The sequence below is a fragment of the Jannaschia pagri genome (assembly GCF_019655435.1).
GTDB lineage: Bacteria > Pseudomonadota > Alphaproteobacteria > Rhodobacterales > Rhodobacteraceae > Jannaschia > Jannaschia pagri.
This window is the reverse complement of record NZ_BPFH01000003.1, coordinates 451,024-564,132: the sequence shown is the minus strand read 5'-3', so window position 1 is coordinate 564,132 and position 113,109 is coordinate 451,024. Positions and strand designations below refer to the sequence as shown.

The 113,109-nt window shown below is 63.1% G+C and carries 115 protein-coding genes and 1 tRNA gene (2 of these 116 cut by a window edge); 55 read left to right on the top strand and 61 right to left on the bottom strand.

The annotated features are described in order from the left end of the window. The 6 genes from K5R33_RS10810 to K5R33_RS10785 all read right to left on the bottom strand — a co-directional run. Positions 1-36, bottom strand: the 5' portion of a protein-coding gene (locus K5R33_RS10810) for a VOC family protein (protein ID WP_220749033.1). 333 nt of this gene lie to the left of the window's left edge; 36 of the gene's 369 nt are visible here — the first part of the coding sequence; it begins with the start codon at positions 34-36; its stop codon lies beyond the left edge, outside the window. A gap of 184 nt (positions 37-220) precedes the next feature. After that, positions 221-1,564, bottom strand: coding sequence for a glutamine synthetase family protein (locus K5R33_RS10805; protein WP_220749032.1), 1,344 nt, complete (start codon positions 1,562-1,564; stop codon positions 221-223). A gap of 89 nt (positions 1,565-1,653) precedes the next feature. After that, positions 1,654-2,682: a TRAP transporter substrate-binding protein gene (locus K5R33_RS10800; RefSeq protein ID WP_220749031.1), complete on the bottom strand. Its 1,029-nt coding sequence runs from the start codon at positions 2,680-2,682 to the stop codon at positions 1,654-1,656. Between the two features lie 150 nt (positions 2,683-2,832). After that, a complete protein-coding gene (locus tag K5R33_RS10795) occupies positions 2,833-4,158 on the bottom strand; it encodes a TRAP transporter large permease (protein ID WP_220749030.1) in 1,326 nt (441 codons plus the stop codon). Next, complete coding sequence (locus K5R33_RS10790) at positions 4,148-4,738, bottom strand: TRAP transporter small permease subunit (protein ID WP_220749029.1); 591 nt, start codon at positions 4,736-4,738, stop codon at positions 4,148-4,150. Before K5R33_RS10790 ends, K5R33_RS10795 begins: the two co-directional genes overlap by 11 nt. Further along, the gene (locus tag K5R33_RS10785; RefSeq protein ID WP_220749028.1) at positions 4,726-5,502 is read right to left on the bottom strand and encodes an N-formylglutamate amidohydrolase; all 777 of its coding nucleotides are present in this window, start codon (positions 5,500-5,502) and stop codon (positions 4,726-4,728) included. The genes K5R33_RS10790 and K5R33_RS10785 overlap by 13 nt, the downstream gene beginning before the upstream one ends. Before the next feature lie 89 nt (positions 5,503-5,591). On the opposite strand from K5R33_RS10785, the gene K5R33_RS10780 reads away from it, so the two are divergent. From K5R33_RS10780 to K5R33_RS10755, 6 genes are all read left to right on the top strand, one after another. Beyond that, positions 5,592-6,491, top strand: coding sequence for a MurR/RpiR family transcriptional regulator (locus tag K5R33_RS10780; protein WP_255576316.1), 900 nt, complete (start codon positions 5,592-5,594; stop codon positions 6,489-6,491). 55 nt (positions 6,492-6,546) lie between these two features. After that, positions 6,547-6,623: transfer RNA gene (locus K5R33_RS10775), tRNA-Arg, on the top strand. A gap of 155 nt (positions 6,624-6,778) precedes the next feature. Then, a complete protein-coding gene (locus K5R33_RS10770; RefSeq protein ID WP_220749027.1) occupies positions 6,779-7,633 on the top strand; it encodes a hypothetical protein in 855 nt (284 codons plus the stop codon). After that, positions 7,630-8,103: a plasmid mobilization protein gene (locus tag K5R33_RS10765; protein WP_255588443.1), complete on the top strand. Its 474-nt coding sequence runs from the start codon at positions 7,630-7,632 to the stop codon at positions 8,101-8,103. Before K5R33_RS10770 ends, K5R33_RS10765 begins: the two co-directional genes overlap by 4 nt. Beyond that, positions 8,097-9,650 carry a relaxase/mobilization nuclease domain-containing protein gene (locus tag K5R33_RS10760; protein ID WP_220749026.1) on the top strand — a complete coding sequence of 518 codons (1,554 nt, stop codon included), beginning with the start codon at positions 8,097-8,099 and terminating at the stop codon, positions 9,648-9,650. Before K5R33_RS10765 ends, K5R33_RS10760 begins: the two co-directional genes overlap by 7 nt. A gap of 178 nt (positions 9,651-9,828) precedes the next feature. After that, complete coding sequence (locus K5R33_RS10755) at positions 9,829-10,782, top strand: hypothetical protein (protein ID WP_220749025.1); 954 nt, start codon at positions 9,829-9,831, stop codon at positions 10,780-10,782. Here the strand turns inward: K5R33_RS10755 and K5R33_RS10750 are convergent. The 6 genes from K5R33_RS10750 to K5R33_RS10725 form a co-directional block, all read right to left on the bottom strand. Continuing rightward, positions 10,772-11,737: a class-II aminoacyl-tRNA synthetase family protein gene (locus tag K5R33_RS10750; protein WP_220749024.1), complete on the bottom strand. Its 966-nt coding sequence runs from the start codon at positions 11,735-11,737 to the stop codon at positions 10,772-10,774. The two genes, K5R33_RS10755 and K5R33_RS10750, sit on opposite strands and share 11 nt — an antisense overlap. 136 nt (positions 11,738-11,873) lie before the next feature. Beyond that, positions 11,874-12,164: a HigA family addiction module antitoxin gene (locus K5R33_RS10745; protein WP_220749023.1), complete on the bottom strand. Its 291-nt coding sequence runs from the start codon at positions 12,162-12,164 to the stop codon at positions 11,874-11,876. An 80-nt stretch (positions 12,165-12,244) separates the two neighbouring features. After that, positions 12,245-13,327, bottom strand: a complete 1,083-nt coding sequence (locus tag K5R33_RS10740) for a DNA cytosine methyltransferase (RefSeq protein ID WP_220749022.1) — start codon at positions 13,325-13,327, stop codon at positions 12,245-12,247. 78 nt (positions 13,328-13,405) lie between these two features. Next, complete coding sequence (locus tag K5R33_RS10735; protein WP_220749021.1) at positions 13,406-14,365, bottom strand: O-methyltransferase; 960 nt, start codon at positions 14,363-14,365, stop codon at positions 13,406-13,408. Beyond that, on the bottom strand, positions 14,362-15,696 hold the full coding sequence (locus K5R33_RS10730) for an ATP-binding protein (protein WP_220749020.1): 1,335 nt from the start codon (positions 15,694-15,696) through the stop codon (positions 14,362-14,364). The genes K5R33_RS10735 and K5R33_RS10730 overlap by 4 nt, the downstream gene beginning before the upstream one ends. A gap of 355 nt (positions 15,697-16,051) precedes the next feature. Continuing rightward, positions 16,052-16,474: a helix-turn-helix domain-containing protein gene (locus K5R33_RS10725; RefSeq protein ID WP_220749019.1), complete on the bottom strand. Its 423-nt coding sequence runs from the start codon at positions 16,472-16,474 to the stop codon at positions 16,052-16,054. A gap of 367 nt (positions 16,475-16,841) precedes the next feature. Between K5R33_RS10725 and K5R33_RS10720 the strand changes: the two genes are divergently transcribed. Next, positions 16,842-17,936 carry a tyrosine-type recombinase/integrase gene (locus tag K5R33_RS10720; RefSeq protein ID WP_220749018.1) on the top strand — a complete coding sequence of 365 codons (1,095 nt, stop codon included), beginning with the start codon at positions 16,842-16,844 and terminating at the stop codon, positions 17,934-17,936. Positions 17,937-18,186: 250 nt separating this feature from the next. Here K5R33_RS10720 and K5R33_RS10715 read toward each other — a convergent pair whose 3' ends face one another. Next, entirely contained in the window at positions 18,187-18,675 is a 489-nt protein-coding gene (locus K5R33_RS10715) for a fasciclin domain-containing protein (RefSeq protein ID WP_220749017.1), read from the bottom strand. A gap of 116 nt (positions 18,676-18,791) precedes the next feature. Between K5R33_RS10715 and K5R33_RS10710 the strand changes: the two genes are divergently transcribed. Together K5R33_RS10710 and K5R33_RS10705 are read left to right on the top strand one after the other, a co-directional pair. Continuing rightward, the gene (locus K5R33_RS10710; RefSeq protein WP_220749016.1) at positions 18,792-19,652 is read left to right on the top strand and encodes a DUF6502 family protein; all 861 of its coding nucleotides are present in this window, start codon (positions 18,792-18,794) and stop codon (positions 19,650-19,652) included. Next, positions 19,639-20,553 carry a DUF5666 domain-containing protein gene (locus K5R33_RS10705; RefSeq protein ID WP_220749015.1) on the top strand — a complete coding sequence of 305 codons (915 nt, stop codon included), beginning with the start codon at positions 19,639-19,641 and terminating at the stop codon, positions 20,551-20,553. Before K5R33_RS10710 ends, K5R33_RS10705 begins: the two co-directional genes overlap by 14 nt. Positions 20,554-20,697: 144 nt before the next feature. On the opposite strand, the gene K5R33_RS10700 is transcribed toward K5R33_RS10705, so the two are convergent. Together K5R33_RS10700 and K5R33_RS10695 are read right to left on the bottom strand one after the other, a co-directional pair. Next, positions 20,698-21,573, bottom strand: a complete 876-nt coding sequence (locus K5R33_RS10700) for a YihY/virulence factor BrkB family protein (protein WP_220749014.1) — start codon at positions 21,571-21,573, stop codon at positions 20,698-20,700. Between the two features lie 102 nt (positions 21,574-21,675). After that, a complete protein-coding gene (locus tag K5R33_RS10695; RefSeq protein ID WP_220749013.1) occupies positions 21,676-22,083 on the bottom strand; it encodes a RidA family protein in 408 nt (135 codons plus the stop codon). Positions 22,084-22,296: 213 nt separating this feature from the next. On the opposite strand from K5R33_RS10695, the gene K5R33_RS10690 reads away from it, so the two are divergent. The 9 genes from K5R33_RS10690 (at position 22,297) to K5R33_RS10650 (ending at position 31,262) form a co-directional block, all read left to right on the top strand. Then, on the top strand, positions 22,297-23,295 hold the full coding sequence (locus K5R33_RS10690) for an ABC transporter substrate-binding protein (protein WP_220749012.1): 999 nt from the start codon (positions 22,297-22,299) through the stop codon (positions 23,293-23,295). 52 nt (positions 23,296-23,347) lie between these two features. Beyond that, positions 23,348-24,127 (top strand): ABC transporter ATP-binding protein, encoded by a 780-nt coding sequence (locus K5R33_RS10685; RefSeq protein ID WP_220749011.1) that lies wholly within the window; start codon positions 23,348-23,350, stop codon positions 24,125-24,127. 136 nt (positions 24,128-24,263) lie between these two features. After that, complete coding sequence (locus K5R33_RS10680; protein ID WP_220749010.1) at positions 24,264-25,127, top strand: ABC transporter permease; 864 nt, start codon at positions 24,264-24,266, stop codon at positions 25,125-25,127. Then, the gene (locus tag K5R33_RS10675; protein WP_220749009.1) at positions 25,127-26,386 is read left to right on the top strand and encodes a cytosine deaminase; all 1,260 of its coding nucleotides are present in this window, start codon (positions 25,127-25,129) and stop codon (positions 26,384-26,386) included. Before K5R33_RS10680 ends, K5R33_RS10675 begins: the two co-directional genes overlap by 1 nt. Next, the gene (locus K5R33_RS10670) at positions 26,383-27,783 is read left to right on the top strand and encodes an FAD-binding oxidoreductase (RefSeq protein WP_220749008.1); all 1,401 of its coding nucleotides are present in this window, start codon (positions 26,383-26,385) and stop codon (positions 27,781-27,783) included. The genes K5R33_RS10675 and K5R33_RS10670 overlap by 4 nt, the downstream gene beginning before the upstream one ends. 631 nt (positions 27,784-28,414) lie before the next feature. Beyond that, entirely contained in the window at positions 28,415-28,996 is a 582-nt protein-coding gene (locus tag K5R33_RS10665) for an NAD(P)H-dependent oxidoreductase (protein ID WP_220749007.1), read from the top strand. Then, positions 28,997-29,590, top strand: coding sequence for an NAD(P)H-dependent oxidoreductase (locus K5R33_RS10660; protein ID WP_220749006.1), 594 nt, complete (start codon positions 28,997-28,999; stop codon positions 29,588-29,590). Continuing rightward, positions 29,587-30,501 carry an isopenicillin N synthase family dioxygenase gene (locus K5R33_RS10655; protein ID WP_220749005.1) on the top strand — a complete coding sequence of 305 codons (915 nt, stop codon included), beginning with the start codon at positions 29,587-29,589 and terminating at the stop codon, positions 30,499-30,501. The genes K5R33_RS10660 and K5R33_RS10655 overlap by 4 nt, the downstream gene beginning before the upstream one ends. Further along, positions 30,498-31,262 carry a creatininase family protein gene (locus K5R33_RS10650; RefSeq protein WP_220749004.1) on the top strand — a complete coding sequence of 255 codons (765 nt, stop codon included), beginning with the start codon at positions 30,498-30,500 and terminating at the stop codon, positions 31,260-31,262. The genes K5R33_RS10655 and K5R33_RS10650 overlap by 4 nt, the downstream gene beginning before the upstream one ends. On the opposite strand, the gene K5R33_RS10645 is transcribed toward K5R33_RS10650, so the two are convergent. Together K5R33_RS10645 and K5R33_RS10640 are read right to left on the bottom strand one after the other, a co-directional pair. Next, positions 31,259-31,771, bottom strand: a complete 513-nt coding sequence (locus K5R33_RS10645) for a gluconokinase (RefSeq protein ID WP_220749003.1) — start codon at positions 31,769-31,771, stop codon at positions 31,259-31,261. The genes K5R33_RS10650 and K5R33_RS10645 overlap by 4 nt on opposite strands. Beyond that, positions 31,768-32,535 carry an SDR family oxidoreductase gene (locus K5R33_RS10640; RefSeq protein WP_220749002.1) on the bottom strand — a complete coding sequence of 256 codons (768 nt, stop codon included), beginning with the start codon at positions 32,533-32,535 and terminating at the stop codon, positions 31,768-31,770. The genes K5R33_RS10645 and K5R33_RS10640 overlap by 4 nt, the downstream gene beginning before the upstream one ends. A 100-nt stretch (positions 32,536-32,635) precedes the next feature. Between K5R33_RS10640 and K5R33_RS10635 the strand changes: the two genes are divergently transcribed. Further along, on the top strand, positions 32,636-33,679 hold the full coding sequence (locus K5R33_RS10635; RefSeq protein WP_220749001.1) for an L-idonate 5-dehydrogenase: 1,044 nt from the start codon (positions 32,636-32,638) through the stop codon (positions 33,677-33,679). A gap of 11 nt (positions 33,680-33,690) precedes the next feature. Continuing rightward, positions 33,691-34,590: an SMP-30/gluconolactonase/LRE family protein gene (locus tag K5R33_RS10630; protein WP_220749000.1), complete on the top strand. Its 900-nt coding sequence runs from the start codon at positions 33,691-33,693 to the stop codon at positions 34,588-34,590. A gap of 7 nt (positions 34,591-34,597) precedes the next feature. Here K5R33_RS10630 and K5R33_RS10625 read toward each other — a convergent pair whose 3' ends face one another. The 8 genes from K5R33_RS10625 to K5R33_RS10590 all read right to left on the bottom strand — a co-directional run bounded on the left by K5R33_RS10625 (position 34,598) and on the right by K5R33_RS10590 (position 45,710). Further along, positions 34,598-35,566: a threonine dehydratase gene (locus K5R33_RS10625; protein ID WP_220748999.1), complete on the bottom strand. Its 969-nt coding sequence runs from the start codon at positions 35,564-35,566 to the stop codon at positions 34,598-34,600. A gap of 75 nt (positions 35,567-35,641) precedes the next feature. After that, positions 35,642-37,129, bottom strand: coding sequence for a TRAP transporter large permease (locus K5R33_RS10620; protein ID WP_220748998.1), 1,488 nt, complete (start codon positions 37,127-37,129; stop codon positions 35,642-35,644). Then, on the bottom strand, positions 37,126-37,701 hold the full coding sequence (locus K5R33_RS10615; RefSeq protein WP_220748997.1) for a TRAP transporter small permease: 576 nt from the start codon (positions 37,699-37,701) through the stop codon (positions 37,126-37,128). Before K5R33_RS10615 ends, K5R33_RS10620 begins: the two co-directional genes overlap by 4 nt. A 64-nt stretch (positions 37,702-37,765) precedes the next feature. Further along, on the bottom strand, positions 37,766-38,794 hold the full coding sequence (locus tag K5R33_RS10610; protein ID WP_220748996.1) for a TRAP transporter substrate-binding protein: 1,029 nt from the start codon (positions 38,792-38,794) through the stop codon (positions 37,766-37,768). A 232-nt stretch (positions 38,795-39,026) separates the two neighbouring features. Beyond that, positions 39,027-41,087, bottom strand: a complete 2,061-nt coding sequence (locus K5R33_RS10605; RefSeq protein ID WP_220748995.1) for a hypothetical protein — start codon at positions 41,085-41,087, stop codon at positions 39,027-39,029. A gap of 1 nt (position 41,088) precedes the next feature. Then, positions 41,089-43,794, bottom strand: a complete 2,706-nt coding sequence (locus K5R33_RS10600; protein ID WP_255576313.1) for a DUF4159 domain-containing protein — start codon at positions 43,792-43,794, stop codon at positions 41,089-41,091. Then, complete coding sequence (locus K5R33_RS10595; RefSeq protein ID WP_255576312.1) at positions 43,791-44,675, bottom strand: DUF58 domain-containing protein; 885 nt, start codon at positions 44,673-44,675, stop codon at positions 43,791-43,793. Before K5R33_RS10595 ends, K5R33_RS10600 begins: the two co-directional genes overlap by 4 nt. Positions 44,676-44,678: 3 nt before the next feature. Continuing rightward, entirely contained in the window at positions 44,679-45,710 is a 1,032-nt protein-coding gene (locus K5R33_RS10590) for an AAA family ATPase (RefSeq protein WP_220748994.1), read from the bottom strand. Between the two features lie 70 nt (positions 45,711-45,780). On the opposite strand from K5R33_RS10590, the gene K5R33_RS10585 reads away from it, so the two are divergent. After that, on the top strand, positions 45,781-46,350 hold the full coding sequence (locus K5R33_RS10585) for a DUF1285 domain-containing protein (protein WP_220748993.1): 570 nt from the start codon (positions 45,781-45,783) through the stop codon (positions 46,348-46,350). 343 nt (positions 46,351-46,693) lie between these two features. Beyond that, positions 46,694-46,921: a DUF2798 domain-containing protein gene (locus K5R33_RS10580; RefSeq protein ID WP_220748992.1), complete on the top strand. Its 228-nt coding sequence runs from the start codon at positions 46,694-46,696 to the stop codon at positions 46,919-46,921. A 35-nt stretch (positions 46,922-46,956) separates the two neighbouring features. On the opposite strand, the gene K5R33_RS10575 is transcribed toward K5R33_RS10580, so the two are convergent. The 9 genes from K5R33_RS10575 to K5R33_RS10535 form a co-directional block, all read right to left on the bottom strand. After that, the gene (locus tag K5R33_RS10575) at positions 46,957-47,523 is read right to left on the bottom strand and encodes a YdeI/OmpD-associated family protein (protein ID WP_220748991.1); all 567 of its coding nucleotides are present in this window, start codon (positions 47,521-47,523) and stop codon (positions 46,957-46,959) included. Next, positions 47,520-48,050 (bottom strand): pseudouridine synthase, encoded by a 531-nt coding sequence (locus K5R33_RS10570; protein WP_220748990.1) that lies wholly within the window; start codon positions 48,048-48,050, stop codon positions 47,520-47,522. The genes K5R33_RS10575 and K5R33_RS10570 overlap by 4 nt, the downstream gene beginning before the upstream one ends. Positions 48,051-48,053: 3 nt before the next feature. After that, positions 48,054-48,677, bottom strand: coding sequence for a LysE family translocator (locus tag K5R33_RS10565; RefSeq protein ID WP_220748989.1), 624 nt, complete (start codon positions 48,675-48,677; stop codon positions 48,054-48,056). Next, positions 48,674-49,099 (bottom strand): hypothetical protein, encoded by a 426-nt coding sequence (locus tag K5R33_RS10560; protein ID WP_220748988.1) that lies wholly within the window; start codon positions 49,097-49,099, stop codon positions 48,674-48,676. The genes K5R33_RS10565 and K5R33_RS10560 overlap by 4 nt, the downstream gene beginning before the upstream one ends. Next, positions 49,099-51,891, bottom strand: a complete 2,793-nt coding sequence (polA, locus tag K5R33_RS10555; RefSeq protein ID WP_220748987.1) for a DNA polymerase I — start codon at positions 51,889-51,891, stop codon at positions 49,099-49,101. The genes K5R33_RS10560 and polA overlap by 1 nt, the downstream gene beginning before the upstream one ends. Before the next feature lies 1 nt (position 51,892). Continuing rightward, a complete protein-coding gene (locus K5R33_RS10550) occupies positions 51,893-53,098 on the bottom strand; it encodes an ATP-binding protein (RefSeq protein ID WP_220748986.1) in 1,206 nt (401 codons plus the stop codon). Between the two features lie 85 nt (positions 53,099-53,183). Beyond that, complete coding sequence (gene trhA, locus K5R33_RS10545) at positions 53,184-53,861, bottom strand: PAQR family membrane homeostasis protein TrhA (RefSeq protein ID WP_220748985.1); 678 nt, start codon at positions 53,859-53,861, stop codon at positions 53,184-53,186. A gap of 68 nt (positions 53,862-53,929) precedes the next feature. Next, positions 53,930-54,598 carry a DUF2459 domain-containing protein gene (locus K5R33_RS10540; protein ID WP_255576311.1) on the bottom strand — a complete coding sequence of 223 codons (669 nt, stop codon included), beginning with the start codon at positions 54,596-54,598 and terminating at the stop codon, positions 53,930-53,932. 37 nt (positions 54,599-54,635) lie between these two features. After that, positions 54,636-54,830, bottom strand: coding sequence for a zinc-finger domain-containing protein (locus K5R33_RS10535; RefSeq protein WP_220748983.1), 195 nt, complete (start codon positions 54,828-54,830; stop codon positions 54,636-54,638). A 155-nt stretch (positions 54,831-54,985) separates the two neighbouring features. Between K5R33_RS10535 and K5R33_RS10530 the strand changes: the two genes are divergently transcribed. Further along, a complete protein-coding gene (locus K5R33_RS10530; RefSeq protein WP_220748982.1) occupies positions 54,986-55,915 on the top strand; it encodes an ABC transporter ATP-binding protein in 930 nt (309 codons plus the stop codon). A 5-nt stretch (positions 55,916-55,920) separates the two neighbouring features. Here K5R33_RS10530 and yddG read toward each other — a convergent pair whose 3' ends face one another. Together yddG and K5R33_RS10520 are read right to left on the bottom strand one after the other, a co-directional pair. After that, complete coding sequence (yddG, locus tag K5R33_RS10525) at positions 55,921-56,793, bottom strand: aromatic amino acid exporter YddG (RefSeq protein ID WP_220748981.1); 873 nt, start codon at positions 56,791-56,793, stop codon at positions 55,921-55,923. Positions 56,794-56,869: 76 nt separating this feature from the next. Continuing rightward, positions 56,870-58,159, bottom strand: coding sequence for a cytochrome-c peroxidase (locus K5R33_RS10520; protein WP_220748980.1), 1,290 nt, complete (start codon positions 58,157-58,159; stop codon positions 56,870-56,872). A 173-nt stretch (positions 58,160-58,332) separates the two neighbouring features. Between K5R33_RS10520 and typA the strand changes: the two genes are divergently transcribed. Continuing rightward, the gene (typA, locus tag K5R33_RS10515) at positions 58,333-60,153 is read left to right on the top strand and encodes a translational GTPase TypA (protein WP_220748979.1); all 1,821 of its coding nucleotides are present in this window, start codon (positions 58,333-58,335) and stop codon (positions 60,151-60,153) included. Positions 60,154-60,387: 234 nt separating this feature from the next. Further along, a complete protein-coding gene (phnF, locus tag K5R33_RS10510) occupies positions 60,388-61,107 on the top strand; it encodes a phosphonate metabolism transcriptional regulator PhnF (RefSeq protein ID WP_220748978.1) in 720 nt (239 codons plus the stop codon). A gap of 25 nt (positions 61,108-61,132) precedes the next feature. On the opposite strand, the gene K5R33_RS10505 is transcribed toward phnF, so the two are convergent. Beyond that, positions 61,133-61,444 carry an ETC complex I subunit gene (locus K5R33_RS10505; RefSeq protein ID WP_220748977.1) on the bottom strand — a complete coding sequence of 104 codons (312 nt, stop codon included), beginning with the start codon at positions 61,442-61,444 and terminating at the stop codon, positions 61,133-61,135. 163 nt (positions 61,445-61,607) lie between these two features. Between K5R33_RS10505 and uvrB the strand changes: the two genes are divergently transcribed. Both uvrB and K5R33_RS10495 read left to right on the top strand, forming a co-directional pair. Beyond that, positions 61,608-63,836, top strand: a complete 2,229-nt coding sequence (uvrB, locus tag K5R33_RS10500; RefSeq protein WP_220748976.1) for an excinuclease ABC subunit UvrB — start codon at positions 61,608-61,610, stop codon at positions 63,834-63,836. An 823-nt stretch (positions 63,837-64,659) separates the two neighbouring features. Continuing rightward, a complete protein-coding gene (locus tag K5R33_RS10495; protein ID WP_220748975.1) occupies positions 64,660-65,337 on the top strand; it encodes a hypothetical protein in 678 nt (225 codons plus the stop codon). 3 nt (positions 65,338-65,340) lie between these two features. Here K5R33_RS10495 and K5R33_RS10490 read toward each other — a convergent pair whose 3' ends face one another. From K5R33_RS10490 to dacB, 4 genes are read right to left on the bottom strand one after another with little or no spacing between them, the layout of a single operon-like run. Further along, positions 65,341-65,811 carry a DUF427 domain-containing protein gene (locus K5R33_RS10490; RefSeq protein WP_220748974.1) on the bottom strand — a complete coding sequence of 157 codons (471 nt, stop codon included), beginning with the start codon at positions 65,809-65,811 and terminating at the stop codon, positions 65,341-65,343. After that, positions 65,808-66,350 carry a hemerythrin domain-containing protein gene (locus tag K5R33_RS10485; protein ID WP_220748973.1) on the bottom strand — a complete coding sequence of 181 codons (543 nt, stop codon included), beginning with the start codon at positions 66,348-66,350 and terminating at the stop codon, positions 65,808-65,810. Before K5R33_RS10485 ends, K5R33_RS10490 begins: the two co-directional genes overlap by 4 nt. A gap of 45 nt (positions 66,351-66,395) precedes the next feature. After that, entirely contained in the window at positions 66,396-66,866 is a 471-nt protein-coding gene (locus K5R33_RS10480) for a tRNA (cytidine(34)-2'-O)-methyltransferase (protein ID WP_220748972.1), read from the bottom strand. Beyond that, complete coding sequence (gene dacB / locus K5R33_RS10475) at positions 66,863-68,317, bottom strand: D-alanyl-D-alanine carboxypeptidase/D-alanyl-D-alanine endopeptidase (protein WP_220748971.1); 1,455 nt, start codon at positions 68,315-68,317, stop codon at positions 66,863-66,865. Before dacB ends, K5R33_RS10480 begins: the two co-directional genes overlap by 4 nt. A gap of 103 nt (positions 68,318-68,420) precedes the next feature. On the opposite strand from dacB, the gene K5R33_RS10470 reads away from it, so the two are divergent. Next, positions 68,421-69,263 (top strand): DMT family transporter, encoded by an 843-nt coding sequence (locus K5R33_RS10470; protein ID WP_255576308.1) that lies wholly within the window; start codon positions 68,421-68,423, stop codon positions 69,261-69,263. Here the strand turns inward: K5R33_RS10470 and K5R33_RS10465 are convergent. After that, positions 69,260-69,859: a nicotinate-nucleotide adenylyltransferase gene (locus tag K5R33_RS10465; protein ID WP_220748970.1), complete on the bottom strand. Its 600-nt coding sequence runs from the start codon at positions 69,857-69,859 to the stop codon at positions 69,260-69,262. The genes K5R33_RS10470 and K5R33_RS10465 overlap by 4 nt on opposite strands. A gap of 98 nt (positions 69,860-69,957) precedes the next feature. Here K5R33_RS10465 and K5R33_RS10460 point away from each other — a divergent pair, with 98 nt between their 5' ends. From K5R33_RS10460 to ettA, 4 genes are all read left to right on the top strand, one after another. Continuing rightward, positions 69,958-70,566, top strand: a complete 609-nt coding sequence (locus tag K5R33_RS10460; RefSeq protein ID WP_220748969.1) for a TetR/AcrR family transcriptional regulator — start codon at positions 69,958-69,960, stop codon at positions 70,564-70,566. Positions 70,567-70,647: 81 nt separating this feature from the next. Beyond that, positions 70,648-71,325 carry a PspA/IM30 family protein gene (locus tag K5R33_RS10455; protein ID WP_255588441.1) on the top strand — a complete coding sequence of 226 codons (678 nt, stop codon included), beginning with the start codon at positions 70,648-70,650 and terminating at the stop codon, positions 71,323-71,325. A 32-nt stretch (positions 71,326-71,357) separates the two neighbouring features. After that, positions 71,358-71,639, top strand: a complete 282-nt coding sequence (locus tag K5R33_RS10450; RefSeq protein WP_220748967.1) for a hypothetical protein — start codon at positions 71,358-71,360, stop codon at positions 71,637-71,639. Positions 71,640-71,736: 97 nt separating this feature from the next. Continuing rightward, positions 71,737-73,392: an energy-dependent translational throttle protein EttA gene (gene ettA, locus K5R33_RS10445; protein WP_220748966.1), complete on the top strand. Its 1,656-nt coding sequence runs from the start codon at positions 71,737-71,739 to the stop codon at positions 73,390-73,392. A 218-nt stretch (positions 73,393-73,610) separates the two neighbouring features. On the opposite strand, the gene K5R33_RS10440 is transcribed toward ettA, so the two are convergent. Genes K5R33_RS10440 through fliF form a run of 5 tightly spaced genes read right to left on the bottom strand, consistent with a single transcriptional unit; the run spans position 73,611 to position 77,651 of the window. Then, positions 73,611-74,393, bottom strand: coding sequence for a hypothetical protein (locus K5R33_RS10440; protein WP_220748965.1), 783 nt, complete (start codon positions 74,391-74,393; stop codon positions 73,611-73,613). 13 nt (positions 74,394-74,406) lie between these two features. Continuing rightward, positions 74,407-75,129, bottom strand: coding sequence for a flagellar type III secretion system pore protein FliP (fliP, locus tag K5R33_RS10435; protein ID WP_220748964.1), 723 nt, complete (start codon positions 75,127-75,129; stop codon positions 74,407-74,409). Then, on the bottom strand, positions 75,126-75,398 hold the full coding sequence (locus K5R33_RS10430) for a FliM/FliN family flagellar motor switch protein (protein ID WP_220748963.1): 273 nt from the start codon (positions 75,396-75,398) through the stop codon (positions 75,126-75,128). The genes fliP and K5R33_RS10430 overlap by 4 nt, the downstream gene beginning before the upstream one ends. Then, positions 75,391-75,978, bottom strand: a complete 588-nt coding sequence (locus K5R33_RS10425) for a hypothetical protein (protein WP_220748962.1) — start codon at positions 75,976-75,978, stop codon at positions 75,391-75,393. The genes K5R33_RS10430 and K5R33_RS10425 overlap by 8 nt, the downstream gene beginning before the upstream one ends. Then, complete coding sequence (fliF, locus tag K5R33_RS10420; RefSeq protein ID WP_220748961.1) at positions 75,975-77,651, bottom strand: flagellar basal-body MS-ring/collar protein FliF; 1,677 nt, start codon at positions 77,649-77,651, stop codon at positions 75,975-75,977. The genes K5R33_RS10425 and fliF overlap by 4 nt, the downstream gene beginning before the upstream one ends. 121 nt (positions 77,652-77,772) lie before the next feature. Here fliF and K5R33_RS10415 point away from each other — a divergent pair, with 121 nt between their 5' ends. The 9 genes from K5R33_RS10415 to K5R33_RS10375 all read left to right on the top strand — a co-directional run bounded on the left by K5R33_RS10415 (position 77,773) and on the right by K5R33_RS10375 (position 86,297). Next, the gene (locus K5R33_RS10415) at positions 77,773-78,252 is read left to right on the top strand and encodes a flagellar basal body-associated FliL family protein (RefSeq protein ID WP_220748960.1); all 480 of its coding nucleotides are present in this window, start codon (positions 77,773-77,775) and stop codon (positions 78,250-78,252) included. After that, positions 78,249-78,692 carry a hypothetical protein gene (locus K5R33_RS10410; protein WP_220748959.1) on the top strand — a complete coding sequence of 148 codons (444 nt, stop codon included), beginning with the start codon at positions 78,249-78,251 and terminating at the stop codon, positions 78,690-78,692. The genes K5R33_RS10415 and K5R33_RS10410 overlap by 4 nt, the downstream gene beginning before the upstream one ends. Further along, positions 78,689-79,267 carry a MotE family protein gene (locus tag K5R33_RS10405; RefSeq protein ID WP_220748958.1) on the top strand — a complete coding sequence of 193 codons (579 nt, stop codon included), beginning with the start codon at positions 78,689-78,691 and terminating at the stop codon, positions 79,265-79,267. Before K5R33_RS10410 ends, K5R33_RS10405 begins: the two co-directional genes overlap by 4 nt. 1 nt (position 79,268) lies before the next feature. Next, positions 79,269-80,132: a flagellar motor stator protein MotA gene (gene motA, locus K5R33_RS10400; RefSeq protein WP_220748957.1), complete on the top strand. Its 864-nt coding sequence runs from the start codon at positions 79,269-79,271 to the stop codon at positions 80,130-80,132. 671 nt (positions 80,133-80,803) lie between these two features. Then, entirely contained in the window at positions 80,804-82,009 is a 1,206-nt protein-coding gene (locus K5R33_RS10395; RefSeq protein ID WP_220748956.1) for a hypothetical protein, read from the top strand. A 64-nt stretch (positions 82,010-82,073) separates the two neighbouring features. After that, positions 82,074-84,131, top strand: a complete 2,058-nt coding sequence (locus K5R33_RS10390) for a flagellar biosynthesis protein FlhA (protein ID WP_220748955.1) — start codon at positions 82,074-82,076, stop codon at positions 84,129-84,131. Continuing rightward, positions 84,128-84,883, top strand: coding sequence for a flagellar biosynthetic protein FliR (locus K5R33_RS10385; RefSeq protein ID WP_220748954.1), 756 nt, complete (start codon positions 84,128-84,130; stop codon positions 84,881-84,883). The genes K5R33_RS10390 and K5R33_RS10385 overlap by 4 nt, the downstream gene beginning before the upstream one ends. Then, positions 84,880-85,959 carry a flagellar type III secretion system protein FlhB gene (gene flhB / locus K5R33_RS10380; protein WP_220748953.1) on the top strand — a complete coding sequence of 360 codons (1,080 nt, stop codon included), beginning with the start codon at positions 84,880-84,882 and terminating at the stop codon, positions 85,957-85,959. The genes K5R33_RS10385 and flhB overlap by 4 nt, the downstream gene beginning before the upstream one ends. Then, positions 85,956-86,297: a hypothetical protein gene (locus K5R33_RS10375; RefSeq protein ID WP_220748952.1), complete on the top strand. Its 342-nt coding sequence runs from the start codon at positions 85,956-85,958 to the stop codon at positions 86,295-86,297. Before flhB ends, K5R33_RS10375 begins: the two co-directional genes overlap by 4 nt. A gap of 69 nt (positions 86,298-86,366) precedes the next feature. Here K5R33_RS10375 and K5R33_RS10370 read toward each other — a convergent pair whose 3' ends face one another. Genes K5R33_RS10370 through K5R33_RS10330 form a run of 9 tightly spaced genes read right to left on the bottom strand, consistent with a single transcriptional unit; the run spans position 86,367 to position 90,836 of the window. Then, a complete protein-coding gene (locus K5R33_RS10370) occupies positions 86,367-86,825 on the bottom strand; it encodes a flagellar basal body-associated protein FliL (protein WP_220748951.1) in 459 nt (152 codons plus the stop codon). 2 nt (positions 86,826-86,827) lie between these two features. Then, positions 86,828-87,562: a flagellar basal body L-ring protein FlgH gene (gene flgH, locus K5R33_RS10365; RefSeq protein WP_220748950.1), complete on the bottom strand. Its 735-nt coding sequence runs from the start codon at positions 87,560-87,562 to the stop codon at positions 86,828-86,830. Between the two features lie 14 nt (positions 87,563-87,576). After that, positions 87,577-87,993 (bottom strand): flagellar basal body P-ring formation chaperone FlgA, encoded by a 417-nt coding sequence (gene flgA, locus K5R33_RS10360; RefSeq protein WP_220748949.1) that lies wholly within the window; start codon positions 87,991-87,993, stop codon positions 87,577-87,579. 4 nt (positions 87,994-87,997) lie between these two features. Then, positions 87,998-88,783 carry a flagellar basal-body rod protein FlgG gene (gene flgG, locus K5R33_RS10355; RefSeq protein ID WP_220748948.1) on the bottom strand — a complete coding sequence of 262 codons (786 nt, stop codon included), beginning with the start codon at positions 88,781-88,783 and terminating at the stop codon, positions 87,998-88,000. 13 nt (positions 88,784-88,796) lie between these two features. Next, entirely contained in the window at positions 88,797-89,513 is a 717-nt protein-coding gene (locus K5R33_RS10350) for a flagellar hook-basal body complex protein (protein WP_220748947.1), read from the bottom strand. 1 nt (position 89,514) lies between these two features. After that, on the bottom strand, positions 89,515-89,781 hold the full coding sequence (locus tag K5R33_RS10345; RefSeq protein WP_220748946.1) for a flagellar biosynthetic protein FliQ: 267 nt from the start codon (positions 89,779-89,781) through the stop codon (positions 89,515-89,517). Positions 89,782-89,785: 4 nt separating this feature from the next. Continuing rightward, positions 89,786-90,061, bottom strand: coding sequence for a flagellar hook-basal body complex protein FliE (gene fliE, locus K5R33_RS10340; protein WP_220748945.1), 276 nt, complete (start codon positions 90,059-90,061; stop codon positions 89,786-89,788). Positions 90,062-90,071: 10 nt separating this feature from the next. Continuing rightward, a complete protein-coding gene (flgC, locus tag K5R33_RS10335) occupies positions 90,072-90,464 on the bottom strand; it encodes a flagellar basal body rod protein FlgC (RefSeq protein WP_220748944.1) in 393 nt (130 codons plus the stop codon). Between the two features lie 12 nt (positions 90,465-90,476). Continuing rightward, positions 90,477-90,836: a FlgB family protein gene (locus K5R33_RS10330; protein WP_255576322.1), complete on the bottom strand. Its 360-nt coding sequence runs from the start codon at positions 90,834-90,836 to the stop codon at positions 90,477-90,479. Between the two features lie 89 nt (positions 90,837-90,925). Here K5R33_RS10330 and K5R33_RS10325 point away from each other — a divergent pair, with 89 nt between their 5' ends. Beyond that, positions 90,926-92,266 carry a FliI/YscN family ATPase gene (locus K5R33_RS10325; RefSeq protein WP_220748942.1) on the top strand — a complete coding sequence of 447 codons (1,341 nt, stop codon included), beginning with the start codon at positions 90,926-90,928 and terminating at the stop codon, positions 92,264-92,266. A 1,494-nt stretch (positions 92,267-93,760) separates the two neighbouring features. Here the strand turns inward: K5R33_RS10325 and K5R33_RS10320 are convergent. From K5R33_RS10320 to K5R33_RS10305, 4 genes are all read right to left on the bottom strand, one after another. Further along, positions 93,761-94,552, bottom strand: a complete 792-nt coding sequence (locus K5R33_RS10320) for a DUF1217 domain-containing protein (RefSeq protein WP_220748941.1) — start codon at positions 94,550-94,552, stop codon at positions 93,761-93,763. Then, on the bottom strand, positions 94,549-94,941 hold the full coding sequence (locus tag K5R33_RS10315; RefSeq protein WP_220748940.1) for a flagellar biosynthesis repressor FlbT: 393 nt from the start codon (positions 94,939-94,941) through the stop codon (positions 94,549-94,551). Before K5R33_RS10315 ends, K5R33_RS10320 begins: the two co-directional genes overlap by 4 nt. Positions 94,942-94,954: 13 nt before the next feature. Then, the gene (locus tag K5R33_RS10310) at positions 94,955-95,329 is read right to left on the bottom strand and encodes a flagellar biosynthesis regulator FlaF (RefSeq protein ID WP_220748939.1); all 375 of its coding nucleotides are present in this window, start codon (positions 95,327-95,329) and stop codon (positions 94,955-94,957) included. Between the two features lie 111 nt (positions 95,330-95,440). Further along, positions 95,441-96,736, bottom strand: coding sequence for a flagellin N-terminal helical domain-containing protein (locus K5R33_RS10305; protein WP_220748938.1), 1,296 nt, complete (start codon positions 96,734-96,736; stop codon positions 95,441-95,443). Between the two features lie 236 nt (positions 96,737-96,972). Here K5R33_RS10305 and K5R33_RS10300 point away from each other — a divergent pair, with 236 nt between their 5' ends. From K5R33_RS10300 to K5R33_RS10280, 5 genes are all read left to right on the top strand, one after another. Next, positions 96,973-100,158, top strand: a complete 3,186-nt coding sequence (locus K5R33_RS10300) for a reductive dehalogenase (protein WP_220748937.1) — start codon at positions 96,973-96,975, stop codon at positions 100,156-100,158. Beyond that, a complete protein-coding gene (locus K5R33_RS10295) occupies positions 100,151-100,747 on the top strand; it encodes a class I SAM-dependent DNA methyltransferase (RefSeq protein ID WP_255576305.1) in 597 nt (198 codons plus the stop codon). The genes K5R33_RS10300 and K5R33_RS10295 overlap by 8 nt, the downstream gene beginning before the upstream one ends. Before the next feature lie 73 nt (positions 100,748-100,820). Beyond that, entirely contained in the window at positions 100,821-102,215 is a 1,395-nt protein-coding gene (gene uxaC, locus K5R33_RS10290; protein ID WP_220748936.1) for a glucuronate isomerase, read from the top strand. Positions 102,216-102,217: 2 nt separating this feature from the next. Continuing rightward, complete coding sequence (gene uxuA / locus K5R33_RS10285; RefSeq protein WP_220749072.1) at positions 102,218-103,369, top strand: mannonate dehydratase; 1,152 nt, start codon at positions 102,218-102,220, stop codon at positions 103,367-103,369. Beyond that, complete coding sequence (locus K5R33_RS10280; RefSeq protein WP_220748935.1) at positions 103,366-104,655, top strand: mannitol dehydrogenase family protein; 1,290 nt, start codon at positions 103,366-103,368, stop codon at positions 104,653-104,655. Before uxuA ends, K5R33_RS10280 begins: the two co-directional genes overlap by 4 nt. Positions 104,656-104,749: 94 nt before the next feature. Here the strand turns inward: K5R33_RS10280 and K5R33_RS10275 are convergent, their stop codons facing one another. After that, complete coding sequence (locus K5R33_RS10275) at positions 104,750-106,366, bottom strand: GMC family oxidoreductase (protein ID WP_220748934.1); 1,617 nt, start codon at positions 106,364-106,366, stop codon at positions 104,750-104,752. Between the two features lie 121 nt (positions 106,367-106,487). Between K5R33_RS10275 and K5R33_RS10270 the strand changes: the two genes are divergently transcribed. The 8 genes from K5R33_RS10270 to K5R33_RS10235 form a co-directional block, all read left to right on the top strand. Further along, entirely contained in the window at positions 106,488-107,717 is a 1,230-nt protein-coding gene (locus tag K5R33_RS10270) for a TRAP transporter substrate-binding protein (RefSeq protein ID WP_220748933.1), read from the top strand. 137 nt (positions 107,718-107,854) lie between these two features. Further along, positions 107,855-108,529, top strand: coding sequence for a TRAP transporter small permease (locus tag K5R33_RS10265; protein ID WP_220748932.1), 675 nt, complete (start codon positions 107,855-107,857; stop codon positions 108,527-108,529). After that, the gene (locus K5R33_RS10260; RefSeq protein ID WP_220748931.1) at positions 108,526-109,887 is read left to right on the top strand and encodes a TRAP transporter large permease; all 1,362 of its coding nucleotides are present in this window, start codon (positions 108,526-108,528) and stop codon (positions 109,885-109,887) included. The genes K5R33_RS10265 and K5R33_RS10260 overlap by 4 nt, the downstream gene beginning before the upstream one ends. Before the next feature lie 7 nt (positions 109,888-109,894). Next, positions 109,895-110,662 carry an IclR family transcriptional regulator gene (locus K5R33_RS10255; RefSeq protein ID WP_220748930.1) on the top strand — a complete coding sequence of 256 codons (768 nt, stop codon included), beginning with the start codon at positions 109,895-109,897 and terminating at the stop codon, positions 110,660-110,662. Between the two features lie 63 nt (positions 110,663-110,725). Then, on the top strand, positions 110,726-112,195 hold the full coding sequence (gene puuE / locus K5R33_RS10250) for an allantoinase PuuE (protein WP_220748929.1): 1,470 nt from the start codon (positions 110,726-110,728) through the stop codon (positions 112,193-112,195). Then, positions 112,192-112,656 (top strand): ureidoglycolate lyase, encoded by a 465-nt coding sequence (locus tag K5R33_RS10245; protein WP_220748928.1) that lies wholly within the window; start codon positions 112,192-112,194, stop codon positions 112,654-112,656. Before puuE ends, K5R33_RS10245 begins: the two co-directional genes overlap by 4 nt. Position 112,657: 1 nt before the next feature. Further along, positions 112,658-113,011, top strand: coding sequence for a Lin0512 family protein (locus K5R33_RS10240; protein ID WP_220748927.1), 354 nt, complete (start codon positions 112,658-112,660; stop codon positions 113,009-113,011). After that, a protein-coding gene (locus K5R33_RS10235; RefSeq protein ID WP_220748926.1) for a Lin0512 family protein crosses the window boundary here: on the top strand, positions 113,011-113,109 show its 5' end (the start). The gene runs 264 nt beyond the window's last position; only the first 99 of its 363 coding nucleotides appear in the window; the start codon lies at positions 113,011-113,013; its stop codon lies beyond the right edge, outside the window. The genes K5R33_RS10240 and K5R33_RS10235 overlap by 1 nt, the downstream gene beginning before the upstream one ends.

Sequence of the window (113,109 nt, the reverse complement as noted above, 5' to 3'; positions counted from 1 at the left end):
GACCGGGGCGAGGGGCGTGAGATCGTGGCAGATCATGGGCAGACCCGGCGCCTGGCGGCGGGGCAGGCGCCCTGGCATGGCCTAGCGAAAAACAGGCTCGACCGGTGACGGCGACGAGCGACGAATGGCACGAGCCCCCTCGCGCGATCCGCCTGGGGGCGCGACCCCGCCCTGCCCGATGCTATGGGCAGGCCCCAGCGCGGGGTGCTCGACCTTGGCCTCATGCCCGCTCAAACCCACGCGCCACCTCCCAATCGGTGACGGCGGCATCAAAGGCTTCCTGCTCCACCTCGGCGGCGCGGGTGTAGTGGTCGATGACGCCGTCGCCGAAGGCGTCGCGCAACATGGCGGAGGTGCGCAGGGTTTCCGTCGCGCTCCGCAGGGTGTTGGGAATGTCTGCCACGTCCTCCATACCGTAGACGTCGCCCGTCACGGGGTCGGGGCATGTCAGCCCATCTTCGATGCCTTTCAACCCGGCGGCCAATTGCGCGGCGCAGGCCAGATAGGGGTTGATATCGGAGCCGGGGATCCGACACTCGATCCGCACGCCCTTGGTGTCCTCGCCCACAAGGCGATATCCGGCGGTGCGATTGTCCACGGACCAGGCGATCTTGGTCGGCGCGAAGGTGCCCGGCAGGAAGCGTTTGTAGCTGTTGACATAGGGCGCCAGGAAGGCCGTCAGGTCCGGCGTGTAGCGCATGAGGCCTGCCACATAGCTGCCCATCAGGTCGGACATGGCGCGGGGTTTCGAGGGGTCATGGAAGGCGTTGGCCCCGTCCCGGAACATGGATTGGTGGACATGCGCGGCGCTGCCCACCTTGTCGGCCCGCCATTTGGGCAGGAAGGTGGCCGCGTGGCCCTCGGCGTCGGCGATTTCCTTGATCGCCTGTTTGGCAATGGTGTGGTGATCGGCGCAGGCCACGGCATCGGCGTAGCGGATGTTGAGTTCTTCCTGGCCGGTCTCGGCCTCCCCCTTGGAGTTCTCGACCGGCACCCCCGCCGCGACCAGGTGGTTGCGGATCGGGCGCATCACATGTTCTTCTCGGCTGGATTGGAACAGGTTGTAGTCTTGGTTGTAGCCCACCAGCGGGGCCAGATCGCGGAAGCCGCCGCGCCGGATATCGTCGTAGGATTTCTCGAACAGGAAGAACTCGATCTCGGTGGCCATCATGGGTGTCAGGCCCATGGCTTTGGCGCGGGCCACCTGGGCCTTGAGCATTTCGCGGGGCGAATGGGGGACGGGCGTGTGGGTGTGGTGGTCGGTGACATCGCACAGGACCATGGCCGTCCCGTCGAGCCAGGGCACGGGCCGCAGGGTGCTCAGATCTGGCGTCATCACGTAGTCCCCGTAGCCCTGTTCCCAGGAGGTCGCCGCATAGCCGTCGGGGGTCGCCATCTCCAGGTCTGTGGCCAACAGGTAATTGCAGCAATGGGTCTCGGCGTGACCCGCTTCTAGGAAGTTCTGGACAGTGAAGCGCTTGCCCATCAGGCGGCCTTGCATGTCCACCATGGCCACGAGGATTGTGTCGTAGGGGCCGGTCTTGAGATCGTCGAGTGTCAGCATGTCCGCTCTTGGGTTGTTGGCACGCCCTCATCGGGGGCGCGCCAGAGGGAGGGGGCGACTTTTCTTCTAGAAGAAAAGGCCGCCTGGGATCAGCCGTAGCGATACGGGCGACCGGCCTTTTCCATGAGGGCGTTGTAGTCCTTAAAGATCTGGACAACGCGGGCCTTGGTTTCGGACTCTGCGGCGATTTCGTCCCAGAACTCCTGCGCGGCGCTTTCAACTTGCGCCCATTCTTCATCGGGAATCGAGGTCAGCTCCATCTTGGGACCGTTGACGCGCAGATCCGCCTCGCCGCCCCAGTACCAGTGCTGGCGGTAGTAGTGGGATTGCTCGCAGCAGACCTCGAACAGGGTCTTGAGATCTTCGGGTAGCTCCTCCCACCGCTCCATATTGGCGAAGAAGTGGCCGATCCAGGCGCCCGAGATGTTGTTGGTCAGGAAGTAGTTGGTCACGTCGGCCCAACCCACGGTGTAGTCCTCGGTAATGCCGGACCAGGCGATGCCGTCCAATTCGCCCGTTTGCACTGCGACCTCGATGTCTTCCCAAGGCAGGTTCACCGGCACTACGCCGAACTTGCTCAGGAAGCGGCCCGCCGTGGGGAAGGTGAAGATGCGCTTGCCTTCCAGGTCGGCGAGGCTGCGGATCGGGTCCTTGGTCGCGAAATGGCACGGGTCCCAGGCCCCGGCGGAGACGTGTTTCACGCCGACCGCCGCATATTCCGCGTCCCAGATTTCTTTCAGCCCGTATTTGTTGAACAGGACCGGCACATCGAGCGAGTAGCGGGAGGCGAAGGGGAAGTAGCCGCCGAAGACGGTGACTTCGGTGGGCGAGGCCATGGAGTCGTCGTCCGATTGCACGGCGTCGATGGTGCCGCGCTGGAGCGCTTGGAACAATTCGCCGGTGGGGACGATCTGGTCGGCGTAGAAGACCTCGATCTGCATACGGTCGCCCGCGATGGCGTTGAACTTCTTGATGGCCGGGTCGAGGACTTCGGCGGCGAGGGCTGCGCCTGCATAGGTCTGAAGGCGCCAGGTGATGGTGGATTGCGCCAGCGCCGGTGCGGCCAGGGCGGCAGGGGCGGTGGCGGCCCCTGCGATGAACTTACGTCTCGTTGTCATAACTCATTCTCCTTGTTGGACACGGGGTGGCCGTTTGAACGGCTTCTGAGTTTGTTGATCTTGGATGGCAGCCAGTCGGGGCCCCGGAGCAGGTCCGGGGCGGGGTCACCAGGTGCGGTGGCTGCGCGGTGAGCGCGAAGACGGGCGGCATCAGTTTCCATAGACGACCCCCGGCAGCCACAGGGCCAGGCCCGGAAACAGCATCACCAGCGCCAGCGCCCCGACCATCACTGCCACGAAGGGCGTGATGGAGGCATAGATGTCGCGCAGGCCAATTTCGGGCGGGGCCATGGCGCGCATCAGGAAGAGGTTATAGCCGAAGGGCGGCGTCATGTAGGCGATCTGGGTCGTGATCGTATAGAGGATGCCATACCAGATGAGGTCGAAGCCCAAGGCCCCCACCAGCGGCACATAGAGCGGTGCGACGATCACCAGCATGGCGGTATCGTCGAGGAACGTGCCCATAACGATGAAGCTGAGCTGCATCAGGATGAGGATCATCCAGGGGCTGAGGTTGAGTTGCTCTGTGAAGAGGCTCTCGATAGCTTTGACCGCGCCGAGGCCGTCGAAGACCGCGCCGAAGGCCAGGGCCGCCAGGATGATCCACATGAACATGCAGGTGATACCCAGGGTGTTTCGGACGGAGTTCTCGAAGACCTCCCGCGTCATACGGCCCTTGGCGACGGCGGCGAAGAAGGCGGCGAGGGCGCCGATGGCGGAGCTTTCGACCAGGGACGTCCAACCGTTGACGAAGGGCACCATCATCACCGCGAAGATGCCCAGGGGCAGCAGGCCCGCGCGCAACAGCGCCAGTTTCTCGGCCCGCGGCATGTCGCGGTCGGCGGCGGGCAGCGCGGGGCCAAGGGCGGGGGACATGCGGCAACGGATCGCGATATACGCCACGAAGAGCGCCGCCATCATGAGGCCTGGGATCAGACCGGCCAACCAAAGTTGGCCCACCGGTTGTCGCGCAATCATCGCATAGAGGACGAGGACGACCGAAGGCGGCACCAGGATGCCCAGGGACGACCCGGCCTGGACCACGCCCGTGACCATGCGTTTGTCATAGCCCCGCTTCAGCAGCTCCGGCAGGGCAATGGTCGCACCTATGGCCATGCCCGCCACGCTCAACCCATTCATGGCAGAGATCAGCACCATCAACCCGATGGTCCCGATGGCCAGCCCGCCGCGCAGGCCCCCCATCCAGACATGGAACATGCGGTAGAGGTCGTCTGCGATCTTACTCTCGGACAGCACGTAGCCCATGAAGATGAACATCGGCAGGGTCAGGAGCGGATACCACTTCATCAGCTTCATCGCCGCCGCGAAGCCGATGTCATAGCCGCCCCGATCCCCCCAGAGCAGAAGCGCGGCCACCACCGCCACGAAGCCGATGGCGCCAAAGACCCTCTGCCCCGTGAGCAGCATCAGCATCATGGTCGAGAACATGAGCGTGGCGATCAGCTCATAGGGCATCGGCGGGCGCTCCCATATCCTCGCCGTGCAGGCGCAGCACGTCCTTGCAGAACTCCGACAGGCATTGGAGCAGCATCAGGACGAAGCCCAGGATCATCACTGCCTTGATCGGCCACATATAGGGCCGCCACGCCGAGGAGGAGCGTTCGAGGCGCCCCACCTCTTCCGCCCCGACGAGAACGCCAAACAGGTAGGAGATCGGCGCGTCCTTCCAGTAGCCCAGCGAATAGGCCGTGGAGACGATGGCCCCATAGAGCAGCACCAGAAGGTAGACGATCAGGATGCAGACCGTGAAGAGGTCGAACCAAGCCTTTCGCCTGAGCGACCAGCCGCCATAGAGCAGGTCCATCCGGACGTGGGACCCCATCTGAACCGCATAGGGCCCGCCCAGGATGTAATACCCGACCATCACGAACTGGGCCATTTCCAGCGTCCAGAGCGAGGGCAGGAAGAACGTCTTGCTGATCGAAGACCACAGCAGGATCCCCATCAGCACGAACAGCAGATACATCGCCATGCGCCCAACCCGGTGGTTCACAGCGTCCACGGCTCGGATGTAGCCGCGCATCAGGCCGAGCATCGCACATCTCCCTGTCGGCCCATTGCGGCCATTGCGGCGGCCAACCACCGGGCGATGGTGCGCCCGACCTCCGCTTGGGCGGCATCGGTCACGATCAGATCGTTGCGGATTTCCAGCATGACATTCAGGTGCCCATTGGGCAGCCCATGTTCCCGCAACGTGTGGGTCACGCCGTCGCTCGGACCATAGGGAGCATTCCGCTCCACCATCCAAGCGGTGTGGTCCGCCGCGCGGTCTAGCAAGGCATCGGCCAGGCGGCGGTCGGTGTCATGCAGAACTCCAATCTGCACCGCCCGGGCGACACCGTGGTAGACGGGCGTAAAGCTATGAATGGTGACCAGCACCGGCTGCGATAGGCTGGCCATGGTCTGGGCCAGGGCATCCCTGAACGGGCGATAGACCTGGGCAACGCGGGCCTGGCGATCTGCCTCTGTCAGAGTTTGATTGCCCGGAATATCATGGATCTCGCTGCGCGCGGGCATGGCGTCGGGGGCCTCTGGTGGGCGGTTGCAATCATACACCAGCCGTGACACGCGCCCGGCGACCAAGACCGCGCCCAACGCCCGCGACATCGCCCGCGCCACGCCAAGAGCCCCGGGGTCCCACGCAACATGGCTCTGACGGGCGGCCGCAGAGAGCCCGAGGCCGCCGTAGGACGCCGGAATATCCGCCGAGGCATGCTCACATACAAGCACCACCGAAGACCGCCCCCCGGGGTTCAGCACCTCAACGGCGCGCTTGGTCTGTTCAGCGAAATCAGCCATTCTTCCCCCGGCCTTTGCCACAAGCTGCTTGCCAAGCTGACGTTGTGTCAACAGAATTATGAGAAATTCGTCTCACGACCCATAGTGATGTGAAATTTTCGATCAAAGCGGAGGCGACCCTGCCCCAAGACCTGACCATCTCGGACCGTATCCAGGCCAAGCTCGACGCTCTGACCCGCGCCGAACGGCAATTGGCCGACTCGATTCTTGAGAACTACCCCGCGTCTGGGCTGGGTCCCCTCACAGCGCTGGCGAAGGATGCGGGCGTCTCCGTGCCGACCGTGGCGCGCATGGTCCAAAAGCTGGGCTTCAAAGGCTATCCGGAGTTCCAGGCCGACCTACGAGAAGAGCTCCGCGCCAAGGCCAAGAACCCCATCGCCAAACATGACACCTGGGCCGATGGCGCGCCCTCAGGCCATATTCTGAACCGCTTCACCGAAGCCGTGATCGACAATATCCGCCACACCCTGGGCCAGATCGAACCGGAAACCTTCGATGCGGCCTGTGCGCTGATGGCGGATCGTTCCCGTAAGGTCTATGTGGTTGGCGGTCGGATCACCCATACGCTGGCCGAATACCTGTTTCTGCACATGCAGGTCATTCGCAGCGACGTCATCCACATCCAATCGACATCCAGCACCTGGCCCCACGATCTGCTGGATGCGCAGACCGGCGATGTCGTCGTCCTGTTCGACGTCCGCCGCTATGAGAACAACATCCTGCGCCTGGCCGAGATGGCCCATGCGCGCGGCGCCAAACTGATCCTATTCACGGACCAATGGCGCTCCCCGGTGCATCGCCTGGCGGACATCAGCTTTTCGGCCCGGATCGTGGTACCATCGGCTTGGGACTCGGTGGCGACGACGATGCTGCTGATTGAGACGGTGATCGCCGCCGTGCAAAACGTCGACTGGGACGACACCCGCGCCCGAATGGAGCGCTTAGAGACGATGTTCGACGAAACGAAACTGTTCCGAAAGTTCACCTGACGCGCCGCCGACACAATGGACAGCCCCCTCGCCCGAAGATACTCACGTCCTTGACGGCCCCGTGGCTCAACTGGATAGAGCAGCCCCCTCCTAAGGGGCAGGTTGCAGGTTCGAATCCTGCCGGGGTCGCCAAAACTACCTGAAAAATATGGCTTATTTGCAAGGGGTTCTGTAGAAGCGTGCAGAAACGCCCGTTTCGTTTTCCGCCGATATCTCCAAAAACGACCGAAATCTCGTACAAAACCTGTACAAAATTCGTACGTCTGTGCGGCTTACGGGGCGTTCTCATGAGTTGGCGGCTGGCGAATGCTTGCGCGGAGCGGAAGTTCGGGAGTGCGACGCGCAAGCAGATCATCATGTTTCTGGCGGACAAGGCCTCTGATGATGGGTCGGGCATCTGGTGTTCGAAGGGGACAATCCAGCGGCACACTGAGCTGGGGGAGACGACGGTCAAGCGGACGATCCGGCACTTCCTGAAGGAAGGCATTCTGGTCGAGACCGGCGCGCGGGGCTGCAAGAACGGGTTCACGGTTGTTTACCGGATCGACCTGGCCCGGATCGAGGCGCTGGAACTGACCGCTGAACCCGACATTGAGACGGGGGCCACAGTGGACCCCCTCCAGACTGGACCCGGAACGGGGGCCACAGTGGCCGGGGTACCGGGGCCACCACGGCCCCCAAACCATCCTAAAACCACCCATAAACCTCCTACGCGCGAGCGCGAGGCGGTGGAGGATGAAGAAGCTAAGAAGTTATTGGCCGCTTATCCGCCCGACCGGTTGCGCGGGAAGGCTGAGTGTCTCGGTCAGATCAGGGACATCTTAGATGCCGGGACAGAGGTCGAGGACCTGGTGCAGGCCGTGAAGGCCTACGCAACCGAGAGCGCGGGGTTCACCCGGTCGAAAGTCTGTTTCTCCGACAACTGGTTCAAGTCTGGGAGATGGCGCGCCTACGTCGAGGGCATCGCTAAGGGCCGAGAAGAGACGAAGGCCAAGGAAGCCGAGATGCTGGCAGGCTTGGCGAATTGGGTCACGGATCGACATCCGCTTTGCCGCCACATCACGCCCGGCCAGATCGATGCGCTCTTGGCCTCCGAGCTGGTGACGCAGGCGCAAATTCAGGCGGCAGGCCTCGGATCATGAGCACCACCGATCCCACCGAAGCGCAAACAGCAAGGCGACCCATGTCATACGGCTGCGCCGATGACACGGGACCTTGCGAGGGGCGGCACGCCTCCCCTTCGAACCCCACCGCCGCGAGCATAGCCCCCGCCAAAGAGCCGCTGACCGAGACCTTTGTCTTCCGCTGCACAGCGTCCGAAAAGGCCCAGCTGCGCGCCAAGGCTGGGGCGGCTGGCCTGCCTGCCTCGACGCTCTTGCGTGAGGCACTTGGTCTGACCGAGGCGCGCCGCCGCAAGCCCGTGCCGCGCGCCGATCCGGCACTGGTTCTTGCGGTCGGGCGTATCGGCGGCAACCTCAACCAGATTGCCCGCTGGCTGAACCACACTAAAAAGGCGGGCCGCACTGACCTCGACACGCTGACCGTCGCGCGCCGCCTCGTGGTGATTGAACGCCAGCTCGCCGCGCTCCTCGATGAGGCGCGGCAGTGCTGATCAAGTTCTTCCCCAATGGCAACGGCGCGGGCGCAGGACCGGTCGGGTACCTCTTGGCAGAGCGCGTGCTGGCGTACGACGGCAACCGCGACCTGATCCACGATGCCGACAGCCAGTCCGTAACCGTCACCCGCGACCCACTGCCCGAGGTCCTGCGTGGCAACCCTCAGCGCACCGAAGCTCTGATCGACGCCAGCCGCCACCAATGGACCTACCGTGCAGGCGTCATCAGCTTTGCCGACAGCGACGACCCGACCGAAGATCAGCAGGCGGAGGTCATGGACGAGTTCGAGCGGCTGGCCTTCGCGGGGCTGGACCCCGAGCAATATGAGGTGCTCTGGGTCCGCCATCGCCACGAAGGCCGGGTCGAGCTGCACTTCTGCACCCCGCGCCTGGAGCTGACCACGGGCAAGAGCCTGAACATTGCGCCGCCTGGCTACCAAGACGCCTACGACAGCCTGCGCGACGTGATGAACCAGCGCCACGGCTGGGCTGATCCGATGGACGTCGACCGCGCGCAAGAGGTCCGCGACACCGTCGAGACCCCAACCCGTGCCCAAGGCAGGGACGAGCTGCACGCCTGGATACAGGACCAGATCGACATGGGCCTGATCACAGACCGTGTGAGCATGGTCGAGGCCCTCACCAACGAAGGCTTCGACCTGCCGCGCACCGGCAAGGCCTACATCACCGCACGCGACCCCGAGACCGGCGAACGCTGGCGGCTGAAAGGAGAGATTTTCCATGAAGACTGGCAAGCCGACCCGGTTGAGCGAGAAGCTGAACGCGGAGCTCGACACGATGCGCGCGGAACACGTCGCCTCGATCTCATCCCAGCTCAAGAGCTTCAGGATCGATTTGAAGAACATGGTGGGCGCCGCGCAGCATACCATCGCGAGCGATACGCGCCGGTTTCAGACCGAGACGGCGAGTATGTTCGAGACGCGGCTGAGATCGATCCGCCGCTGGCTGACGATCTCACCTTGGCTGATCGCGGGGATGGTGTTGACGGGGATCGCCTCGATGCTGGCAGCGAGCTTCTTCTGGACGGTCCATCTGACGCGCTCGGAACTGACGGAGATGGGCCTGACAAGGATCGAGCGGCCCGAGGGAACATGGCTGATCCTGGACCCGTCGAAGACGCGGCTCAGGGCCTGCACGATGGGCGAGAGACACGTCACCTGTATTCGGATCGAGGAGGACTAGATGACCCAGCTGACAGCCTTGGAACGCGACTTGCTCGCCTGCGTCGAGCGGTTGGTGACGGCCTCAGAGGCCTCCGCGAGAGATTTGACCGCCTTGGAGACACGCTCGACCGGCAGGATCGAGAAGGAACTGGCTGGCTTGAAAGACTGCGTGACCTTGCTCATTCGTTCACAGGCCGCATCCATGCAGGCCTTGAGCGGATTGCTGAACGACGAGGCGAGCTACAAGACGCTGAACGAGAGCTTGCAGCAGAGCTTGGCCTTAGCGAAAGCCGCCGCCGAGAGATTGAGGGACAGCTAGACAGCCAGGAGGCCCATGCGGAAAGAGGGTTGAGGCATTGAGGCGCAAGGCGATAGTTGGTCTCGCTGCCTGCCCCGCTTTGGCTGTCTTGTAACTACCAAATCCTGATTAAATTTTTCTGACGCGGGCATTCCCGCAGGATTATACGTGCAGTTGCCTTTTAAATTGAACAAAAGCGCACTATCGTCACTCGAAGGAATACAGATAGATCGAGTAATAATGCGTGAAATCAGCAATTTAGGCTTCTTGGCGGTTCTTTGCGTATTGGTTGTTCTCGGTAGCTTGACTGTCCCAAGTTGGCTGGGGCTACCTCCTAGTACCGATTTGACCCTACTAGGGTATGCTTTTTCGATACCGACTTTTTTGGTAATCTCGCTGTCGCTCGCGATACTGCTTATTCTCCTCGCAGTTGTTCTTGGCCTTCTTCGACCGGGTGGGCTGGAATCGACAGCTCGTGCAATTTCGGGGAAATCCGAGATTGCCGACGGAGCACTTGCACAAGAATCTGTTGCTGAAACTGGACCACTCAGTGGCGGACGAGCCGGGAAAACGTTTGATGAATTAGCCAAAATAATGGAGGGCTATTGCAGCGAAGCGAAAGCCTACTTAGGGGCTGAAAACTGTGATCCGGTCCTCGTTGATGGAATCGTTAAATGCGCACTCACAAACCTCCTCACGCTCACTCGCGGGGTGTTAACGGATGAAATTCCTAGGGGCGTTACATCAAATGTGATGATCTATGAACAAGACGGTGGACGGCTTTGCTTAATTGAGGCAACGGATTTTGTGAGCTACGATGCTGTAACCACAGATTGGGCCTTGGACGACCCAAGATTCAGCAATCCAGAAAGTCACCCTGGCATTGCAGCGCGATCATTTCTGCTGGGCCAGCCCGAGCTTGTTCAGTCAATGAACAATGAAAAGAAATTGAGGGATGAGCCTCTTCGAGGAATGGTTTCCATACCGCTAAAACCGCGCAGCGAATGCCGTGATAGAGATTTGGCAGTCGTGAACTTGAACTATTTTGTAGACGGCTTTGTTCCAGAGGAACTGACTACCGATCAACGTCGACGCATAACTACGCTCGTAAATGTTGCCGAGGAAGTTAACGAAGTCTACAGGCAATGGCTCAGAATGCGTGGGATGCTAAGTGCCCAAGACCCTACAGATTAAGAGATGTTTTCACTTTGGTGGGCCACTCTTTTAAGTGCAAACCATGCTGGGAAAATAGTGCAAAAGCTGTTCGTTCGTAGCCAATTCCAACACATCCCGAACTGACTTTTCCGCCTGATTTTCTCCTAATCGCATAAATGCTCGTCAACATATGCTGATGATTGTTGAATGACATACAGGCTACATCCTGTCCCAAGTAAGGTAGCTTCACACGAAGTTCGTGTTTGAGGTTGTCAATGAACGCCATTTCAGGGTCAATTTCGATTTTTTCTTTGAAGAACGGATCATCGGCGGTTTTAAGTTCAAACGAGAGGTCTAGCCTCCGGAACATCTCGATGCAGTCCAAAATTACCTTGACGCGCGAATTTTCGACCATGTCGTTGTCACCGAAGAAAACTATTTCTCGCATACGAAAAGAGTTCAGCCGGTCCAGACTGCCTCCATGGTCACTTTCGTGACGATGGCACATTCCCAAGGCTGTGAATGTTGCGCTTTCGTGATCAAGTTCCGTATTTTTCAAGGCCTCAAAGCAATGGTAACAGATTGTCGGCGACAAAGCCGCGCCTGAAGCTTCGACCATGTCGTCAAGCCGACGGATAGACTCTTCTTCAGAAATCAAACGAGGCCAGTCACTAATTTCGCTGTGCCAGCGAGATGTTATACGTGAAGTCAGCAAGGCTTGCTGTGGAAAGTTGCGAATACTAGCATTCTCAATCAAGCTTGAGATAGGCAAAAGGACTGGGAAACTCTGTGGTACCGCTCCTAGTTTAGAAGCCATTTCAGAGATTGCGTTGTCCAGTGCTTCAACCACTGAAAGGAAATCACCAGACAAGCCATAGTTGCCTGGATACGACTCCATGATTTGGCGAGTCTCGGTCAAGAAGGGTAATGGGTCCAAGCTGAAGCTTGAGCTTGAGCTTGATCGATGTACCTTATTTACTTTTTGCCAATCCATGGCCGCACCTTAGCACTCAGACAGATAAGGTCCAACTCGACTTTGCCAGGAAGCAAGCGCTGGCCTAAGTGAAAAAGCTGAAGTGCCTAGCGAGGATTGAACGGCAAGGTGCCTCAACTCGATCTCACGACTCGCTCTATGCAGCAACAAGCGGCTCGATGTCTGAGACATCAATCTCTCTGGCCACGCGCGCCATGTCATAGTTCGTCTGCAAGTTCACCCAATAGGCCGGAGTCGTGTTGAACACGCGGGCAAGACGCAGCGCTGTGTCAGGCGTGATGCCGGTCGTCCCCTTGATCAACCGCTCGATCCGCGCCCGAGGCACGCCCAGACGCCGCGCAAACGCGATTGCCCCCATCTCTAGGGGATCGAGGTAAAGCTCTTTCAGGACTTCACCGGGGTGCATCGGGTCTTCAAGTATGTTCATCTTCATGTCGTAAACCGCCTTCTCGATCGAACTGGCTCTGAAACTGGTACTTCTCGCCGCTCCAGTATCAAAACTAGGCCCTACTCAGCAGCCACAGCTGAATTGACGGATGCTTCTTCTAAGCAATCCTGGATTGCGCGAAACAGTGCGTAGGACATGATCGGAGATACGCTGTTGCCGATCATACGGAACGAATGCCAGATCGTATCGTGAAAAAAGTGTCTGTCTGGAAACCCCTGTAGGCGAGCGGCTTCGCGAACCGTAATCACGCGAGGCTCTTCAGGGTGCAGTGGTCGGACCGACTGAAAAGAACCGCGATCAGAACCAGTCCCTGCGCGAAGAGTCGGACACTGGCCTTCCCATGATAGCCGTGGATGGCGGCCTACTTTGTCAGTTTTTCCAGGTGGCACCTTTGCAAAGCGCTTCTTGACTGCGTCAGTGTGCTTTGTTCGGATATTTCCAGTAAATTTGCGATCTTCAGCGACTAGTCGCTTTGCATACGCAGAAAGACCCATTCCCGATGGAATTTCCCATGTGTCATCGTGCGCGGTGGTTGAAGATTTTTTAGCGGCTCCCAAGTCAATGATCGCGTCAGCGACGCTGGTCGGTGGCATTTTATAAGGAGCAAGGCGCTCTTCGCCGAACAAAATCTGCAGTTCCTTCCGAAAGCCGATAACAAACACACGTTCTCTTTTGGTTGCAGCACCAAAATCTGATGCATCCAAAACCATAGGTGCAGAGATGTTGAAGTTGTCTGATACATGCTCCAAAGCTCCAGACAGGACTTCTTTGGCTGCTCCCTGTTGAAGTCCAACCACGTTTTCCATCACAAAGAATGTTGGCCGAACCTCACTTACGATCCTGAAAAAATGTGACAAAAGCTCCCGTCTGGGGTCATCTTCGCGTCGTTTCCCGATCGAGCTGAAACCTTGACATGGTGGACCACCAACAATGCCTAGAATAGGGCCAGAGACTTCTTGAATGACATCTGTTGCTGTCAGCAACGAGACGTCCGCTTGAATTTGTTTAGTCGATGGAAAATTTCGGTGGTAGGATGAGGAAAGAACCGGGTCGTTGTCATAAGCTACAGCAACTGAGAACCCAGCGGCTTCAATACCGTGAGAGAATCCTCCACAACCTGAAAACAGTTCTACTATAGACACTTACGATCTTTCTTTCTTTGATATCGTATATTCTAGCCTAGTGTTCCTCATTTGTCGATCGTTCAGGTGCTAACCAGCTCAGACCTCAAGCGTCGCAAAGTTCGGTAGGTAGCGATAGAGCTTCACGAACGAATTCGCTTCTCGTTGGGGTATGTCGCCTTCGATCTGCAGGTCATGCCCCGCAGCCAAAGGAAGTTGCGTCTCCAGGTACCTGATCTCTTTGATTGTCAGCTTGGGAACCTCGATATCAACCAGTTCGTTGCCGTCTTTGAGGAAGTCCAGTTCGCCGAAGTGGCATCTTTCGAAATTTTCTCGCTCCGGTTCATCGTACAAGACCCCTACAATGGTGGTCATTGGCGCGTCGTCTTTGTAGCTGAACGAGACGATTGGATTGAAAAAGCACTTTGGGCCACCCTGACCATTACGCCGAGCGACAGCTTCTTCAATTTCAGACAAGATCATGCTCCTGCTCAGTTTGGCAAATCGTTTGCCAAGTAAGTCATCATCAGCGATTTTGTCAGCGACACGTTCACGTCCAAATGTAACCTTGAAACGCTCCAAAGCCGTCGGGCCATTCCGATCATCTTCAAAGGCGGTTACTTCGTCCGCCCGCCCGGCGTTTACTGAAATCGCAATTATCGAACCGGATCGGCACGAGCTGCCCACAAGACGTGCGTCAAGCAAAACGTCTACACTTAAGACGCCATCGTAATCCAGCCAGACGATTGATCGTTTGTTCCAATCGAGTTCGGGAAGTGCCTGTGTGGTAGGCTTGAATTTCATCTGGATATTGAACGGGCGATTGGCTTCGAACCGTGCCTTGCTGCCCGTCGCGCGCTCAATGGACACCATATCGGCTATCCCAAGGGATTTATGGTAGAGGGAAAAATCGGCAAACCACACGCTGCCTAGGCCAACGTATCTATATTCTTCAAGCGGTGCGAAGGCCGCGAGGCGTCGAAATAGCTCACCCATCATCTTGCGTTCAGCGTGCTTAGCAGGTCGCAAGGAATAGTTAATCTTCCGAAAACTACTCATTCGTCGGTGAACCTGGATAGCGTCAGATCGAACGATTTCTCCCCGACAGCTTTGGCTGATCGCACGCCCAATTCCTCCTGGAGAACTTCAACATCATCGACAGGGCGGGAGTACTGAATTTTCACATATTTGGGGCCTTTTTGAACACTGTCTCTAGCGGGTGCAGCGAAGACCGTTTTTTCCGAAAGGGTATCTGATTTCCGCAATGGCGTCTTTGCCACAAAGTCCAGCAGCGGGCTCTTTTCCCGTGTGTACTCGTCAATATCCCTGTCCAACTCGTTCAAGAAGTCGATTACGGGTCGCATCATCTGCTGCATTTTTTCAAAGGCTGCTTGCCATGCTGGGCTGTCTTGATCGATGTCATCCTTTGTGGTGTTCCAAGGGACTTGCGAGGAGTCGTCAGAGTCAAACCAAGCTACCCCTCTAAATCGAGCAAATTGATTATGGTATGCTGGAATTAGAAGCCTATTTTGCTGCTCCTCCATCAAGCCCCAACCGGTTACATTCCGTCGGTCAGCTTCAAGCACAACTCGTCCATTACAAATCACATACCACCCCGCTTCACGCGGGATAGAGGGACCGACTCCGGCAATAACTTTGACTTTCACCGGCGCTGCACCGTTATAGGTGAGTTCAAAAACATCAACGCCTGGCTTAAGTTGATCAGAAAACGACAAGCTCAGGTCAGTCGCATCTATTCGGTTGCCATTCACGCGGACATCTAGGCCTGCAGAAATGAACTGACGGTGTTTAGACTTGATCAACCCAACAATTGTGTTTTCGAAGTTCTGCGAACCAAATCGACTAGCCACTTCAGGGCGGAGTTGCCCTACAATGATATTTGTACCAGGCTTATTTGTTGCTACCTTTGCAGTGTCTGGTTCTGCCCACGGAAATGTCCACCCGGGTTCGGCTTCCCACGCTGCAACGTCAACTTCGACGGCCCATTGTTCGTCTGTCGTTGCCGAGTCTACACGAAAGTGTTTTCCGAACTTGAACAACGCCCTTTTCATACCGACGCCGAACTGGCCTATCGAATGCGGCGTAGATCGTGCGCCTGCAGCTCGACCAAATCGGAAAGCATAGTCGCGTGCTACCGCACGACTGAAGCCGCCACAGTTGTCCCAGATCACGAATTGATCAGATGAAAATGCGATCTCGATCCGTTTATTCGTGAAATCGTCAGATCCCTCAGATTCTCGTTTTGCGCCGTCAACGCTGTTATCCAACAGGTCCAACACCGCTTGCTCCAACGCAATGTCTCGAACAAGCATATCTACAAAAAAGGTTTTTGTCGGCTCCGCATTGATCTCTTGTTCTTCGTTCGCCATCAAATCATCTCGCACTTTCCGCTGAGGGGTGAACCGGTTTTCTTGCTAGTCAAATTCATAGAGCATCCGTTCAATCCGGTGGTTGATGAACGCAAGTACCGCGATAGCGCTCACCAGAAAGAAGACCACAATGCCTGATATCGCCGTGGACAAGATTTGCCCAGCGTCGAACAATGAATAAGCACCTGATTGTACTGGAAAAAGGGAAAACCTAGCAAACCCAAACAGATATATTGCACACATTGCCGCAAAGACCGCTATCAATGGCCGCATAGGATCAGTGGTCATGCGCAAAACGCGCTCAAGTGTAATGCGCCTATGCTTTGTCCAGTTGTCGCTTGGTACTTGCATTTTGCTACTCCCTTACGAGTTCTATCCAAGTATGAACGTCATCATCCGTTACGTCTCGCCCCTCGACATGTGACTGGTACCATCGTGCAACGATGGCTCCACGCTTCTCACTTCTGATTTTGATGCCAGCCTGTTCTACGTACTGATCGAGCGAGGCTTCGATCCGTTTCAACGCATCGAAATCATGACCGACGCGGATCGATTTCGTGCCAAGCAGCAACCAAGCAACGTCGACTTCGTATCGGCCGTGCATCTTGATCAGCGCCTCCACTGGAATGCCTCGCTTGCCCTTTTCATAGCTATGATATGCCCGATGTGAGACGCCAATCGCTTCCGCCATCGCGGCCTGTGAAACGCCAATTTCGCTACGCGAGATGGCTAGGCGTGCACCTACTTCCGCGAATATATCAGCATCTTCTTGCGCCATTCCGACTTCCCAATTGACGAAAGCGCAATTTTGTATAAATATCGCACAAAATGACGCACATTTCCGTTTTGATCCATCTGATCACGTCAGAAGGTTCCAAACAAGCGATTCTATGCGTACGCAAGATTCAACTCAGGTGGACAAGGATGACTGAAATGGCAGAGACCGACAAATCAGACAGCTCGCAAATCCTGGGGCTTGGTAAGACGCCTGCCCAATGGGTCGAAGTTATGTCCGGCATGGGCATTGACATCTCCGAGCGCACGCTGCGGGAGCGGGCCAACGACACCGGCGCATTCTACCGCTTGGGGCGCACTATGCTCATCACACCCGCGCAGATCGACAAGATTTTTGAAGGAGGCCAGGCATGCCGCTCCAAATCTACAAGAGGGGTCGCTTCTTCTGGGCTAAGGGCTGGGTCGAGTACAACGGCAGGCCAATCGCAGGCCCATACCGGCGAAGCACTAAGGCATCTACAGAAGCGGGCGCACGGGACTGGATAAATCGCGAGACCGAGCTTCAAATACGCCGCCATGTCGTTGGCGATGAGCCGAGCAAGACGTTCTCGGATGCGATTATGCTCTACAATGCTTCCCCCAAGACCGCGAAGCAGCTCATCCCCATTGTCGAGGAGATTGGCGACATGCCCTTAGGCGCGATCTCTGGTGCGCTTCTGAAGGGACTTGGCCCTAAACTTAAACCGAAGGCATCGACCGACACGTGGTGGCGCGAGATCGTGACGCCGGCGAGTGCGGTCATCAACAACGCGCACGAGCTGGAAGGGACGCCGCTCATTCGAGTGAAGCCCTACGACAAATTCGAGCGCATTGCCCAGGACAAGCGCCGGGGGAAGCTCAGCCGGGTTGAACGCAAGCCCGCTGACAAGGAATGGATTGAAGCGTTTTGCCGAGCCGCCGATCTCTACAACGCCGCTTTGGTCCGGTTCATGTTCGAGACGGCGGCGCGGATCGATCAGGCTGTCTCGATTGAGCCTGACGATCTGCGTCCCGCCGAGAACAAGGTCAGGGTGAAGGCGCAGAAAGGACATCCGGAAAGCTGGATCACCGTTTCGCCCCAGATGATGGACGAGCTGCTGGCATTGCCACCAAAACGTCCCAAGAATCGAAAGACTGGAAAGTTCATGAAGCCGCGTGTTTTCGGTTATGGGAGCTCAACAGGCTACAACACGCGTTGGAAGACGATCTGCAAGAGCGCAGGCATCCCGTACCTCTCGGCGCACCCTGCCGGACGGCATGGGTTCTTCACCGAATTGGTAGTCCGGCAAGGCGTCGATCCGGTAACAGCAGCCAAGGCTGGGCGCTGGTCTGACCCCAATTTGCCCATGCGTATCTACGCCCACGCAGAGACTGATGAGGCCGATGTCAGGGCCCGTTTTCGTACAAACCACGTACAAGCGGCCACTGTACAAACACCCAAGAGCAAGAAATCACAGAAGGAATAGCGCTATGAACGGTTCCCTCCTAAGGGGCAGGTTGCAGGTTCGAATCCTGCCGGGGTCGCCACCTTGCGATAGTCTTGCCCCCTGAATCCATTAGCTTCGTCTCGCGCAGGCTAGCGCTCGGCCGCCTGAACGTTGTGATGGCCGCGGGCTACGCGAAGGTCCCTCCTCGCGAGAGGCGAGGAGGGCGGGTGTTAGCCATTACGGCGGGGGCAATGGCCCCCAGGCTCAAGCCTGCCGTCAAGGACGCGTGTTACGGCAGCAGGACCTGATCAATCACGTGGATGACGCCATTAGAAGCCTCGATATCAGCCTGGATCACGGTGGCTCCGTTTACCGTCACGCCGTTGCGACCGTCCACATGGAGGGTTTTGCCGTTGACGGTTTCAGGGCTCAGGCGCAGGCCAGCAAGGTCAGCCGCGCGCACTTCGGCGGGCAGAACGTGGTACGTCAGAATGGACACAAGCTGGTCCTTGTTCTCAGGACGCAGCAACGTCTCAACGGTCCCCGCTGGCAACGCGGCAAAGGCGGCATCGGTGGGCGCGAAGACTGTGAACGGACCATCCGATTTCAGCGTGCCCACAAGATCGGCGGCGCTCACGGCGGCCACCAGGGTCTCAAACGTTCCGGCAGACTGAGCCACATCGACGATATCGGGCGCGGATGGCGCTGTGCTGACGCAGCCCGAAAGGGCCAGTCCCGCGGCCAGAAGCCCTGCTTTGAAGAATGTGGTAACGGTCATGGGTCTCTCCATCTCATGGCGTGTGATAATGTCCCACGTATCCCGGCGCGACACTTCGTCCAGTCCTGATGCCATTTTCCCGTGGAAAAAAATTCCACACTGCCCATGTTGAGCCCATGGGAGACACCGATCCTTTCAGCAAGGCAGGCGCTTTCGACCGTGCGATCCGCAGGATCCTGCGACCCTTGGTACGTGCGCTCATTTCCCAGAATGTCACGGTGACAGCCTTTTATCGGTTGGTGAAACAAACCTATGTCGAGGTCGCGACCGAGATGCTCGGGCAGGACGGCACCGACAGTCGGATCAGTGTGATGACAGGGGTCCATCGCCGCGACGTGAAAGCCTTCCGGAGTCTCTCTGACACCTCGGATCAGACGGACCAGCGCAAGGCCTCCATGCTCAGCACGGTCGTTGGCCGGTGGCTGTCGAGCACGGGATATGTCGATGCCGACGGTCGCCCGGTGCCGATCCCGCGCAACGCCGAGGCGGGGCCTAGTTTTGAGGCGCTGGTGCAATCCGTCAGCCGCGACGTCCGGCCCCGCACCGTCCTAGACGAACTGGCGCGGCAGGGCATCCTGACCATCGCCGAAGACCGCGTCCACCTTCTGCTGGAAGGGTTGGTGGCCCCGGCGGACATGGACCAGCGGCTGCACTTCTTTGCCCATAACCTAGGAGACCATGTGGATGCCGCCGTGACGAACATCTTGTCCGACACGCCACCCCACTTGGAACGGGCCGTCTTTTACAATGCCTTGGACGCAGAGGCCCTGCGAGATGTCGAGGCAGAGGCCCGTGCCATTGCCACAGATGCCCTGCGCAGGGTGAACGCCAAGGCAGCCGCGCTGCAAACCGCCGACCCGACGGACCCGGAGGCCAGCCACCGCTTTCGCTTCGGCATTTTCTTCTACAGTGAAGATGAGACGGCCCAGACCCAGCCCGCGAAGACCGAAGGACAGGAACCCGATGACGACCAGTAAGTTCACGCGGCGGACCTGTGTCTTCGGCGGCGGGGCTGCGGCCTTGCTGCCTGGTGTCGGCTGGACCCAAGAGCGAGAGATAGAGGGCGGGATCGGCGGCACCGGTATCGTCGGCATCGCAACCGAGGTCGGCGGGCTGGTTGTGGCGGGTCGCGCGCTGACGACCGACGACGGCACCCGGATCACCGATGCCTTTGGCGCGCTGCCTGCCGCAGCTCTGACACGGGGCGATAGTCTGACGGTCGAGGCGGCGGGATCGGTCGGGTCACTGGTCGCGCGGCGGATCCATGTGACACAGCCCGTAGTGGGCACCGTAACCGCCGCCAGCGCGCGCCAGGTCACGGTCAACGGCGTCACGGTCACCTTGGACAGCGGCCTGCGGTCGGTGCGCCCTGGCAGCCGCGTGGCCGTCTCGGGCCTGTGGCGCGGGACAGAGGTGATCGCCAGCCGCCTCTCCCCGGCACGCTCCCCCCTGGATCTGGTATCGGGCGATGTCTCCCGTGGGCAGGGGGCCACCCGCATTGGCGCGGTGCCCGTGGCCCGCCTGCCAGGGCGCCCGCCCAGCGGCAGTTTCGCGACGGCGTTCGGGCGCTATGATCCGGCCCGCGGCCTATTCCAGGTGCAGCAGTCCGAGACGGGTCGTTTCACGGGGGCGGCGGGTCGTCTGCGGCGCCTCGCCGTCGAAGGGTTCCTGGAGCCGAGCAACGCCGCCCCCGGGTTCCGCATTTCTGGCCTGGGCCATAGCTTCGCGCGAAACTTGAACCTATCAAACCTTGCCCAGGGCCGCGCGCTGTTCAGTGGCGCGTACAGGGGCACCTTTGCCGCCGATCAGGCGCTGCCCCTGCCCGAGGATACGCGACGGCGCGCCGCGATCCTCGGCGCGCTTGCTTCGCGCTCCTGACACCAGCGCCCCATCACATCTTTGCGGCCAAGGCCTACCTCGGTGTGTCATAAGGCTCCGTCAGTGCGCCTGCGTCCGATGAAGACGGCGAAGGAACCACCGCAGAACGACGATCCGACGACACGCCAACCCGATCACATGCCCTCAGGCCTGACCTGCGGGATCATCGGACAGCGACATATCCCGGTGCCGCTCCAACTCCGCGTTGACCGCCGCCCCGAGCAGCAACAGGAACCCCGAGATGAACAGCCACATCAGCAAGGCGATCACCGCGCCGATGGAGCCATAGACCTCATTGTAGGTTCCAAACGCCGAGAGATAGGCCGAGAACCCGTAGGACGCCGCCCCCCAAAGCATCACGGCCAAAACCGCGCCGGGCGACACCCAGCCAAGCTGGACCATTCGCCGGTTCGGGCCAAAGCGATAGACGATGCCCGTCCCCGCCAAGAGCACCGCAATGGCCAGGCCCCAGCGCGCCGCCTGGAGACCGAACTCCGCCAACGGGCCTAGCGGCACGAAGGCCAGGACGACGGGCGTCACCAAAATCGCGGCAATCGCCACAAGCGCGACCACCACCAGCGCAAGGGTCAGCACCAACCCATGGACATAGAGCATCAGGCCCCTTCGGTTCCGCTCCCCGTAGACGGCATTGATGCCCTGGATCAGCGCATAGACCCCCGCGCGCGTGGACCATAGCGCCAGCGCCAGCGACACGCCCGTCGCCCAGCCCAACGTCCCGGAATCCGTCACGGCCAGGGTGCTCACCTGGCCCGCGATGATGGCAAAGACATCGTCCGGCAAGATCCCTCGGAAAGGTTCGATCTGCGGCAAGACCGCTCCGGGATCACCGATCAACCCCCATAGGGCGATGACAGCCGCGATGGCGGGGAACAGCGCCAAGATGCCGTAGAACGCAATCCCTGCCGCCACCAAGGGCAGGCGCTTTTCGTCAATCGCCGCCCAGATCCGCAGGGCCACGGCCAGCCAGACCGGCGCGCGCGGCAGATGTTTCCAGGTCATGGGCCGTCCTTTCGGTCCGAGCGCGTGCGGCGCGGTCCAGATGCTCTTGGCGCGCCCAACTCCTTGAGGCAACACGGGATAGGCGTCCTCTGGTTCGCGCGATCACCGGGCGGCAGGGACACAGGCGATGGCCTCGATCTCCACCAAGAACTCTGGCCGGGTAAAGCCGCCCACGATCATCAGGGTCGAGGCGGGTTTGACCGCAACATCGGCCAGCCAAGCGTCCCGGGCCGCCATATAGGCCGGAAAGTCGTCGCGCCGTGTGACATAGGCATTGAGGCGCAGCACATCGGCCCGGGTCGCGCCCGCCTCCACCAAAATCGCGTGAATCGCGGCCAGACAGATCGCCGCCTGTCCCGCCACATCTGGCGGACAAACCCCATCGGCGCCTAGCCCCAATTGTCCCGAGGTCACCAGCAGCTGCCCAGATGCGGGAACGGCTATTCCGTGGGAGTAAGCCCCAAAGGGCGGGGCGATCCCCGGGGGCAGCAAAGAGGTCTTCCGGTCCATGTTCGCAGCCTGACGCGCGGCGCTATCCGACACCACAGGCACCGCCCAATTTCGTTGCCATATGCCCAAACATGGCGCAACCTGCATAAAAATCGCGCACAACGCCTGCTGTCGCAGCGACACAGCCGCCCAAAGCCGCGGCCGGTGCTTTCTTTTCCGCCTCCGCTGCGAAGGCTCGCGGGGGCGACCGCACGACAGTTTGAGGAGATGGGGATGATTCTGAAGACGACGCTCTGGGCCACCGCGCTGGCCGCCGTGCCTGGCGCAGTGCTGGCGGATGGGCACCTGACACCGGTGACCTTCGGCACCAACTGGCTGGCCCAAGCGGAACACGGCGGCTTTTACCAATCCGTGGCCGATGGCACCTATGCCGCATGCGGCCTGGACGTGGAGATCATCTCTGGCGGTCCCCAGGTGAACAATCGCGCCCTGATGCTGGCCGGTCGCATCCAGTTCCACATGGGCGGCGACATGCTGCAAGCGTTCAACGCCGTGGCCGAGGATATTCCCGTCGTTTCCGTGGCCGCGATCTTTCAGAAGCACCCCCAGGTGATCGTCGCCCACCCCGACGTGGACAGCTGGGAGGGGCTGAAGGACAAGACCCTGCTGATCGGCGACAACGGGTTCACGAGCTACTACCAGTGGATGATCGCAGCCCATGGCTTCACCGCCGAGCAGCGACAGCCCTACACCTTCAATCCCGCGCCGTTCCTGGCGGATACGGGTCTTGCCATGCAGGGGTATCTCTCGTCGGAGCCCTACCTCGTCGAGAAAGAAGGGGGCTTTAAGCCAAACGTCTTCCTGATCGCTGACAACGGCTATTCTTCCTACGCGACGACGATTGAGACCATGCAGGCCACGATCGATGAAAGCCCCGAGGTGGTGGAATGCTTCGTCGATGGCTCCCTCGCGGGGTGGTATAACTACCTCTATGGCGACAACGCCGCTGCCGATGAGCTAATCAAGGCCGCGAACCCCGAGATGACCCAGGACAAGATCGAATTCGCGCGCGCGATGATGATTTCCGAGGGGATCGTGGATTCAGGCGAGGCCCTGGAAAACGGTATCGGCGCCATGTCCGATGCGACCATTGAGGATTTCTTCACAAAAATGGTCGAAGCTGGCGTAATCTCGGAAGACGTGGATTGGGCCTCCTCCTACAGCCTCGCCTTTACGAACAAGAAAGTGGGCATGGACCTCAAGCCCGAGTGACGCGACCCGTAGGGCGGGGATCACCCCCGCCTTGCCTACCCCCCGAGGCCGGATGCCCCGACCCACATCCATAGACGACCGCGCAGAGTTGTTGCGCGTGGAAGCGGTGAACAAGGTGTTCCCCGGCGATGTCCGTGCGCTCATGGGCATGGACCTGACCGTCCGCCAGGGCGATTTCATCTCGCTCCTGGGCCCATCGGGTTGCGGTAAGTCCACGGCCCTGCGCCTGATGGCTGGCCTGTCGCATCCGACGGCGGGCCGCATCGCTTGGGCCGCCCCGCCCGCCCGCGGCGATGTGGGTGTCGTCTTTCAGGAGCCCACGTTGATGCCCTGGGCGACCGTTGCCCAGAACGTCTTTCTCCCCTTCCGGCTGGAGGGGAAATCTTATGCCAGCGTCAAAGATGACATCCTCGACGCGCTCCGCCTGGTGGGGCTGGATAAGTTCCAGACCGCCTATCCCCGCGAATTGTCTGGCGGGATGAAGATGCGTGTCTCCATCGCGCGGGCCATGGTCACGCAGCCCAAGCTCATCTTGATGGACGAACCGTTCGCCGCCTTGGATGAGATCACGCGCTTCAAACTCAACAACGACCTGCTCGCCATGCAAGCCCGCATCGGGTGCACGGTGATTTTTGTCACCCATTCGGTGTTTGAGAGCGTCTTTCTGTCGGACCGTATCATCGTCATGGCCGCCCGCCCGGGGCGCGTCATCGAAGAGGTCCGCGTCGACGCGCCCTATCCCCGGTCAGAGGAGTTCCGCACCTCCGCCGATTACGCCGCCCACTGCCGCGCGGCCTCGCGGGCTTTAGAACACGCGATGGAGGCCGCATGATGGGGATGATGACCCACACGCGCACCGGTTCCTTTGGACGGGGCGAGGGGGCCAGCCCCCTCGCGCTCCCCCGGCATATTTCTGGAACATCGAAGGGGCGACGTGCGACTTTGGCCTCAGAATGGAGGAGCCCGGCATGACGGATGCCCCGCTGATAGGTCCAGCGCCCACCCCCATGGTTGACGCGGAAGAAGCGCGCCGCGCCCGTGGGCGCCGCATCGAATTGGCCGCGCGTTATACCCTGCCCCTGGCGGTGATGGCACTGGCGATCCTGGCCTGGGATCGGATCGTCGTCTGGAATGAGATCCCCCACTACATTTTGCCCAGCCCGGCCCGCGTCTGGGACTATTTCACGGGGAATTGGTCGACGTTGGTGGATGCGGCCATGTTGACCGGGCGGATCACGCTGATGGCCCTGGCCGTTGCGGTTTTGGGCGGGGCGGGTCTGGCGATCCTGTTTAACCAGTCGCGTATGGTTGAACTGTCGCTTTACCCCTATGCGGTGATCCTTCAGGTCACGCCGGTTGTTGCCATTGCACCGCTTATCTTCATCTACGTCGAAAGTAAGGTCGCCGGCATGTTGATGTGCGCCTGGATCGTGGCCTTCTTCCCGGTGCTATCTTCGACCACGCTGGGGCTGAACTCGGTGGATCGGAACCTGCGAGATCTGTTCGCGATCTACGGGGCGAGCCGGTGGCAGCGGCTGATCCACCTGCAACTGCCTTCCGCCCTGCCCTATTTCCTGGGCGGCCTGCGCATCGCGGGGGGGCTGAGCCTGATCGGGGCGGTCGTGGCCGAACTGGTGGCGGGAACCGGTGGGGTGGGCCTGGGTCTTGCGGGTCGCATTCAGGAGGCGGGCTATCGGCTCAACATCGCGGGCATGTTCGCGGCCCTTGCCATGGTCGCGGCCATGGGGTTGGTGATCTTTGCCGCGCTGTCGCTGCTGTCGCATTTGCTACTGCGGAAGTGGCACGAATCTGCCCTCAAGACGGAGAGTTAATGGATTTTCGCGCCCTGCCCAGCGGCCCGATCACCCTTGCGAATGTCACGGTCCCCGCCCACCTTTTGGGGCAGGCTGGCGACCTGACCACCACCGACCTCCACATCGCCGACGGACGCCTGACCGACCAGCCGGGCACACAGGTGGACATGGCCCGCGCCATGGTCCTGCCCGCCTTCGTGGATATGCACACCCACCTGGACAAGGGTCACATCTGGCCCCGCGCGTCGAACCCCGATGGCAGCTTCCTGGGCGCGCTCAGCACCGTGCGCGCGGACCACGCCAATTGGAGCGCCGAGGATCTGCGCGCGCGCATGACCTTTTCGCTGCGCTGCGCCTATGCCCACGGCACCCGCGCCGTTCGCACGCATTTGGATAGCATCCCGCCCCAGCCGCAGATCTCCTGGCCGGTGTTCTCCGAGATCCGTGCGGAGTGGGCGGGCAAGATCGACCTGCAGGCCGTCTGCCTGATCGGCTGCGATGGCTTCTCCGAGGACGGCCCCTTCCGCGACACCGCCGACCTGGTGGCCCAGCATAAGGGCACCCTTGGCATGGTCAGCTATCCCGTCCCGGACCTGAAGGACCGTCTGCTGGGCTTTTTCCGCATGGCCGAAGCGCGGGGCCTCGCCGCCGATTTCCATGTGGATGAGACCATGGACCCTGGGTCCGAGACGCTGCGCATGATCGCCGAGACGGTGCTGGAGACGGGCTTCACCGCTCCGGTCACCGTCGGCCATTGCTGCTCGCTCAGCACCCAAGACGAGGGGCGCGCGCTCAACACCCTGGACCTGGTCGCGAAGGCTGGGATCAACGTGGTCAGCTTGCCCATGTGCAACCTCTACCTCCAAGACCGGGGACCCGGCACACCCCGTGGGCGCGGCGTGACCCTGGTGCATGAGATGCGCGACCGGGGCATTCCCGTGGCCTTCGCCTCCGACAACACGCGGGATCCGTTCTATGCCTATGGCGATCTCGACATGTTGGAGGTCATGCGCCAGGCCACCCGCATCGCCCATCTGGACCACAGCCGCGCTGACTGGTGCGACGCCTTCGCCGCCACCCCCGCCAGCGCCTGCGGCTTCGCCGCAGCGGGGCTCGCGCCCGGCGATCCTGCGGACCTCGTGATCTTCAAGGCGCGGGAATGGACCGAACTCTACGCCCGCCCCCAACACGACCGCATCGTGTTGCGCGCCGGTCAGGCCATCGACCGCACCCTACCCGACTACGCTGAACTCGACCCCATCGTGAGGCCATCATGAAACCCAACGTGCAGGCCGCCAAAGAGGCGCTCTCCCATCTCGACATCGAAACCTCTGAGGCGGCGATCCGCTCCAAAAGCCGGGACTTCTTTTGGTATTCGCCCGTGCTCAAGGCCCGGCTCGACCATGTGGAGGCGGATTTCGTCGTCTCGCCCCGGTCCGAGGCCGAGGTGATCGAGGTCCTGCGCACCTGCTACGCCCATGACGTCCCCGTCACCACGCGCGGCGCGGGCACCGGCAACTATGGACAGGCCATGCCGCTTGCGGGCGGCTGCGTCATGCACCTGACCCATATGACCGCCGTGAAGGAGATCGCGCCGGGCCGTGTGGTCTGCGAACCTGGCATCCTGCTGAAAGACCTGGACGCGGCCTGCAAGGAACATTCGGGCCAGGAAATCCGCATGTTCAGCAGTACCTGGGCCACGGCCACCATCGGCGGGTTCATCGCGGGCGGCTCGGGCGGCGTCGGCTCCTGCACCTGGGGCAGCTTGCGGGATCTGGGCAACATCATCCGCTTGCGGGTCGTCACCATGGAGGAAGAGCCCCGCGTCGTCGAATTCCGGGGCGAGGAACTGGCCCGCGTCAGCCATGCCTATGGCACCAACGGCATCATCACCGAAGTGGAGATGCCGTTGGCCCCGGCCTACGACTGGGTGGAGATGTTCCTGACCGGCGATGACTTCATGGAGGTCGCGCGCTTCGCCGAGGAATTGGCGAATGAGGACGGCATCCTCATCAAGCTGGCCACCGTCTTCGAGGCGCCCATCGCCAAGGACTACTTTCAACGTGTCGCCCCCCATGTGGAAGCTGGGGACAATGTGATCGGCCTGATGGTCGCGCCCCATTCCATGGATGGGTTCCTGACGTTCTTGGGCCGCCGTCCGGGGGTGAAGCTGCTCTATCGCAGTGACGAAACGGAATGGCCCCGTGCCCCCGGCCATGTGTTCGAATACGGCTGGAACCACACAACCCTGCGCGCGCTCAAAGTGGATCCGGCGATCACCTATCTCCAGGTGCGCTACGGCTTCCCCCAGCATCTAGAGTTGATCGAGAAGATGCGCGAGGCGCTCTCACCCGAGGTGTTGCAGCACCTGGAGGTGCTCAAGGAAAACGGCAAGGTCATGTTCGCGGGGCTATCGCTGGTGAAGTTCACCACCGAGGAGCGGTTGGACGAGATCGTGCGCCTGCACGAAGAGGCGGGTGCGATGATCTTCAACCCCCACCGCTACACCCTGGAAGAAGGGGGGCGGCAGTCGGTCGACGACCGTCAGTTAGCGTTTAAGCGAGAGGCCGACCCCAAGGGCTTACTGAACCCTGGCAAGATGATCGCTTGGGACGATCCCGATTGGGACTACGCTAAGATGTATGCCTACCCGAAAATGCAGGCGGCGGAATGAGCCGAAGGGCCCCCGTCAACCGGATCGGGCTTAACCCGAGACTGCCTGCGGGCGGGGGCCCTCGGGTCAAGCCCGAGGGCAGGTGGCCCTTTGCCGTGACTGCGGCGAGGAAGACTTGGCCCAGTCAAGAGAACCGCGCTGTCGGCCCGCCGGGCGACAGAACCGATTGCAGCGCTCAGAGGGTCCGGTCGCCTCTTCAACCAGGGCTTGCCCCGCGCGGTTCATCCTCGGGCTTGACCCGAGGATCTCCCCCGTCTTGCAAACCATCGACGAAATCGAGTGCGTCCGTTCGACAGCGTCCCGCCTCCCAAGCAATCCTTGCCAGCCATCAAGGACCACCCCTTGTCGACGAGCGAGGTGTCTTCCGCGAAAGGGCGAAGACCGACCACGTAAGCGCTCCATCGACCCGAGGCCATCGAAACGCGCGGCCCTGCACCAAGGGGACGCCTACGCCCGAGGTACAGGCATTGAGACGGCAGAAGAACCCGTTGTGCCAGGACGTCGCCCGACAGCCCAAAGCGCTGCGGGCCATTAGGTCGATCCCAAGGACGACCCTTGATGCGCACCCCAATCACGTCCGCCCAAGATCACCCCGTCGTCACCCCGGCATCCCCCTTAGGATGCGCCCCCTATGACCCGCGCCCTCGTCCTCGCCGCACACCCCGTGCCAGATAGCTTCAATGCCGCGCTTCATCGCGACGTTGTCGAGACACTGACGGCCCGCGGCTGGGACGTGGACGATTGCGACCTCTATGCCGAAGGCTTCAACCCTGTCTTGTCCGAGGCGGAGCGCCGGGGCTATCACGACGCGCCCGACAACATCGCGCCCGTGGCCGACTACGTTGAACGGGTCCGCGCCGCCGACGCGCTGGTGATGGTCTTCCCCGTCTGGAACTTCGGCTATCCCGCTATTCTAAAAGGGTTTCTCGACCGCGTCTTTCTGCCCGACGTGTCCTTCAAACTGGTGGACGGCAAGGTCAAACCGAACCTCACACATATCCGACGCCTCGCTGCTGTAACGACCTACGGCGGCACGCGGCTGCGCGCGATGCTGGTGGGCGACCCGCCGCGCAAATGCGTCACCCGCGCGGTCTGGCACGTCTGCCGTCCGCGTAAGACGCGATACCTCGCCCTCTACGATATGAACCGCGCGACGGCCTCAGACCGGTCGTCGTTCCTGACCAAAGTTAGATTGGAAATGAAAGGGTTATAAATGCGCGCGCTCGTCATCTTCTGCCACCCCAAGGAGGACAGCTTTACGGCCGGTATCCTGTCCTTGGTGAAGGAAAAGCTGGACAAGGCCGGAGCGGAATACCGCGTCCGAGACCTCTACCGCTCCAACTTCTCACCCGTCCTGACGGCCCATGAGTTGGACATCTACCTCGACGAGAGTCTCAACCAAGAACCCGTCGCACAGGATGTCGCCGACGTGAAATGGGCCGATACACTGATCTTCGTCTACCCGACCTGGTGGTATGGTTTGCCCGCGATGCTGAAGGGATGGCTGGACCGGGTTCTTGTCCCTGGCGTGGCCTTCATCATGCCCCGGGACGGCGAGAACATCCGCCCCGGCCTGACCAACATCACGCGCCTTGGCGTCTTTACCACCTGCGGCGCCTCCCGCTGGTTGACGACCTTCATCGGCGCTCCGGGTCGCCGAACCCTGACGCGCGGTGTGCGCGCCATCTGCGCCAAACGCTGCAAGACGGTGTTCGCCGCCCATTACCTGATGGACAGCTCCACTGACAGCACTCGGGGGACCCACCTCAGCAACGTCGCCACCAAGATGGATAGGCTGCTGGCATGATCCCCGTTCTGGATTGGAGCCGTTTCGCGCACGATTTGCCCGGCCTGACCGCCGACATGGGACGGGCTGTGCGCGATACGGGGTTCTTCCTGCTTGCCAACCCCTCGGTCCCCCAGGACCTGCGGACCGCGGTTTTTGCCCAGACGGGCGCCGTCTTTGATCTGCCCGAAGCAGACAAGCAAAAGATTTCAATCCTCAACACGCCCCACTTCCGGGGCTGGGGCAAGCCCGGTGACGAGAGCCTGGATGAAACCCAGCCCGAGGTCGACACCAAGCAGACCTTCAACATCGGCTATGATCTGGCCGAGGATGACCCCCGACTGGGCCAGCAGTTTCGGGGTCTGAACCAATGGCCCGACCTGCCCAGCTTTCGCGACACGATGCTGGCCTATTACGACGCGGCCCAGGCCCAGGCCCTTGGGATCCTGTCGGTCCTGGCGCGGGACTTGGACCTGCCCCCAGACCATTTTGCGCCGCTCTTCGATGAACCACTGTCGGCACTGCGGCTGCTCCACTATCCGCCTGCAACGGGGGTTGCGAATGAGATCGGGGCAGGTGCCCACACGGATTACGGCGCGATTACGCTGCTACTCACGGATGGGGAGCCGGGGTTGCAGGTCAAACCGAGGGCCGGTGACTGGACCGACGTGCCCCATGTGCCCAACGCCTACGTGGTCAATATTGGCGATTGCCTGATGCGCTGGACCAACGACATCTATGTCTCGACCCCGCATCGGGTCCTGCCGCCCAAGCGACAGCGCCGCTCGGTAGCCTTTTTCACCGAGGCGAACCCCGACACGCTCGTCGAAGCACTACCCGGAACAGGCACACCCAAGTATCCCGCCATTCGCGCCGCCGACTACCTACAATCGCGGCTCGACGCGACCTATGCGCCGAAGGAGGCGGGATGAGCTATCGCGATTGGGCCGACCTGCGCGCGCCCGACTTCACCGACCTGGACCCGATGACCGCCGTCGCAGTTCTGCCCACGGCGGCCATCGAACAGCACGGCCCCCATCTACCAGTCGGGACCGATACGCTGATCGCCCAGGGTATGTTGGACGCCGTGCGCGCCGCTTGCCCCGACGACCTCGATCTGCGCGTCCTGCCGATCCAGGCGGTCGGAAAGTCGAATGAACACCTCTGGGCGGCGGGCACGCTAACCTTGACGGCAGAAACCGCCCTCCTCGCCTGGACCGAGATCGGGCTGTCGGTGGCGCGGGCGGGCATTCGCAAGATCATCCTGGTGAATTCCCATGGCGGAAACCTGGACCTCGTGTCGATCCTTAGTCGGGAGTTGCGGGTGCAGGCCGATATGTTGGCCGTCAAATGCCAATGGATGAGCTTTGGCGCACCCGATGGCATGTTCTCGGATCAGGAGGCCCAATTCGGCATCCACGGCGGGGATCGAGAGACATCGTTGATGCGCGCCTTTCGGCCCGAGACGGTGGATATGACCAAGGCCCAGGACTTCAGATCGACCGCCGAAACCGCTGCGATCCCGCCCATCGGGCCGACGTCCTACGGCTGGATCGCCTCGGACTTGTCGCCCCATGGCGTTGTGGGCGAAGCCCATCTCGCAACCGCCGAGAAGGGCCATCGGCTGGCCAAACATCAGGCCGAGGGGTTCATCGACCTGGCCAAGCAGGTCGTCGCACAGCCGCTGTTCTAGCCTGCTCTCACAGGATCTTTCAGCCCGAGCGCGTCCAGAAATTCGGCAACGATCTCCTCCGGCGTTTGGTCGATATCGACCCGGATCACGTCCTCATCGGCGCCGGGCCGCTCCAAGGTGTCCAACTGAGAGTCCAGCAAGGTCGTCGGCATGAAATGTCCCGTCCGCGCGGCCATACGCTTTTGCAGGACCTCGTAGGCGCCATCGAGAAACAGGAACGTCACGCGGATCCCCGCCGCCCCGGTGATCCGCTGGCGATAGGCCCGCTTGAGCGCCGAACACGCGATAATCCGCGCCTCGCCACTGGCCAAGCGCCGCCCAACCCGGTCCAACCAGGGGCCGCGATCTTCGTCTGTCAGCGGCTCGCCCCGCTCCATCTTGGCGATATTCGCCTCCGAATGCAGGCTGTCCCCGTCCAGCCAAGGCACCCCCATCGCAGAGGCGAGGCTCTCTGCGATGGTGCTCTTGCCGCAGCCAGAGACGCCCATGACCACATACGCGCGGGTCATAGGGAGGCCGTGATGCCGCCGTCCACGAAGACGGTGGTGCCATTGACGAAGCTGGAGGCGTCGGATGACAGGAAGATGCAGGTTCCGACCAATTCCTCGACCTTGCCCCAGCGGCCCGCGGGCGTGCGATTGGACAGCCACTCGGTGAACTTCGGATCATCGACCAGCGCCTGGTTCAGCGGCGTCTCAAAGTACCCCGGCGCCAATCCGTTGCATTGCAGCCCATGCTTAGCCCAATCGGTCGCCATCCCCTTGGTCAGGTTCGCGACCGCGCCCTTGGTTGCGGTATAAGGCGCGATGCCGGGACGGGCCAAGGCCGTCTGGACCGAACAGATGTTGACGATCTTGCCCGCGCCACGGCCGATCATGTGCCGGGCCACGGCCTGACCCACGTGGAATACGCTCGCGATGTTGGTTTGCAGCAGCCGCTCAAAAGCATCGGCGGGGAATTCCTCCAGCGGCGTGCGGTGCTGCATCCCAGCGTTGTTGACCAGGATGTCGATGGCGCCCGTCTCGGCCTCGAACCCATCCACCGCGGCGCGCACGGCGACATGGTCGGTTGCATCAAAGGCCAGTGTCTCGACCGTCGCCCCCTCGCCCCGCAGCGTCTCGGCGGCGGCGTCCAGCTTGGCGGAATCCCGCCCGTTCAGCACGACCGAAGCGCCCGCTGCAGCAAGCCCCCGCGCCAGCGCAAATCCGATTCCCTGGGACGACCCGGTTATCAGCGCCCGTTTTCCGGTCAGGTCGAACAATTGAAGGCTCATCGTAATTCCTCGGTTTATCGCCTCGACACTGCCGGGGCCTCGGAATAAAGTTATCGCTAACATTTCTCCGCTGCGCAAGCGGCCACCCCGAGGGAAACCGATGACCACCGCAAATACCGCCATCGTCATTCACGCCGCCCGCGACCTGCGGCTGGAGGATCGCCCCATTGAGGCCCCCGGCCCCGGTCAGGTCGCGATCGCCATGGAGGCAGGCGGCATCTGCGGCTCAGACCTGCACTATTATCAGCACGGCGGCATCGGCACGGCCATCCGCGTGAAGGAGCCTATGGTCCTTGGCCACGAGGTCTCGGGCCGGATCACAGCACTGGGCGAGGGCGTGACGGGCCTGTCTGAGGGGCAATTGGTCGCCGTCTCCCCTTCGCGCCCCTGTGGCGCCTGCAAGTTCTGCCTGGCCGGGCAGCCGAACCATTGTCTGAACATGCGGTTCTACGGCTCTGCCATGCCCTTCCCGCACATCCAGGGCGCCTTTCGGCAGCACCTGGTCGCAGAAGCGTCCCAATGTGCCGATGCCACCGGCCTGACGCCGGGTGAAGCCGCCATGGGCGAGCCACTGGCCGTCTGCCTGCACGCCATGCGCCAAGCGGGGGACCTGGTGGGCAAGTCGGTCCTGGTCACAGGCTGCGGCCCCATAGGAACGCTGTCGATCCTGGCCGCCCGGCGGGCGGGGGCGGATCTGGTGGTTGCCACCGACCTGAGCGATTTTACCCTGGGCCTGGCCAAGACCGTAGGCGCCGATGAGGTCATCAACATGACCCAAGAAAACCTGGATGCCTATACAGCCGACAAGGGGGCCTTTGACGTCCTCTTCGAATGCTCCGGCGCGGCCCCTGCCCTCGCCGCCGCCATCCCCGCCATGAAACCCTGCGGCAAGATCGTGCAACTGGGCCTCGGCGGCGACATGACCCTGCCCACCCAGGCCATGACCGCGAAGGAGCTGTCGCACATCGGCTCTTTCCGCTTCCATCCGGAGTTTCACACCGGCGTCAGCTTGATGCAAAAGGGTCTCATCGACGTGAAGCCGCTCATCACCCAGACCTACCCCCTGGCCGAGGCCCTGACCGCCTTCGAGGTCGCGGGCGACCGATCCCGCGCCATGAAGGCGCAAATCGACTTCACGGCGTAAGGAGGCTGCCCATGTCATTTTTCGAAAGCCACGACCCCGCCTTCGACCGCTTCGTCCTGGGCAATGCCCCGGTCAAACAACTGGCCACCGGGTTCGACTGGGTCGAAGGGCCCGTCTGGTTCGGCGACCGCAATTGCCTGCTATTCTCGGACATCCCCAACAATCGCATCCTGCGCTGGTCCGAGACGGACGGGATCACGACCTTCCGCGCACACTCCAACTACTCGAACGGCCACACCCGCGACCTGCAAGGGCGGCTCATCTCCTGCGAGCATGGCACCCGCCGCGTCACCCGGACGGAACACGATGGCTCCATCACCGTCATCGCCGACAGCTATGGCGGCAAACCGCTGAACTCCCCCAACGATGTGGTGGTGAAGTCCGACGGCACGATCTGGTTCAGCGACCCCCACTACGGGATCATGACCGACTACGAAGGCTTCAAGTCGGAGCCTCAGAACCCCCTCGTGGTCTATCGCGCCAACCCCGACACCGGCGCACTGGACGTCATGGTCGACGATATGAACGCGCCCAATGGACTGGCCTTCTCCCCGGACGAGAGCCTGCTCTACGTCGCCGACACGGGCCGCATGTTCTCGGACGATGCGCAGCATATCCGCGTCTATGACGTGGCCGCCGACGGGACCTGCTCCAACGGGCGGCACTTCCACACCATCGCGCCGGGTTGCGCCGATGGCTTCCGGCTGGACGCGGATGGCAACATCTGGTCCTCCGCCGCCGATGGCGTCCACTGCATCGCGCCGGACGGTCGCCTTCTGGGCAAGATCCTCGTGCCAGAACTGGTGTCCAACGTCTGCTTTGGCGGGCGGGCGAAGCACCAACTCTATATCACCGCGACCACCTCGATCTATCGCGTGACGCTGGTGCGGAACGGGGTTCAGCGGCCCTAAGGGCGCCCTAGGGCGCGGGTATCCCCCCGTTCAACACGGTCGCGAATTTAGGGGCGTCAATGTTGCCCCCGCAGTGGATCACCGCGACCGTTCGCCCGGCCATGGCCGCCCGCTCCTGCATCAGACCCGCCAGCGGCGCAGCCCCCGCGCCCTCAGCGGCGTTATGGGTGGCCGACCAATAGAGCCGGATCGCCTCGGCCACCTCCGCATCAGACACCTGGATGATCCGCGCGGCCCCCTTGGAGTAGATGTCGAACGCCGCCTGAACGGGAATCCGCACCGCCATACCGTCAGCAAAGGTTGCCGCAGAATTGGTCTCGATCAGCCGCCCGGCCTCCACCGACAGCTTGGCGCCATTGGCGTTCTCGGACACGACGCCGACGATCTCGGCCTTGTGGCCCAGGGCATCCCGCGCGGCGATACAACCACAGATGCCCGACCCACAGCCGATAGGCACATAGAGCACCTCGATCTCAGGATGGGCGGACAACAACTCCCAGCCATAGGTGGCGACACCGCGCACCAACTCCTTGTGGAAGGGCGGCACGATGGTCAGCCCCTCATCCTCGGCGACGCGAAAGGCCTCCTCCCGCGCGACGTCGAAGTCCGCGCCAAAGATCCGCAGATCGGCGCCCCAGGCGCGCATGGCGGCGTTCTTCTCGACCGAGTTCCCTTCGGGCACATAGACCACCGCCCGCAGCCCGGCGGCCACGGCGGCGCGCGCCTGGCTTTGCCCATGGTTGCCCCGTGTGGCCGTAATGATGCCTGGACTGTCCGGATGCGTCCGCCGCAACCAATCCACAAAGGTCACGCCGCCGCGCACCTTGAAAGCCCCGGTCGGCAGGTGGTTCTCATGCTTGACCACCACATCCGCACCCACGGCCTCAGACAAGAGGGGCCAGCGCAGGGCGGGCGAGGCCGGTACCGTCCGGTGCACCACCTCCGCTGCGGCTTCAAGCTCAGACAGATCGAACATGGCACCCTCCTTCGATGTTCCCGAAATATGCCGGGGGGGCGAGCGTAGCGAGCGGGGGGCTGGCCCCCCCGCCCCTCACAACAAGAACAACGTGATCGCTGGAAAGGCCACCAGAATCCCCACGCGCACAATGTCGGAGCCGACGAAATACAGCACCGACTTATAGGTCTGGAGCATTGGCGTCGCCTTATCCATCGCATTGATGACGAATAGGTTCATGCCAACCGGCGGCGTGATCAACCCGACCTCGACCACGATCAGCACCAGGATGCCGAACCAGATGGCCGTCTGCTCGGCGGCGATGCGGTTCACCACACCCTCAGTCACGCGGATGTCGATGGCGCGCTGCAACTCGCGAGGGATCTCGGCCCCAGCGGCGATCAGCGCCTCGATCTCGGCCCGCACATCGGGCGCTAGATCCGTGACTGAGGCAAGGGCCGCGCGCGCCGCTTCGTGCTGCATCGTGATCAGATCGACCAACCCGAAATCCAGCGCCGAGATCACCGGGAAGAAGATCGGCACCGTCAGCAGGATCATCGACAGCGAATCCATCAGACAGCCGAACACCAGGTAAAACAGCAGGATCACCAGAAGGACCGTGATCGGCGCATAACCCTGGGACACGACCCAGGTCGACATCTCCTGTGGAACTTGGGTCAGGGCCAGGAACCCATTGTAGATCGCCGCGCCCAGCACGATGAAAAAGATCATCGCCGTGGATTTGGCCGTGACCATGAAGCTCTCGATCAGGGTCTTGCCGGTCAGCCCACCGTTGGCCAGCGCAATCAGCGCCGTGCCAAGCGCGCCCACGGCCGCCGCCTCGGTCGGGGTGAAGATACCGCCATAGATACCGCCCACCACGGACACGAATACCAAGAGGACCGGCCAGACCGCGCCCAACCGCTTCAGCCGCTCGCCCATGGGGATCGCGGGGCGCGTGCCCGCCGCATCAGGGTTCAGTCGGACATAGATCGAGATCGCCAGCACATATCCAAGCGCCGCCAGCAGGCCGGGCACGAAGGCGGCCAAGAACAGCTTGGCGATGTTCTGCTCCGTCAGAATGGCATAGATCACCAGGACGACCGAGGGCGGGATCAGAATGCCCAGCGTCCCGCCCGCCGCCAAGGTCGCCTGGGAAAACCCGCCCTCATAGCCGTAGCGCTTCAGCTCTGGCAGGGCGACGCGCCCCATGGTGGCCGCCGTGGCCAGCGAAGACCCGCAGATCGCGCCGAAGCCCGCACAGGCCCCGATGGAGGCCATGGCCACACCTCCTCGCCGATGGCCCAGGAACCCCTCAGCCGCGCGGAACAGCGCGCTGGACATACCGCCCAGGGTCGCGAAATGCCCCATCAGCAGGAACATCGGCACGATCGAAAGCGAGTAAGAGGAGAATGTCGAATAGGTCTCGTTCTTCAATCGGCTCAGCGCGACCGTATTGCCGCCCGTCACCAAGTACAGGCCCACCAGGCCCGTCACGAACATGGCGAGGCCGATGGGCACGCGCAGAAAGATCATGATCAGCAAGGCCGGAAAGGAATAGAGGCCGATTTCCAGGTCGCTCACTGGTCCGCTCCATCGGCCAGAATGGTGGCGCCGGTCACGACCTCGGCCACCCGTGCCAGGGCCACATAGATCGCGGTCACAGCGGCGACGCAGGCCCCGACCAAAGCAGCGGCATAGGCCCACCAGATCGGAAACTGGATAAGATAGGTCGTCTCACCATAGCGCATCTTGGCCTCTGTCCCGGCCCAAAGCTGCACAGAGATCAGGATTAGAATGGCGGCAAACAGAACCGACCACAGCGCGGCCAGCCACCGGTTCGGCGTGACACCCAACCGCGCGGTGAAGATATCGACCGAGGCATGGCCGCTCCGCAACTGGGTGATCGGCAGGAAGGCGAAGATGACAAAGGCCATGCCCGCCTCGACCAACTCGAAATCCCCGTTGATCGGACCGATGCCCAGGGCCAGCAACCAGGTGGAGAGCACCCCGCCCTCCAACAGATCGGAATGGAGCACGCCGTTCAACCAGCGCCCGGTGATGGATAGGCAGGTCATGATGATCAGCGCGCTCAGCACCAAACCGCCCAAGAGTGCAAGGAGGCGCGCCAAGGCCTCCACGATCCGTCCCAACATGCCGCATCCCCATATGACAAGGCCGCGCCCCCCGGACGCGGCCTCCCGTTACGTGCAGGCCTTATCAGCCCTCGTAGTCGGCCATCAACTGACGGGCCTCATCAATCAGCGCTTGGCCGTCAATGCCCAACTCCGTCATCTCGGCCAGCCACTTGTCGTAGACCGGTTGCGCAGCGACACGCCAAGCCTCGGCGGCCTCTTCGGACACCGTGACGATCTCATTTCCGTTGTCCAAGGCCGCTTCGCGCGACGGACCGTCGGCGTCAGACTGCGTGCCGCCCGCAAAGACCGAGAACTCCAGGCCCGAGTTTTCGTCCACAACCGCCTTCAAGTCGTCCGGCAGACCGTCATAGACCCCCTTGTTCATGGCCAGAACGAAGGTCACGTTGTAGAAATGCGCGCCCTCGAATTCGGTGTGGTAGTCCACCAATTCCGGAACCTTCAGGGCGCCGGTGACCTCCCAGGGAATCGTTGTGCCGTCGATCACACCCTTGGACAGAGCCTCGGGGATCGCCGGCACGGGCATACCCACGGGCGTGGCGCCCAGCGTCTCTAGCAGGGTGTTCACCTGACGGGTCGCCCCTCGGATTTTGACGCCCTGCATGTCGTCTGGCGTCGTGATCTCTTGGTTTGCGTGGATCATGCCGGGGCCATGGACCCAGGTGCCCAGGATATGGACGTCGGCAAACTCCTCCTGCATGTGGGCTTCGTACATCTGCCAATAGGCCGCCGAGGCCGCGCGGGCATCGGTCACCATGAAGGGCAGTTCGAACACCTCGGTCGAGGGGAAGCGGCCCGGCGTGTAGCCAACCACCGTCCAGACCACATCGGCCACGCCATCGATAACCTGGTCCATCAGCTCGGGCGGGCGCCCTCCCAACTGCATGGACGGATAGCGCTCCACCTCGATCCGACCGTCTGAGGCCGCCTCGATGGAATCGGCCCAGACGTCGAGGATCAGCTTGGGCACATTAGCCTGTGCGGGCAGAAACTGATGCAGTTTCAGTGTCACATCCTGGGCCAAGGCCGGCAGTGCGGCCAGTGATAGGGCTGTTGCGCCCAACAGCGCAGATAGCGAGCGACGGGTCAGCATTTGGTCAATCCTCCCTGAATGACATGGGGCGCGCGTTGCTCCTCCGGCCCCTTGGGGCGGAGCGAAGCATACATGACAGCCCATTGCAAAATGAAAAGCCAACCGCGCGGTCGAATTTGTTACGCGGCGTGGAGGTGTATGCGAGACCCGATCCTGTCCGGGGAACGACGTCGTCCTTCGACCAGGGCGCACGCGAAGGTGGGGGAGAAAAAGTCTTCTGAAAGACTTTTTCCTACGATCGCCCTTCGCGCAGCCAGGCGAGCGTTGCCAGTCCCGCCGCCAGAAGCAGGAACATCCACGCGGGCACCAGGGAAGTCACGCGCACATCCGCCGTCAGGTAAGCATTGCGCGGCGTCCATCCGATCCACCCACGCCCAGCAGCCGCGCGCCCCTCGCGCACCTGCCGCAGGTCCGGAGCGCCGTCCTCCAGCGCGACCGATCCGCCACGGCGCGCTTCCACGGCAGAGGCTAACGGTGCGTCTGTGGCGATGGTCTCCACGAACTCCCGTGGCGCGGCGGGTCCCAAGCCGATAACGGCCTGACGCGCCCCTTCGGTCAAACGATAGAGACCCTGCATCTCCCCCACAAACCGAGCGGTGAAACGGCCCGGCGCCTCTTCGGTCAGGGGCAGCACTTGCTCCGTCCCGTCAGGACTGGTCACCGTCACGGTCTCTGGCGCATCGCCCAGGGTTCTTCGGGTGACCGTAACCTCTTGGCCGATGGCGGCGGCGATCAGGGCTTCCTCTTCCAACTCAGGCTCGGCCATCAACCAATGGGCCAGTCGCCGCAGCAACTCCGCCTGGGGGCCACCGCCCTCGTATCCCCGGTCCCAAAGCCAGACGTGGTCCGACCCGAGCAAGGCCACCCGCCCAGCCTTGACACGGTCCAGTATCAGCAGGGGCTCCGCCTCCACCCCGGTCATGACCACATCCGCCTGATCCCCAGCGGCCAATTGGATCTGCCGGAACCAACGGCCCCAGGGCGCCCCGTCCAGGCCATAGCCATCGGGCAGCCCTTCGGTCACCGGGTGTTTGGCGCCCAGGTCAGAGACGGTCGGTGTATAGGGCTCCTCCATGACGATGGCCGTCGGCTCCCCGGGCAAAATCGGCGCGAGGGGAGAGCGATAGATGCTGTCTGCGCTGGCAAAATCCGGGCCAGCCGCCACCAAAAGCGCGCCGCCGCGATCCACGTAGCTGCGCACGTTTTCCAGATAGATCGACGGCAGGATCCCGCGTCGCTGGTAGCGGTCAAAGATGATCAGGTCGAACTCATCGATCTTATCGAAGAACAGCTCCCGCGTGGGGAAAGCGATCAGGGACAACTCGTCTTGGCGCACCCCATCCTGTTTGCCGGGCGGGCGCAGAATGGTGAAATGCACCAGATCCACGGAACTGTCTGCCTTGAGCAGGTTGCGCCAAGTCCGCTGACCGGGATGCGGCTCGCCTGAAACGAGCAGAACCTGCAAACGGTCGCGCACCCCGTTGATCTGGATGACGGCGGCGTTGTTACGATCGGTCAACTCGCCCTCGGCCTGGGGCACCCGAAATTCGATCACATTCAAACCGCCATGGGGCAGCGTAACGGGAAGGTCCAGGTCTTCGCCCACGGGGATGAGATAGGCCCGGGGCTGGCCGCCATCGACGGCGATGATGACCTCGGCCTCTTCCCCCAGGGCGGCGGGCACGGCGCCCTGATCCTCGATCCGCAGGGTGATCGTGAACTCCTCATCCAGGATGGCGAAGGCGGGGGCGTTCGAGACGATCAACCGCCGGTCCCAATCCGTGTCCCGTCCCGTGCGCAACAGGTGCAAAGGCGCGGGCAGATCAGGCGCAAGGTCCGCATCGTGGATTTGCCCGTCTGAGATCACGACGGCACCCGCCACCCGGTCGCGCGGCACCTCGGCCAGGAGGGCCGAGAGCGCCGTCATCACCTGAGTTCCACCATCGCCCTCGGCATCGCCCACGCGGGTGACGCGCAGGTCTAGGCCATCGGCCTCTGCCTGCTGGGTCAGGTCGGCCAAAGCGGCCTCCGTCTGGGCGGGCCGATCCGACAGACCCTGGCTCGCGCTTTCATCCACAGCCAGCAGCAGGATGTCGGACAAAGGCTCCCGCTCCTCGGTCTGCAAGGAGGGGTCCGCCAGCGCCAGGGCCAGCGCCACCACCGACAGCGCGCGCAGCCACCAGCCGGGCAACCCGCGCAAAGCCGCAAGCACGCAAAGCACCAGGGCCACGCCCGCCAGACCAAAGATCAGCCACAGCGGAAACATCGGGTCGAAGAGGATCTCGCGCGCCATGTCAGTTCCCCAACCGGTCCAGCAGGGCGGGCACATGCACCTGATCGGATTTGTAGTTCCCAGACAGCACGTGCATCACCAGATTGACGCCAAAGCGGTAGGCGATCTCGCGCTGTTGTTCGCCTGCAAACCCGCGCCCCACCGGCAACATAGGCCGCCCTGAGGCATCGACCGCCCAAGCCGCCGCCCAATCGTTGGCGCCAATCACAACGGGCGTAACACCATCGTTTAAGTTACGGAACGGCATCCCCTCAACCTGCTCGACATTGGGGCTGGCCTCGACCCAGATGTCACGGGAATTGTAGCGACCGGGAAAGTCCTGCAGCAGGTAGAAACTGCGCGTCATGACGTGGTCGGCGGGCAGCGGCTCCAACGGCGGAATGTCGAGCGGCGCGGCCATGTCCCGCAGGCGCGTGGCCGCGGGCGAGGTCGTGCCAAAGCCGCCGATGTCCGCATCCCGCGTGTCGAACACGATCATGCCACCGCCGCGTAGGTATCGGTTCAGCTTGGCATAGGCCTCCGACGAGGGCAGCGGCTGGCTTTGGGCCACGGGCCAATAGAGCAGCGGGTAAAAGGCCAACTCATCGGCTTCCAGATCGACGGGGCGCGGCGGTTCCGGCTCGACCGAGGTGCGGCGGGTCAGCACGTCGGACAGACCGCGAAGGCCCGCCTCTGAGACCTCATCAACCCGCGCATCCCCCGTCACCACGTAAGCCAGCGCCACCTCGGTCGGGACATTCGGACCCTCCTGAGCCTGCGCAGGCTGCGGCTGCAGGAGCACGAGGGGCAGCAACAACCCAACGGCAACGCCGCGCCGCAGACGCCCCCCCAACCAAAGCGATGCCAGGATGTCGAGCGTCAGGAGTATCATAGCCGCAGCCAGCAGATAGGGCATCAGATCGGTTTCCTCCTGCTGGGTCAAACCCTCCACGGGTGTTGTCGCGGGCCAGGTGGCCGGGGCCAATTCGGCATCGCGGCCTAGCACATTGATGGCCAGGGATTGGGCTGGCCCCTCATAGACACCGGGCGGGACGTTGGGGCCGGGCATCGGGTCCACCAGGTCTTCGCCCGCCACTCCGGCCAGCGTCCCCGCCTCGCGCGCGGTGCCGAAGCCGTCGAGCACGATGCGCGGCACCCAGGTGGTGCCCGCCAGGTCTTCCTCGGAGGGCGCTACGGGTCGGGTCGAGACGGCCAGCCGCTCCAACATCTGCACGAACAATCCCGACAACGGCAGGGACGACCATTCGGCATTGGCTGTGACATGAAACAGCACAACCTGCCCCTGCCCCATGGCCTTGCGCGTCACCAGGGGCGTGCCATCGGCCAGGGCCGCGATGGAGCGTTCGGCCAAGCTCGGGTCCGGTTGCGCCATGACTTGGGACGTGACCGCGACCTCATCGGACACGGCCAGACCAAAGAACGGGCTATCCTCACCGAAGGGGCGCAACTGCTTCGGTTCGCCCCAACTCAGCGCGCCGCCGACCGTCCGCCCGCCCGAGCGCAGGCGCACTGGCATCAGCGGGTCCTCTTCGGTCCGCGCCAGATCAGAGGCGGCGACCTGCGGCCCGGCGAAGCGCAGCAGCAAGCCGCCCTCTTCGACCCATTCGGTCACCTGTTCCGCCTCAGACGGCGACAATTGCGCCACATCGGCAAACACGAGGACGTCGGGCGCGGCGGGCAGGACCGTCTCCAAATCGCCCTCGATCAGGTCGGTCGTCGTCTCCAGCGCGCGGCGCAGATAATAGAGCGGCGATAGCAGGTCCTGCGCCTCATCGGCGGCAGTTGTCAGCAGCGCCACTTGCCGCCGCGACAGGCTGTCGTCCGCCAGGGTCACCGCGCCCGCTGACCGTTGGGACGCGATCTCGAACCGCTGCACCCGGTTGCGTAGGTCGGGCGGCAGGGTCAAGGCGACCTCCGCCTCTGAGGCACCGGCATCGAAAGCAATCTCCGCCGTGGCCAGTTGCGTCAGCGCGCCATTCGGGGCCGGACCGATGACGTTCAGCGCCGCCGTCCGGGCGCCCGTATCGCCCAGGCGAAGCGCGCGCAGGGTGATCTCCCCATCTTCATAGATGGCGGGCGTCAACCCCAGAATCGGACGGTCGCCTTCAACCACACGGTCGGCGATGGCGGGGCGGTCACGCTCCAACCCGTCAGAGATCCAGACGACTTCGGCGCCTTGGGTGTCCAGGGCCTCTAGCCCCCCATAGTCCGGGGCCCAGGCACGGGGGGCGAGACCCGGCAAGCGCTCGATCCAGGCATTGGCGGATTGGAAGGGGATGTCCTCCGGCAGCGGATCGGTGAGCGGCAAGACAGCGGCCACACGTCCCGCCCGGGCGGCGTCGCGCAGGATTTCATCCACCCGCGCCATGCGGGCGGGCCAATCTCGGGCGCTGGCCCAGCTGGCGTCCATCACGATCAGAAGCGGGCCAGTCCCCGTGGCGCCGGTGCGCGGGTTCAACACCGGCCCGGAGAAGCCAATGATCGCAGCGGCCAGGGCAATGATCCGCAGGGCCAACAACCACCAGGGCGTGGTCGCCGTCTGGCTCTCGTCATCCTTAAGACCCAGCAGCAGGACGATCCCCGGAAACCGCCGCTTAATCGGTGCGGGCGGCACCGCGCGCAGCAGCCACCATAGGATCGGCAGGGCCACCAAAGCGGCCAGCAACAGCGGCGTGGTAAACGCGAGCGAGGCGAACAGACCGCTCACCGGCGCTTCTCCAACGCGGTATAGAGGGGCAGCAACGCCGTCTCAGCCGGACCATCCGTATGGTGGACCTGGAACCGCCAACCGGTGCGCGCGCAGAGGTCGCGCAGGGCTGCGCGGCGGTCCGCCAGACGGGCCAGGTAGTCTTCGCGCAGACGGTCGGCCTTGAGCGTCTCGAACCGGACCGCGCCGGACATGCTCTCGAAGACGGTGCGACCGTCGTAGGGGAAGGCCTCCTCTTCCGGATCGAGAACCTGCACCAACACCCCCGTCACGCCACGGTCGGCGGCGGAGGTCAGCGCCTCGGTCAGCGCCGCAGGTTCGGCCAAGAAGTCCGACAAGAACACTGCACGGCTGCCCATGGGCATCACTTGGGGGCGCGGGGTGCCGTAGTCTTCGCTGGCCTCGCCATCCATCAGCGCGTCGGCAATGCGGATCAACTGTCCCCGCCCGCCGCGCGGCGGCTCGGGCAGTTGCGCGAGGCCCGCACGCTCCCCGGCTTTGATCGTCAGAACCGCCAGAGCGAGGGCCAGCGTCTGCGCCCGGCGCAGTTTCGACGGACGGCCCTGCGCCGCAAACCGCATGGAGGCGGCATCATCGACCCAGAGCATGAGGCTCTGCGCGGCCTGCCACTCCGTCTCGCGCACGTAATGGCCGTCCCCTCGCGCCGATTGCCGCCAGTCGATGGACCGACGCGCATCACCCGGCTGCGCAGCGCGATACTGCCAAAAGTTATCGCCCGTGCCCGCCCGCTTGCGGCCATGTTCGCCGAGCAGGATCGTCGCGGCCAAGCGCTCCGCCCCCATCAGCAGCGCGGGCAGCCCGCCCGCCGCCGCCTCGGACCGGGCGCGCAGGGACGCGGGCGTATGGAGCGAGGCGTCCAACCGTCAGGCCGCCTTGTCGATGGCGGTGACTTGGCCAACGACCTCGGCGATGACGTCCTCCAACACGATGCCCTCGGCCCGCGCCGCGAAGGACAGGGCCATCCGGTGGGACAGGACCGGCGCGGCAAGGCGCGCCACATCGTCCACGCCGGGGGCCAGCCGCCCGTCCAGCAGGGCCTGAGCCCTTGCGAGCAGCATCAGCGCCTGGGCCGCGCGGGGACCGGGGCCCCAGGCCACATGCTTGCGCACCACATCGGGGGCATCGGACTCTCCGGGGCGGCACGCCCGCACAAGATCCAGGATCTTATCCACCACGCCATCGCCCACGGGCATTCGACGCACGACACCCTGGGCCGCGATCAGTGCCTCCGCATCGAACACCGGCTTGACCGCCGATTGCGCCGCACCCGTGGTCGCCAGGATGATCTCACGCTCAGTGGCGCGGTCCGGGTAGGCCACGTCGATCTTGACGAGGAACCGGTCAAGTTGCGCCTCGGGCAGGGGATAGGTCCCCTCCTGCTCGATGGGGTTTTGGGTCGCCAAAACGTGGAACGGCGCAGGCAGCTTGCGGGTCTGACCGGCGACGGTCACCTCCCGCTCCTGCATGGCTTGCAGCAGCGCAGATTGGGTGCGCGGGCTGGCGCGGTTGATCTCATCGGCCATCAAAAGCTGCGCGAAAATCGGCCCCTCGATGTAGCGAAAGGCCCGCGATCCGTCGGAGGCGGTCTCCAAAACCTCGGAGCCCAGGATATCGGCGGGCATCAGATCCGGCGTGAACTGAATGCGGTTTCCATTCAGGCCCATGACCGTGGACAGCGTCTCCACCAACAGGGTCTTGCCCAGCCCCGGCAAGCCCATCAGCAAGGCATGTCCCCCCGACAGCATCGCCGCCAGGGTCAAGTCAACCACCTGTTGCTGACCGATAATCTTGGTCCCGATCTCTGCCCGCGCCGCGCCCAGGCGGGTGCCCAAGGTCTCAATCTCGGTCAAAAGCGCATCCGCGTCCGCCTGCGTCCCAGTGCCCGTGGTATCCATGGTTGTTTTGCTCCCGCGCGGGTTATCTTGGGTCTATAGGTATCGCTGGATGACAGAAGGGCAAAGGGCAATGAGCGAACACCATACCGTGATCCCCTCGGCGACATCCCTCCTGACGGCGGCCAAGAATGCAGCGCAGGAGGGCAAACGGGGGGCAGCGCCGGTACATCTGTGGAACCCACCTTACTGCGGCGAGATCGATATTATCATCAAGCGAGACGGCACCTGGTTCCACGAAGGCACGCCCATCGGGCGGCCGGGTTTGGTCAAGCTGTTTTCCTCGATTCTGAAGCGCGAGGGGGACCGGACGTACCTGGTGACGCCGGTCGAAAAGGTCGGGATTCAGGTCGAGGACGCGCCCTTCGTCGCCGTGGATTTTGAGGTTGAGGACGGTGCGATCTCCTTCCTGACCAACGTGGATGAGACCGTGACCGCCGGGCCGGAGCACCCGATTCGCGTTGTCCTGGCCGAGGACGGAGAACCCGCGCCTTACGTGGAGGTCCGGGCGGGGCTAGAGGCCCTGATCGACCGCAAGTCTTTTTATAGACTGGTGGAGATCGGTGAGGAGGAGGGCGGTATGTTCGGTCTCCGCTCCAACGGGGTGTTCTTTCCGGTCATCGCGGCAGACGCGCTCCGGTAGACCGGACATGACCATGCTGTCATTGGCCGGATCTGGCGGTCACAGGCCAGACACCCGTCGGACAGCACGCCGCGTCTATTTCTTAACCATCCCTTAACCGTTCACCGGGACAACCCCCTGGCGCGCATATCTGGACTGGCGGATCCGACGGACCCCTTGGGGTCGACATGTCCGCAGGCCTGGGACGACCGGCCCCAAGCGGGGTCGGCTGCATGATCCGTTCGCCCCGGTGGGGCGCGGCGCCGATCCGGCTCGAACCACGAGATAACTCTGCCGAAAGCGTGCTGACCCTGTGCGCCGATGCAGCCTAGCCCGCGCGCTGCGGACCTGTCAGGCTGCGCCCATGATCCCTGCCCGCTTCGCCCCCGTCCTGTTTGGCTTCATCCTGTCTGGTCTCATGTCTTTGATCGTCTCCGGCATCGCGACACTGCGCGCGGCCGGGCTGATCGACGGCCTGTTCGGCCTGTGGATGGGCAACTGGCTCACCTCCTGGGCGGTGGCCTTTCCGACGGTGCTGGTGGTGGCGCCCGTCGCGCGGCGGCTCGTGGCGCGGGTCACGCAGCAAGGGTGAACACCGGGCATCGGCGCAGGCGCTCTGACGGAGCCCTACCTTCGGAACGGCGAGGGGCGCAGGCCCTGCGCAGCACTCTCCACCACGTCCGTGATGCGTTTTGCCCGCGTGGGCGCTGTCTTCGCGGTCTTGATCCATTCCAAAGTGCCCCGCGTCACGCTGCGGGGCCAAGCCTCCCAAACGGTCCGCAAATCGCCCAACGCCGCGGCAAGGTCATCGGGCACAACACCCGCCTCCACGTCATCAAGGAATGCCCACATGCCATTGGCCTCGGCGGCGGCGATCTTGGCCTCTCCGGCATCGGTCATGGCACCGGTAGCCCGCGCGTTGGCGACCAACTCTTTGTTCAGCGCCGACCAAGCGGAGGTCACCTTGCGCGGCGCGACCAAATGGGCCGACCGGTCGTCATCCACCCGCCGCACGACCGCATCGACCCATCCCCAACAGAGCAACTCCTCCACCGCCTCGATCCAGGGCAGATGGTCGGCATGGTGTTTCTTGTAAGTGGCGAGCCAAATGCCATCGACTTGTTCATGATGGTCGGCTAGCCAACGCCGCAATGCCGCGCGGCTTGCCACGGTGACCATCTCTCGATCGGTCATAGCTTGCGCCATTGGCCGGGGGCGAGGTTTGCAACCGTCCAGTCCCCGATGGACCATCGGATGAGGCGCAGCACGGGCAGGCCCACATGGGCACACATGCGGCGCACCTGACGGTTGCGCCCCTCAGTGATGGTCAGGCGCAGCCAAGCGTCCGGTACAGTCTTGCGCACCCGGACCGGCGGGTCACGGGGCCAGAGCCATTCGGGCGCAGGGACCTCCGCGACCCTGGCGGGTCTTGTCGGCCCGTCCTTCAGCGTCACGCCGCGCCTTAAAGCGTCTAGCGCTTCGGCGGTCGGTGTGCCTTCGACCAGAGCAAAGTACGTCTTGGGCATCTTCGCCTTGGGCGAGGCGATACGCGCCTGTTGCTGGCCGTCGTCCGTCAACAGCAGCAGCCCTTCGCTATCGCGGTCCAACCGTCCCGCCGCGTAGACGCCGGGGACGTCGATGTGGTGCTTTAGGCCCGGCCATTTCCCTTCGTCGGTAAACTGGCTCAGCACGTTCATTGGCTTGTTGAAGGCAATAAGCATCGCTCAGGCGGGCCGCCGCAACGCCTGCCAGACGAGGCCCGCGCCCAGCCCCGCGAAGATCGTGCCAAACAGGCGGTTCGTCCAACGACCCAGCGCCCCGAACACGCGCCCGGCAACGGGCGTCGCAAAGAGCACAGCGGTCAGGGCATGTTGCAGCGTGGCTTGCACCTGAGCGAAGACGACAATCGCCACCAGCAGCCAAGGCGACGCCCCCACGGGCACAACCGCCGCCAGGACCGCGCCGTGGAACAGCATGGCCTTTGGGTTCGTCAGGTTCACGGCAAGGCCGGTCCAGAATCCGCCCCGTGGCGCCTGGGCATCGGGGGTGGCGGCTACCGGCGCGCTGCGCCACGACCGCCAGCCGAGCCACATTAGATAGAGCCCGCCCGCGACCTTCAACCAAGTGAAGAGCGTGGGCAGCGTCTCGAAGATCAGGCCGACGCCCAGGACGGCAAGGCTGGCCCAGATCAGCCCACCCGCCGCGACCCCGCAACCGGTGATGATCCCGTGCCCCCGCCCACCGGACAGGGAGGCGGCGGCAACGATCAGCATGTTGGGACCGGGCGTCAGCCAGCCAAGGACGTTCACCAGTGCGACGGCGGCAAAGACGGGAATGAGTTCGATCATTTTGACCCCTCATCGGATGGGGAGAAGGCCACGCGCGGGACAAAACCGAAGGCGGCGACCCAAGCCAAAAGTCCGGTGGCGACCCCGAACGGCGCAAAGACCATAGCCATCCGAAACGCGCCGCCGAAGCCGCCTGAGAGGAGTAGCCCCCCAAGCCCCGCGACGGCCCCGCCTCCTACGGCGCCCCACCGCCAGGGGACGGTCGCGCGCCGCTGTGCCGCGTAGCGCGCGCCCAACAGGGCGGCGCCCGTTAGGGGCACCGCCGCGCCGATGCCGACACCAAAGGAGATGAGCAGGACCTGATCCCATTCGGGCAGACGCGGCGACAGGGCTGACGCTGCCGCCAAGATCAAGACCAACGCGCCGCCGACGCCAAGGGTGCAGGCAATCAGGCATCCCCGGATGACGGCGCGCGTATGCATTAATGCGCCTCGGCCCAGTTGGCGCCCTGCCCCGCATCCACGGTCAGGGGCACCGACAGGTCGACCACGGGGTGATGGGCACCCTCCATCACGTCACGGGCCCGCTCGATCAGGGTGTCGACGGCGTCGTCGGCCACCTCAAACAGCAGTTCGTCATGCACCTGCAGCAGCATCTTCGCGTCGATATCGGCGATGGCATCCTCCATCCGCACCATGGCGCGGCGGATGACGTCAGCCGCCGTCCCCTGGATCGGCGCGTTGATGGCCGCGCGTTTGGCAAAGCCCGCGCCCGGCCCCTTGGCGTTGATCTCGGGCGTGTGGATACGACGACCGAACAAGGTCTCGACCCGGTTGTGCTTTTTCGCGAAGGCCGTGGTGTCGTCCATGTAGGCGCGGATGCCGGGGAACCGCTCGAAATAGGTGTCGATGAAAGCCTGGGCCTCGGCGCGCGGGATGCGCAGGTTGCGGGCGAGGCCGAAACCAGAAATCCCGTAGATCACGCCGAAGTTGATGGCTTTGGCTTGGCGTCGCACGTCCGGCGTCATCTCCTCCAACGGGACGCCAAACATCTGGGACGCGGTAATCGCGTGGATGTCTTGGCCGTCCTTGAACGCCTGCTTGAGCGCATCGATCCCGGCAATATGCGCAAGAATCCGAAGTTCAATCTGTGAATAATCAAGGGCAACAATAACGCGGCCCTCCGGCGCGACAAAGGCCTCGCGGATGCGGCGCCCCTCTTCGCTGCGGACGGGGATGTTTTGCAGGTTCGGATCGGTCGAAGCGAGCCGCCCCGTGTTCGCGCCCGCGATGCTGTAGGAGGTATGCACCCGCCCCGTCTCCGGGTTGATGTGTTCCTGCAGCGCGTCCGTGTAGGTCGATTTCAACTTGCTGATCTGGCGCCAGTCCAGCACCAGACGCGGCAGCGTGTGTTCGGTCGCCAGATCCTCCAAAGCATCGGCGGAGGTGGACCATTTGCCCGCCTTGGTCTTTTTGCCACCGGGCAACCCCATGTCCCCGAAAAGAATTTCGCCGAGCTGACTGGGGGAGCCGACGTTGAAGGGCTTGCCCGCGGCGGCGTGGATCTCTTCCTCCAGCCCGGCCATCTTTTGGGCAAAGGCCCCGGACATGCGGCTGAGGACGTCGCGGTCGACCTTGATGCCCGCCATCTCCATCCGCGCGAGGACGGGGACGAGGGGCCGCTCCAGCGTCTCATAGACCTGGGTCACGCGGTTGGCGTGCAGGCGCGGCTTGAACAGGCGGTGCAGGCGCAGGGTGACGTCCGCATCCTCGGCGGCATAGGGTGCGGCCTTGTCGATCTCCACCTTGTCGAAAGTGATCTGGGATTTGCCGGTGCCGATCAGCTCCTTGATCGGGATCGGCTGGTGGTTGAGGTAGCGGTCCGACAGCGTGTCCATGCCGTGATTATGCAGGCCCGCGTTCTGGGCATAGGACAGCAGCATGGTGTCGTCGATGGGCGCGACATTGATATTCGATCTATTGAAGATCTTCCAATCGTATTTCATGTTTTGCCCGATCTTGAGGATACTCGGATCCTCCAGCATGGGCTTCAGCATTTCGAGCGCACGGTCCAGCGGCATCTGCCCCTCGGCCATCGTCTCCGCATCAAACAGGTCCCCGCCGCCCGCGCGGTGGGTCAGCGGCACGTAGCAGGCCACGCCCGGTTCCGTAGCCAGACAGACGCCCACCAAATCGGCGCGCATCTCATCGAGGCCCGTCGTTTCCGTGTCGACGGCCACCTGCCCGGCCTCGGTGATGCGGTCCAGCCAGACCTGCAACGCGGCCTCGTCGCGCACGATTTCATAGGTGGAGGCGTCGATGGGTACCTCTTCGGGCACCTCGGGCGCATCCGCTTGGGGCGCAACCTCGATCATGGCGGGGGGCTCAGCACCCAGCCGGTCGGCGATCTTGCGGGTGAGGGTCCGAAATTCCATCCGGTTGAGGAAATCCAGCAGGTCGTCGGCGACTGCATCGCGGATTTCCAGATCGTCGATGGTGAAGGTCAGGGGCGTTTCGCAGTCGAGTTGCACCAGGCGCTTGGACAGTTCGATCTGCGCGCGATGCTCGATCAGGGTCTGGCGGCGCTTGGGCTGCTTAATCTCTTCGGCGCGGTCCAGCAGCTCCTCCAGCGAGCCGTATTCGTTGATCAGTTGCGCGGCGGTCTTGATGCCGATGCCCGGCGCGCCGGGCACGTTGTCGACCGAATCCCCCGCCAGGGCCTGGACGTCCACGACGCCTTCGGGACCGACGCCGAATTTCTCCTGCACGCCCTCGGCATCAATCCGTTTGTTCTTCATCGGGTCGAGCATTTCGACCCCGCCGCCCACAAGCTGCATCAGGTCCTTGTCCGACGATAGGATGGTCACCCGCCCGCCTGCGTTGCGCGCCTGATGGGCCAGGGTCGCGATGATGTCGTCAGCTTCCCAGCCCTCCATCTCTTCGCAGGCGATGTTGAAAGCGCGCGTCGCCTCGCGGGTCAGGGGGATCTGGGGGCGTAGATCCTCGGGCATCTCGGAGCGGTTGGCCTTGTACTGATCGTACATGTCGTTGCGGAACGTGTGGCTGCCCTTGTCGAAGATCACGGCCACATGGGTCGCCGCATCCGCGCCCGCGTTCCCCTGCACGTAACGGTCGAGCATGTTGCAGAACCCGCTGACCGCCCCGATGGGCAGCCCGTCGGATTTGCGCGTGAGCGGCGGCAAAGCGTGGAAGGCGCGGAAGATGAAGGCCGAGCCGTCGATCAAATGCAGGTGGTGGCCTTTGCCGAAGGTCATGTCAGGCTCGCTTTCGGGGGGTATATGGCACGAGGTCGGGCATCGTGCGCTTCATGAAGGTATCGAACAGGGGCACGGTAAAGGCCGTCTCGCCGTGGCGCTGGGAATAGATCATGCCGGATTCGATCAGTTTGCGACGGGTGTTGGCAACCTGGCTGCTTTCGGTGCCCAGAGCGCGGGCTACATCGCCCGTCTGATGGGGACCGGGGCCCAATTCGGCCATGGCGCGCAGATACTGCTGCTCCGCCGCCGAGCAGCGGTCGAACCGCGTGCGGAAAAAGCTCTGGTCCAGGTCGGCGCGGATGGCGGGATGGGCGCGGATGACATCGTCCTCTGTGATCGGGCTGGCATCGGCCTCGTCCCACACGAACTTGCCCCAGCTTTGCAGAAAATAGGCATAGCCCTGGGTGTCGGCCACGATTCTCTCAAGGGCGGCGTCGGTAAAGGCCGCGCCCTCGGCCTCGACCGGGCGGGTCAACGCCTCGCGCGCCGCGTCCGGCGAGAGGGGGCCAACCTCGGGGTAGGTGAACAGCCGCTCGGCATAGGATTTCGCCTCGCCCGCAAGGGCCGCGATCTGCGGCAGGCCCGCGCCGATGAGCAGAAACCGCCCGCCCTGTTGTGCGGCCTCGTGGCAGGTGCGGGCCAGGGCGGCCAATTCCGGCTTCGAGAGGTACTGAACCTCGTCGATGAAAAGGCCGAGGGCGGTGCCCCGGTCGGCGGCCGCCTCCCAGACGGCGCGCATGAGGTCGGGCAGGTCCGCCTCCATGTTGCCGGAGCCTGCCGTCAGGCCATCCCCGTCCAGGCCCAGCGCGAAGCCCTGATAGCTGACCTTAAAGGCGGCGGCGAAGTTCGCCAGGTTGGCCCCCGCCTGACACAGGCGCGCACCCGCATCGCGGCGCCGGTCCAGGCGGCGTAGGACTGTATCCAGCATCGGGACGATCATGCGCGCCAAATGCCCCCCGGCGGCGTCGGGCACCTCCAACCGAACGGTCTCATAGCCCTTCGCCTTTGCCTCTTGATGCAGACGGTTCAGCAAGACGGTTTTGCCAACACCGCGGAGGCCTAGCAGGATCATGCTGTTGGCGTGGCGGCCCGCGATTTGACGGTCGAGCGCGATGTCGGCCGCTTCTAGAATAGGGTCGCGCCCCGCGAAAGCTGGAGGACGGGTTCCGGCGCCGGGCGCGAAGGGGTTGAGGCGCGGATCCATCGGACCTTATCCAGTTTACCCAGGTTTATCAGAATTCGGTAAACTCATATAAGATGGATAAGCTGCCCACAAGGCCGGCCCGCGCTTACGCCAGACTGGTCACCGCCAGATGCCAGGTGATCGCCACGAAATAGACGATGGAGGCGACCACCACAAAGCCGTGCCAGATCGTGTTGTGGAAGCGCAGACGCTCTAGCAGCAGGAACGGAGTGCCCAGGGAATAGAGGACGCCGCCCGCGATCATCAGGGCAAAGACAGGCCATGTGGTGGCGGCGATGACGTCTCCGCCGCCGATCAGGACAGCCCAGCCCATGGCGAGGCCAATGCCGACGCTGATCACGCTAGACCGTCGGCGCCGGAGAAACACCGTTACCGTGGCCAGCCCCGCAGCCGACCACATGGCCGCCAAGAACGTGGCGCCAGTGCCCGACAACAGAGCGAAGGGCGTCACCGTGCCCGCGATCTTGAGGTAGATGGCCGACATATCCAGCTTGCGCAAAGCCTCGGACCATTCGGGCCGATAGATATGGTTGTAGGCCAGGGAGGCCGAGAGCATGGCGATCAGTGTCGCCCCGTACACAGACACGGCGGCCACGCCCGCGAAGTCGCCGCGCCACACCGCTGTCAGAGTGATGAGGACGGGCACCGCCGCGAGGGCCAAAACCAGACCAGCCAGATGGACCAGAGCATCGCTGAGCAGTTCCGCCCGATCATAGGATCGGACCTGGGACGGAGCAGAGAGGCGCGGGTCGATGTCGGTCATAAGAAACAGCTAGCACATTTTCGTTAAGGATCAGGTTACGAAAGCGTGCGCCGTACGCTGCCCCGCCCTCACGTCGCGGTGAGATGCCTCAAAGCCAAGCGAAACGCCTGCGGTGTCGGCGTCCAACGGCCAAAGCGGAGGCCCGCCGCCCGCAGCATCTCTCCGACCCAAACGTTGCAGGTCCGAAAGATGTGGAAGCGGCCCCGGGCCTCGTAGAAGCGGTCGGTTGAGGTGAACCCAGCCGAGGGGAGGACCGGACCGCCGCGCGTGTCTGCGATGGCTTGGACGAGGCGCATGAATTGCGCATGGCTCAGGGACAACCGGTCGAGGCCCGCAGTATTGATGGGGCCATAGACCTCAATCCGCAAGACGGAGGCATCGCCGGTGACAGCCCGCCAAACGGGTCCGATGCGCATATCAGAATAGCTGCCCGTGGCGGTATAGAAATCCCGCGCACCCCAGCCAACGAGGACCCAATCGGCGGCCCCCAACGGGACGCCATCCTCGGCAGCAAAGTCCAGCGCCGCGCGGACCTCTGGCGTGGCCGGCAGAAGCAAATCCACGTGGATGGCGGTTCCGATGAAATGGATGTCGACGTCATCGCCCGGGTCTTCACCGGGGGCCGTCCAAAGGGCGCCTCCAAAGCCTGCCCCGAGCCAAAGGAGGCAGACAAACGGTATAAGGAGGAGCCAGCGGGTCCCTCGCAGAGCTGAATGGGTCAATCGGCGCGCGAACACCTCGCCCCGCCCCTATCAGCCGACGCGCAGACCGGCCCTAGCCCGCGTCAGGGTCCAAAACGAAGCGCTTGTCGCAGTAGCCGCACTCGACCCAGCCGACCTTTGGGTCGATGGACAGCCAGACCCGAGGGTGGCCCAAAGCGCCCTCCCCCCCGTCGCAACAGATCCGCGTGGTGTGGACCACCTCTGTCTCGGGCGGCGCGTCGTGGGATTGGGTGGGTTGCTGTGTCATGGCGGCCTCGGTCTTGGCGGTGCGGCCCTCGGGACCGCGTGGGTGCCCTTATGGCGCAGACGCCCGGCACGCTGCAAGGGACCTGCGCGCTGATGCAGATTGCCGAACACCCCCCGCTGCAATAGCTGCCCCGCTGAAAGCCGGAGGGGTGTCCCATGTCCAACGCCATCGAAATCGAAGGTCTGCGCAAGGTCTATGCCGGGGACGGCAAATCCCCCGAGAAGGAAGCCCTCAAGGGGCTGGACCTGGACATCCCAAAGGGCAGCATCTTTGGCCTGCTCGGCCCAAACGGAGCTGGAAAATCGACCACGATCAACATCTTGGCCGGGCTGGTGCGCAAAACCTCTGGCAAGGTGCGGATCTGGGGCTTTGATCAGGACGTGAACCCCCGACAGTCGCGTGCCGCCATCGGTGTCATGCCCCAGGAGTTGAACCTGGATCCCTTCTTTTCCCCGGCGGGCGCGTTGGAAGTGCAAGCTGGTCTCTATGGCGTCCCCAAGCGGGACCGGCGCACGGCTGAGATTCTGGATCTGGTGGGCCTCGCGGACAAGGCCGACGCCTATGCGCGCACCCTGTCGGGCGGGATGCGGCGGCGTCTGCTGCTGGCCAAGGCGCTGGTTCACCACCCGCAGATCCTGGTCCTGGATGAGCCGACGGCAGGCGTCGACATCGAGTTGCGTCAGATGCTGTGGCGCAACGTCCGGCGGTTGAACGAAGAGCGGGGCATGACGATCATCCTGACGACGCATTACCTGGAGGAAGCCCAGGAGATGTGTGACGAGATCGCCATTGTGAACCACGGCGAATTGGTCGTGCGCGACCGGACCGACGCGCTGTTGAACCGGCTGGACGGGAAAACCATGGTCATAACGCCCGAGACGCCCGTGGGGGACGTGCCCGTGCCCGATGGGGTCACCCTGGATCGGCGCGGCGATGGCGCCCTGGCGCTGACGTATAGCCGGGGCCAGGTCTCGGCGGCCCAATTGCTGGCGGCGGTCCAGGACGCGGGCGTGGCCATCCGCGATGTGCGGACGGAGGAAGCGGACCTGGAGGACGTGTTCGTCTCCCTGACCCACGGCAGCTAAGTCGGTCAGGCCGCCGGGCGCGCACCAAGCATATCACGGGCCGCCAAGGCGGCTCCGCCGGTGATGAGGATGCAAGCCAGCGCGAGGGTCCAGCTGGCCTCGGCCCGGCCCACCGCCACCAGGATAAGCGTCGACAGCAGTGGGGCCGCATAGCTTGCCGCGCCCAACACGGCCATGTCCCCGCGCTTCATGCCCAGATCCCAGAGGAAAAACGCGAGACCCACCGGTCCAAACCCCAACCCCAGGATCGCGAGCCATTCCGTGGCGCTCGGCATGACCGGTACCTCCAACGCCAGATGGGCGAGGCCCGATAGCATCGCTGTCCCGAGGCAAAAGCCAGACACCGCGTCGGTCGGTACCTCGGCCATTCGGCGCGACAAAAGCGAATAGCTGGCCCAGACACACGCCGCCGCGAGGGCCAGGGCGTAGCCTGCGATCTGGCTCGTCTCGACCTGCACCCCGCGACCGCCGGTGACCACCAGCGCTGCCCCAATGGCGCCCGCCGCTGCGCCAACCAGATGGTGCCAGCGCAGGGCCTGACCGGAGACGCGCGTTGCGCCCAGGACAATCAGTAGCGGCCAAAGGTAGGCAATCAGGCTGGCCGCCACCGGATCGGCAGACCGCAATGCCAAGACATACAAAAGGTGATAGCCAAACAGCCCCCCGACCCCCACGATCCACACCCGAATGGGTTGTCGCCAAGCAGCCACCCCGCCTCGCCACAGGGTCAGTGCGGCCCCGGCCCCTCCGCCCAGCGCGAAACACATCGCCAACAATTGAAGCGGCGGGACGTCCCCTGACAGGGTCGTGAACCAAGCCAACAAGGCCCACAGCAAAATCGCCCCGAACGCCGCGACAGTCGCGCGCCTGGTTGTCATGGGACGGCACCCAGGGGACGGGGCGCCCCAAAATTCGCGAATTTTGGTCCACCGTCACGCTGGGCGCGGATGGGGATCATCTATCGACGGGCAGGCCAGATGGGACCGTTTCCGGAATGCCGTCCCGACCCAGGAGTGCGGCTTCGTCGGTCAGGGCCTCTAGGAACGCCATCAGCGCGGTGACGTCCCGGTCCGACAAAACGCGGTCCGGCCCCTGGATCGCCGCTGCGATGGCGGTCACCTCCGAAGGATCGTCTAGAATGCGCCAATCTTCCACCGGAAGATTGGGCAGAACCACATCGCGCCCGTACGCGGCCAAGGCGCGCCGGGGCGCCGCATGGTCGCGGACAAAGGCACGCAGGTTGTCGTAGGCACCAGCATGTCCCCAGGGCCCCGTAACGGTCACGTTGCGCAGGGACGGTGTCCGAAAGGCGAAGCGGTCGGCCTCTGCCCCGGTGACGCGCATCCGGCCTTCGTCTCTGGCATGGCGCTCAAATCGGGCGGCCTTACCTGGACCAAGCTGGGGCTGTCCCATGGCGTGGAACCCATGATCCGTCTGAAACGGTCCAGAATGGCAGTCCGCGCATCCGGCGGCGCCGTAGAACACCTCTACCCCGCGCAGGGCGTTGGGATGCAGATCCCCCTCGCCGCGCAACCAGGCGTCGAACGGTGACGTATCGGAGCGCCACTCCGCTTCCATGAATTGGGCAATGGCGTCGGAAATCGCCGGGAAGTCGATGGGGCGGCCCGGCATCGCGGCCTCAAACATCTCAGCATAGGCGGGAATGCCGCGCACCCGGGCCGACAACAGATCCCAGGCGCCGCCCTCACCGGTGATGATGCCCTGCCGCACGGCGCGCGAGATCTCATTCTCACCGTAGTGTCCGGCCATCTCATCGGCTGAGAGAACCGGGAACATCGTTTGCGCCGACAGCAGCGTGGCAAATCCCTGCTCCATCTCGGCCCCCATTGGGGTCCGAAGGCCGTCCGCCGTTTCCTCGATGCGACCATCGTGGAACAGAACGGTGAACTCATGGGCGCCAAGGTTCCAGAGCGCGGGCGCGTTCCGAGGGATCCGCTGCTCTGGCGGGTTGTCCGCATCAACCACTCGATCAGGCCCGAGACCCAAGCCACCGTCACCGAGCCCCAGGCTCAGCCCATCGCCCGTCCCGAAATCCGGGTGATGGCATGTCCCACAGGAAACCGTGCGGTTGCCGGACAGGATCGGATCCCAAAACAAGAGCCGGCCCAGGGCCACGATCTCCGGATCGGTGGCGCGGTAATCGGCGTCGGTAATCGGGTCCGGCACCTCCATGGCGAAGGCGGCGGTGGGCAGGGTCAGGGACAAGACAAGAGCGCGGATCATGGCGCGACGTTGGCATGGGCCAAGCGCTCCGAAAACCCCCGTCCGGGCGAAATCCGCCCATCGTCCCCTGCGCCCCAGCGTCGCGCAGATCGCCAAGGGTGGATTTCTGCGGCGCGGCACTGTAAGGGCGCGCCAACCCCCACATTCCGGGCCCCACGTTCGAGGCAAGACCCATGGACCTTCGCAATATCGCGATCATCGCGCACGTCGACCACGGCAAGACCACCCTGGTGGACGAGCTGCTCAAGCAATCCGGTGTCTACCGCGAGAACGAGGCCGTCACCGAACGCGCCATGGACAGCAACGATTTGGAGCGGGAGCGGGGGATCACCATCCTCGCCAAGGCCACCTCAGTGGAATGGAAAGGCACCCGGATCAACATCGTCGACACCCCCGGCCACGCTGATTTCGGCGGCGAGGTGGAGCGGATCCTCTCCATGGTGGACGGTGTGGTTCTCTTGGTCGACGCCGCCGAAGGCCCCATGCCCCAGACGAAGTTCGTGACCTCCAAGGCGCTTGCCCTTGGCCTGCGCCCCATCGTGGTGCTGAACAAAGTCGACAAGCCGGATGCGGAACCGGACCGCGCGCTCGACGAATGTTTCGACCTGTTTGCCAACCTGGGCGCCGATGACGAGCAGTTGGACTTCCCCGCAATGTATGCCTCCGGCCGCTCCGGCTGGGCGGATATGGAGCTGGACGGTCCCCGCGAAAACCTGGACGCGCTGTTTGATCTGATCGTGGACCACGTGCCCGCCCCCAAGCAGGTTGAAGAACGCGACAAGCCCTTCCGCATGTTGGCCACCACGCTGGGCGCCGACCCTTTCATCGGACGCATCCTGACAGGCCGCGTCGAATCGGGCACCCTGAAGGCCGGTCAGACCCTGCACGCCCTGTCCCGCGAAGGCGCCAAGATCGAGCAGTTCCGGGTCACTAAGATCCTCGCCTTCCGCGGCCTGCAGCAGCAGCCCATCGACGTGGCGGAGGCGGGCGACATCGTCACCATCGCGGGCATGGCCAAGGCCACCGTGGCCGATACGCTGGCCGACACCAGCATCGACGTGCCGCTGCCCGCGCAGCCCATCGATCCGCCAACCATCACGGTCACCTTCGGCATCAACGACTCCCCCCTGGCGGGCCGTGACGGCAAAAAGGTCCAAAGCCGCGTCATCCGCGACCGCCTCATGAAGGAGGCCGAGACCAACGTCGCCATCAAGATCACCGAGACGCCGGGCGGCGAAGCCTTTGAGGTCGCTGGGCGTGGCGAACTCCAAATGGGCGTCCTGATCGAGAACATGCGCCGCGAAGGGTTCGAGCTGTCGATCTCCCGCCCCCAGGTGTTGTTCCAGGAAATCGACGGCCAGCGGATGGAGCCCATCGAAGAGGTCACCATCGACGTGGACGACGACTACTCCGGCTCGGTCATCGAAAAGATCACGGGCACCCGTAAGGGCGAGTTGGTCGAGATGAAGCCCGCCGGCGCGGGCAAAACCCGCATCATCGCCCATGTGCCATCGCGGGGGCTGATCGGCTACCACGGCGAATTCCTGACCGACACACGCGGCACAGGCGTCATGAACCGCGTCTTCCACGAATGGGCCGCCTACAAAGGCGCCATCCCGGGTCGCCGCGCGGGTGTGTTGATCTCCATGGAGGACGGCGTGTCCGTCGCCTACGCCATCTTCAACCTCGAAGACCGCGGCAAGTTCTTCATCGGCGCTCAAGAACAGGTCTACCAAGGCATGATCATCGGCGAGCACAGCCGCGACAACGACCTGGAGGTGAATCCTCTGAAGGGCAAAAAGCTGACCAACGTCCGGGCCTCTGGCACCGACGAGGCCGTCCGCCTGACCACGCCCGTCCGCATGTCCCTGGAAGAGGCCATCGCCTATATCGACAATGACGAATTGGTGGAGGTCACGCCAAACTCCATCCGCCTGCGCAAACGCTTCCTCGACCCCCATGAGCGCAAGCGCCAGGCGCGCGCCGCTGGCTGAGGTGGATGTCGGGGGGGGGCACACGCCCCTTCGATGTTCCCAAAATATGCAGAAGCAGCCGGTCCCGCCGGGTGCGCCCCACAAGGCCGTCGACCATCCAAGACGACGGGGGTCCGGGGGGCGTCCCCCGGCCCTGCCCAAGGGCCTTCGCGACCATGGGGGTAGCGGCAGGCTTTCCCATGGGTCCGTTAGGCGCTTAGGATTGGTCATGTCGCGCCCCATCGGACCTTCGCTGTGACCCGCAAACCCAAGCGCACGCCCATTTGGCAGGCCATAGCCACGGGCCTGCGGGCGGATATCGCCGAGGGTCGCTATGTCCCAGGCGACCGTCTTCCGACCGAGGCGGCCTTGGCGCAGCGCTTTGGGGTGAACCGGCATACGGTGCGCCATGCCCTCTCGAAACTGGTGGCCGAGGGGATGGTCCGAACACGGCGCGGCGCGGGCGCCTTCGTGGCGGCGCGACCAACGGATTACCCCATAGGCGCGCGCGTGCGGTTCCATGAAAACCTGCTGGCGGCAGGACATAAACCCGATAAGCGGCTGCTCCATCTCACCCGGCGGGCGGTCACGGCCACCGAAGGGCGCGCGCTGGCGATCGAAGCGGGGGCACCCGTGGTCGCCTACCATGGCCTGTCGTTTTCCGACGACCTGGCCATTGCGGTGTTCGAAAGCCTCTTCCCAGAGGACCGCTTGCCCGGCATCTACGACGCGCTGAGTGGGACACGCTCGGTGACCGAAGCCCTCGAACAGGTTGGGATCACGGACTACACCCGGTCCTCAACGCGCCTAACCGCCGTTCGGGCGGAGGCCACCCAAGCGCTGCACCTTCAACTCGCAGAAGGCGATCCGATCCTGCGGAGCACGAGTGTGAACGTAGATCTCACCGGGCGGCCGGTGGAGTTTGGGCTGACCTGGTTCGCGGGGGACCGCGTCACCCTGACCCTGGAGACCTGACTGCTGACCGCAGGGTCGCGCTCCGTTAGTGCGTCCAGGCGCCCCGGCGGTTCGTTGCGAAGTTATCGCCATAGCCGCCGGGCCGAACATTCGGCTTGCGGGACTGCGCGCGCAGAACGACGTATTCGATGCCGTTGTCGCGGGCGTAATCTTCGGCGTCGCGCTGGCTTTCGAAGCGCAGCTTGACTTGCGACTGCGTGTCGCGCGACCCGGTCCATCCCGTCAGAGGATCGATTTCGCGGGCCACCTCGGGGATGAATTCCAGTACCCAATCACGTGTTTTCGCCGTGCCGGAGGACATGGCGGTCTTGGCTGGCTTGTAGATTCGCGCGCGCATGGGGCCCTCGGGGTTCGTCGGTCGTTGCACGGTCTTTAACGGGGTGGCCCCCTCCCGCGCAAGGGGCGCCCCGCCGCAGCGATCTCTCCTGACAGGGCAGAGGTTGAAGATGCCTCGCGAAAGCGCACATGGTGGATCTGCGACCAACCTGCCGAGGTGTGCGATGGCCCATAACAACACCAACGAACCCAAGGGCGACGTGATGACTCTGCCACCGGCGGACGAGGTCGCCATGCAGTACCGCGCGCCCGGCGCGCGCGAAAAGCTGGAAGGCGGTGTGAGGCTGCGGATGCAGACCGATTTCGCGCCAGCGGGCGACCAGCCCACGGCCATCGCCGAGCTGTCGGCGGGCGTTCTGAACGGTGAACAAGATCAAGTACTGCTGGGCGCCACGGGCACGGGTAAGACCTTTACCATGGCCAAGATTATCGAGGAGACGCAGCGCCCCGCGATCATCCTGGCCCCCAACAAGACGCTCGCTGCCCAGCTCTATGGGGAGATGAAGGGGTTCTTTCCCGACAACGCCGTCGAGTATTTCGTAAGCTACTACGACTACTATCAGCCGGAGGCCTACGTCCCGCGCTCCGACACCTTTATCGAGAAGGAGTCGCAGATTAACGAACAGATCGACCGGATGCGCCACTCGGCCACCCGCGCCCTGCTCGAACGGGACGATGTGATCATCGTGGCCTCGGTCTCTTGCATCTACGGTATCGGCTCGGTCGAGACCTATGGCGCCATGACCCAAGATCTGTTCGCCGGGCAGGACTATGACCAGCGCAAGGTCATGGCCGATCTGGTGGCGCAGCAGTACCGCCGCAACGACGCGGCCTTCGCGCGCGGGTCGTTCCGTGTGCGGGGCGACAGTCTGGAGATCTGGCCCGCCCACCTGGAGGACGCGGCCTGGCGGTTGTCGTTCTTCGGTGAGGAGTTGGAGAGCATCGTGGAGTTCGACCCGCTCACGGGGTCCAAGGTCCGCGACATGGACAAGATCCGCGTCTACGCCAACAGCCACTACGTCACGCCCCGCCCCACAATGCAGAGCGCGATCAAGAACATCAAATCCGAGCTGGCCGTTCGCCTGAAACAGCTCCAGGACGAGGGCAAACTGCTGGAGGCCCAGCGGCTGGAGCAGCGCACAAACTTCGACATCGAGATGTTGGAGGCCACGGGCGTTTGCAACGGGATCGAGAACTATTCCCGCTATCTGACGGGCCGCGCACCGGGGGAGCCACCCCCCACTTTGTTCGAATACATCCCCGACAATGCCATCGTTTTCGCCGATGAAAGCCACGTCAGCGTGCCCCAGATCGGCGGCATGTACCGGGGCGACTATCGGCGTAAGTTCACCCTGGCCGAACACGGCTTCCGCCTGCCGTCCTGTATGGATAACCGCCCACTCAAGTTCGAGGAATGGGACGCCATGCGGCCCCAGTCGGTCTTCGTCTCCGCCACACCAGCGGCGTGGGAGTTGGAGCAAACGGGTGGTGTTTTTACCGAACAGGTCATCCGACCTACCGGCCTGTTGGACCCGAAGATCGAGATCCGGCCCGTCGACATGCAGGTGGACGACCTGCTGGATGAAATCCGGCGCGTTTCAGCCGACGGTTACCGCACGCTCTGCACGACCCTGACCAAGCGCATGGCCGAGGATCTGACCGAATACCTGCATGAACAGGGGATCAAGGTCCGCTACATGCACTCCGACATCGACACGATTGAGCGGATCGAGATCCTGCGTGACCTGCGGCTCGGCGCCTTTGACGTCCTGATCGGCATCAACCTGCTGCGTGAGGGCCTGGATATCCCGGAATGTGGTTTAGTGGCGATCCTGGATGCGGATAAGGAAGGGTTCCTGCGCTCCGAGACGTCCCTGGTGCAGACCATCGGGCGCGCCGCGCGGAACGCCGATGGCCGGGTCATCATGTACGCCGACAAGATCACCGGCTCCATGCAGCGCGCCATGTCCGAGACCGAGCGGCGCCGCGCCAAGCAGATGGCCTATAACGCGGAACACGGGATCACACCCGAGACGGTCAAGAAGAACGTCGAGGATGTGCTCGCGGGCCTCTATCAGGGCGACGTGGACATGAACCGCGTCACCGCCAAAGTCGACAGGCCGCTGGCCGGTGGCAACCTGATGGCCCACCTGGACGCGTTGCGCGAACGGATGCGAAAGGCCGCCGAAAACCTGGAATTCGAGGAAGCCGCCCGTCTGCGGGACGAGGTCAAGCGGCTGGAACAGGTGGACCTGGTGGTCTCCGACGACCCGCTGGCCCGTCAGTCAGCGGTCGAACAGGCCGTCGAGGACGCCCGCAAGGCCGAAGGCCGAAGCACCGCCGGACGACCTGGGCAGCGCGGAGGCAATGTGAAGCGGCGGAAGAAGCGTTAGGCTTTTGATCGCTCTGATTGCCTATGGCTTTAGAATATAGCGTTGGCTGGCGAGTGAGATCGGCTTTTCGTGATAGTTCGTAGCACTCATGGAGATCCGCCCTGTGGCACTGAGGCGAAGCACGCCACTCACAATACGATCATATGATGTGTAAATCTGACCATACACGTCATATGCCTCTAACCGGATGCAGAAGTGTTTTCTGCCCGCGACGACGTCAGGAAGAGGGACGCTAAATCTCTTGTGAGCCGTTTTCTTTGACGGGATAACAAACCAATTCCCATCCATAGGGGGTACGATTTGAGATGGCCTCGCCTCCCTCCCTTGGCGGCAAGCCGTTGCGTCATCGTCGTGAGAAAACTCATAAAACTCTGCCTCTGCCAAGAAAAGCTCAACATCGCCAAAATTTTGAAATGCGATACCAAACTGGATGTCTTCGGAGGAGGACGACACAACCTCCGTGAAGAAAAAGTTCAGGCCTACCTCTTTTGTCGCAAAGCTATACAGGCTGATCGCCAACGCAAAAAAGGAAACACAGAGGGATATAATATCTATATACGTCTTCACTTGAGCAATACCTGAACATAAGATAGTATAAAAAGGTATACCCCAAATATTATGACCAAGAGTACATTTTCCACAATATGAATATTGCGTATTTCCGACGACTTTAGGGTTACGAATTCTTCCTAGGAGCTATTTAAGACCGCCCGCTTTACCAAGTCGATTATTCGGTGATGCGTACTGTCTCCGGGTTCCCTCCGCAGCAGCGTTAACCGCCCCTTAACCATCCCTACCCCACCCTTACCCCATGCGACTCGCTATGGTGCTTCTCCTCCTGCTGGCTCACCCAGCCAGTGCGGGACCTTGGGTCCGGCCCCAGGGGGAGGCCTATGTCTTCATTGGGCACGAAGAAGGTAAGGACGGGTGGACCTCGATCTATGCGGAGTACGGCGGCGCTCGGCAGCTGACGTGGGGCCTGGATACTGGGGGGCATGCCATGGGATCGGTTCTGGGCGACCCGGACATCCCCCTGGACGGGCGCATTCGTGTGTTCGCGCGTCTGCCCGTTCTGTCCTCTGAGGCAGCACGCGCCACACGGCCCGGCTGGCTCTCACCGTGGTTGTTCGCCGTTGAGGCGAGCATCGGGCTGGATCGGGAAACCAACGGCGATCAGGCGGAGCGTGTGGGGCTGGGCCTGACGGCGGGGCGACCCCTGGACACCGCCTATGGCACTGGCTGGACGACCTTTGACCTGCGCGCGACGGCGGGCGGTGGCAAACGGCGGCGGCTCAATGCGCAATACGTGGTGGGTGTAAAACCGACCGACCGGCTGACCCTAGAGCTCGGGCTGTTTGCAGAACATGAGACCGATCTGAGCACGACCATTGCCCCTACGGTCGAATATAAGATCGGGGACCTGGGCGGCGCGCGGCTGGGCGTGTCCTTCAAGGATGGCGGCGATACGATCCTACGGGTGGGCTGGGCGCGGTCATTCTGACGGCTACCACCCTTCGGTCCCCGGGGCGCCTTTGACCGTGCCGCGCAGGTTCGGCGTCACCCATCCGCCATAGAAGTTGCCGGGCTGCGGCGTCACTGCAACGCCTCCGACGCGCACCGCATCCATGGCATGGGCGTAGATCGCCAGATGGTCCTTGAGCGCGGCAAATGTCCGGGTCGGCGTCGGATAATCCCAAGCGCAGCGCGGTGCCTGCGTCTCCCCCACCGACAGGGTCCAATAGCGTGCGGCGCCCTTCCATTCGCAAAAGCTGCTGCCTGCGGCGCGAGAGATATCTGCGCGAATGTCTGCCCGAGGAATGTAGTAGGTTGGCGCGTGGTGCGTCTCCAACACCCGCAGGGAGTCCACGGTGGAGATAATCTCCTGCCCGCCCAACCAGACTTGGATCCGTTGGGGCACGGGCTCCAACCGGGGTGGACGCGGGTAGGACTGAACATTTTCGTCGGGCAGTGTCATCGCAATTGATCTTCGCCGAGGGTGAGAATCACGGGCACGACGGTCTCTTCCTCCGCCTGCATGTGTCGCAGTTTCAACTCCATGACGGCGGTCAGCCGCGAGGATACGAGCGCCACCGCCCGCGCGCCGTCACGCACCTGGGACAGGCTCTGGCTCAGGCGATCTAGGCTGCAACCGATGTCCTGGTGATCGCTGTGCAACCGCTCAATCCACGGGGCGATACTTGGTTGCAGGACGATTAGACGGGGAAAGTAGACGCTGTCTTCGACCCCGTGGTGACCCAGCATTTCCTGGCACAGAAAGCGGCCATCGCGGTGCAACGCGGTGTCCGGATCCGTGGGGTCCAGGTCGCCGCCTTCGCAGGCCCGGAGCCTTGCACGCAGATCCGACATCAGGTCACGAAACATCTGGTGGCGGGACAACCAAAAGCGGGTCAGATCCCCGAATGCCGGACGCTGTGACCAGGCCTCCGGCGATATCGGTCCGTCATCGGGCAGGCGGACCGAAGGGAACCGGCTGTTGGTGCCATTGTGAACCATCCCCCTAGTTGTAGGCGACGGGTCCTTTGTGTCGAGTCGGGCCGCCTATGACAGAGCGACGCGCAACGCTTGATAGGCCACGGCGGTCGCGGCATTGGCCAGGTTCAGGGACCGGATGTGGCGGGAGCGCATGGGCAGGCGCAGTGTGTTCCCCTCCCGCCCCGCCAGGACCTCGGGTGGCAGGCCAGAGGTCTCCCGCCCAAACACCAGATGCACGTCGGGCGGATAGTCCGGCTCATAGACGGTGCGGCCTCCGAACTCCTCTAGAAGGAAGATCGCATCGGGGCGTGGCGCGCGCTTGGCCAAGAAGTCGTCCCAATCGTCGTATTCAAACAGCGACACATGCTGCCAATAGTCCAGCCCGGCCCGGCGCACCGTTTTGTCGGTCAAGGCAAACCCGTAGGGTCGGATCAGGCACAGATCGATGTCCAGGGCCACGCAGGTGCGCCCGATTGTGCCGGTGTTGCCGGGGATCTCGGGCTGGAACAGCACAATGGCCGGACGCTGGGCGGTCACGTGTGGACCCGTTCCCACCGCTCGATCAGATCGAATTGCAGACTGCGCGCCCGCCGACCCCAAGCGCGCCCGCCTTCGGGCCGGTCCCGCTCGGACACCGACAGACGATTGCGGCGCTCCACGTCCGCACAAAAGGTTGCGAAGGCCAGCTCTCGCCCGCCCCTGGCTTTGAAGTATCCCGCAAGGCCAGAGACGAAATTCAGCGTGCCTGTCTTGCATTGCACCGGGATGTTCACGTCGCCTTCAATAGTCAGCTCTTTCATGATTGGACGCAAACGCTGAGCCGCGCCCCGCGCAGTGAGCGAGGTGACCATGTCCGACGCACTGATCCGAGTGGTCCCGTTCAGACCGGAGTGGTCGTCGAAATCGGCGCGACGGGCGCCTGTCCGGTCTTGCAGCCACGCGGACATGATATCAGCCGAGGCCCCCAACCCGCTCGGCGCTTGGCCCCGCGCGCGGGTCGCGGACAGGCCCAGAACCTCTGCCGTCAGGTTGGTGGAGAAGCGCAGCATGTTGCGCGCGACGCGGTTCAGGTCGGCGCTTTCGACGCGCGCGATCTCGGTCCCCGCTGGCGCGCTGTTGGTCCGCTGGGCGGCGGGCACCACGATGCCGTTCGCGCGCAGCATGGTGCGCATCACGTCCCCGGCATAGAGCGCCGGGTTCCGCACCGGCAGCCACCGGGCCCCAGACCCGCCGAGTTGGGAGCGCGCCACCGTCCAACTGTCGAGTTCTCCCTGACGTTGGTAGGTGTAGACCGGCAGGGAGCGATCCGCGATGCGCATCCGCGCCGTGTTGACCGCAGGACGAAAGCGATCCGTGCGGGCATCCATTTCGATGGCATAAGAGGACCCAGCCCGCCGCCACCCGAAATGCACCCGATTGAAGTTCAGGTTCAGCCCCCCGACGGAGGGGTTGTAGCCCACGTGTTCCGGTTGGGTCCGGTCGATCCGGTCGATCCTTGGCAAGGCCCCATCGGCCACGAGAAACCGGCCCGAAATCTCCCGGATGCCTGCGGCCCGCGCTTGGGTCGCCAGATCGTGCAACCCATCCGTATCCAAGGCCGGGTCACCGCCGCCCACCAGCACCAGATCCCCGTTCACACGGCCATTGGACACCGGACCGGTCGCGATCAAACGGGTCGAAAAGCGGTGCGAGGGGCCGAGCGTTTCAAGGGCGTAGAGCGCGGTCACCGCCTTGGCCACGGAGGCAGGTGGCAGGGGCCGGACGGGATTATAGGTCTCCAAAATGCGGCCGCTGCGCGCATCGGCGAGGACGAAGCCGACCTTGCCGCCCAGACCCGCCTCGGCCACCAAACGATCCGCCGCCGGGGCCGATCGCGCAAGGGCGTCCGCTGGCTTTCCCGTCGGGCGCCCGGACCGCTCCGGCGCATTGGCGCAGGCGGGCAAGGCAGCCGTCGCCAAGGTAGCCGTCAAAAAGGAACGCCGCTTCATCACTCAGTCATCCTCCGCAACCAGTGTGGACTTGATGCCCCCAAGACCAAAGGATGTGAACCCCGCTCTGGGCCTTTGGCGTGCGGGGTGATAGCGCCGCGCCATGAATCGGACTCTCCTTGGATCTGTCGGGCTGATGTTCCTGGCCATGTCGCTGATCCCCATGGGGGACACAGCGGGCAAATTGCTGACCACCGAGCACGGCGTCACCCCGTTCTTTGTGGCCTTCAGCCGCTTTGCGGTCGGGGCAGCGATGATTTTTGTGATCGTCGGCGGACGGGTTCAGTGGCATCTTTATCGGGACTGGCGCGTCTGGGGGCGCGCGGCGCTGATCGCAGCGGGCATCGCCTGCATTCTCACCGCCCTGCAGACCGAAGACCTGGCCACTGTGTTCGGCGCGTTCTTCATCGGCCCGATCTTCAGCTACATCCTGTCGATTGTCCTGCTGGGAGAACGGGTCACGCCTCTCCAGTCCGTCCTGCTGGCTTTGGGCTTTTGCGGTGTGCTGTTGGTCGTGCAACCGGGCGCCGGGATGAGCGTCAATATCCTCTTCGCCGTGGCAGCGGGCTTGTTTTACGGCGCCTACCTGACCGCCTCGCGCTGGTTGTCGGATATCGCGCCGCCCCGGCAGCTGATGCTCACCCAGACGGTCCTGGGCACGGTCCTCCTGGCGCCTCTGGGCGTGACGGAGATCCCGACCTTTGATGTCACAGTGAGCGGCCTTCTGTTGTTTTCCGGTGTGGCTTCGGCCTCTGGGAACCTGCTGCTCATCGTGGCGTACCGGCGCAGCGATGCGACCGTTCTGGCGCCGTTCGTGTACTTTCAATTGCTGTCCGCGGCGGCGCTTGGCTGGACAGTGTTTGGCACCTTCCCCAATGCCGTGGCTTTGATCGGTCTGGCCGTTCTGATCTCGGCGGGTGTCGGGACGGTCCTGCTGCGGCGCTAGGACCAGCCGCCACCCGCGCGGATCGCCGATGACGAGGCCCCGTGCATGGGCACATTTACAAACGCCCAAGCCGGCGCCGGCATGCGACCCAGTCGCTGGGCGCCCAGGGCCGGGACGCGCGCATCGCGATAGATGGTCGCCGCGCGGGAGGTGCGCGCCGCAATCCTATCACCGGGTCGCGCCAAGACACCTATGGGCACGGCACCGATGATGCTGCGCCAATCCTCCCACAGGTGGAACTGCGCCAGGTTGTCGGCCCCCATGAGCCAGACGAACCGCACACCCGGGTAGAACCGTTGCAAGCGCGCGATGGTCTGGGCGGTGTATCGGGTGCCCAGTCGTGTCTCGATATCGGTCACGGTCACGCGCGGGTGCTGCATGATCTGGCGGGCATGGTCTAAGCGGCGATCAAGCGGTGCGGGGCCCCGTGTCTTGAGCGGATTTCCGGGACTGACCAACCACCACACGCGGTCAAGGCCAAACCGGCGCAGAGCCTCTCGCGTGATATGCACGTGACCCCCATGGGCGGGATCGAACGACCCGCCCAACAGGCCCACGACCATACCTGGCACCGCATATGGAAACCCCTCTCGCACAGCGCGAAGCCTTTGCGCAGCCACCCCGTGGGCGCAACCCCCTGGCTGGACCTTGGCCCGCGACCGCCCTATCCGTGAACTCCGTTCAGGAGGATTCCATGGCCCGCGCCACCACGACCGACCGCCGCGCCGCCCTGCGCGATACGCTCATCGAGCTCGCCACGCGCCGCATCGCCCAAGACGGGAGCGCGGCGCTCAAGGCCCGCGCGCTTGCGGCAGAGGCTGGATGCTCCGTGGGCGCCATATACAATGTGTTCGGCGATTTGGGCGACCTCGTTCTGGCCGTTAACGGAGAGACCTTTCGCAGGCTGGGGGCCCATGTCGTCGAGGCAGTCGCCCCGGCCGAAAACGCCGATCCGACCGAGCGGCTGATTGCCATGTCCGAAGCCTATCTGGGCTTTGCCGCCGAAAACCCATTGCTGTGGCGCGCGCTCTTCGATGTCGAGATGAGCCGCGATACGGAGGTCCCGGACTGGTACCTGTCCGCATTGGATCAACTGCTCTCCATTATCGACGCCCCTCTCGTGGAGGTCTTTCCAGACCTAAGCCCCAGCGAAGTCCGCGTTCGGACCCGCGCGCTCTTTTCGTCGGTGCATGGGATCACCCTGCTGGGGCTAGAGCGGCGGATCTCGGCAGTGGAAGAGGACCGCTTGCCGGATATGATCCGTTTTATCATCACCTCAACGACGCGACGTAGCGTCATTTGAACGTCGTTCAGTTTTATTCTTGAACGCCGTTCAAGGTTAAGCCATACAGTCTTCATGAACAACGTTCACGGAGACATCGACGTGTTACAGACCCTTTCAACCCTCCTACGTGGCGCCTCCGCCCGGGCAGAGGAGGCGACGCGCGACCGCTACGCCATCGAACTGATCGACCAGAAGATCCGAGAGGCGGACACCGCCCTCCGGACGGCCAAGGCGGGCCTGGCCAGCCTGATCCAGCGGGAGCGCGCGGAACGGCGCCAGTTGGACGCGCTGACCGCCCGCACCGCCGATCTGACCGAGCGGGCCCGCCAAGCCCTGGCCGATGGGCGCGACGATCTGGCGGCGGAGGCCGCCGAGGCCATCGCCCGGCAAGAGGATGAGGCCAACCAGCGCCAAGAAACGCTCGCCCGCCTCGAAGCCCGGGTGATCCGCCTGCGCGGCACGGTCGAGACAGCCCACAGGCGCCTCTTCGACCTGCGCCAAGGGGCAACGGCGGCGCGGGCATTGCGCCGCGAACAAGACCTGCAAACACGTTTGCGCAGCACCAACCTCGGCCAAAGCCCCGCCGCCGAAGCGCAGGATCTGATCGACCGCGTCCTGTCGCGGGACGACCCCGGCGAAGAGGCTGACATCCTGTCGGACATCGACCGCGACCTGAACGATGTCGCCCTGCCAGAACGTCTGGCCGATGGCGGCTACGGCCCCCCGACCCGCACCCGCGCCGCCGACGTCTTGGCGCGCCTCAAAACCCAAAACTAACCCCAGCCCAAACACACACGAGGACACATCCCATGGACCGCACCGAAGACTCCCGCCTGATCACCGCCTTCAACTTTGCTGGCGTCGTCGCCGCCTATGGCCTGCTCGGCCTTTCGCTCTGGCTGTCGACCGAAGTTCCCCTGGCCACCAAAGGGTTCTGGGCGATTGGCATCCTGCTCTTGACGCTCAGCCTGGTGAATTTCGTCAAATACCGTTTTGACGCCCGCCTGTCTGGCGACCGCATCACCAAGATCGAAGAGGCCCGCAACGAGCGCCTGTTGGAGGAATACGTGGGCACCGACAAGGCCGCGTGACCGCACCCGAGGGGCAGGACGGCATCGGCCATTCTGCCCCTTCCCCGGCTGCCGCCTTCGCGGTATGGGACAGCTTCGACAGCGTGCGGAGGACTCCATGGCAGCCTATCAATACGTCTATCACATGGACGGCGTGTCCAAGACCTATCCCGGCGGCAAAAAGGTGTTCGAAAACATCCGCCTATCGTTCCTGCCCGGCGTCAAAATCGGCGTCGTGGGCGTCAACGGCACCGGTAAATCCACGCTGATGAAGATCATGGCCGGGCAAGACCCAGATTTTCAGGGCGAAGCCTGGGCCGCCGAAGGCGCGAAGGTCGGATACCTTCCGCAGGAGCCGGTGCTGGACGACAGCCTCACCGTCCGCGAAAACGTCATGCTGGGCGTGGCCGAAAAGAAAGCGATCCTGGACCGCTACAACGAGCTGGCCATGAACTACTCGGACGAGACCGCCGAGGAGATGGCCAAACTCCAGGACGAGATCGACAGTCAGAACCTCTGGGATCTGGACGCACAGATCGACGTCTCGCTGGAAGCGCTACGCTGCCCACCCGACGATGCGAACCCCGCCAACCTGTCGGGCGGGGAGCGTCGGCGCGTCGCGCTCTGCAAACTGCTGCTCGAAGCGCCCGACATGCTGCTGTTGGACGAGCCGACCAACCACCTGGACGCCGAGACCATCGCTTGGTTGCAGCGGCACCTGATCGACTACAAAGGCACCTGCCTCATCGTCACCCACGACCGGTACTTTCTGGACGACATCACCGGTTGGATCCTGGAGTTGGACCGCGGCCGCGGCATCCCCTACGAGGGCAACTACTCCGCCTGGTTGGAGCAAAAGGCCAAACGATTGGAGCAGGAGGCCAAGGACGACAAATCCCGGTCGAAGACGCTGGAGCGGGAACTGGAATGGATCCGGTCTGGCGCCAAGGCGCGACAGGCAAAGTCGAAGGCCCGGATCAAAGCCTATGAGGAAATGGCCGGACAGTCGGAGCGTGACAAAGTTGGTCGCGCCCAGATTGTCATCCCCAACGGGCCGCGGTTGGGTGCTAAGGTCATTGAGGTCAACGGTCTCAGCAAGGCCTACGGCGACCGGTTGTTGATCGACGATCTGTCCTTTGCCTTGCCCCCCGGCGGCATCGTCGGCGTCATTGGCCCCAACGGCGCGGGGAAATCGACGCTGTTCCGCATGTTGACCGGGCAAGAGCAGCCCGACACCGGCACCGTCGAATACGGCGATACCGTCAAACTGTCGTACGTGGACCAGTCGCGCGACGACCTGGACGCCAATGAAACCGTTTGGGAGGCCATTTCGGGCGGGGCTGAACTGATCAAGCTGGGCGATGCGGAGGTCAACTCCCGCGCTTACTGTGGGTCGTTCAATTTTAAAGGTGGCGACCAGCAAAAGAAGGTCGGCCTGCTGTCGGGCGGGGAGCGGAACCGTGTCCACATGGCGCGCCTGCTGAAGGATGGCGGAAACGTCCTGCTGCTGGACGAGCCGACGAACGACCTCGATGTGGAAACCCTGCGCGCCCTGGAGGACGCCATCGCGGATTTCGCTGGCTGTGCCGTGGTCATCAGCCACGACCGCTTCTTCCTGGACCGGCTGTGCACGCATATCCTCGCCTTCGAAGGCGGGAGCCACGTGGAATGGTTCGAGGGCAATTTCGAAGCCTATGAAGAGGACAAGGCGCGTCGGCTCGGCCCAGATGCCCTGGAGCCGACCCGCGTGAAGTATAAGAAGTTCACCCGGTAGCGCCCCGGCATCGACTCCCAACGAAGACCTGGACCGTCCGCCTGACAGCGACGGTCCGGTTACCGCCCGACCCAGTCACTCTGATCGCACGGTCGTCGATTGACGTCCTCAGTAGGGTCGGTCGTTTGACCAATGGTGAGACAGGTTACCATCGCCAGGCGGTTTGGTCGAAACACGGCCTTCGACCCTGAAACATCAGGTCTTTGGCCCGCGTTCAGCTACAGGTTTGGGGCGGGCGAGGCGTCTTCGTCGTGCGACGACACCGCTCCAGGACCGGCATCCGCCATCGCTTCGATCAATCGCATGGCCCGATGGACCGCCCGCACCATTCCGCGCGGCAAAGCCCGCAACGCGGCGGCTTGATCCAGCGGAGGGAGGTTTCGCAAGGACAGCGCAATGATGTGCGAATGTTCTTGGGAGACCGCCTGGCGATCGATTCCGCCGTCAACCAATCGCATCACGTCGTCCTGGCTGAGCAGGGGCGAGCTTGGAGCAAGCTGATCCGCTTGGGGCTGCGGCGTTGGGGACAGAACCTCCGGCAACGACACGTGGTCATCCGTCGGCTCCACCGCAGGCTGTGTCGGCGTCTCTACTGGCTGAGGGTCGGGTGGCGGAGCGGTTTGTTCCAGCACCTCGGAAAACGCCAACGGCGCATCGGACCGAAACACGCGGTGCGTACCGAGGGGATGCGCGGGAGAGGTGCCGTCTTCTTCTTGCGGTTCCGGATTGGGGGCAGCCCCTGGCGGAGCGGCCCGCACCTCGTCCCCCGATGGCTCGCTTCCCCCCGACCGCGCCTCCACTTGAGCGATCAGATCACGCGCCAACTCGCGGAGCCGCTCCGGCGGCATCGGCGCAGCCCCCCCTTGAGTATCGATGCTCCCGTCTTCACCCAGCAGGGCCAAGAGGGCCTGCGCCCGATCCTTTGGCGTGTCTGGACGGGAGGCATCGGGTGATGGGGTCTCTTCGGGTTTGGTGGCCGTCGACCTGCGAAAACGAAGCATATGACGTGTCTCCCTAAAGATAACTGCGGACAAGGGCGCCGGTCACCAGGGCCCAGCCATCGACCACAACGAAGAACGCAAGTTTAAACGGTAAGGACACGATAGCCGGGGGCACCATCATCATGCCCATCGACATGAGAACCGCAGCGGCAACCATGTCGATAATCAAAAACGGCATGAACACCAGAAACCCGATCTGAAAGGCGCGGCTAATCTCGCTCAACAGAAATGACGGAACCAGGACGGATAGGGCGTCGGCCTCGGCCCCCGGACGGAGGGCGCGAAGATGCTCCAGGGTCTCTGGATCGACACGGGCGGACATGAAGGCTCGGAACGGCTCCATCGTCGCGACAAACGCCTCCTCCGGGTCCAAAGTCCCCTCGGCCAGCGGGGCGAGGCCGTCGCGGTATGCCGCCACAAAGACCGGCTCCATCACGAAGTACGTCAGGAACAGCGCCAGGCTGACGATCAACATGTTCGGTGGAGAGGCCTGCAATCCGATGGCCTGTCGCAGGATGGACAACACCGTCACGATGAACGGGAAGCATGTGACGGTAATCGCAATCCCCGGCGCCAAGCTGAGCACGGTCAGCAGGGCGATGAGCTGCATCGTCCGGAGCGAAAGCGAGTCGCCATCCCCAAGACTGAGCGACACATCCTGGGCTATGGCCGCGCCTGGAACGGCGAGCGCCACTCCGACCAAAAGCGCCCCGACCAGCCACCTTGTGTGCCTCACGCGACTGAATCCGGCTCAGACACTTCCGTCAGGCGCACAGCCAGACGACCTTCTTCGCCCTCCACCTCCTGCAATTGGCCCCGGGCAATGAGCCGGTCGCCTGCATAGAGTTCCACCGGGTCATCCACGCTGCGATCCAGCGGCAAGACGGCGTCACGCTTCAAGGTCAGGAGTTCGGACACCGTGGGATGTGCGCGGCCCACGGAAATCGTGATTTCGACGGGAACGCGGGACAGGGCGTTCTTGGTATCGGCGGGACGGTCAACCATCGGATGGATCCATTTCTACGGAAGCGAGGAAGGTTTCGAGCGCCTGGTCCAGGGCAGACAGGGCCGCCTCCAGATCAATGCGCCGCTCTTGATCGTCCCATCTGACGAGGGCTTGGGACAGGCTGAGCGCGGGCTCGGACTTGACGGAGACCTGGTCGGGCGACAGGTCCGAGCGCTCAAGAAGGCGTGCCAACGACGCGGCCTCCTCCGGGGCGACGAGGATCACCAGATGCCCCGCGCCATCCGCCAGCACCTGCTCCACCTCTTCTAGGAGCAGGGGGATAAATGATCGCTCCGCAGCGCGGGGCAACAGCTTGTCGAAAACGTCGTGGAGCAACGGCTCCAAGGCAGAGATCGCCGAGGCGACCGCCGCTTGCTGATCCCGCTCCAACAGGAGGAGCCGTTCGCGTAGCTTCTCTGAGACGCGACCCTGTTCGGCATCGACCTGGGCCATGGCATCGTCCCACCCCGCGTTATACGCTTCGTCAAAGCCCGCATCTGGGACGTCCTGCGTCACGGTTTCATGGACGGGCGCCGGGCGCGCGCTTTGCCCAAAGTCTTCTAGGATGATCCGGGTCATCGGGCATCCTCCGGTGTCTCATCCATCCAACCGCGCAGCACTTCGATGGTTTCTTCACGCCGCTCGGAAATCAGTTGGCGGAGCCGCTCGACAGGATCCTCCGCCGGCGCGTCTTCTTCTGCGAAGGTGCCGTCGCCGAGATCGGGCAAATTCGACAGATCGCCCAGGTCTGGCAAAGCGGCGGGCGCCTCACCCGGAGCATCGGCGGTGGCCGGGTCAGGCCCGTTCAAGGCGAGTTGCGGCGCTGGAGGCACATCCGATCTGTCATCACCGACCAAGGGCGCCGTGGCGCCCGCCAGCCCTTCAGAAGGGGCGGGCAAAGCCTGCGGCATGAGAAGGCCGCGCAAGGTCGGACGCACGAAGAACGCCAAGGCCGCTATGGCCACCAGTGCCAAGAGCGCCGCCGTCCCAAGTTGAGTGGCCTGGCCACCGGTCAGCCAAGGCAAGGACAACGCAGGTGCGGCATCCGGTGCCGCCGGAAGTTCGAACTCCATGGAATGGACCGTGACAACGTCGCCGCGGTCTTCGCGGAATCCGACTGCGGATTGGACCAGTTCCCGGATCGTCGACAATTCTTCCTCTGGGCGCGGCGCCCAGGTGGCAGCTCCGTCTTCGGCCGCTGTGCGCAGGCCATCAACCATCACGGCGACGGTCACCCGCTCAATACTCCCTGGCCCGCGCTCAACCTGCCGTTCGATGGCGGAGAAATCGTAGTTCACACGCTCCCGCGTTTCCGCATTGTTGGCTTCGCTATCTCCGCCCGGCGCGTCACCCTCCGGGAGGTTGCTGGCGACCGTGACGCCAGCGCCTGCCGCCCCCCGTTCGCTGCTGGTGCGTTCTTCGGTATCGGTGGAGATGACCACACGACTCTCAGGATCGAGGACCCGTTCGGTGATGATTTCGCGGTCTGACCGTGTCTCGACCGCCAGTTCCACGACATAACGGCCCTCACCGACGCGCGCGGCCAGAAGGTTCTCAACGGCATTGCGCATCTCAGCCACGCGGTTGTCGCGCGCTTCGCGCTCTGCGCCATAGAGATCGCCGCCGACGACCCGTCCGCTGGCGGAGTCGATTACCGTGACCGCTTCGGGCGCGAGGTTTGGAACCGCCCCAGCCACAAGCGATTGAACGGACTGCGCAAGCGAAGCGCCCACCGCGCCCGCGACCATCTGAATGGTGACAGACGCGCTGGCCTCCCGCTCCCGCGAGAAGGGCGAGGCATCTGCGGTCGCAATATGAACCCGCGCAGCTTTCACACCATTCGCGGCGAGAATGGTACGCGTCAGCTCCCCTTCCCGGGCGCGCCAATAGGCAGCGTCGAACATCTGGGACGTGGTGCCAAAGCCTGAGAGCCCATCCAGAAGTTCGTATCCGGCCCCATCTGTGCGCGGCAGCCCCTCACCCGCCAATTGCAGACGCAGGGCATCGCGCTCCTCACCTGACACGTAGATCGCATCCCCGCGCACCTCGTGGGTGACGCCGCGGGCCTCCAGGCTGGCGACAACCTCACCAGCGGCAGCTGGGTCCAGGCGCGCAAACAACAGCTCCATCCGGGGGGCCGTCGCGATGCGGGTCAACATGAAAATGGATAGAAAGGTCACCAAGGTGGCGGCGGCCAACACCGTCAAACGACGCTTGTCCTGAGCCTGCCAATAGGCTGCGAAACTCTCCAAATGTCCATCCTCCGGAATGGTCAGCCCGTTCTGGGCCTCGCCGGTAAAATTCCCGATTCCCTTTAAGATTTGGTTAGCCAGCCATCGGTTAGGACAGATCTCAGACAACGGGAGTGCCGAGATGGCCGAAGACACCGAAGAGACTGAGGAAAAAAAGGCCGGGATGGGCCTGAAGGGCTGGTTGATCGTTGTGATTCTTGCGGCGGTCCTGGGCGGCGGCGGCTTTTATGCGACGTACTCTGGACTTGTGGCCGACCAATTTGCCGCCAAACCGGCACCGCACCCTGTAGCAGAGCAAGACGGTCCCAAGTTTGTGGAGTTGGAACCGATGCTTGTGACGGTCGGTGGTCCGGGGTCGATCAAGCAGTTGAAATTCCGGGCTTTCTTAGAGGTGCCCCATGATGGATCGGACCATGTGGTGACGCTCCAGCCAAGGATCCTAGATATTTTTTCGACCTATCTCAGGGCTTTAGGTCCGGACACATTGGAAGACCCCGCTGCTCTCATTCGAATACGCGCCCAGCTTTTGCGTCGCCTGCATCTTTTGACGGGCCCGGACGCTGTCTCTGACCTGCTCATCATCGATTTCGTAGTGACATGACATATCTCGCGCTCCTTTCAGACGGCCTTCTGGTTATCGCAACACTCGGTATGGCGACCTATTGTTGGGTCTTGTCGAAGCGGCTGGCGGCACCGCCTTCGCCCGCGCCCCAAGCGGCTGAGATCGATCATCTGACACAGGCGGTCGACGCGCTGCGCGCAGACGTGGAAGCGCTGCGAAACAGCCCCGCTACCGAGGAAACTTTGGCGCCCGACCCGACGGCGGACCAACTCGCCGCGCAAATCGACCGTGCAGATGACAGGATCGGTCGGATTGAGATCCTTTTGGCAGGGCTGGAAGAGATCGAAACAGACCTCGTGATGCGGGCAGATGCTGCCGACGCGGCAGATGCCGCAGAGGATACGATCACCATCCCACAGTTCCGCCCAACCCGGAGCCATCCCATGGTTGCGACCCCTTCCGGAGACATGACGAGATGAACTTTCTGCTCACACAAGGAAAGCGCCTGGTTTTCGGTGCAGTGTTCACGCTTCTTCTGGTTTCCGCACTCGCCCGCGTCATTTCCGCGAGCCTGTCTGCGCAACCGGCGGAGCCACCGGTCGAGAACCTCCAAGAGACGGCCGCCCTGCTGTGCCCCCCGTCGGAAGAAGTCGCAAACCTGCTCCGGCAAATCGCGGCCCGTGATGCGGAGCTTGACGCGCGGGAGGCGCGTGTCGCCCTACGGGAGCAAGACACCCGTATCGCAACCCAAGAGATCCGCCGATCTCTCGAAGACTTGACCCAAGCAGAAGAACGGTTGGCCGCGCGCATGTACCAATCGAATGAGGCTTCGGAAACCGATGTGGCGCGCTTGACCGAGGTCTATGAGGGAATGAAACCGAAGGACGCCGCGGTCTTGTTCGAGACAATGGAGTCGAACTTTGCTGCGGGTTTCTTGGCGCGGATGCGACCGGATGCGGCGGCGGCGATCTTCTCGAACCTATCGCCGGAAAAGGCCTACGCCCTTAGTGTTGTTATGGCCGGACGCAACGCAAACGCCGCTACCGGAGGTTGATATGCTTGGGATTGCTGGAATTATCTGCGTCTTTGTCATGGTCTTTGGCGGCTACCTGCTGGCAGGTGGCAAGATGGGCATCATCTTGAAATCGCTCCCTTATGAAATGACCATGATCGGCGGCGCCGCCGTTGGCGCGTTCCTGCTGAGCAATGGCGCGGCTGAGGTAAAACATACGCTCAAGGACGTGGGCAAAGTGTTCAAGGGACCGAAGTGGAAACCGGATGACTACCGGGATCTCCTCTGCCTCCTGTTCGAGTTGATCCGGCTTGGGCGGCAGAACCCCGTGGCCCTTGAAGAACACATCGAAGATCCGGACTCCTCGGACATTTTTAGCAATTACCCAAAGCTTCTGACGGATCGCGAAGCCATTGCCATGATCAGCGATACGCTTCGCGCGATGTCGATGAATTACGATGACCCCCACCAAGTCGAGGAAGTTCTCAGCAAACGCATAGAAGAAAATCAGCACCATGCGGGGCATTCGAGCCACGCACTTCAATCGGTGGCCGACGCACTTCCTGCCTTGGGAATTGTCGCGGCGGTGCTCGGCGTCATCAAAACTATGGGGTCAATCGACCAACCACCAGAAGTCCTTGGGAAACTGATTGGCGGCGCCCTCGTCGGGACGTTCCTGGGCGTGTTTCTGGCCTACGGCATCGTCGGACCATTTGCCGTTCGCCTCAAATCTATCAGTGAACAGGACGGACATTTCTACGCGCTCATCCAAGAGGTTCTGGTCGCGAACCTGCACAATCACGCGACGAACATCTGTATCGAGGTGGGCCGCCAAAACACTCCGACCCACATGCGTCCCACATATGCGGAGCTCGAAGAAGCACTGAAGGCCCGCAAAGCAGCATGATGAGACGGATCGGAACAATACTCATCGGTGTGACGGTTGCCCTGAGCCATCCAGCGTGGGCTCAGGCGACGCGCGTCGTTACATCCGGTGAACACGCCTCGTTCTCGCGCCTCGTCTTTCCATCGCCCACCGATCTTTCCTGGACGGTCACATCTGACACCGACACGGTCTTGATCGACTTTGGTGAACCACGTGTCGCGTTCAACACAAGCGGGGTGTTCGATCGGATCCCGAGGCAAAGACTACGCGATATCCGTGGGGGCGACGGGGAATTGGAGCTTTCGCTTGCGTGTGACTGCGACGTTCGCGTGTTTCAAATCCCATCGGGCCATATTGTCATCGACGTCAACGACCCAACCGTTGCGCCGACGGCCGCTCTTGACGCACCGGATGATCAGCCTTCGCTCACGCCTGCAGCCGAACCGACCGTCCTGCCGCTGAAACTATCACCAGTGGCCACCCTATCACGTGGCCTATCTGTCACATCTTCCTCTGTAGCGTCCGCCGAAACGCAGCAAGAAAACCCCGCCACTAGCGGCGCGACCTCCCCACCCGTCCAAATCAGGATCCAGGACCAGACACGACCGTCACTTCTCCCGTTTACGGCATCGACTTCCGAGCAAGACCGTCTTTCGATTGCAGCTTGCGCGATTGAAGCGCGCGCAGCAGAGGTGCTGAACAGCGACCCGAGTAACGCCCTGGCGGACTTGCCGGTAAATCGCGTGAACGTTGTGGATAGCGCTGGCAACCGTTCTCCCGAAGGTCTCCAGACCTTGGTCGATACGTATCTGTCTCTCGGCTGGGGTACCGAAGCCCTACATATTTTGGACCAACTCGAAGCCGACCAAGATATCCCTCGACGGATCGTGGCGACTGCGCTGGATGCCTCTCCCAACTTTGGCGACGATCAGGTACTCGGCGATCCCGCCTGTGGCCCCGCCACAACCAGCCTGCTACTGATTTCCGGACCCGGAGATATCGATTGGGACGCCGTAGACGCAGAGGCACTCGTTCATTTCATAGATCGGCTACCGCCCATCCGCAGACGAGATCTAGAACCCCGCTTGCGCGACGGTCTCGTCCGCCTTGGTAAGGAGGAGACACTGGCGCGCCTCACCTCAAGGCCCGCCCGTCAGCAAACGGAAGGCGCGGTCTCGGCGGAGATCACTGCTGCCGGGACCGATGAACAGGCGATCCGGGCAACACTCGATCTCTTGCGGAACAGCCCGGCTCCACTATCGGATGCGCAACGCACGATTCTTGGCAATGCGCTGGCGCTGCGGCGATCCATTCCAGATGGCCCCCTGAAGGACGAGTTTGACGATGCCTTGGCCCAAGGTCTCCTGCTGTCCGGCCACACAGACGAAGCTATTGACGTCATTGATAAATCACCTGATCGCGCGGCGGAAATGCTCGCCATGGTTCTGGACGAAAGACCGCCGGAGGACGCGTTGGAAATCGCCGTCCGGCTGCGTCCAAGCCTTCCCAGTAATGCGGCCGTCATTGACGACGTTGCCCGTTTGATGCGCACCTTTGGTCTGACGGAAGCTGCGGCCGAGTACGAAGCCATCCGGCCCGGTGAAGGCCTACCGGCGCGTCCAGTGCTGGCCCGGGATCCAGCGACCGCCGAAGGGGACCCTTTAACGTCCATAGACCAGGCTTGGTTAGAACGGGACTTCACGCGGGTTGCCGAAGAAGAAGTAACCGAAAGCCAAACACCGCGCAGCTTGCTAGCCCAATATGTTGTGGAACGCAACGACACCACTCTGCCGTCGGACGACTTCACGCGCGCCGAATACCTTTTGGACAGCAGCCGAAGCGTATCGTCGGTGATTTCCGCCTTGCTGAACGAGGGCCAGAGTATTCGGGAGCAGTAACGGCGCATTAACCCAAACAGCGTAGCCCTACAGAGACAGCCTACACGTTCGTTTGAGGGTTTCGATGAGATCGTTGTTTCAGCCAACCGTTCTGATGACCTTGGCACTTATGTCGATCATTCTCATGATGATCCTGCCAATGCCATCCTGGGTTCTGGACATTGGCCTATCAGCGTCCTTCGCCATCGCGATCCTTATCTTTACGACAACACTGTTCATTGAACGCCCGCTGGATTTTTCGGCTTTCCCAACGATCCTTCTGGCCTCGCTTATGCTTCGGCTGTCACTCAACGTGTCGTCGACAAAGCTTATCATCGGCGAAGGACATACGGGGACCGACGCGGCAGGTCATGTCATCGAAGGCTTTGCGAACTTCGTGATGGGAGGCAGCGTCGCGCTTGGGCTTGTGGTGTTCGGCGTTCTGTTGATCGTAAACTTTGTGGTCATCACAAAGGGGGCCACCCGCATGGCCGAGGTGGGTGCGCGCTTCGCTCTTGATGGAATGCCCGGCAAACAATTGGCCATCGACAGCGATGTCGCGGCGGGCGCCATCGACCACGCAGAGGCCAAGCGCCGCCGCGAGTTAGATCTGTCCGAAACGACTTTCTTCGGATCGCTAGATGGGGCGTCTAAATTCGTGAAGGGTGACGCCATAGCCGGGTTGCTGATCACGATCCTGAATCTGGTCGTTGGGCTCAGTGCGGGGATGATCGCGCACGGCATGCCACTGTCGCAGGCAATCGAAACCTACGCGATCTTGACCGTTGGCGATGGGTTGGTGTCGCAGATCCCAGCGGTCATCATCTCAATCGCATCGGGCCTGTTGTTGGCCAAAGGAGGCAACAGCGGCGCGATTGATACGGCAATTTTTGCTCAGATTGGACGGCATCCAGCGGCTTTGGCGACCGTGGCCTTGATCATGGCAGTCTTTGCTTTCGTGCCCGGATTGCCCTTCATCCCATTCATACTCGGCGCATTGGTCCTTGGGGCGACGGCGGTCTGGCGCATGCGACCCGAAGTGCCAGAGCCGATGGTCGAGGATGAGGCCGACCAAGCCCCACCTGAGCGAGAAATTGGCGACATCTTAGACCTCGATGATATCCGCGTGGAATTCGCGCTGGACCTTGTGGATCTTGCGCTGGATCCAAGCAACGGCCTTGAACGGCGGATCGGCGGGCTGCGCAATCATATTGCCGAAAGCTACGGGATCATCCTTCCGGAAATCAGAATGACTGATGATGCGGGGCTCCCTTCCGGCACATACGTCATTCGCATACAGGGCGTTGAAATGGCGCGCGACCGCTTGGAAAAGAACCACCTCCTCGTACTTACCGGCGCCGGGTCCCAGGCGGTGTTGCCAGGCCGTGACGTGAAGGAACCGGTCTATGGCGCACCGGCCCGCTGGGTGCCCGCGGATGAGGCCGACGCAATGCTCGGCCATACCTCGGTCACGCCAACCGAGGTCTTGGCGACGCATCTTCTGGAAATCATCAAATCAAACTTTCCGCGCCTGCTGGGCCTCAAGGGTCTCCAACGTCTTCTGGACGCTTTCGCCAAGGTTTCATCCCCGGAGAAATCCGTCGCAAATCGCCGCCTCCTGGATGAACTCATCCCGTCAAAGGTCCCACAGGAACTCCTGCTGGCTGTCCTGCGTCACCTTTTGGCCGAGCGGGTATCCGTCCGAAACCTCCCCGTCATTTTGGAAGCAGTTTCCGAGCGCCGCGACCAAGGTCTGTCCCCAGAGGATGTCGCGGAGCATGTGCGCCAACGGCTGTCCGAGCAGATCACCGCTGGGCTCAAGCGCGACGATGGAACGATCCCGCTTTTACAGTTGGAGCCGCGTTGGGAAGAGATGTTCGCGCGCCACCAAATGGACGGGCAGGGCGGGGGCCGCGATATCGCCCTGCCCCCTGATCTCTTCCAAAAGCTGGGCGAAAATCTGGTCGCCGGCATCGGACGTGCGGCGGAGCAAGGAACCCATGCGGCCGTCGTCACGTCGGCACGAAGACGACGGTTTGTACGGACTGTCTTATCCTCTCGGGGCCTGCCGAATCCGGTCATCTCATACGAAGAAATCGGCAGCGCAGCCGTCCCCGCGATCGTCGGGTCCGTCGCAGCATGATTGATGCGCTGTTGGCGCTGACGGAGGGGGCGGGGCCACTCGTCATCTCATTTTTAACGGTCTTTCTGCGGGTCGGTGGCATCATGCTTCTGCTGCCCGGCCTGGGGGATCGGTTAATCCCGACACGCGTGCGGCTGGTTGCAGGGTTCAGCCTTGCGGTGGCCATAACGCCGACCGTCACAACACCAACCACCATTCCGTTTCAAATGATCCTGACAGAGGGGCTGATCGGCCTCGCATTTGGCGCCGTACTCCGTTTCTTGGCCCAAGCGCTTTTGATGGCAGGTATGATGGCGGCGCAGCTCACGTCCCTGTCTCAGCTCTTCGGCACGACTGAACCATCCTCCGCCATCGGAAATGTGCTCAACCTCGCGGGTCTCTGCCTGTTGATGGCGACGGGCCTGCCCCTGTACGTCATCGACCTGCTGGTGCGCAGCTATGATATCTTGCCCATTGGCGCGATTATGCCAGGCTCAGATGTGGCAAGCTGGGGTGTTGGTCGCCTGTCCCACGCGTTTGCCCTCGCCTTCGCGTTGGCGGCGCCCTTTGCGTTGGTGGCAATCCTCTACAACATGGCGCTCGGCGTCATAAACCGCGCGATGCCGCAGCTTATGGTCGCTCTGGTTGGTGCGCCGGCGATCACAGGTCTGACCGGCGTCATCCTGATGCTTGCTGCGCCGGTCATCCTGTCGACCTGGCACACGGCGATGGTCGCGCTGCTGGTCGACCCAATTTCCGGAGGCGTGCCGTGAGCCAGGAGGAAAGCGGGGCCGAAAAGACCCATGAGGCCACACCCCAAAAACTGAGCGAGGCTCGGAAAAAGGGTGAGATCGTCAAATCCCAGGACGTGGCAGTTGCCGCATCCTACATCGGCGCGTTTCTCTGCCTCGCGATTGCAGCAGGACCAGCGACGGACCTCTTGATCAATGCGGGCGGCGCTTTGTTGCAGGATGCCGATGGCATGGCGGAGGCCTTGCGCGATCGCGGTAGCGGCTACGGCGGTGTTGTCCTCTGGGCGACCCTCGGCAGCACTGGACTCCTGGTGGGGCCAATGGCGGGGCTCGTTCTCGTCGTGCTCTTTGCGCAGCAGGCGATCGTGGTCGCACCGTCCAAACTCCGCCCACGGCTCTCCAAGATTTCGATCCTCTCGAACGCAAAGAACAAGTTCGGCGCCAACGGATTGTTCGAATTCGCGAAATCGGCGGCAAAGATGGCGACCTACTCTGCGCTGTTGGCTTACGTCATCACGTCCAACTTGGACGACATCGTGGTTTCCGCGGCGCTCGAACCGCGCAAGGTGGTCACCTTGATTCCGGATATGCTGGGTCAGTTTCTTTTGGCGGTCATCATCGCTTCGGCAACAATCGCGACCGCCGATTACCTTTGGCAGCGGCACAGCCACTTGGCCAAGCACCGCATGACCCGGCAGGAGGTTCTCGATGAAACAAAGCAATCCGAAGGCGATCCCCACCTAAAGGCGCGCCGTCGGCAGCGGGGCCAAGAGCTTGCCACCAACAAGATGTTGCAGGACGTGCCTGATGCGGCCGTCATTGTCGTCAACCCGACGCACTATGCCGTGGCTTTGAAGTGGTCTCCGATGGATCCGACCCCGCCGGTCTGCGTGGCAAAAGGCGTCGATGAAATTGCGGCCAAGATCCGCGAAGTGGCGACCGACAACGACGTGCCGATCTTTAGCGATCCGCCCACGGCACGGGCGCTGCACGCAAGCGTGGATCTGGGCGACATCATCGACCGGGAGCACTTTGCCGCCGTTGCCGCTGCAATCCGCTTCGCGCAAGAAATGCAGCAAAAGGCTAAAGCAAAATGACCAAAGCAGACCTTCGCGCCTTGCATAAGCTCGCCGAGCTGCGGGCTCTGCGGTCGGCCGCCGACCTGGCCAAGCGCCAGACTGTGGTCTCAGCGCTCGAAGCGCAGGCCGCCCCGCTGCGACAGACCGCCAGTTGCGAAACCGCTGACATCTCTCAGTTGATGGTGCAGGAAAAACATGACCTGTGGAGAGCCGATCAACTGTCGCGCCTCACACTCCAGCTGGCCCAGGCGCAGGCCGCAGCGCAACCCTATCGCGAAGCCCATGCCCGCGATACGGCCCGGGCCAAGGTCATTGAACGACTAATGGCGACCCAGAACAGGCGACGGCGAGCATAGGTATGACGCTTCGTGGAGGAGAGGCGCGCGTTGGCTTACGCCTGCCTCTCACAATCCATCGAGCGTAAATCAGCCATTCTGGCGGACCATTGACATGATGAGGACCCGCGCATCGTCGTCCTCTAACCTCTGGGACACCACATCATCGAGCCGCTGTCGAAGACGGGTCATCGCCGGGGAGGCGGTGAAGTCTCCGTCAAATCCACCCAGTGAGGCATGGAGGTAGAGAACCTCGTTCATGCCATCGCGCAGCAGAGGTTCCTGGAGCAGAATGGTTTCCCGTGCCACCGCGTGGGATTCCACCCCAAGGGACAGAACCAGGTGGGACCAGACGCGTCCATCTCGCAACACGGGAACGACAAATGGGTCGCGGAAAGCCACGACTTCGGGTGAGGAGAGATCCGTCTCCTCGACTTCAGGCACGACCGGTTCTTCAGGCTCGGGCGGAGGCGGGCGCAAAACATGGCCTGCTCCTGCCCCACCAAGCAGAGCGATCAAGACAACGGCTGCGGCGATGATCTTTCCCATGGTCAGAACGGCAAGATGATGTCGGCGACCTGCTGGCCAATCCGAGGTTGTTGCACGTCCGTGATCTGACCACGCCCGCCATAGGAGATGCGCGCCGCGGCGATCTTGTCGTAGGTGATCTCGTTCTGGCGGGACACATCTTCGGGACGGACATACCCCGTCACAAGCATTTCACGCAGTTCGAAATTCACGCGCACCTCCTGTCTGCCTTCGATCTGTAAAACTCCGCTGGGCAACACATTCGTCACCGTGGCCGCGATCCTTAAAGTGAGTTTCTCGCGACGCCGCACCCCGCCGGAACCGGAGGACGATCCGGAGCTGTCGAGGGACACGGCCTCACCCAAGGACGCCCCCTCGGGCAAGCGGCGGTCGATACTCTGCGGCAGGCCGAAAAACTCCGGGATGGCCAGGCTTTCGGAGCCGTTGCGAGACCGGTTTGTAGAGTTGTTAATCTCGGCGTTCTCGTCGATCTCAATAACGACGGTCATGATATCGCCCCGGTCCCGCGCCCGCCGATCACCCAGCAAGGACCGCCGCCCTCCGGTCCAAAGCGAGGCGGAATGGGCCGGCACCTCATCGACCTTGGTTTCCTCAAAGACCGGCTGGGCGATGGCATAGGCCTCTGCCCCGGTCTGGACGGGCGTGAACTCGGGCGCTTGCCCCACCTGCTCTAGTCGAGCACACCCGACGACCGCCAAGGTACAAAGGGCCAGAGAAACAGTCTTGTGTAGGGTCATTTCCCCTCCTGGGTTCACTGGACGATGACGGCGCCAGAGGCCGTGGCGATGCCGGTCACTGTGGATCGGGACGACAGGTTCATGACGCGCACGGGCTCTCCGTCGCCGGCCCGCTGCAACGCGCGACCTTCGAGCGTTATGACCAAACCGCCGCGGCGAAAGATCAGCGGCACCACAGCATTGCGTTGGATGACCGTTGGCATCCCGACTTCCCTCTGGCGCACCGGGCGACCGGGATAGAGGTTCACGCGCGCCTCCAGCCCGATCAAATCGCGCGGGTCGTCAAATCCGTCGGGGATGGTGATTTCCGCGAAGGACAAGGCATCCGCCCCCAAGGCGTCTCCGGCACGGACGGGATGCAGGACCATAACCGATTGCGCCCCGGCGGGCACGGCGACGGACATCAACAGGCAGGCGAGAAGAGTGCGCATCACATCACCGGATCTGTGTCGTGGCGGACATCATCTGATCGGCGGCGGTGATGACTTTGGCGTTCATCTCATAGCCGCGCTGCGCCTCGATTAGATCGGTGATCTCTCGCACGGCATCGACGGTGCTGTCTTCCAGATAGCCTTGACGGAAAAGCCCCAGCCCATCCTCACCGGCAAAGCCAACCAAGGGCGCGCCAGAGGCGTTTGTTTCCGCGTAGAGGTTCGAGCCCATCGCTTCGAGCCCCTTCTCATTCGAGAAGCCCACGAGGGTTAACTGACCCAACTGCTCCGGCTCCGTCCGGTCGCGGAAGTAAGCATAGACCTCGCCGTCTGGGCTGATGCTGATGGAGCGCGCATCGTCTGGGATTGTAAGGTCCGGCACGACCGGATGTCCGTCGGAGGTTACGAGCAGGCCATCGCCCGTCCGCTTCAAGGCTCCGTCGCGGGTGTAGGCCGCGGCGCCCGATGGCATGGTCACCTCCAAATAACCCTTGCCCTCAATGGCGATATCGAGGTCCCCATTGGTCTGCGCCAATGTGCCTTGCGCTACGTCCATCGACACGGCGGACGGACGCACGCCCAGGCCCAGTTGCACGCCGGTCGGGATAATCGCCCCCGTGGCCGCCGCGATGGAACCCGCGCGGGTCATCTGTTGATAGTGCAGATCGGCGAATTCGGCCCGCCGCGCGTTGTAAGCGGTGGTGTTCATATTCGCGAGGTTGTTCGAAATCACCTCGACCCGCATTTGTTGGGCGGACATCCCAGTGGCCGCGATACTCAGGGCGCGCATGGCGAACCTCCTGTTATTGTTCCATCAATCGAAAGATCGAGCGGAGACGCTCGTCCTCTCGCTCCATAAAGCTTTGGCCGAGCTCATAGGCGTTCTGCACCGTCACCATGCGCGCAATCTCCAGCACTGGGTTGACGTTGGACGCCTCAAGAAAGCCCTGCATGACGCGCGGCGTCTCGACCGGCTGGGTCCCACCGGGCGCCGCAAACAGCGTGCCAACCAACCGGGTCAAACGGTCCGGCGCGTTGGGGACAACCACACCGATCTGAGCCAGGGGCTCCCCATCCGCCGAGAGCGTCCCGTCCTGCCCGATGTGGATGGCATCTGAACCAGGCGGCACGACCACGGGCGCCCCGCCTGCATCCAAAACCGGGTCCCCCTCTACCGTCTGTACGCCACCATCTGCCCCCAAGACGAAGGCACCGGCACGGGTCAGATATTGCTCTCCGTTGCGGTCCACGAGAAAGAAGCCGTCCCCCTCGATCGCCAGATCGAGCACACCGCCCGTGGGTTCCATCGCACCTTGGGTCAGGTTCATGGTTTGCGCGTTTGCGTGGGCCAGCGACACCGACGGATTTCCGCGCCCCGTATCCACGACATGTTCGGAGAAGAGCACGCTTTCGCTGCGATACCCGGTGGTATTCGCGTTGGCGATGTTCTGGGCGATCGTGTTCATTTCACGCAGCAGGCCAGATTGACGGCCAAGCGCCGGGTAAATCCCATCGGTCATGTCAGAAGCCCTCGATAATGGGGATGAGCGTGTCTGTGAAATACCGTCCCAGCGTGAGGCTCATGAAACCCATGGACGCCCAGAAAACGGCGAGCATGGCGGCCATTTTGGGCACGAAGGTCAACGTCATCTCCTGGACGGAGGTCAGCGCCTGCAACAAGCCGATGGTCACACCAACCACCAAGGCAACCGCAAGGATGGGCGCAGATGCCAGGACGGCGACCCAAAGTCCCTGGCGCAGCACGTCATAGAAAAGCGCGTCCTGCATGGCCTTAGACCGGCATCCGCAGGATTTCCTGATAGGCTTCGACGGCCCTGTCCCGCACGGTTACAACCGTTTCGACCGCGAACTGTGTCTCGGCAATTGCGGTGACCAGGGCATGTGGATCGGCGCCGGTTGTAATGGCTGCGGTTGCTTGGGTCTCGGCGTTGGTAAGCGCTTGGGCAAATCCGGTAACGGCGTCCATAGCTGCGCGCCCCATGCCATTGGGCACAGCGCCGCCCGCCCCGGCCCCCGTAGCGAGGGCCGAAATCGTGTTCATCTCCATCGGATGTCTCCTATCGCTTGATAATGTCCATCACCGCCGAGGACATGCGGCGGACCTGTTCAAACATCTTAAGGTTTGCTTCGTAGCTGCGCTGCGCCTCCCGGGCGTCGGCGAGTTCGGTGACCAAATCCACGTTCGACCCGAAGTAATACCCCTCATCATCGGCCATCGGATGCGACGGCTCGTGGATACGGTGGAGCTCCGCCCGATCAAGGCGCACGGCCCCCGTTTCGACAGCGCCGGAGCGGCGCCCATCCACAACCTCGGCGCGGAAATCTATTGTCTTGCGGCGGTACCCGGGCGTGTCAGCGTTTGCGATGTTTTCTGAGATATGGCCAATGCGCTGGCTTTGCCCGCGCATCCCCGAACTCAGAATTGCCATTGTCTGCGAAAATCCAGCCATTCTAGCCTCTCCTTATCGCCCAAGGCTCGCCCGCAGGACGTCGAGCGAGGATTGATAGACGGTCAGCGCGCGGTTGTGCGCGCGGGAGGCGTCAATGCCGCGCAAGATCTGATCCTGAAGCGAGACGGTGTTTCCATTGGGGTCTGCGGCGACGCCCACCTCTTCGAAAATGCGCGCGGTTCGCGGGGTTCCGGCCATGTGGCCCGGGTGAGACCGGCGCAGCGCCGCCCCGTCTTCGACCACCAAAAAGGGCGCCACATCACGGGCGCGGTAGCCAGGCGTATCCGCGTTGGCCACATTGGTTGCGATCACTTGTTGGCGGGCGGCTGCGTGTTTCGCAGCCTGCGCCGCCAGGCTGAACAGGGCAGGCATCTCGGTCACAGGCGGATTCTCCGTCATTCCTGAAACGAAGCTTTAAGAGTGATTCCTTTAGAAACCGTTTCAAACGGATGAGGATTGCCATGGCCGTCGACGTGCTAGACCCCTTCGCGACAATTCGGGACATGCTGCGCGGCATTGACCGAATGTCACCCCTCGGACGGATCACGCGGTTAGAGGCCGGTGGCATTTGGGTCGAGGGGTTATCGGACCACGCGCGCCTCGGGGATGAGGTCGCCTATCGCGATCTAGACGGGTTTCAGCAGCGGGCCGAGGTGGTCAAGATCAACCGCGACGGGCTCTGGGCGACGCCGTTCAGCGCTGTCGACGGCCTCCAGATCGGCCTCGCGGTGGAGCCGTTGGGCGCCCCGCGCCTTGCCCCCGGTCAAAGCTGGATTGGGCGGGTCATCGATCCTCTCGGGCGACCCCTGGACGGACGACCCATCGGCGGCGGGATTGCAAGACCTCTCCGCGCGGCGCCCCCGGCACCCGGACACCGACGGGGGATGGGCGCGCGACTGACGACCGGGTTCACGGTGTTGGACACCATGCTCCCGATTGCGGCGGGCCAACGGGTCGGCCTCTTCGCAGGATCTGGTGTGGGCAAATCGACCCTTCTGGGATCCTTGGCCAAGAACATGCAGGCCGATGTCTGCGTGCTCGCGCTTGTGGGCGAACGCGGGCGTGAAGTGTCGGAGTTCTGTAACACCGTCCTAGGCCCCGAAGGCATGGCCCGCACCGTGGTCGTCGCGGCCACCTCGGACCAACCGGCAACCATGCGCAGACGCTGCCCCTTAGCGGCCATCACCGTCGCGGAGCACTTCCGAGATCAGGGGCGCAAAGTCCTGTTTCTCTGTGACAGCATCACCCGCCTCGCCGAGGCCCATCGCGAGGTCGCAACCGCCGCCGGGGAGACGTGCGATCAAACGGGCCAACAGCCCAGCCTCACCCCCTTGCTGGCCGCACTCGCCGAACGGGCTGGGCCCGGTGCGGACACACAGGGCGACATCACGGCGGTACTGTCGGTCCTCGTGGCAGGCTCCGACATGGACGGCCCCGTCGCCGATACCCTAAGGGGGCAATTGGACGGCCATATTGTCTTGTCCCGCGACATCGCCGAAAGCGGCCGCTTTCCGGCAGTCGATGTGCTTCGATCCGTATCCCGCAGCTTGCCAGGCGTCGCGACATCCGCTGAAAACGCACTAATCGGCGATGTCCGGCATGTGCTGTCTGTCCACGAAAAATCTGACCTGATGGTGAGTTCGGGCCTCTATGAACGGGGTTCTAGCCCTGACATCGACCGCGCCGTTGCCTTCGCACCACGGCTGCACAGCGCCTTCTGCAAATCCGACGAGCGGTCCACAATGGAAAGTTTCAAAGCCGTCGCGTCCGCTGTTGGACAAGTCTTTGGAGCGCCTCGGTAACGGCCTCGGCGCCGCGGCTTTGAAAGGAAGCGCCGGCTCGTCCCCTTGGTCATTCGACTTATCGCACGTCGGAAGATGATAACGATCCGCTTAGATGGACCAGGCATGCCCAGCTTTCGCTCACGAGACCAGACGCGTCTGCAATCCGACAGCCTTTGCAAGCGGGAAAAGTCCTACTGTGCCGCCCGACGCGGAAGTACGACTACCAATCAGTCGACATGCGTGCTGCATCCAGACGTGCCAATGAACCGAGGTAGCTTTCAGCGTAGCATCAGACAGGCCCCGACACCCATCGGACGCAAGTGGTGGAGGATCCTTTTCAATTGGACAGCACTTCGCCGAGGTGCGGGGTCTCGCCGTCAGAATATCCTGATCGCAAAGAACGTACTTTGCCCCTCCAAAGGCCTACTTCTCTTGCCCGGTACGAGAGATCTATCGCAGCGGAGTGGATTTCCCGCGCAGATCGTCAATGAAGATCATCGGGACTAACGGGCCAGGCTGAACCCGAGGAAGAAATCGACACGTGAATTGGTGAGGTCCGAACCGCCCTATCGGTTCTTACATGAAGCCGACCATCAGACTACCTTTCCGAGGCCACAAACCCAAGTGATGGGCTGATTGGCATATGGTTAGCTGTCGAGAGTGACGAAAAGTAACATGCGCTATCTGCTCGGTTAACGGAGACGCAGATCTCGCGCCTGGACCCTCACGGCGCGAAATCATACGGCAAGCCACAGGCTGATGATCAACCTGTGCTTGGTGGGCGCTACCCCGATACGATAGCGATCTTACGGATCGCTTTCCCCGGCGTCCCATCCTCAATCGGAATTGAGCGCCCAAGCACACTGCGCCTGCGGAAGTTGGCCCACACAAGACGCTGCTCAGCCGCTGAAAACGATCGAACGAGGTGGATCTCTTCGCACAAATGCTGACCGATCTATTGCATAGTACCTCAATGATACGACCGTCGCGGCAAACGTTAACTATCCCTAGCCCAACGAACAGCATCCAACCTGGAATTAGAAAGTAGCGGTTAGGCCGCCTAGGCGACTGGGCGAAGGGTAACCGCAATCACCCAACGCTTTCCCTTCCCAATCTCCATCCTCAACGACCAGAATGATGGCAGACAAAAACTCCCACAATGCTCACAGTTGAAGGAGGCAATACGGGCTTATCGTGCGCGATGACTGAGCCGTGAGATGAAGCATGCTCTAGAGATGGCACGTAAACTGAAAACGGCAAATCGACTGCCTCGAGGCGTGGACACCGCTTTCGCGCCCTACACCATACGTATCGAAACACCCCGATCCTCTGAACAAGACTTTCGTCGCTCGCTAAGACCACACACCCTTGACAGGTGCTTGAGCGTCCCCGCTCATGTCAAAGCAACCCAGAACACCCACGACTGCGCTGCGAATTGACGTGGGCGGCTGGAACCGTAAACTCGAGAGCGTTCCGAATGTAGACGATCCGAAGCACCAACTGGCCTCGATCTTAAAACCCGCGCAACAAAACCAAAGCGGGTGACGTCACCTGCGTTCCGAAGGATGCGGTCAAACCAGCGACAGCCGCGAAGCGGTCCAAGAGACGTTCGAGGGTTTCCGGTTGCGCCAGCTCGCTGATGTCTGATGTACCGAAGGCGGCCTCGGTCCGTTCCTCAAACACAGTCAGCTGTCGATCCAGATCTAAGGTGCCAAAACTCGTCGGTAAGTTGAAGGCTCCTTCAAAGACCTGCCGCAGGGGCGGCGTCCCCATGATCCGAAACCACTTTGTCCGGTTGGAACTGTCCTCCTCAGCGATGTTGACCAATTCGCGCTGCGCGTTGAGCGCGAGACGCATGGTGTTGTTCGTGTTCCCCAAGGCTTGCTCAAAGCTCTGATCGACGTAGCGCGCAGCGATCCTATCCGGGAAATCGCTCAAAGCCGTATTGGGCACTGGAAAATCCCCAAACCCAAACGCACGCGCCATATCCCGATACCGGGTGTCAGACAGCCGATTTGCGAGCGCCTCTGGATCGAGGGTGCCCTCTTCCAGCACCTTTCGGATTAGAAATTTATTATTGATGTCCTCCGATAGCCCGAAAGCGTTCAGCGCAACTGACAAGAGTCGGAAATCATTCACCAACTGCTCAGGCGTTTCCACGTCCGAGATCTTTTCTCGGAAGTACTCCATATCTCGCTGGACAACTGCCGACGCGGAGAACGCGTCTTTCTGGCTGGCAATGGTGTTTTGGAGGAACCGCCATCCCGCCAATCCGCCCGTTGGAACATAGGGCTGAAACGTCATTGGGGCACACGCGACAGCAGGATCGCCTCCCGTTTGCGTAGCCGCCCGAGCGTGCGGAGCGCGCGATAAAAGTCCCGGTCAGACAATTGGGTGCGAATTTCTTGGACGCACAGCTTATCCTCTTCGTCCATGAACGCCTCATGAAGGGGAACGAGGGCCGCAAAGGTCTCGGCCAAAACGGCATCTACGTCGCATTCGCCAACCAACATAAGTTGTGTGGCGTGGCACAGGCGGCCCACAGGCGTGACGGCCTCTTCGGGGTTGATAGCGTCGCGCAAGCGCAGCAACTGCGTATTGGGCGTCAGGACCCGAAGGCGGGCGCCGCGACCCACGTTCTCGATAACTGCGCCGTTTAACACGATGCGGTCCCCAGCCGGGAATTTTAGCATTAAGCCAGCCATATCACTGCGCCCCGTGGGACAGCCCGCCGACGACGCGGCGGTTGATCTCAAACAGGATTTTCGGGTCTTCCTCGCCGCGCATCACGTATCTGGTGTGCCGATCGACAAAGGCCGCCAACCCCAAAAGGCTAGTGCGCAACCCGTCAGGCATCGCATTGCCGTCATCGGCCACAGCGGCGGCAGCGGCCAACCACAGCCTTCGGTTATCGTGCAACACCGCAACCCGCGCGGCATCGCTGGACTGCTCATCTGCGTATACCGCCTCAAGGCGACGCGTCACCCCGGCGAAAACAAGCGCCTCGGCACGAGCCGGCGCGACGATCCGGGCATCAATACTGCCGTAGGCTTCTACGGCCGCGGAATGGACGTTCAGCATCTTACTGCTCACTTTCTGCAAGGCATGCCGCGCTTCGGCGGCTTATTGGCCAAGGGCCAGTCATTCAGACAGTTGGATCACCCCAAAGGGTATGGGGTGATCCATCCTTGCTTACCGGAACAGCGACAGGATCGACTGCGGCGCCTGGTTGGCGATGGACAGCGACTGGGTTGCCAACTGCTGCTGCACCTGAAGGGCCTGCAGGCGGGCGGACGCCTCTTCCATGTTGGCATCCACGAGCGAACCGATCCCCGACTTCAGCGAGTCGGTCAGTTTCGACACGAAATCGGACTGGGTCTCGATACGTCCCTGGACCGAGCCGAACGCTGCGGCGGAGTCGATGGAGGTCTGGATCAACCCTTCGACCGCTTCCAGCGCAGCCGCTGCACCATCGTCGGTGGTGATGTCGAAGTCTTCGAGCAGTTCTAGGCCACCGCCGACGGTTCCATCGGCTTCGCTTTCCAGAGTGGCCAGGTCAGCGTTGTCGGATTGCTCCACAACGCTGTTGGAATCTGAGATCGCCTCATCATAGTTATTGGTGAAATCAATCTGACCCGCAGTCGTTGCATTGGCTGCGAATGTGATCTCTAGACCGTCTTTCTTCGCCTGGAAGTTGAGACGCTCAACCATGTTGTTCACGACATCGGTCAGCGAGTCGCCGTCCCGGGCGACGTAAACGACGTCTTCCGAGAAGTCATAGGCATCGCCAGAGGTATCGCCGTCAAAGTTTGCGCCAGCGCCGCCGGTCACCTTGAAGGTGGCCCCGGCCACGAGCTGATCGGTCGCGCCGACACCATCAAAGGTTGTAAATTCGGCGGTCGCCCCAACTGCAACAGCGGCGGAGTTGACAGAGACGTCAGAGCTGGCTGTCCCAGCGCCGGCTGCGCCAGTCCCAAGATCCTGCTTGCCCACGCTGATGTTGGATGCGGCAATACCGGAGCCGGACCGATCCAGCGACGACAGGATATCGACGTTGCGCGAATCCGTTTCGGTTTCGGTGTTGTTGAGCAGGTTCAGGCCGTTGAACTGAGCGGCGCCGACCACGGATTTGATTTGGTCCCGCAGGGCCGTCAGATCCGACTGGATCTTGTCACGGTCCACGTTTTCTTCCTGGGACGCGACAACCTTGCCTTTGATCTGCGTCAGCAGGTCCGTCACCGTCTCAGCGGCGTTCCGGGCCACGGTGACAGTGGACTCACCCAAGGACAGGCTCTCGGAGATCGCCTTGAAGCCCTTCACGTCCGATTCCATCTGCTTGGAGATGGCCCAAACAGCGGAGTTATCCTTGGCGTTGGCGACCGACTTACCGGTCGAAATCTCAGACTGGGTCATCCCCAGACTTTTGTTGATACCTTGCAGGGTCTGCAGCGCAACCATTGCGCCATTGTTCGTCAGAATGCTGGACATTTCAGTTCCTTAAGAATGCGCCTGCTTCGCAGGCATGTGAGCGTCCACAATCGCGGACTTCGCGACATTCTGCCGTTCGGGATCATCCCCGATCTGCCATTCTTGGCGCTCTCTGGCGTAGTCCTCGTGCCTTAATGAAACCCTAACGGTTCCAGCCCAACTGCGTGGCATTCGATACGAAATTGCGCTGTCATCCGTGCTTGCGATCCGGGCGCGGGGCTGCGCTTGATGCTCCGATGCAAGTCTTCTCCACCAAGGATCGTGCGGTCCACCTTGGTCCCTTTCCGTTGGATCGATTGCGGCGGGGTCCGATGCCGGATCTCGGCGCGGTGCCGCCGCCGGACCCACTGGCGTTTGACACGGGCGGGCCGATTGTCCGTGCCATGGACGAATACCAGGCAACCATGGATGCGATCCGCGACGGCCTGGTGAATGGTGTCCCGTCCGAAGTGCCCGACGATCCGGTGGAACGTGCCCAGCACCTCAAGGCCTTTGGCTACTTCAACGACGCTGCGCTGATGGGCATCGGGCCCGTCCCACGTACAGCCCACCTCAACACGCCCCTGCGCAATCCCGGCATTGACGCCCTGGCCCAAGCCCTCCGCACACGACAAACGAAGACCCTGGCTTCGGGCATCGACGCGATCATGGCTGACCTCCGGGATCAGATGGATGCGCCGCCTTCGGGCATTGAGGGCCATGGCCACGCCATTGTGGTCCTGGATGAGAAGCCCCGCCCCCCGCGCGCGGATGAGCCGGGCAGCGACTGGATTCGAGACGCCTGCGCCCATCGTGCCTGCCTGCGCGCTGCGGAAACGGCGGTGATCCTGGCCACCTACCTGCGGCTCATGGGGTTTGATGCCGTGGCCCATACCCAGACGTCCACGGATGTGGACCTCCATAAATTGGGCGTAGCGGCGGGGGTGCTGACCCTGAACGATGGTAAGGTCGTGACCCCGTTCCTGGGCCAACGCTTCGGCATTGCCGCCGTCACCACGACCTTCGAGATGGCCCACGACGCCCCCTTGGCGACGACACAGCCCTTCGATGCGCGCTGGTGGCTCGGGATGGGCAGCCGCCGCTCGGGGCTGAACCGCAACCCGTTCGAGCGGCGGGACTATCACCTTGGCCCCCATCCGTTCGAGACGCTCAAGCGTGTGGACAGCCCGACGACCTATATCGACGAACCCCGCGTCCCGCGCGTGCCAAAGCGCGCCGATCTGTTTGCGCGCATCCAATTCGGGGACATGGGCAAAGCAGTTCAGGCCAAGGCGACCGGCGGCTACTACGTGCGCAAGGCGGCCACGTCCTCGGCCCAGCGGCGGATGCTAGGCGCTTTCACCCTGCTGCAAGACGGCGACAGCGATCCGGGACCGCGCCCAACCGACCCGACACAGAACGCCGCCAACGTGAAGGCCGCCGCCTATTGGCTCGGAGTGGACGCCGTAGGTCTCAGCCGCTGCCCCGATTGGGCCTGGTATAGCCACGACGCCACCGGCACCCCCATCGACCCGCCCCACGACCAAGCGATCAGCATGATCGTGGACCAGGGCTACGAGACGATGGAGGGCGCCTCGGGCGACGACTGGATCAGCGTCGCCCAGTCCATGCGCGCCTATCTGCGGTTTTCCCTCCTGGGCGGGGTCGTCGCGCGGCTGATCCGATCGCTTGGCTACAAGGCCAAGGCCCATACGGTCATCGACGGTGAGGTCCTGCAACCGCCCCTATTGCTGCTGTCCGGCCTGGGCGAGGTCAGCCGGATCGGAGAGGTCATCCTGAACCCCTTCCTCGGCCCCCGCCTGAAATCAGGTGTGGTCACCACCGACATGCCGCTGGCCCACGACAAACCCATCGACTTCGGCCTGCAACGCTTCTGCGAGACCTGCAACAAATGCGCCCGCGAATGCCCCTCCGGCGCGATCACCGCCGGGCCGAAGCGCATGTTCAATGGCTATGAGATCTGGAAATCCGACAGCCAGAAATGCGCCACCTACCGCGTCTCGACCGAAGGCGGCGCCATGTGTGGGCGCTGTATGAAGACCTGCCCCTGGAACCTGGAGGGGCTGTTTGCCGAGGCGCCGATCCGTTGGGCCGCGATGAACCTGCCCCAGGCGGCGCCGATCTTGGCCAAGCTGGACGACAAGATGGGGCGCGGAAACCTCAATCCGGTCAAGAAATGGTGGTGGGATCTGGAGCTGTCGGAGGACGGTGCCTATCGCCCCACCCGCCATCCGGTGAACGCACGCGACATTCAACCGGACCTCGACCTGCGGCACGAGGATCAGACCCTCGCCGTCTATCCTGCGCCGCTCGCCGCCCATCCACATCCCTATCCTGACCCCATGGACAGGGAGGCGGGGATCGCGGCCTATGGCGCCATGCTCTCCCCCGAAGACTACCGCGTCCGCATCGCAGCGGGGGACGAGAGCCATGTCCACCGCTACACCGCCGACCGCGACAGCCCGGTCATTCCCGTGCGCGTCGCCAAGGCAGAGGCCATGTCAGCGGATGTGACCAAATACGAGTTCGAGGCCATGGACGGCGGCCCCCTGCCCGCCTGGACCGCAGGCGCCCACCTCGACATCGTGGTGGCCCCTGAATACCTGCGGCAATACTCCATGTCCGGCGACCCCGCCGACCGTAGCCGCTATCAGATCGGTGTCCTGCGCGAGGACGCAGGGCGCGGGGGCTCCAAGCTGCTGCATCGGATCTTCACGCCGGGCCGCCGGGTGTTCATCGCACCGCCCGTAAATCACTTTCCCCTGGTCGAAGACGCCACCATGACCCACCTGATGGGCGGCGGCATCGGGGTCACCCCTATGATCGCCATGGCCCACCGCTTGCACGCCCTTGGACGGCCCTTCGCGCTCCACTACTCCGTCCCCTCGCGCACCCAGGCCGGTTACATCGACGACCTGGCTGCCATGCCCTGGGCCGAGGCCGTCCACCTGCACGTCAGCGACGAAGGCACCCGCGCGGACCTGCACGCCATCCTCGGCCAATGGCGCCCCGGGCACCACGTCTATACCTGCGGGCCAGATCGCTACATGTCCGCCGTTCTCGCCGCCGCAGCAGCGGGTGGCTACCCAGAGGACGCCCAGCACCTGGAGTATTTCTCCGTCCCCGAAGAACCAGAGTACGACAATTACAGCTTCCGCCTGCGCCTGACCGATGGGCGCGAGATCCTGGTCGACGCGGAAGAACCCGCCACCGATGCGTTGCTGCGGGCGGGCGTGAAGGTCGATGTGAAATGCGCCGATGGCCTCTGCGGCGTCTGCGCCTGCGGCGTCACATCGGGCGCGGTCGAACACCGGGATTTCGTCTTGTCCAAGGCCCAACGCGAGACCCGCATGATCCTCTGCCGTAGCCGCGCCGCCGAGCCCGGTGGCGTGATCGACATCGACCTGCCAAAACATGGCTGAACCGGAGGTCATCTCCCTCTATGACCGCCACGCCGGAGCCTTCGCCGCCGCGCGCCGCCAAGACCTGTTCGAGCGTCCCTGGCTCGACGCCTTTCGGACGCGGCTGCCCGGCCCAAACGTCCTCGACCTCGGATGCGGCACCGGTGTCCCCATGGCCGCTTATCTGATCGACGCGGGGTGCCGCGTCACCGGTGTGGACGGGGCGCCCGCCATTATCGCCCGCGCCAGCGCCCGTTTCTCCGAGCACACTTGGCACACCGCGGACCTGCGCGCCCTGCCGCCCCTGCCCCCGGCGGATGGTCTCCTGCTCTGGCACAGCCTGTTTCACCTGACCGACCCGGCGCAGCGCACCCTGTTCGCGCAGCTGGCGTCATTGGCCAAACCTGGCGCGCCATTGCTGTTCACGACAGGCCACACGGCCGGGGAGTCCTATGGCACCCTCGAAGGTCAGCCGCTCTACCACGCGAGCCTCGCGCCCGGGACCTATCGCAACCTGCTCCGCGACGCTGGGTTCACTCTTTGTGACCACCGGTCAGAGGACCCAACTTGCGGCGGCGCCACCGTCTGGCTGGCCCAGCGGGATCCCTAAGCCACGATGGGCGGGCGACACGAACCCGCAAGGCCCTTGCCTCGCCCCAGTCCTTTCCTGCTAAGCCCATCCCATGACTGACGCCACGCTCCACCCTGACCGCCTGTTCCCAACCGATCCGACGACCCGACGTCTGGCGCGCGATCTGTTTCAAACGGTCGAGACACTGCCGATCGTCTCCCCCCATGGGCACACGGACCCGGCCTGGTGGGGCGAAAACCCGGCCTTTACCAACGCGGCGGATCTGTTCGTGATCCCCGACCATTATGTCGTGCGCATGTTGGTCAGCCAGGGCGTGCCGTTCGAGGCGCTCGGCATCGGCGCCAAGGCCGACCCGCGCGCGGTCTGGCGGACCTTTGCCGCCCATTACCATCTGTTTGCCGCCACGCCGTCGCGGCTCTGGCTGGATCACGCGTTTCAAACGGTCTTCGGCTTGACCCAACGACTGACTGACGCCACGGCCGACACCTTCTACGACACCATCGGTGAGGCGCTGGCAACCCCAGCGTTCCGCCCCCGGGCGCTCTATGACCGGTTCAACATCGAGGTGATCGCAACGACCGACAGCGCGCTGGACGACCTGGCCCACCACCAAACGGTACAGGACAGCGACTGGACGGGCCGGGTCGTGCCGACCTACCGACCCGACGCCTGCGTTGATCCCGCATTCGAGGGCTTCGCCGCCAACGTAGACACCCTCGGCGCGCTGACGGGCTGCGACACGACCACCTGGCAAGGATACCTGGAGGCCCATCGCAAACGCCGGGCCTATTTCATCGCCATGGGCGCCACGGCCACGGATCACGGCCACCCCACGGCGGCCACCCTCGACCTGCCCGAGGCGGAGGCCACCGCCCTTTTCGACCGCGTCACCCGAGGCGCAGCCAGCGCCCAAGACGCCGAGGCCTTCCGCGCCCAGATGCTGACCGAGATGGCGCGCATGTCCCTGGATGACGGCCTGGTCATGCAGCTCCACGCGGGGTCCAGTCGTAACCATTCCACCCAGGTCCACCGCGCCTATGGCCGCGACCGGGGCTTCGACATTCCCGCCCGCACCGATTGGGTGGGGGGGCTTGGGCCGCTCCTAAACGCTGTGGGCCTGGACCCACGTCTGACCCTGATCCTGTTTACACTGGATGAGACGACCTATGCCCGCGAACTCGCCCCCCTGGCCGGGGCCTATCCCTGCCTCAAGCTCGGCCCGCCGTGGTGGTTCCACGACAGCCCCGAGGGGATGCTCCGCTACCGCGAAAGGGTGACCGAAACGGCGGGCTTCGCGAATACCGCTGGGTTCAACGACGACACGCGTGCGCTCTGCTCCATCCCGGCGCGCCACGACATGGCCCGGCGCGTCGATTGCACGTTCTTGGCGCAGCAGGTCGTCACCCACCGCCTGTCGGAAGAGGAGGCCGCGCGCCTAGCCATCGACCTGGCAGGGGGCCTCGCGCGAAAGGCGTACACCCTATGATGATGCGACAGACTTGGCGCTGGTTCGGCCCCTCGGACGCCATCCCACTCCGCTACATTCGACAAGCGGGGGTCGAGGGGATCGTGACGGCGCTCTACGATCTGCCGCCCGGCACCGAATGGCCCGTGGAGACATTGCTGGCCCGCAAAGCGCAGATCGAAGCGGCGGGTATGACATGGGACGTGGTCGAAAGCCTGCCCGTGACCGAGGCCATCAAGACCGGCGGGCCCAAGGCCAAAGCAGATACAGACACCTGGATTAATAGCCTGCGGGCCTGTCACGCCGCCGGGCTGCGGACCATCTGCTACAACTTCATGCCGATCCTGGATTGGACGCGCACCGACCTCGCCTGGCCCCGCCCTGACGGCGCGCGCGCCCTGCGGTTCGACTTGGTGGATTTCGCGGCCTTCGACCTGCGCGTGCTGGGCCGAGACGGGACCTATGCGCCAGAGGTCACCGAGGCCGCTATGACCCGCGGCATCGACCCTGACCGCCTGACCGCCACCATCCTCGCAGGTCTGCCCGGCGCGATGGAGGCTTGGACCCTGGACAGTTTCCGCACCCAACTGATGACCTATGCCGATGTGGGCGAGGACGGATTGCGCGCCAATCTCGCCGCCTTCCTCCAGTCCGTGGTCCCTGTAGCCGAAGACCTCGGCATGCGCCTGTGCTGCCACCCCGACGACCCGCCCTGGCCGCTGTTCGGCCTGCCCCGAATCGTCTCAACCGAGGCCGATTACCTGTCGCTGCTGGCCGCCGCGCCGTCGCCCGCGAACGGCATCACATTCTGCACCGGCAGCCTGGGCGCCCGGCCCGATGTTGACCTGCCAGGCATGGCCCAGCGGCTCGGGCCGCACATCCACTTCGCCCACCTGCGCAATGTCCGGCGCGAGGCCGAGACCATTCCGACCTCTTTCTTTGAGGATGCGCATCTGGAGGGCTCCACCGACATGATCGCCGTGATCCGCGCCCTGCTGGCCGAGCAGGCCCGGCGTGCCGCCGCTGGGCGCGAGGATGCCCAAATCCCCATGCGCCCCGACCACGGCCAGATGATCCTGGACGACCACACCCGCGACACCGCTCCGGGCTATCCCGCGATAGGGCGCCTGCGCGGGTTGGCGGAGCTGCGCGGCGCCATGGCGGCACTGGTATGAAGCCGACGATCCTGCACTTCGGCCTTGGCGCGTTTCACCGAGCACACCAGGCTGTCTATACCGAGGATGCCGGCGGGTGGCGGATCGAGGCGGTGTCCATGCGCGACCCCAGCCTCGCCGATGCGATTGAAACCCACCCAAGCTACACCCTCGTCACCCGTGCGCCCGACGGCCCGACCCTGCGCCAGATCGACGTGATCGAGCGCGGCCATGCCCTGTCGCGCGGCGCCGCCCCCATCGTCGAACGGTTGGCCGATCCAGCGGTCCAGGTCGTCACGATCACCGTCACCGAAAAAGGATATGGATTGGACCGCGCGACGGGCGGGCCGGACCACACCCATCCGACAATGGCCCATGACTTAGCCACCCCAGAGGCGCCAAGGGGCCTGATCGGGACCCTTCTGTTGGGCCTAGCCGCCCGGAAGGCCGCGGACGCAGGCCCGCTTACGATCATCAGCTGCGACAATCTGCCCGATAATGGGCGGGTGTTGGAACGCCTGATCCACCTGACGGCGGCCCGAGCACACCCGGATTTGCGGGCCTGGATCACCCAGACCTGCACCTTTCCCAACACCATGGTGGACCGAATCACCCCGGCCACGAGCGATGCGACCCTGGAACTGGTCCGCACCGAGACCGGACGGACCGACCCCCTGGCGGTTGAAACGGAGCCGTTTACCCAATGGGTGATCGAGGACCGTTTCGCAGGCCCCATCCCCGACTGGCAGGCCGTCGGGGCGGAGGTCGTGGCAGAGGTTGCTCCCTATGAAATGATGAAACTGCGGATGCTGAACGGGGCGCATTCAGCCATCGCCTACATGGGGGCCCTGGCAGGCCATGCCTATGTGCGCGATGTCATGGCCGACCGGGCCCTGATGCCCCGCGTCAGGGCCGTTATGGATGCGGCCGCGCGGACCCTGCCCGCGACACTCGATACGTCGGCCTATGCCCGTGCCCTGATCGACCGCTTCGCCAATCCGACCATCGACCACCGCTGTCTACAAATCGCCATGGATGGCAGTCAAAAGATGCCCCAACGCATCTTCGCCCCTGTCCGAGACCTGCTGCCCGTTGGCGGAGACGTCACCGCCCATGCACAGGCCACCGCCGCCTGGCTGCGCTATCTACGCACCGCCGAAGGAATCAGCGACCCGCTGGCCGACGCCTTGCAAGACGCGGCGCGGCAGGACGATCCGGTCAGCGCCCTGGTCCAGGTCCCCGGTCTGGATGGAACCGACGTTTTCGCAGACGCGCGATGGAAAAAGGCGGTGCGCCAGGCTCTCTGACACACCGCCTTTCCGTCGAGGACGTGCCGACCTTCAGATGTCCGCACGTCCGACACAGATCACCCCAGGGTCACCCCTGGATCATACCTACGGTTCAGGCGCCCACGCGGGCGTCTTCCAGCACCAAGTCAGAGGCCTTTTCGCCAATCATGATCGCCGGTGCATTGGTATTGCCCGACACGATTTCAGGCATGATCGAACAATCCGCGACGCGCAGGCCGCTGATCCCATGGACCCGCAACCGCTCATCCACCACGGCCCCCGGCCCCTGTCCCATCTTACAGGTCCCTGTCGGGTGATAGATCGAGACGGAGTTGTTGCGCGCCCAATCCAGCGTGCCCTCATAGTCGTCCATGGCCAGATCAGCGGTCGGACGGAACTCCTCCGAGATCTTGTCCTTTAGCGGCGCGTGCTGGGCGATTCGGCGGGCGATCTTGATGCCGTCCACGATGGTACGGCAGTCGACCTCTTCGCTGAGGTACTTGGGAATGATCTTCGGATAGACGCCTGCCTCCGGCGAGGCGAGGCGAATTTCCCCACGGCTTTCGGGCCTTAGCTGACAGACCGACATGGTAAAGGCGCTGAACGGATGCACGCCTTCGCCGGGGCTGTCCGCCGACCAGGGCTGCACGTGGAACTGGATATCCGGCGTCGCCACATGGTCCCCGGTTTTAAAGAATCCTGTCGCCAGCGAGGCCGCCATGGTCATGGGGCCAGACCGGAACATCGCGTATTTCAGGGCGATCCGCGCCTGATTGAACAGGCTGCGCACTTCGTCGTTCAGGGTCGGCTCGTTACATTTGTAGACCAGACGCGCTTGCAGGTGATCCTGGAGGTTCTTACCCACGCCGGGCAGATCCGTGTGCACGTCAATCCCGTGCTCCTGAAGCTGCGCCGCCTCGCCAATGCCCGATAGCATCAGCAGTTGGGGCGAGTTGATCGCGCCACCCGAGACCACGACCTCGCGTCCGGCGCGAACGATCTGCTCCACACCGGCTTTGTCTTTATAGGCGACGCCCACGCAGCGAGAACCCTCTAGAATCAAACGGCTGGCCGGAGCGTTCGTGATGATCGTCAGATTGTCACGCGACCGCGCCGGGTTCAGGAAGGCCACCGCCGAGGAACAGCGCCGCCCCTTTTTGGTAGTCAGCTGGAAGTAGCTCGCGCCCTCCTGCGTGGCACCGTTGTAATCGGGGTTGAACGGGTATCCCGCGTTCTGGGCCGCCGCGACCCAAGCGTCGCAAATGGGCCGTTGCAGGCGCATGTTTGAGACCCAGAGCGGCCCATCTGCGCCGTGGAAATCATCGGCACCCCGTTCTTGGTGCTGGGACCGTTTGAACAGGGGCAGCACGTCCTCCCAACCCCAACCGGAATTGCCCATCTGGCGCCAGCGGTCGTAGTCTTCGGGTTGGCCGCGCACGTACAGCAGACCGTTGAGCGACGAGGACCCTCCCAAGACCTTGCCACGCGGCCAATCGATCTGACGTCCGTTCAGGCCCGGATCAGGTTCCGTGCGGTAGCACCAGTCGACGGTCGGATTGTGCATCGTTTTGAAGTACCCGACCGGCACGTGGATCCAGGGGTTCCAATCGCGCGGCCCTGCTTCGAGCAGAATCACCTTGTTTTTCGGGTCTGCCGAGAGCCGGTTCGCAAGGACACACCCCGCCGATCCAGCCCCCACAACCACGTAATCAGCCGTGACTTCAGCCATGTTCAGACCCTCCCATCCGATCTTTGCGCAGGATTTGCGAAAGAAAAGCTTGTCAGCGCCAGCTTAGAATGCTGAATATTGAGACTGCAAGTATCATATTTGCACACTCAGGGAGGAATACATGAAAGCGTCCAACGCACTCGCGGGCATTTCGCGCCGCGACTTCTTCAAACTGACAAGCCAGTACGGCATGTCGTCTGTCGTCCTCGGGGCGGCCACACTGACCGGCGCCGTGACTTTGGGAGATGTCGCCCGCGCAGCCGAGTCGAGCTACGAAAAGCGCTTCGCCAAAGAAGCTAAGCACACCTTCAAGCTTGGTGCCGCTGGTTTCAACCAAAGAAACCTGCTGATCGAACGCGCCGGCGTTTTGGAGTTCGCCCGCGACCTGGAAAGCCGCACCGACGGTGAGATCCGGGTGGAGTTCATTGGCGACAACCAGATCTGTGGTCAGACGTCCTGCGTCGAGAAAACCCAGTCCGGCATCGTCGACATGTACGCCGCCTCGACTCAGAACTCCGCCGGTGGTGCGCCCTATCTGAACGTGCTGGACTATGCGTACCAGTTCCGGACCCGGGCCGACCAATACCACTTCCTCTACTCGCCCGAGTCGGTGCCGCTGCTGCGGGATCCCTACGAAAAGCGCCACGGCCTGAAGTTCCTGTTCAGCCACGCCGAACTGCGCGGCCTGCAGATGGGCTCGACCTTTGCCGATAAGCCCACGGTCACCTCGATCGAAGAGCTGTTTGGCACGAAGAACCGCGTGACGGGGACCCAGCTAGGCCGGATCGCCATGCGCCTGCTGAACCTGAACCCGGTACCGGTCGCCTGGGAAGAAACCCTCGACGGTCTCAAGCAGGGCCTGATCGACGGCGCGGAAACCTGGGCCTCGGCCGTGGCCTACGCCAACATGTCGCCGGTTGTGTCCCAGTCAGTCGATCTGCGCTTCTTCTGCGGCACCGAGCACACCGCCATGTCGGCCTCGGTCTTCGACAGCCTGTCGGGTGAGTTGCAGGATGCCGTGATGGAATCGGCCTACCTGACCCAGGTCCACGTCCAGGCCGCCAACGAAGCCGCCCTGGTCAACACCGTCGGCGCCTCGAACCCGCAAAAGCCCGGCACGATCTTTGCGGAGAACAACGTCCGCGTTGCGGATCTGTCGGCTGAGCAGATCAAGATGGCCGAGGAAATGTGCTCGCCCGAGTTCCAGCCCGCCGAGTGGGAACAGTGGCGCGAGCGCCTCAACGGTTGGTCCGGCGGTCTCGACACCTACGCCGAGATCTACCGTATCGCGCGCGAAAACACCCACACGCTGGCCGAAAACGTCGAGCCGCGTCGCTGGTGGAAAGCCTGATCCCTCTCGGATCCAGACAAAACGGATCGGGCGCCATCGGCGCCCGGTTTCACGAAGGGACGCACGCTGACATGGCGTGATAGGATCCCCGGACGCGACCGGGAGGGTCGCAAGGACACATTTGGGAGGGTGCGTCGATGGAAGTCTTCGGCGGCATGGGCGAGATAATCTCCGCCTTTTTCGGAAACGACGCATGGATGCTTGGGGATGCCATCCGGCAGAACCAAACGGCAGGCTGGTCCCTTGGCTTGCTTGTCACGATCTTGGGCGGGGCACTGCTGGCGACGATCTACCGCCTCGTGCCATTCATTGAGCGGTACCTTGAACCGACGGTCATGGTCGTCAGCTATCTGGCCATCGGCTACATCATCTTTGAAGGCGTGTTGGAGCGGTTCTACTTCGATGGGCAAAAGCCCTGGTCGACGACACTGCCCCCGTTCCTGTTCCTGATCATGACCTGGGTCGGGTGCAGCTATAACGTCAAGCTGCGCACGCACCTGGCATTTTCTGAGTTCCGCACGGCCATGCCGCGGACGGGGCAGATCGCCTGCCTGGTCTTGGACGCCGTCCTCTGGATCGTCTTTGCCTGGATCGTCATCGTGACAACGACCCAAGACACCATCGCAGCCGCCGCCAACTTCCGCTTCATGGCGGGCACCGACAACGTGATGCAGTGGTGGTTCCTGGCCTCCGTCCCCCTGGCCTTCCTGGCGCTGTCAGCACGCGTGCAGGAGAACCTGGTCAAAGACCTCAAGAATTTCCGCGAGGGCAACACCCTCATCGAGCAAGCCGTGATCGGAGGTGACGCATGACCGACGGAACTCTCATCACCCTGATCTCAGTCGGCGTGACCGTCCTGTTCATGTTAGGCGTGCCGGTCTTTCTGGTGATCGGTTATTGGGTTATCGGCACGTCCTTCGTGCTGTCGCTGCCGCTGTTGAATATTGGGCAAGCCCTGTCGGATGTGTTCACCAATGGCTTTGCCTTGCTGGCCATGCCGCTGTTCATCCTGACCGGTGACCTCATTAACCGCTCGGGCATCGCGCGGCGGCTGTCGGATTATGCCTATGCCTGCCTCGGCTGGATCCGGGGCGGTCTGTCCATGGCCGCGCTCGGCGCCTGTGGCCTGTTTGCGGCCATCTCGGGCTCCAACTCAGCCACAACGGCCACCATCGGATCGATGCTGCATCCGGAGATGGTCAAAGGCGGCTATGACGAACGCTTCTCGGCGGCCACGGCGGCGGCGGGCGGTTGCGTCGGGATCATCATCCCGCCGTCGATCATCTTCATCGTCTACGGCTTCTTGATGAACCTGCCGATCTCAGAGTTGTTCATCGCGGGCATCGTGCCCGGCGCCATGATGGTCCTGGCTATGATGATCGTGGCCTTCGTGCTGTCCTTCGTGAACAAGTGGGGGATCCTGATCAACCTGTCCTTCGCGCGGATGCTCAAAACTGGCATCGGCGCATGGCTCGGCTTCTTCGCCATCGGCCTTGTTCTCTGGGGCATCTACACGGGTCGCTTTAGCCCGACCGAGGCCGCTGGCGTGACCGTCGGCTTCTGCGTGATCGTCGGGTTTATCTGTCTGCCCCTCTACAAGATGATGGGCAAAGAGGAGGACCGCCCGCTGGAGGATAAGTCCTTTGCTGAGATGCTGCTGGTCCAGGGCTTCAGCCCCATCGAATTGCCGTCGATCACCATGCGGTCGGCCCAGATCACTGGCATCCTGGCGCCGCTGATCGCGGTCTCGGTCGTGATGCAGCAGAACCTGTCGGTTCTGGGCGCGCAGCAGACCATCGGCGATTTCGTGACGGGCATGGGCGGCTACTACGCAGTGCTGTTCACCGCCATGGCCATCGTCTTCATCTGCGGCATGGTCCTGGAGTCGCTGCCGGTGACGATCATCCTGGCGCCCATCCTCGCGCCGATTGCCCATGAGGTGGGCGTGGAGCCGGTGCAATTCGCAGTGATCTTCCTCGTCGGGGCCTCCATCGGGTTCATTACGCCGCCCTATGGCCTGAACCTCTATGTCGCATCTGGGGTGACTGGCGTTCCATACTTCCGGCTTTTGCCCTACACGGTGCCCTATCTTGTTGCGCTGCTTCTGGTTTGGCTGGTTGTGGCCCTTGTACCAGGCCTTTCGACCGGGCTTGTGGAACTCATGAGGTAACGACCCGATGGATGGACACCGGTCCGACAGCATCCCCACCAATCTGCGCCTTCTCATGGTGCTAGAAGAAGTGGCGCGCGCCGGTGTCCCGATCACCCCGACCGAGGTGAATGCCCGCCTCGGCCTGCCGAAACCCACCATCCACCGGTTGTTCTCGACGCTTTTGGACGAAGGGTTTCTGCAACGCGACATCGGGGGCCGGGCCTATCTGCCCGGTGCCCGATTGCGCCGCCTGGCCGGGGGGGTTCTCTCCTCCGCTCAGATCCAAACGGCGCGCAAGTCGATCTTGACGCAGCTGTCCCATTCCATCGGTGAGACCTGCAACATCGCGCTGCCAGAGGGCGACCGTATGGTCTATCTGGAGCGGGTGGAAACCGAATGGCCCCTGCGCATTCAGCTCCCGCCGGGGACGCGTGTTCCCATGTATTGCACGGCATCGGGCAAGATGTTCCTGTCGACCCTGTCCCCGCGCACCCTGGAGACCTATCTCGATACCACGGAGCTTGAGGCCCAGACGCCGGACACCTACACGGATCGCGCCAGTCTGGAGTCGGCGTTGGCAACGATCCGGCGACGGGGCCATTCCGAAGATCGGGGCGAGTTCATGCCAGATATGGTGGCCGTTGCCGTCCCAATCCTCGACCCGAACAACCGGCTGCTCGCGACGTTGTCCGTTCACGCGCCGACCCAACGCATGGACCTGGATGGCGCCCGCGCCTGCTTGCCGCGCCTCAAGGAAGCGGCCCAGCAATTGGCGGCCCTGGTGACCGACTGACGCCCCTGGACCCGCAGGCGGACGCGCGCCATGGTCATCGGAACGCCCCTGCCGGAGACCCCGATGAACCGCTACCCTCGTGACCTTCTGGGCCACGGCCCGACCCCGCCCGATGCCCACTGGCCCGGCGGCGCACGGCTCGCCCTGTCCATCGTGCTGAACTACGAGGAGGGGGGCGAGAACAACGTGCTGCACGGGGATCCGACCTCCGAGGCGTTCCTGTCGGAGATCACGGGTGCCCAGCCCTGGCCGGATCAACGCCATTGGAACATGGAATCCATCTATGAGTACGGCGCCCGCGCCGGGTTCTGGCGGCTGCACCGGATGCTGCGCGATTTGCCGGTGACGGTCTATGGGGTCGCGACGGCCCTCGCCCGGTCGCCTTTGCAGGTAGAGGCCATGCAAGGTGCCAAGTGGGAGATCGCCTCCCACGGGCTGAAATGGGTGGAACACAAAGACATGTCGCCTGACGACGAACGGGCCGCCATCCGCGAAGCTCTGGATCTGCACCGGGCCACCACCGGTGCACCCCCGCGCGGCTGGTACACGGGGCGCTGTTCCATGAACACGGTCCGGTTGGCGGCGGAGGAAGGGGACCTCGCCTATATCTCGGACAGCTATGCCGATGACCTGCCGTACCGCGTGCGGCTTGGCGACCGCAGCCAGTTGATCCTGCCCTACACGCTGGACGCCAACGATATGCGGTTTGCTATCCAAGCGGGTCACGCCGACGGCGCTTCGTGGGAGACGTATCTGCGCGATAGTTTCGACTGTCTCTATGCAGAAGGCGGACGCATGATGACCATTGGCCTGCACTGCCGCCTCGCCGGGCGGCCCGGACGGGCCATGGCGCTAAAGCGCTTCCTGGACCATGTGCGCGACCACGAGGGCGTTTGGATCGCAACGCGCGCCCAGATTGCGGACCATTGGGACAGGGTACACCCGGTGGGTGCCGTCAACGTCCCCGCAGGCCGCGACATTGTCCGCGATGCCATCCCGGAATTGTCGGATATCCCGGTGCCCCCCGGCGAGATGGCCCATGAGATGGACTGCGACGCCTTCGTTGCGCGGTTCGGTGGGATCTATGAGCACTCCCCCTGGGTGGCGGAACGCGCCTGGGCGTTGGAGCTTGGACCCGCGCACCACCATCCTGCGGGCCTGGCGGCGGCCATGGCCCGCGCCTTCCGCGGCGGGACAGAGGAGGAGCGCCTCGCGGTGCTGCGCGCGCACCCGGACCTGGCGGGCAAGCTCGCCTCTGCCGGGCGCCTGACCGAGGATAGCACCGCCGAGCAGGCCAGCGCGGGCCTCGACCTGTTGACCGATGGGGAGCGGGACACGTTTCAGCGGCTCAACACAGACTACGTCGCGCGCCATGGCTTTCCGTTCATCATCGCCGTGCGAGACCACACCAAGGACAGCATCCTGGACGCCTTCCACCGACGCATTGCCAATGACAGCGCTGCGGAGTTCACGGAGGCCTGCGCCCAGGTGGAACGGATCGCGCGCCTGCGGCTGGAGGCGCTGGACTGGTGATTGTCCCGATCCCCATAACAGAGAAGCTCTTCGCGCCTTACGGCACGCTCATCGCCTGCGCCGGTGGCGACGCGCGGCGCATCAACGGGGGCCTTTGCACGCGGTGGCATGACCGCTGTCGCCCGGATGTGGATGGCGCGGTCTCAGTCAGCCTGTTTGACGCGGAGCCGCGCAGCCTGCCCTACACGCTAGACCTGATCGAGCGTCATCCGAAGGGCAGCCAAGCGTTCCTGCCCATGACCGAACACCCGTTTCTGGTGATTGTGGCGGACGGACCAGACGCAACGCCAAAGGCCTTCGTCACCGCGCCACATCAGGGCATCCAGTTCCACCGAGGCACCTGGCACGGCGTGTTGACGCCCTTGCATAGCCCCGGTCTGTTTGCCGTGATCGACCGGGAACAGACCGCCGACAACCTGGAAGAACACCACTACGCCACACCGTGGATCATAGGGAGCTAAGATGCCAAAGACGCAATTCGCCATCGAGATGGGCATGGGCACCGACCTGACCGGCGAGGACCATACGAAGGCCGCCTGCCGTGCCGTGTTCGACGCGTTGCACCGCAACTCCCTGACCATTGGCCCGGCCTTCGGGTTTGAGCGGGACGCCATGCTGGTGGATATCCGCGTCGGCACGCCCGACCCCTCTCAGGTGGACACCGACCGCGTGGCCGCCGAGGCGCCCTATGGCACCGTGACGGTGGAGGCCGTGAAGGGCGGCGCCGCCCTGCCGTCACGGGCAAAGACGGTGATCGTCGCCAATGCCATCGTCTCAGTCAGCTTCGACGTGAAGATCACAGGGGAGGTCGCCTGATGGCCGAGCAGCAGTTGATCCTGGAGATCGGGATGGGCGCCGATGTGCATGGGCACGATATGACCAAGGCCGCTCTGCGCGCCGTGTCCGATGCGATC

Bases quoted from the DNA above. Each gene is read 5' to 3' on its own strand.
- K5R33_RS10805 (WP_220749032.1), bottom strand. From the start codon at position 1,564: ATGCTGACACTCGACGATCTCAAGACCGGCCCCTACGACACAATCCTC.
- K5R33_RS10800 (WP_220749031.1), bottom strand. From the start codon at position 2,682: ATGACAACGAGACGTAAGTTCATCGCAGGGGCCGCCACCGCCCCTGCC.
- K5R33_RS10795 (WP_220749030.1), bottom strand. From the start codon at position 4,158: ATGCCCTATGAGCTGATCGCCACGCTCATGTTCTCGACCATGATGCTG.
- K5R33_RS10790 (WP_220749029.1), bottom strand. From the start codon at position 4,738: ATGCTCGGCCTGATGCGCGGCTACATCCGAGCCGTGGACGCTGTGAAC.
- K5R33_RS10785 (WP_220749028.1), bottom strand. From the start codon at position 5,502: ATGGCTGATTTCGCTGAACAGACCAAGCGCGCCGTTGAGGTGCTGAAC.
- K5R33_RS10770 (WP_220749027.1), top strand. From the start codon at position 6,779: ATGAGTTGGCGGCTGGCGAATGCTTGCGCGGAGCGGAAGTTCGGGAGT.
- K5R33_RS10765 (WP_255588443.1), top strand. From the start codon at position 7,630: ATGAGCACCACCGATCCCACCGAAGCGCAAACAGCAAGGCGACCCATG.
- K5R33_RS10755 (WP_220749025.1), top strand. From the start codon at position 9,829: ATGCGTGAAATCAGCAATTTAGGCTTCTTGGCGGTTCTTTGCGTATTG.
- K5R33_RS10750 (WP_220749024.1), bottom strand. From the start codon at position 11,737: ATGGATTGGCAAAAAGTAAATAAGGTACATCGATCAAGCTCAAGCTCA.
- K5R33_RS10745 (WP_220749023.1), bottom strand. From the start codon at position 12,164: ATGAACATACTTGAAGACCCGATGCACCCCGGTGAAGTCCTGAAAGAG.
- K5R33_RS10735 (WP_220749021.1), bottom strand. From the start codon at position 14,365: ATGAGTAGTTTTCGGAAGATTAACTATTCCTTGCGACCTGCTAAGCAC.
- K5R33_RS10730 (WP_220749020.1), bottom strand. From the start codon at position 15,696: ATGGCGAACGAAGAACAAGAGATCAATGCGGAGCCGACAAAAACCTTT.
- K5R33_RS10725 (WP_220749019.1), bottom strand. From the start codon at position 16,474: ATGGCGCAAGAAGATGCTGATATATTCGCGGAAGTAGGTGCACGCCTA.
- K5R33_RS10720 (WP_220749018.1), top strand. From the start codon at position 16,842: ATGCCGCTCCAAATCTACAAGAGGGGTCGCTTCTTCTGGGCTAAGGGC.
- K5R33_RS10715 (WP_220749017.1), bottom strand. From the start codon at position 18,675: ATGACCGTTACCACATTCTTCAAAGCAGGGCTTCTGGCCGCGGGACTG.
- K5R33_RS10710 (WP_220749016.1), top strand. From the start codon at position 18,792: ATGGGAGACACCGATCCTTTCAGCAAGGCAGGCGCTTTCGACCGTGCG.
- K5R33_RS10705 (WP_220749015.1), top strand. From the start codon at position 19,639: ATGACGACCAGTAAGTTCACGCGGCGGACCTGTGTCTTCGGCGGCGGG.
- K5R33_RS10700 (WP_220749014.1), bottom strand. From the start codon at position 21,573: ATGACCTGGAAACATCTGCCGCGCGCGCCGGTCTGGCTGGCCGTGGCC.
- K5R33_RS10695 (WP_220749013.1), bottom strand. From the start codon at position 22,083: ATGGACCGGAAGACCTCTTTGCTGCCCCCGGGGATCGCCCCGCCCTTT.
- K5R33_RS10690 (WP_220749012.1), top strand. From the start codon at position 22,297: ATGATTCTGAAGACGACGCTCTGGGCCACCGCGCTGGCCGCCGTGCCT.
- K5R33_RS10685 (WP_220749011.1), top strand. From the start codon at position 23,348: ATGCCCCGACCCACATCCATAGACGACCGCGCAGAGTTGTTGCGCGTG.
- K5R33_RS10680 (WP_220749010.1), top strand. From the start codon at position 24,264: ATGACGGATGCCCCGCTGATAGGTCCAGCGCCCACCCCCATGGTTGAC.
- K5R33_RS10675 (WP_220749009.1), top strand. From the start codon at position 25,127: ATGGATTTTCGCGCCCTGCCCAGCGGCCCGATCACCCTTGCGAATGTC.
- K5R33_RS10670 (WP_220749008.1), top strand. From the start codon at position 26,383: ATGAAACCCAACGTGCAGGCCGCCAAAGAGGCGCTCTCCCATCTCGAC.
- K5R33_RS10665 (WP_220749007.1), top strand. From the start codon at position 28,415: ATGACCCGCGCCCTCGTCCTCGCCGCACACCCCGTGCCAGATAGCTTC.
- K5R33_RS10660 (WP_220749006.1), top strand. From the start codon at position 28,997: ATGCGCGCGCTCGTCATCTTCTGCCACCCCAAGGAGGACAGCTTTACG.
- K5R33_RS10655 (WP_220749005.1), top strand. From the start codon at position 29,587: ATGATCCCCGTTCTGGATTGGAGCCGTTTCGCGCACGATTTGCCCGGC.
- K5R33_RS10650 (WP_220749004.1), top strand. From the start codon at position 30,498: ATGAGCTATCGCGATTGGGCCGACCTGCGCGCGCCCGACTTCACCGAC.
- K5R33_RS10645 (WP_220749003.1), bottom strand. From the start codon at position 31,771: ATGACCCGCGCGTATGTGGTCATGGGCGTCTCTGGCTGCGGCAAGAGC.
- K5R33_RS10640 (WP_220749002.1), bottom strand. From the start codon at position 32,535: ATGAGCCTTCAATTGTTCGACCTGACCGGAAAACGGGCGCTGATAACC.
- K5R33_RS10635 (WP_220749001.1), top strand. From the start codon at position 32,636: ATGACCACCGCAAATACCGCCATCGTCATTCACGCCGCCCGCGACCTG.
- K5R33_RS10630 (WP_220749000.1), top strand. From the start codon at position 33,691: ATGTCATTTTTCGAAAGCCACGACCCCGCCTTCGACCGCTTCGTCCTG.
- K5R33_RS10625 (WP_220748999.1), bottom strand. From the start codon at position 35,566: ATGTTCGATCTGTCTGAGCTTGAAGCCGCAGCGGAGGTGGTGCACCGG.
- K5R33_RS10615 (WP_220748997.1), bottom strand. From the start codon at position 37,701: ATGTTGGGACGGATCGTGGAGGCCTTGGCGCGCCTCCTTGCACTCTTG.
- K5R33_RS10610 (WP_220748996.1), bottom strand. From the start codon at position 38,794: ATGCTGACCCGTCGCTCGCTATCTGCGCTGTTGGGCGCAACAGCCCTA.
- K5R33_RS10605 (WP_220748995.1), bottom strand. From the start codon at position 41,087: ATGGCGCGCGAGATCCTCTTCGACCCGATGTTTCCGCTGTGGCTGATC.
- K5R33_RS10590 (WP_220748994.1), bottom strand. From the start codon at position 45,710: ATGGATACCACGGGCACTGGGACGCAGGCGGACGCGGATGCGCTTTTG.
- K5R33_RS10585 (WP_220748993.1), top strand. From the start codon at position 45,781: ATGAGCGAACACCATACCGTGATCCCCTCGGCGACATCCCTCCTGACG.
- K5R33_RS10580 (WP_220748992.1), top strand. From the start codon at position 46,694: ATGATCCCTGCCCGCTTCGCCCCCGTCCTGTTTGGCTTCATCCTGTCT.
- K5R33_RS10575 (WP_220748991.1), bottom strand. From the start codon at position 47,523: ATGACCGATCGAGAGATGGTCACCGTGGCAAGCCGCGCGGCATTGCGG.
- K5R33_RS10570 (WP_220748990.1), bottom strand. From the start codon at position 48,050: ATGCTTATTGCCTTCAACAAGCCAATGAACGTGCTGAGCCAGTTTACC.
- K5R33_RS10565 (WP_220748989.1), bottom strand. From the start codon at position 48,677: ATGATCGAACTCATTCCCGTCTTTGCCGCCGTCGCACTGGTGAACGTC.
- K5R33_RS10560 (WP_220748988.1), bottom strand. From the start codon at position 49,099: ATGCATACGCGCGCCGTCATCCGGGGATGCCTGATTGCCTGCACCCTT.
- polA (WP_220748987.1), bottom strand. From the start codon at position 51,891: ATGACCTTCGGCAAAGGCCACCACCTGCATTTGATCGACGGCTCGGCC.
- K5R33_RS10550 (WP_220748986.1), bottom strand. From the start codon at position 53,098: ATGGATCCGCGCCTCAACCCCTTCGCGCCCGGCGCCGGAACCCGTCCT.
- trhA (WP_220748985.1), bottom strand. From the start codon at position 53,861: ATGACCGACATCGACCCGCGCCTCTCTGCTCCGTCCCAGGTCCGATCC.
- K5R33_RS10535 (WP_220748983.1), bottom strand. From the start codon at position 54,830: ATGACACAGCAACCCACCCAATCCCACGACGCGCCGCCCGAGACAGAG.
- K5R33_RS10530 (WP_220748982.1), top strand. From the start codon at position 54,986: ATGTCCAACGCCATCGAAATCGAAGGTCTGCGCAAGGTCTATGCCGGG.
- yddG (WP_220748981.1), bottom strand. From the start codon at position 56,793: ATGACAACCAGGCGCGCGACTGTCGCGGCGTTCGGGGCGATTTTGCTG.
- K5R33_RS10520 (WP_220748980.1), bottom strand. From the start codon at position 58,159: ATGATCCGCGCTCTTGTCTTGTCCCTGACCCTGCCCACCGCCGCCTTC.
- typA (WP_220748979.1), top strand. From the start codon at position 58,333: ATGGACCTTCGCAATATCGCGATCATCGCGCACGTCGACCACGGCAAG.
- K5R33_RS10505 (WP_220748977.1), bottom strand. From the start codon at position 61,444: ATGCGCGCGCGAATCTACAAGCCAGCCAAGACCGCCATGTCCTCCGGC.
- uvrB (WP_220748976.1), top strand. From the start codon at position 61,608: ATGGCCCATAACAACACCAACGAACCCAAGGGCGACGTGATGACTCTG.
- K5R33_RS10495 (WP_220748975.1), top strand. From the start codon at position 64,660: ATGGTGCTTCTCCTCCTGCTGGCTCACCCAGCCAGTGCGGGACCTTGG.
- K5R33_RS10490 (WP_220748974.1), bottom strand. From the start codon at position 65,811: ATGACACTGCCCGACGAAAATGTTCAGTCCTACCCGCGTCCACCCCGG.
- K5R33_RS10485 (WP_220748973.1), bottom strand. From the start codon at position 66,350: ATGGTTCACAATGGCACCAACAGCCGGTTCCCTTCGGTCCGCCTGCCC.
- dacB (WP_220748971.1), bottom strand. From the start codon at position 68,317: ATGAAGCGGCGTTCCTTTTTGACGGCTACCTTGGCGACGGCTGCCTTG.
- K5R33_RS10470 (WP_255576308.1), top strand. From the start codon at position 68,421: ATGAATCGGACTCTCCTTGGATCTGTCGGGCTGATGTTCCTGGCCATG.
- K5R33_RS10460 (WP_220748969.1), top strand. From the start codon at position 69,958: ATGGCCCGCGCCACCACGACCGACCGCCGCGCCGCCCTGCGCGATACG.
- K5R33_RS10450 (WP_220748967.1), top strand. From the start codon at position 71,358: ATGGACCGCACCGAAGACTCCCGCCTGATCACCGCCTTCAACTTTGCT.
- ettA (WP_220748966.1), top strand. From the start codon at position 71,737: ATGGCAGCCTATCAATACGTCTATCACATGGACGGCGTGTCCAAGACC.
- K5R33_RS10440 (WP_220748965.1), bottom strand. From the start codon at position 74,393: ATGCTTCGTTTTCGCAGGTCGACGGCCACCAAACCCGAAGAGACCCCA.
- K5R33_RS10430 (WP_220748963.1), bottom strand. From the start codon at position 75,398: ATGGTTGACCGTCCCGCCGATACCAAGAACGCCCTGTCCCGCGTTCCC.
- K5R33_RS10425 (WP_220748962.1), bottom strand. From the start codon at position 75,978: ATGACCCGGATCATCCTAGAAGACTTTGGGCAAAGCGCGCGCCCGGCG.
- K5R33_RS10415 (WP_220748960.1), top strand. From the start codon at position 77,773: ATGGCCGAAGACACCGAAGAGACTGAGGAAAAAAAGGCCGGGATGGGC.
- K5R33_RS10410 (WP_220748959.1), top strand. From the start codon at position 78,249: ATGACATATCTCGCGCTCCTTTCAGACGGCCTTCTGGTTATCGCAACA.
- K5R33_RS10405 (WP_220748958.1), top strand. From the start codon at position 78,689: ATGAACTTTCTGCTCACACAAGGAAAGCGCCTGGTTTTCGGTGCAGTG.
- motA (WP_220748957.1), top strand. From the start codon at position 79,269: ATGCTTGGGATTGCTGGAATTATCTGCGTCTTTGTCATGGTCTTTGGC.
- K5R33_RS10390 (WP_220748955.1), top strand. From the start codon at position 82,074: ATGAGATCGTTGTTTCAGCCAACCGTTCTGATGACCTTGGCACTTATG.
- K5R33_RS10385 (WP_220748954.1), top strand. From the start codon at position 84,128: ATGATTGATGCGCTGTTGGCGCTGACGGAGGGGGCGGGGCCACTCGTC.
- K5R33_RS10375 (WP_220748952.1), top strand. From the start codon at position 85,956: ATGACCAAAGCAGACCTTCGCGCCTTGCATAAGCTCGCCGAGCTGCGG.
- K5R33_RS10370 (WP_220748951.1), bottom strand. From the start codon at position 86,825: ATGGGAAAGATCATCGCCGCAGCCGTTGTCTTGATCGCTCTGCTTGGT.
- flgH (WP_220748950.1), bottom strand. From the start codon at position 87,562: ATGACCCTACACAAGACTGTTTCTCTGGCCCTTTGTACCTTGGCGGTC.
- flgA (WP_220748949.1), bottom strand. From the start codon at position 87,993: ATGCGCACTCTTCTCGCCTGCCTGTTGATGTCCGTCGCCGTGCCCGCC.
- flgG (WP_220748948.1), bottom strand. From the start codon at position 88,783: ATGCGCGCCCTGAGTATCGCGGCCACTGGGATGTCCGCCCAACAAATG.
- K5R33_RS10350 (WP_220748947.1), bottom strand. From the start codon at position 89,513: ATGACCGATGGGATTTACCCGGCGCTTGGCCGTCAATCTGGCCTGCTG.
- K5R33_RS10345 (WP_220748946.1), bottom strand. From the start codon at position 89,781: ATGCAGGACGCGCTTTTCTATGACGTGCTGCGCCAGGGACTTTGGGTC.
- fliE (WP_220748945.1), bottom strand. From the start codon at position 90,061: ATGGAGATGAACACGATTTCGGCCCTCGCTACGGGGGCCGGGGCGGGC.
- flgC (WP_220748944.1), bottom strand. From the start codon at position 90,464: ATGGCTGGATTTTCGCAGACAATGGCAATTCTGAGTTCGGGGATGCGC.
- K5R33_RS10330 (WP_255576322.1), bottom strand. From the start codon at position 90,836: ATGCCTGCCCTGTTCAGCCTGGCGGCGCAGGCTGCGAAACACGCAGCC.
- K5R33_RS10325 (WP_220748942.1), top strand. From the start codon at position 90,926: ATGGCCGTCGACGTGCTAGACCCCTTCGCGACAATTCGGGACATGCTG.
- K5R33_RS10320 (WP_220748941.1), bottom strand. From the start codon at position 94,552: ATGACGTTTCAGCCCTATGTTCCAACGGGCGGATTGGCGGGATGGCGG.
- K5R33_RS10315 (WP_220748940.1), bottom strand. From the start codon at position 94,941: ATGCTAAAATTCCCGGCTGGGGACCGCATCGTGTTAAACGGCGCAGTT.
- K5R33_RS10310 (WP_220748939.1), bottom strand. From the start codon at position 95,329: ATGCTGAACGTCCATTCCGCGGCCGTAGAAGCCTACGGCAGTATTGAT.
- K5R33_RS10305 (WP_220748938.1), bottom strand. From the start codon at position 96,736: ATGTCCAGCATTCTGACGAACAATGGCGCAATGGTTGCGCTGCAGACC.
- K5R33_RS10300 (WP_220748937.1), top strand. From the start codon at position 96,973: ATGCAAGTCTTCTCCACCAAGGATCGTGCGGTCCACCTTGGTCCCTTT.
- K5R33_RS10295 (WP_255576305.1), top strand. From the start codon at position 100,151: ATGGCTGAACCGGAGGTCATCTCCCTCTATGACCGCCACGCCGGAGCC.
- uxaC (WP_220748936.1), top strand. From the start codon at position 100,821: ATGACTGACGCCACGCTCCACCCTGACCGCCTGTTCCCAACCGATCCG.
- uxuA (WP_220749072.1), top strand. From the start codon at position 102,218: ATGCGACAGACTTGGCGCTGGTTCGGCCCCTCGGACGCCATCCCACTC.
- K5R33_RS10280 (WP_220748935.1), top strand. From the start codon at position 103,366: ATGAAGCCGACGATCCTGCACTTCGGCCTTGGCGCGTTTCACCGAGCA.
- K5R33_RS10275 (WP_220748934.1), bottom strand. From the start codon at position 106,366: ATGGCTGAAGTCACGGCTGATTACGTGGTTGTGGGGGCTGGATCGGCG.
- K5R33_RS10270 (WP_220748933.1), top strand. From the start codon at position 106,488: ATGAAAGCGTCCAACGCACTCGCGGGCATTTCGCGCCGCGACTTCTTC.
- K5R33_RS10265 (WP_220748932.1), top strand. From the start codon at position 107,855: ATGGAAGTCTTCGGCGGCATGGGCGAGATAATCTCCGCCTTTTTCGGA.
- K5R33_RS10260 (WP_220748931.1), top strand. From the start codon at position 108,526: ATGACCGACGGAACTCTCATCACCCTGATCTCAGTCGGCGTGACCGTC.
- K5R33_RS10255 (WP_220748930.1), top strand. From the start codon at position 109,895: ATGGATGGACACCGGTCCGACAGCATCCCCACCAATCTGCGCCTTCTC.
- puuE (WP_220748929.1), top strand. From the start codon at position 110,726: ATGAACCGCTACCCTCGTGACCTTCTGGGCCACGGCCCGACCCCGCCC.
- K5R33_RS10240 (WP_220748927.1), top strand. From the start codon at position 112,658: ATGCCAAAGACGCAATTCGCCATCGAGATGGGCATGGGCACCGACCTG.